84 protein-coding genes and 3 tRNA genes (2 of these 87 only partly in view) are annotated in these 115,343 nt (G+C 69.5%); 16 read left to right on the plus strand and 71 right to left on the minus strand.

Annotated features, from left to right (window positions below):
• The 19 genes from JR064_RS01445 to JR064_RS01535 form a co-directional block, all read right to left on the minus strand.
• Positions 1–2,689, minus strand: the 5' portion of a protein-coding gene (locus tag JR064_RS01445) for a TonB-dependent receptor plug domain-containing protein (protein ID WP_241092792.1). Its footprint begins 221 nt before the window's first position; the window shows 2,689 of its 2,910 coding nt (coding positions 1–2,689); it begins with the start codon at positions 2,687–2,689; its stop codon lies beyond the left edge, outside the window.
• Between the two features lie 443 nt (positions 2,690–3,132).
• Positions 3,133–5,496, minus strand: coding sequence for a S9 family peptidase (locus JR064_RS01450; RefSeq protein ID WP_241092793.1), 2,364 nt, complete (start codon positions 5,494–5,496; stop codon positions 3,133–3,135).
• 385 nt (positions 5,497–5,881) lie between these two features.
• Positions 5,882–7,462 (minus strand): family 43 glycosylhydrolase, encoded by a 1,581-nt coding sequence (locus tag JR064_RS01455; RefSeq protein ID WP_206228568.1) that lies wholly within the window; start codon positions 7,460–7,462, stop codon positions 5,882–5,884.
• Positions 7,459–11,796 carry an Ig-like domain-containing protein gene (locus JR064_RS01460; protein WP_206228569.1) on the minus strand — a complete coding sequence of 1,446 codons (4,338 nt, stop codon included), beginning with the start codon at positions 11,794–11,796 and terminating at the stop codon, positions 7,459–7,461. Before JR064_RS01460 ends, JR064_RS01455 begins: the two co-directional genes overlap by 4 nt.
• Entirely contained in the window at positions 11,793–14,627 is a 2,835-nt protein-coding gene (locus JR064_RS01465; protein ID WP_179563891.1) for a TonB-dependent receptor domain-containing protein, read from the minus strand. Before JR064_RS01465 ends, JR064_RS01460 begins: the two co-directional genes overlap by 4 nt.
• Positions 14,628–14,941: 314 nt before the next feature.
• The gene (locus JR064_RS01470; RefSeq protein WP_206228570.1) at positions 14,942–17,311 is read right to left on the minus strand and encodes a glucosidase family protein; all 2,370 of its coding nucleotides are present in this window, start codon (positions 17,309–17,311) and stop codon (positions 14,942–14,944) included.
• Positions 17,312–18,013: 702 nt separating this feature from the next.
• A complete protein-coding gene (locus tag JR064_RS01475) occupies positions 18,014–18,322 on the minus strand; it encodes a flagellar basal body rod C-terminal domain-containing protein (RefSeq protein ID WP_191824678.1) in 309 nt (102 codons plus the stop codon).
• 40 nt (positions 18,323–18,362) lie between these two features.
• Positions 18,363–19,916 carry a DUF5597 domain-containing protein gene (locus tag JR064_RS01480; protein ID WP_241092794.1) on the minus strand — a complete coding sequence of 518 codons (1,554 nt, stop codon included), beginning with the start codon at positions 19,914–19,916 and terminating at the stop codon, positions 18,363–18,365.
• A 134-nt stretch (positions 19,917–20,050) separates the two neighbouring features.
• The gene (locus tag JR064_RS01485) at positions 20,051–22,381 is read right to left on the minus strand and encodes a S9 family peptidase (RefSeq protein WP_206228572.1); all 2,331 of its coding nucleotides are present in this window, start codon (positions 22,379–22,381) and stop codon (positions 20,051–20,053) included.
• A gap of 114 nt (positions 22,382–22,495) precedes the next feature.
• Complete coding sequence (locus JR064_RS01490) at positions 22,496–24,067, minus strand: APC family permease (RefSeq protein WP_179563886.1); 1,572 nt, start codon at positions 24,065–24,067, stop codon at positions 22,496–22,498.
• Between the two features lie 190 nt (positions 24,068–24,257).
• The gene (locus JR064_RS01495) at positions 24,258–26,084 is read right to left on the minus strand and encodes a DUF885 domain-containing protein (protein WP_191824681.1); all 1,827 of its coding nucleotides are present in this window, start codon (positions 26,082–26,084) and stop codon (positions 24,258–24,260) included.
• Positions 26,081–27,910 (minus strand): DUF885 domain-containing protein, encoded by a 1,830-nt coding sequence (locus tag JR064_RS01500; RefSeq protein WP_206228573.1) that lies wholly within the window; start codon positions 27,908–27,910, stop codon positions 26,081–26,083. Before JR064_RS01500 ends, JR064_RS01495 begins: the two co-directional genes overlap by 4 nt.
• Positions 27,911–27,974: 64 nt before the next feature.
• Complete coding sequence (locus JR064_RS01505) at positions 27,975–29,183, minus strand: M24 family metallopeptidase (RefSeq protein WP_206228574.1); 1,209 nt, start codon at positions 29,181–29,183, stop codon at positions 27,975–27,977.
• On the minus strand, positions 29,180–30,772 hold the full coding sequence (locus tag JR064_RS01510) for an aldehyde dehydrogenase family protein (protein WP_206228575.1): 1,593 nt from the start codon (positions 30,770–30,772) through the stop codon (positions 29,180–29,182). The genes JR064_RS01505 and JR064_RS01510 overlap by 4 nt, the downstream gene beginning before the upstream one ends.
• A gap of 1 nt (position 30,773) precedes the next feature.
• Positions 30,774–31,679 (minus strand): dihydrodipicolinate synthase family protein, encoded by a 906-nt coding sequence (locus tag JR064_RS01515; protein ID WP_179563881.1) that lies wholly within the window; start codon positions 31,677–31,679, stop codon positions 30,774–30,776.
• A gap of 4 nt (positions 31,680–31,683) precedes the next feature.
• Complete coding sequence (locus JR064_RS01520) at positions 31,684–33,024, minus strand: NAD(P)/FAD-dependent oxidoreductase (RefSeq protein WP_206228576.1); 1,341 nt, start codon at positions 33,022–33,024, stop codon at positions 31,684–31,686.
• A complete protein-coding gene (locus tag JR064_RS01525) occupies positions 33,017–33,253 on the minus strand; it encodes a (2Fe-2S)-binding protein (RefSeq protein ID WP_179565526.1) in 237 nt (78 codons plus the stop codon). Before JR064_RS01525 ends, JR064_RS01520 begins: the two co-directional genes overlap by 8 nt.
• A gap of 8 nt (positions 33,254–33,261) precedes the next feature.
• On the minus strand, positions 33,262–34,362 hold the full coding sequence (locus tag JR064_RS01530) for an NAD(P)/FAD-dependent oxidoreductase (RefSeq protein WP_206228577.1): 1,101 nt from the start codon (positions 34,360–34,362) through the stop codon (positions 33,262–33,264).
• Positions 34,359–35,300, minus strand: a complete 942-nt coding sequence (locus JR064_RS01535) for a 4-hydroxyproline epimerase (RefSeq protein WP_179563878.1) — start codon at positions 35,298–35,300, stop codon at positions 34,359–34,361. Before JR064_RS01535 ends, JR064_RS01530 begins: the two co-directional genes overlap by 4 nt.
• Positions 35,301–35,477: 177 nt before the next feature.
• On the opposite strand from JR064_RS01535, the gene JR064_RS01540 reads away from it, so the two are divergent.
• The 4 genes from JR064_RS01540 to JR064_RS01555 all read left to right on the plus strand — a co-directional run bounded on the left by JR064_RS01540 (position 35,478) and on the right by JR064_RS01555 (position 39,258).
• On the plus strand, positions 35,478–36,185 hold the full coding sequence (locus JR064_RS01540; RefSeq protein WP_179563877.1) for an AraC family transcriptional regulator: 708 nt from the start codon (positions 35,478–35,480) through the stop codon (positions 36,183–36,185).
• 169 nt (positions 36,186–36,354) lie between these two features.
• On the plus strand, positions 36,355–37,719 hold the full coding sequence (gene ftsY, locus JR064_RS01545) for a signal recognition particle-docking protein FtsY (protein ID WP_206228578.1): 1,365 nt from the start codon (positions 36,355–36,357) through the stop codon (positions 37,717–37,719).
• Positions 37,720–37,881: 162 nt separating this feature from the next.
• On the plus strand, positions 37,882–38,949 hold the full coding sequence (mutY, locus tag JR064_RS01550; protein ID WP_206228579.1) for an A/G-specific adenine glycosylase: 1,068 nt from the start codon (positions 37,882–37,884) through the stop codon (positions 38,947–38,949).
• A 30-nt stretch (positions 38,950–38,979) separates the two neighbouring features.
• On the plus strand, positions 38,980–39,258 hold the full coding sequence (locus tag JR064_RS01555; protein WP_179563874.1) for an oxidative damage protection protein: 279 nt from the start codon (positions 38,980–38,982) through the stop codon (positions 39,256–39,258).
• A gap of 145 nt (positions 39,259–39,403) precedes the next feature.
• On the opposite strand, the gene JR064_RS01560 is transcribed toward JR064_RS01555, so the two are convergent.
• Complete coding sequence (locus tag JR064_RS01560) at positions 39,404–39,862, minus strand: DUF6491 family protein (RefSeq protein ID WP_179563873.1); 459 nt, start codon at positions 39,860–39,862, stop codon at positions 39,404–39,406.
• Positions 39,863–40,037: 175 nt separating this feature from the next.
• On the opposite strand from JR064_RS01560, the gene JR064_RS01565 reads away from it, so the two are divergent.
• Entirely contained in the window at positions 40,038–41,810 is a 1,773-nt protein-coding gene (locus tag JR064_RS01565) for a vWA domain-containing protein (RefSeq protein ID WP_206228580.1), read from the plus strand.
• A gap of 81 nt (positions 41,811–41,891) precedes the next feature.
• On the opposite strand, the gene JR064_RS01570 is transcribed toward JR064_RS01565, so the two are convergent.
• Both JR064_RS01570 and JR064_RS01575 read right to left on the minus strand, forming a co-directional pair.
• Positions 41,892–42,803 carry a M48 family metallopeptidase gene (locus JR064_RS01570; protein WP_191824691.1) on the minus strand — a complete coding sequence of 304 codons (912 nt, stop codon included), beginning with the start codon at positions 42,801–42,803 and terminating at the stop codon, positions 41,892–41,894.
• 82 nt (positions 42,804–42,885) lie between these two features.
• Positions 42,886–44,793: a formylglycine-generating enzyme family protein gene (locus JR064_RS01575; protein ID WP_206228581.1), complete on the minus strand. Its 1,908-nt coding sequence runs from the start codon at positions 44,791–44,793 to the stop codon at positions 42,886–42,888.
• Positions 44,794–44,896: 103 nt separating this feature from the next.
• On the opposite strand from JR064_RS01575, the gene rnd reads away from it, so the two are divergent.
• Complete coding sequence (gene rnd / locus JR064_RS01580) at positions 44,897–45,982, plus strand: ribonuclease D (RefSeq protein ID WP_179563869.1); 1,086 nt, start codon at positions 44,897–44,899, stop codon at positions 45,980–45,982.
• 292 nt (positions 45,983–46,274) lie between these two features.
• Here rnd and JR064_RS01585 read toward each other — a convergent pair whose 3' ends face one another.
• On the minus strand, positions 46,275–46,679 hold the full coding sequence (locus JR064_RS01585; protein WP_191824694.1) for an H-NS histone family protein: 405 nt from the start codon (positions 46,677–46,679) through the stop codon (positions 46,275–46,277).
• Between the two features lie 258 nt (positions 46,680–46,937).
• Between JR064_RS01585 and JR064_RS01590 the strand changes: the two genes are divergently transcribed.
• A tRNA-Ala gene (locus JR064_RS01590) sits at positions 46,938–47,013 on the plus strand.
• A gap of 114 nt (positions 47,014–47,127) precedes the next feature.
• Here JR064_RS01590 and JR064_RS01595 read toward each other — a convergent pair.
• From JR064_RS01595 to JR064_RS01605, 3 genes are all read right to left on the minus strand, one after another.
• Positions 47,128–47,295, minus strand: coding sequence for a hypothetical protein (locus tag JR064_RS01595; protein WP_191824700.1), 168 nt, complete (start codon positions 47,293–47,295; stop codon positions 47,128–47,130).
• Between the two features lie 234 nt (positions 47,296–47,529).
• On the minus strand, positions 47,530–48,048 hold the full coding sequence (locus tag JR064_RS01600; protein WP_179563866.1) for a chemotaxis protein CheW: 519 nt from the start codon (positions 48,046–48,048) through the stop codon (positions 47,530–47,532).
• A gap of 10 nt (positions 48,049–48,058) precedes the next feature.
• Positions 48,059–49,717: a methyl-accepting chemotaxis protein gene (locus JR064_RS01605; protein ID WP_206228582.1), complete on the minus strand. Its 1,659-nt coding sequence runs from the start codon at positions 49,715–49,717 to the stop codon at positions 48,059–48,061.
• A 14-nt stretch (positions 49,718–49,731) separates the two neighbouring features.
• Here JR064_RS01605 and JR064_RS01610 point away from each other — a divergent pair, with 14 nt between their 5' ends.
• On the plus strand, positions 49,732–50,082 hold the full coding sequence (locus JR064_RS01610) for a hypothetical protein (RefSeq protein ID WP_206228583.1): 351 nt from the start codon (positions 49,732–49,734) through the stop codon (positions 50,080–50,082).
• Between the two features lie 108 nt (positions 50,083–50,190).
• Here JR064_RS01610 and JR064_RS01615 read toward each other — a convergent pair whose 3' ends face one another.
• Entirely contained in the window at positions 50,191–54,558 is a 4,368-nt protein-coding gene (locus JR064_RS01615) for a DEAD/DEAH box helicase (protein WP_206228584.1), read from the minus strand.
• A 316-nt stretch (positions 54,559–54,874) separates the two neighbouring features.
• Here JR064_RS01615 and JR064_RS01620 point away from each other — a divergent pair, with 316 nt between their 5' ends.
• The 3 genes from JR064_RS01620 to JR064_RS01630 all read left to right on the plus strand — a co-directional run bounded on the left by JR064_RS01620 (position 54,875) and on the right by JR064_RS01630 (position 56,962).
• Positions 54,875–55,090 (plus strand): hypothetical protein, encoded by a 216-nt coding sequence (locus JR064_RS01620; protein ID WP_206228585.1) that lies wholly within the window; start codon positions 54,875–54,877, stop codon positions 55,088–55,090.
• Between the two features lie 52 nt (positions 55,091–55,142).
• A complete protein-coding gene (locus JR064_RS01625) occupies positions 55,143–55,457 on the plus strand; it encodes a DUF3175 domain-containing protein (RefSeq protein WP_179563862.1) in 315 nt (104 codons plus the stop codon).
• 119 nt (positions 55,458–55,576) lie between these two features.
• A complete protein-coding gene (locus JR064_RS01630; RefSeq protein ID WP_179563861.1) occupies positions 55,577–56,962 on the plus strand; it encodes a sensor domain-containing phosphodiesterase in 1,386 nt (461 codons plus the stop codon).
• 227 nt (positions 56,963–57,189) lie between these two features.
• Here the strand turns inward: JR064_RS01630 and pnp are convergent, their stop codons facing one another.
• The 25 genes from pnp to tpiA all read right to left on the minus strand — a co-directional run bounded on the left by pnp (position 57,190) and on the right by tpiA (position 83,460).
• Entirely contained in the window at positions 57,190–59,298 is a 2,109-nt protein-coding gene (pnp, locus tag JR064_RS01635) for a polyribonucleotide nucleotidyltransferase (RefSeq protein WP_179563860.1), read from the minus strand.
• Positions 59,299–59,462: 164 nt separating this feature from the next.
• A complete protein-coding gene (rpsO, locus tag JR064_RS01640; RefSeq protein WP_003467392.1) occupies positions 59,463–59,723 on the minus strand; it encodes a 30S ribosomal protein S15 in 261 nt (86 codons plus the stop codon).
• 216 nt (positions 59,724–59,939) lie between these two features.
• Positions 59,940–60,866 (minus strand): tRNA pseudouridine(55) synthase TruB, encoded by a 927-nt coding sequence (truB, locus tag JR064_RS01645; RefSeq protein WP_179563859.1) that lies wholly within the window; start codon positions 60,864–60,866, stop codon positions 59,940–59,942.
• Between the two features lie 272 nt (positions 60,867–61,138).
• The gene (gene rbfA / locus JR064_RS01650; RefSeq protein ID WP_179563858.1) at positions 61,139–61,546 is read right to left on the minus strand and encodes a 30S ribosome-binding factor RbfA; all 408 of its coding nucleotides are present in this window, start codon (positions 61,544–61,546) and stop codon (positions 61,139–61,141) included.
• 113 nt (positions 61,547–61,659) lie between these two features.
• Positions 61,660–64,368 (minus strand): translation initiation factor IF-2, encoded by a 2,709-nt coding sequence (gene infB / locus JR064_RS01655; RefSeq protein ID WP_206228586.1) that lies wholly within the window; start codon positions 64,366–64,368, stop codon positions 61,660–61,662.
• 92 nt (positions 64,369–64,460) lie between these two features.
• Complete coding sequence (nusA, locus tag JR064_RS01660; protein WP_179563856.1) at positions 64,461–65,972, minus strand: transcription termination factor NusA; 1,512 nt, start codon at positions 65,970–65,972, stop codon at positions 64,461–64,463.
• The gene (gene rimP / locus JR064_RS01665; RefSeq protein WP_179563855.1) at positions 65,969–66,616 is read right to left on the minus strand and encodes a ribosome maturation factor RimP; all 648 of its coding nucleotides are present in this window, start codon (positions 66,614–66,616) and stop codon (positions 65,969–65,971) included. The genes nusA and rimP overlap by 4 nt, the downstream gene beginning before the upstream one ends.
• 205 nt (positions 66,617–66,821) lie before the next feature.
• A tRNA-Met gene (locus tag JR064_RS01670) sits at positions 66,822–66,898 on the minus strand.
• 210 nt (positions 66,899–67,108) lie between these two features.
• Positions 67,109–68,584 (minus strand): NADH-quinone oxidoreductase subunit NuoN, encoded by a 1,476-nt coding sequence (gene nuoN / locus JR064_RS01675; protein ID WP_191824842.1) that lies wholly within the window; start codon positions 68,582–68,584, stop codon positions 67,109–67,111.
• A gap of 37 nt (positions 68,585–68,621) precedes the next feature.
• A complete protein-coding gene (locus JR064_RS01680; protein ID WP_179563854.1) occupies positions 68,622–70,124 on the minus strand; it encodes an NADH-quinone oxidoreductase subunit M in 1,503 nt (500 codons plus the stop codon).
• Positions 70,125–70,144: 20 nt separating this feature from the next.
• Entirely contained in the window at positions 70,145–72,301 is a 2,157-nt protein-coding gene (nuoL, locus tag JR064_RS01685; protein WP_206228587.1) for an NADH-quinone oxidoreductase subunit L, read from the minus strand.
• A 7-nt stretch (positions 72,302–72,308) separates the two neighbouring features.
• A complete protein-coding gene (gene nuoK / locus JR064_RS01690) occupies positions 72,309–72,614 on the minus strand; it encodes an NADH-quinone oxidoreductase subunit NuoK (RefSeq protein WP_179563852.1) in 306 nt (101 codons plus the stop codon).
• Positions 72,611–73,261: an NADH-quinone oxidoreductase subunit J gene (locus JR064_RS01695; RefSeq protein WP_179563851.1), complete on the minus strand. Its 651-nt coding sequence runs from the start codon at positions 73,259–73,261 to the stop codon at positions 72,611–72,613. Before JR064_RS01695 ends, nuoK begins: the two co-directional genes overlap by 4 nt.
• A gap of 9 nt (positions 73,262–73,270) precedes the next feature.
• Positions 73,271–73,759: an NADH-quinone oxidoreductase subunit NuoI gene (nuoI, locus tag JR064_RS01700; RefSeq protein ID WP_003467418.1), complete on the minus strand. Its 489-nt coding sequence runs from the start codon at positions 73,757–73,759 to the stop codon at positions 73,271–73,273.
• A gap of 3 nt (positions 73,760–73,762) precedes the next feature.
• Positions 73,763–74,854, minus strand: coding sequence for an NADH-quinone oxidoreductase subunit NuoH (gene nuoH / locus JR064_RS01705; RefSeq protein ID WP_179563850.1), 1,092 nt, complete (start codon positions 74,852–74,854; stop codon positions 73,763–73,765).
• A complete protein-coding gene (nuoG, locus tag JR064_RS01710; RefSeq protein ID WP_206228588.1) occupies positions 74,851–77,103 on the minus strand; it encodes an NADH-quinone oxidoreductase subunit NuoG in 2,253 nt (750 codons plus the stop codon). Before nuoG ends, nuoH begins: the two co-directional genes overlap by 4 nt.
• Complete coding sequence (gene nuoF, locus JR064_RS01715; RefSeq protein ID WP_145700758.1) at positions 77,100–78,443, minus strand: NADH-quinone oxidoreductase subunit NuoF; 1,344 nt, start codon at positions 78,441–78,443, stop codon at positions 77,100–77,102. The genes nuoG and nuoF overlap by 4 nt, the downstream gene beginning before the upstream one ends.
• 5 nt (positions 78,444–78,448) lie before the next feature.
• Entirely contained in the window at positions 78,449–78,976 is a 528-nt protein-coding gene (nuoE, locus tag JR064_RS01720) for an NADH-quinone oxidoreductase subunit NuoE (protein ID WP_179563848.1), read from the minus strand.
• Positions 78,973–80,280, minus strand: coding sequence for an NADH-quinone oxidoreductase subunit D (locus tag JR064_RS01725; RefSeq protein WP_145700762.1), 1,308 nt, complete (start codon positions 80,278–80,280; stop codon positions 78,973–78,975). The genes nuoE and JR064_RS01725 overlap by 4 nt, the downstream gene beginning before the upstream one ends.
• Positions 80,277–81,026: an NADH-quinone oxidoreductase subunit C gene (locus tag JR064_RS01730; protein ID WP_179563847.1), complete on the minus strand. Its 750-nt coding sequence runs from the start codon at positions 81,024–81,026 to the stop codon at positions 80,277–80,279. Before JR064_RS01730 ends, JR064_RS01725 begins: the two co-directional genes overlap by 4 nt.
• A gap of 34 nt (positions 81,027–81,060) precedes the next feature.
• On the minus strand, positions 81,061–81,615 hold the full coding sequence (locus tag JR064_RS01735) for a NuoB/complex I 20 kDa subunit family protein (protein WP_003467428.1): 555 nt from the start codon (positions 81,613–81,615) through the stop codon (positions 81,061–81,063).
• Complete coding sequence (locus tag JR064_RS01740; RefSeq protein WP_179563846.1) at positions 81,606–81,962, minus strand: NADH-quinone oxidoreductase subunit A; 357 nt, start codon at positions 81,960–81,962, stop codon at positions 81,606–81,608. The genes JR064_RS01735 and JR064_RS01740 overlap by 10 nt, the downstream gene beginning before the upstream one ends.
• Before the next feature lie 106 nt (positions 81,963–82,068).
• Positions 82,069–82,153: transfer RNA gene (locus JR064_RS01745), tRNA-Leu, on the minus strand.
• A gap of 48 nt (positions 82,154–82,201) precedes the next feature.
• Positions 82,202–82,639 (minus strand): preprotein translocase subunit SecG, encoded by a 438-nt coding sequence (secG, locus tag JR064_RS01750; protein ID WP_179563845.1) that lies wholly within the window; start codon positions 82,637–82,639, stop codon positions 82,202–82,204.
• 65 nt (positions 82,640–82,704) lie between these two features.
• Positions 82,705–83,460, minus strand: coding sequence for a triose-phosphate isomerase (gene tpiA, locus JR064_RS01755; protein WP_206228589.1), 756 nt, complete (start codon positions 83,458–83,460; stop codon positions 82,705–82,707).
• Positions 83,461–83,587: 127 nt separating this feature from the next.
• On the opposite strand from tpiA, the gene JR064_RS01760 reads away from it, so the two are divergent.
• Positions 83,588–84,385 (plus strand): SDR family NAD(P)-dependent oxidoreductase, encoded by a 798-nt coding sequence (locus JR064_RS01760; protein ID WP_191824713.1) that lies wholly within the window; start codon positions 83,588–83,590, stop codon positions 84,383–84,385.
• A gap of 120 nt (positions 84,386–84,505) precedes the next feature.
• Here JR064_RS01760 and JR064_RS01765 read toward each other — a convergent pair whose 3' ends face one another.
• The 6 genes from JR064_RS01765 to trpB all read right to left on the minus strand — a co-directional run bounded on the left by JR064_RS01765 (position 84,506) and on the right by trpB (position 90,523).
• Positions 84,506–85,444 (minus strand): isopenicillin N synthase family dioxygenase, encoded by a 939-nt coding sequence (locus JR064_RS01765; protein ID WP_179563842.1) that lies wholly within the window; start codon positions 85,442–85,444, stop codon positions 84,506–84,508.
• A gap of 114 nt (positions 85,445–85,558) precedes the next feature.
• Positions 85,559–86,908 (minus strand): phosphoglucosamine mutase, encoded by a 1,350-nt coding sequence (gene glmM / locus JR064_RS01770; RefSeq protein ID WP_206228590.1) that lies wholly within the window; start codon positions 86,906–86,908, stop codon positions 85,559–85,561.
• A 142-nt stretch (positions 86,909–87,050) separates the two neighbouring features.
• Positions 87,051–87,941, minus strand: a complete 891-nt coding sequence (accD, locus tag JR064_RS01775) for an acetyl-CoA carboxylase, carboxyltransferase subunit beta (protein ID WP_003467454.1) — start codon at positions 87,939–87,941, stop codon at positions 87,051–87,053.
• A 400-nt stretch (positions 87,942–88,341) separates the two neighbouring features.
• Positions 88,342–89,157: a tryptophan synthase subunit alpha gene (gene trpA, locus JR064_RS01780; RefSeq protein ID WP_206228591.1), complete on the minus strand. Its 816-nt coding sequence runs from the start codon at positions 89,155–89,157 to the stop codon at positions 88,342–88,344.
• Positions 89,154–89,309, minus strand: a complete 156-nt coding sequence (locus tag JR064_RS01785; RefSeq protein ID WP_206228738.1) for a hypothetical protein — start codon at positions 89,307–89,309, stop codon at positions 89,154–89,156. Before JR064_RS01785 ends, trpA begins: the two co-directional genes overlap by 4 nt.
• On the minus strand, positions 89,306–90,523 hold the full coding sequence (trpB, locus tag JR064_RS01790; protein WP_206228592.1) for a tryptophan synthase subunit beta: 1,218 nt from the start codon (positions 90,521–90,523) through the stop codon (positions 89,306–89,308). The genes JR064_RS01785 and trpB overlap by 4 nt, the downstream gene beginning before the upstream one ends.
• 95 nt (positions 90,524–90,618) lie before the next feature.
• On the opposite strand from trpB, the gene JR064_RS01795 reads away from it, so the two are divergent.
• Entirely contained in the window at positions 90,619–91,521 is a 903-nt protein-coding gene (locus tag JR064_RS01795; protein ID WP_206228593.1) for a LysR family transcriptional regulator, read from the plus strand.
• A gap of 180 nt (positions 91,522–91,701) precedes the next feature.
• Here the strand turns inward: JR064_RS01795 and JR064_RS01800 are convergent, their stop codons facing one another.
• The 12 genes from JR064_RS01800 to prmB form a co-directional block, all read right to left on the minus strand.
• Positions 91,702–92,799, minus strand: coding sequence for a toxic anion resistance protein (locus JR064_RS01800; protein ID WP_206228594.1), 1,098 nt, complete (start codon positions 92,797–92,799; stop codon positions 91,702–91,704).
• 47 nt (positions 92,800–92,846) lie between these two features.
• On the minus strand, positions 92,847–93,575 hold the full coding sequence (locus JR064_RS01805; RefSeq protein WP_338123851.1) for a hypothetical protein: 729 nt from the start codon (positions 93,573–93,575) through the stop codon (positions 92,847–92,849).
• A complete protein-coding gene (locus JR064_RS01810; RefSeq protein WP_206228595.1) occupies positions 93,572–98,917 on the minus strand; it encodes a DNA repair ATPase in 5,346 nt (1,781 codons plus the stop codon). Before JR064_RS01810 ends, JR064_RS01805 begins: the two co-directional genes overlap by 4 nt.
• Before the next feature lie 128 nt (positions 98,918–99,045).
• On the minus strand, positions 99,046–101,034 hold the full coding sequence (locus JR064_RS01815) for a flotillin family protein (RefSeq protein WP_206228596.1): 1,989 nt from the start codon (positions 101,032–101,034) through the stop codon (positions 99,046–99,048).
• Positions 101,031–101,726, minus strand: a complete 696-nt coding sequence (locus JR064_RS01820) for an OB-fold-containig protein (RefSeq protein WP_206228597.1) — start codon at positions 101,724–101,726, stop codon at positions 101,031–101,033. Before JR064_RS01820 ends, JR064_RS01815 begins: the two co-directional genes overlap by 4 nt.
• Positions 101,727–102,002: 276 nt before the next feature.
• Positions 102,003–102,665, minus strand: a complete 663-nt coding sequence (locus tag JR064_RS01825; protein ID WP_179563833.1) for a phosphoribosylanthranilate isomerase — start codon at positions 102,663–102,665, stop codon at positions 102,003–102,005.
• Entirely contained in the window at positions 102,662–103,435 is a 774-nt protein-coding gene (gene truA, locus JR064_RS01830) for a tRNA pseudouridine(38-40) synthase TruA (RefSeq protein ID WP_206228598.1), read from the minus strand. Before truA ends, JR064_RS01825 begins: the two co-directional genes overlap by 4 nt.
• A 71-nt stretch (positions 103,436–103,506) precedes the next feature.
• Positions 103,507–105,510: a motility hub landmark protein FimV gene (locus tag JR064_RS01835; RefSeq protein WP_206228599.1), complete on the minus strand. Its 2,004-nt coding sequence runs from the start codon at positions 105,508–105,510 to the stop codon at positions 103,507–103,509.
• A 424-nt stretch (positions 105,511–105,934) separates the two neighbouring features.
• Entirely contained in the window at positions 105,935–106,960 is a 1,026-nt protein-coding gene (locus JR064_RS01840) for an aspartate-semialdehyde dehydrogenase (protein ID WP_179563830.1), read from the minus strand.
• A 100-nt stretch (positions 106,961–107,060) separates the two neighbouring features.
• On the minus strand, positions 107,061–108,101 hold the full coding sequence (locus JR064_RS01845) for a 2-hydroxyacid dehydrogenase (RefSeq protein ID WP_206228600.1): 1,041 nt from the start codon (positions 108,099–108,101) through the stop codon (positions 107,061–107,063).
• A complete protein-coding gene (gene aroC, locus JR064_RS01850; RefSeq protein ID WP_206228601.1) occupies positions 108,094–109,197 on the minus strand; it encodes a chorismate synthase in 1,104 nt (367 codons plus the stop codon). The genes JR064_RS01845 and aroC overlap by 8 nt, the downstream gene beginning before the upstream one ends.
• Before the next feature lie 10 nt (positions 109,198–109,207).
• Positions 109,208–110,134, minus strand: a complete 927-nt coding sequence (gene prmB / locus JR064_RS01855) for a 50S ribosomal protein L3 N(5)-glutamine methyltransferase (RefSeq protein WP_206228602.1) — start codon at positions 110,132–110,134, stop codon at positions 109,208–109,210.
• Positions 110,135–110,213: 79 nt separating this feature from the next.
• Between prmB and JR064_RS01860 the strand changes: the two genes are divergently transcribed.
• Together JR064_RS01860 and asd are read left to right on the plus strand one after the other, a co-directional pair.
• Positions 110,214–110,861, plus strand: coding sequence for an SCO family protein (locus JR064_RS01860; RefSeq protein ID WP_206228603.1), 648 nt, complete (start codon positions 110,214–110,216; stop codon positions 110,859–110,861).
• Positions 110,858–111,706 carry an archaetidylserine decarboxylase gene (gene asd / locus JR064_RS01865; RefSeq protein ID WP_206228604.1) on the plus strand — a complete coding sequence of 283 codons (849 nt, stop codon included), beginning with the start codon at positions 110,858–110,860 and terminating at the stop codon, positions 111,704–111,706. Before JR064_RS01860 ends, asd begins: the two co-directional genes overlap by 4 nt.
• Positions 111,707–112,414: 708 nt before the next feature.
• Here the strand turns inward: asd and JR064_RS01875 are convergent.
• A complete protein-coding gene (locus JR064_RS01875) occupies positions 112,415–114,013 on the minus strand; it encodes a transglycosylase SLT domain-containing protein (protein ID WP_179563824.1) in 1,599 nt (532 codons plus the stop codon).
• A gap of 197 nt (positions 114,014–114,210) precedes the next feature.
• On the opposite strand from JR064_RS01875, the gene JR064_RS01880 reads away from it, so the two are divergent.
• Positions 114,211–115,343, plus strand: partial view of a helicase HerA-like domain-containing protein gene (locus JR064_RS01880; protein ID WP_191824729.1) — the 5' portion only. It continues 373 nt past the right edge of the window; only the first 1,133 of its 1,506 coding nucleotides appear in the window; its start codon is at positions 114,211–114,213; its stop codon lies off the right edge, out of view.

The following is a 115,343-nucleotide window of genomic DNA, read 5'->3' on the forward strand; positions in this document are numbered from 1 at the left end:
TCTGGTAGTCGGCATCGGTGATCTCGGTGCTGTTGCGCATCTTGGAGAAGTGGCGCAGCGACCAGGTCGCGCCGGCATGCGCATTGGACCAGGTGCCGCGCAGCACGCCCTTCCAGGACGGCGAGCCGAACACGCCGGCGAAGCGGGTGACGTCCTCGGGCTGGTCCGGATCCAGCGTGTAGTCCTGGCGGATCAGGTGCGTGTAGTTCAGGTCGAACGACAGCGCGCCGGCATTCTGGCCCCAACGCTCCGCCAGGTCGTAGCGGTATTGCGCGAAGAAGTCGACGCCGCGGGTCAGGTAGCGCGACAGGTTGAGCTTCTGGGTGACCACGTTGAGCAGGTTGCCGTCGGCGTCGCGGCTGACGAAGGAACAGAACTGGTTGTCCAGGGTCGGCGCGTCCACGCACTTGTTGATGATGGTCTGCGCCGGGAACGAATCGATCGCGCCGCGCAGGTCGATGTTGTAGTAGTCCACCGACAGCGAGAAATCCTTCAGGAAACGCGGACGCAGCACGATGCCGACGGTGCGGGTCTTGGCGGTCTCGTTGGCCAGGTCCAGGTTGCCCTTGGTGATGATGTCGCGATACAGCCAGTAGGTGCTCTTGTCCGACGGATTGAGCTGCGCGCAGTTGGCCGCGGTGTACTGGCTGCGGTCGGTGCGGTAGCGCTGGTTGTAGGTGTTGCACGGATCGGTGATCCACATGCCGCCGATGCTGCTGGCGGTGTACAGCTCGCCGATGTTGGGCGCGCGCACCGCCTTGCCGTAGGTGCCGCGCAGGGTGATGTCCTGGATCGGCGCCCAGTCGATGCCGAACTTGTTGGTGACCGTGCGGCCGGCGGTGTTGTAGTCGGACACGCGCACCGCCGCGTCCACGCCCAGGCGCTGCGCGAACAGCCTGTCGGCCAGCAGCGGCAGATGCAGTTCGCTGTAGAGTTCCTTGACGTCGTACTGCCCGACCAGCGGCAACTGGGTGGTGCCCAGGCTGGCGTCGTAGGCCGGATTGGCCGGATCGTACTGGGCGATCGCGCCGATGTCGTTGCGCTCCTTGCGGTACTCGCCGCCGAACGCGATCTGCGCTTCGCCGCCAGGCAGGTCGAACATGCCGCCGGAGGCATAGGCCGACAGCACCTGCTGGGTCATGGTGGTGGTGGCCCAGTCCGAGGTGTAGCGCAGGTAGCCGATCTCCTGCGCGGTCAGGCGCTTGAACGGGTTCAACGGCACGCAGCCGTTGCCCGGGTCGGTGAGCGTGCTGCGGCAGATCGCGCTGCCGTCGGCGGCGGTGGTGGAATCCACCGCCAGGTAGTAGCGCGTATAGGCCACCGTATCGATGTCGCGGTTGCGCTGCTCGGTGCGGCCGTAGGAGTAGTACGCGCTGTAGTTCCAGGCGCGGCCGCCCAGGCTGAAGTCGCCTTCCAGGCCGACTACGCCCTGCAGCAGCTGGCGCCGGTACTGGCTGCCGCCCTGCCCCAGTTCGTCGTCGAAATGCCGCGCGAAGTAGACCCCGTCGGTGATCGTGCCGCCGTTGGCCGCGCGCATCTCGTCGGTGATGAACGGGCTGTCGGCCGGCACCGCCTCGCTGCCGAACGCGCTCAGCGCGCGCCACGCCGATTGCGAGGTGGTACGCGAATAGCCGACGTTGGCGAAGAAGCGCAGGCTGTCGCTGAAATCGAAATTGAGCGTGGCGCGGCTGGCGAAGCGATCCGACGGCACCGCCAGGTACCACGAGTCGTAGCGGCCGCCGTACTCGCCGCCGTCGGTGAGCAGGCTGCCCAGTGCGGTGGACGGATCGGCCAGGCTCACCGGCACGCTGTTGACGTAGCCGCCCGGGCCGAGCACCGGCGCGCGCAGCTGGCCATCGGCGGTCATCGCATAGTGGCGGCCGCCGAGAATCAGCTGCGCGTCCTCGGCGTTGTTGATGTTGCGGTTGTTGTCGGAGATCCAGTAGCGCTGGTTGCGGTTGTTGCGCGTGTACATCGGGTAGCCGGTGGCGGTCCACGGACGGTCCTGGCCGGACACCGAATCGGGCTCGCGCTCGTAGAAACCATAGACGGTCACGTTGCCGCGGTTGTCGGCGAAATTGTGCCCGAACAGCGCATCGACGCTGTTGCTGCGCATGTCGCCGCGGCTGGAGATGCCATAGCGCGCGCTGGCGTCCAGGCCCTGGAAATCCTTCTTCAGGATGAAATTGGCCACGCCGGTGACCGCGTCGGCGCCATACAGCGCCGACGCGCCGCCGGTGATGACTTCCACCCGTTCGACCAGGCTGGAAGGAATATTGCTCACGTCCACCGCCGAGGTGCCCGGGATCGCCGGCACCTGGCGGCGGCCGTCGACCAGCACCAGGGTGCGTTGGGTCCCCATGCCGCGCAGGTCCAGTGCGTTGATGCCGGGATTGCCGGCCAGGTTGCTGGTCTGGCTGGTCTGGGTCAGGGCCAGGCTCGGCAGCTGATTGACCACATCGGCGATCTCGGTATAGCCGGCCGCGCGGATCTGCTCGGCGCCGATCACGGTCAGCGGCGTGGGGCCGTCCAGCGCGTCATTGCGACGGATGCGCGAACCGGTGACGACCACGCTGTCCAGGGTCTTGGCGTCGGCGGCGCTGTCGCTGCCGTCGGCCGCCGCGGTGGCGCTATCGCGCACGGTGGTCGCCTCCTGCGCCGCCGCCGGCAGCGCGGCGAGCAGCGCCATGCCGATCGCGGCGCACAGCAGCGTGCGCCCGTGTCCGCGTCGATCGCGACAGGCGGAGGCCGGAAATGGGGAAGGCAAACGAACGTCGCGCATGGACTGTCTCTCGGTTGAGCGGCCTGCACGCAAATCCAGGCCGCACGACGCCGTGCTCTCGCTGCGCATGGCAGCGAGAACCCGCATCGATCGATGGAGGCCGTGCATCCCCGCACGGCGCAGAATGCGGTGCGCGTGTCGCGCATCGGAAAAACCGTTGCGCGTCTTCGCGCCCCGGGAAGAACCCGTTGCGCGTCGCTACGCACCGCAACTGCAGAGTTTCACGTCGGCAGGGTCAGCGTCTTGTGGAAAAACGTCGCCTTTGACGTGGAAATTTGTCGATATGTTGCGATGTGTCGCAGCCACCGCCACATGCCGCGCGCCAGCTCACGCGGGCACGCGCGCAACCCTCAGTGCGCGACGGGCGCCGATGCCGCCGCCTGCCGGTTCCAGTCCGGCGTCGGCGCCTGCTGCAGCCAGCGCACGAAGAAGTCCGCCAGGCGGCGCCGGCCATAGTCGCCGCCGGCGCCGTGGTCGCCGCCCGGCACCACCAGCAGATCGAAATCCTTGCCGGCCTTGATCAGCCGATCGGCGACCTGGAAGGTGCTGGCCGGATCGACGTTCTGGTCCATGTCGCCGGTCACCAGCAGCAGATGCCCCTGCAGTCGCGCGGCGTTGTCGACATTGGACGAGGCCGAATACCAAGGCCCGACCGGCCAGCCCATCCATTGCTCGTTCCACCAGATCTTGTCCATGCGGTTGTCGTGGCAGCCGGAATTGGCCACCGCGGCGACGTAGAACTCCGGATGGAACAGCAACGCGCCGAGCGCGCTCTGGCCGCCGGCGGAGGTGCCATAGATGCCCACGCCCTGTTCGATCGCGTACCACGGATACTGCCCCGCCACGGCGCGGTGCCAGGCGATGCGATCGGGGAAACCTGCGTCCTTGAGGTTGCGCCAGGCCACGTCGTGGAACGCGCGCGCGCGGTTGTTGGTGCCCATGCCATCGACCTGCGCCACGGCGAAGCCGAGCCCGGTCAGCGCCGGCACGCGCGCGCTGAAGCCCTTGGGCACGAACGAGCCGTGCGGGCCGGCGTAGATGTTCTCGACCACGCGGTAACGCTGCTGCGGATCGAGCCCCTGCGGGCGATGGATCACGCCCCAGATCTCGGTCTTGCCGTCGCGGCCGGGCGTATGGAACGGCAGCGGCGGCACCCAGCCGGCGGCGCGCAGCCGGGTCAGGTCGGTGCGCTCGACCTGCTGTACCAGCGCGCCATCGTCGCTGCGGCGCAATTCCAGCACCGGGCCCAGGTCCACGCGCGAATACAGGTCGAGCAACCAGCGTCCGTCCGGCGACAGCACGACTTCATGGTCGGCCTGCACCGGCGTCAGCGCAGTCAGCCCGCTGCCGTCCAGACCGATGCGATAGGCGTGACGGTAGTAGGGATCCTCGCCGGGGGTCATGCCCGAAGCGGTGAAATAGATCTGCTGCGCGGTCTCGTCGACGCGCTCGACCTTGCGCACCACCCACTCGCCGCGCGTGACCTGGCGCGGGGCGCCGCCGCTGCGCGTGTCGTACAGGTACAGCTGCTCCCAGCCGTCGCGTTCGGAGGCCCACAGGGTGCGCGCGCCATCGGCGAAATCGTGCCGATAGCGTTTGCCGCCGCCTTCGTGGGTGCCGCTGAGATCGGAATACTCGATGAAGGTCGGCGAGGTTTCCTCGATCAGGGTGCGTGCCTGCGCGCTGCGTCCGTCCGCCTCGATGACCCGGTAGCGCTGGTGGCCGCGTTCGTTGTACTCAAAGGTGAAGCCGCTGCCGTCGCTGCGCCACTGCGGCCAGCTCAGCGCGAACGCATTCGGGAACAGCGTCGCCGGCACCGCCGTTGCCTGCCGCGAGGCCAGGTCGAACAGCACCGGCTGCAACACCGGCAGCGGATCGCCGGGCTTGGCGTAGATCTGCTGGTGCAGCTTGGGCTGCAACTGGTCCGGCGGCGCCGACTCGATGTAGTACACCGTGCGCAGCGGCGCCGGTTTGACCCGGTAGGCGACCAGCCGGGTCGAGTCCGGCGACCAGGCGATGCTGTCCACCGCGTAGTATTCGGCGGCGCTGCCATCGTGGCTGAGCGCGACCGGCGCACCGCCGACGGCTGGCGCGACCACCACGTTGCCGGCCTCGACCCAGGCGCGTCGCTTGCCGTCCGGCGACGCCTGCGCATACGCCGGCCCCTGCTTGAGCGGGATGTTCATGTCGTAGGAATCGGGCGGCAACGCGCCCATCTCGGTGCGCGTGCAACGGTACTGCGGCAGGTCGCACTGCCAGCGCACGCGATAGCTCTCGAACACCAGCCGATGCGCATCCAGCTTCACCTCGTACAGCTGCAACGCCGCCGCATCGACCGGCTTGTCGCTGGCCGCGGACATCGCCGCCGCCAGCCGCGCATGATCGAACGCGGGTTCGTTGCGGCCGTCGGCGACCGCGACCCGGCGGTACTCGATCGCCGGTGCGACACCGCTGCGCGCCAGCGAACGCCGATACAGGAAATGCCCGGCGTCCAACCACACCGGCTGCGACGGCTGGCGGTCGACCAGCGCCTCGTAGCGGCTGCTCAACGCCTGCGCGCGCTGGTAGTCGTCCGCACTCGGCGTTGCCGCCAGCGCGAGTGCCGGCAGCAGCGACAACGCGGCGATGGCGGCGCAGAACGGGCGAGGCGCGTGGCTGCGCGGATCGCGGCGCAGGCGCGCCAGGGAGAGGGGGGTCGAGCGAATGCGTTGCATGGGATACACGGTCTCTTGGCTACCGGCCTGCCTTGGATTCAGGCCAGACGATGCAGCGCCCTCGCCGCCTGCTGCAGCGAGAACCCGCATCGATCATCGGAGGCCGTGCATCCACGCACGGCACGGAACGCGGCGCGCATCGCCGCGCATCGCCAGCCACGATCCTTTCACGCCTTCGTGTGCAGCGTCTTGTGCAAAAGCAGCGCCTTTGACACGGAAATCTGCAGATGCATTGCAAACGGTGGCGGCGGCTGGCGCGTGGCGCGCCCCGTTCCCGCGCCGTCGTGCGCGGTGGTCGGCACACGGCAAGGCGCCGCTTCCGGCCTGGCGCCATCCGCAAACCGAGCCGGTCGCGGCGTTCCGATGCGGTGTTGCCCCGTGCCGGTCATGGCGTGTCGCAGCGCTGCGCATCCACAACGCCGGCCTGGGCCAGGCGCTGCGCGCGCATGGCCCACATTTCCCATTCCTGCACCGCCAGCGCGGCATAGCCGCCGTCGCCGCCGGAGGCGTCGAACACCGCGCGCACGCAGCGCGTGGTCACCGGCGCGAAACGCAGCGTCTGCACCCGGCCCGCGACCGGACTGTTTGCGGCCTGCGCCAACGGCAGCCACTGCCCGTCCTTGCGGTATTCCAGATGCCAGCGCGCCGGCGGCGCCACGCCCTCGTTCGCGCCGGGCGGATGGTCGGCCCAGAACACGATGCGGCTGCGCTGCAGCGTTACCGGTTGCGCCCAGCTGTACTGGATCCACTGCTGCGGCGGATTGTGCGCGGTCCAGCTGCCCCACATCTGCGGCGGCAACGGATTGCGCTTGACCACGCCGTCGTTGAGCGCGGCGATCCAGTACTGGTGCGGGATGTCCGGGCCGTTGGAAGCGCTGGCGGATGCGTAGCGGGCGACGTTGCGCTGCACCGGCTGTGGCGGCTGCGGCGCGCGCGTGGCCAGCACCGGGCGAATGCGTGCCGGCTGTTGCGTGTCGTCCCAGTCCAGCCGGTCGATCGCCACGCTGCGGCGGAAGTGGCCGCCGCCCTTCGCATCGGCGGTGTGATAGACCAGATACCACTGGCCCTTGAATCGCACGATGCCCGAATGCGAGGTGGTGGAGGACACCGGCGGCAGGATCACCCCGCGGTAGGTCCACGGCCCCAGCGGCGACGGCGCGCTGCCGTAGGCGATGCAGGCGTGATACAGCGTCGGGGTGCAATCCGAGTCCGGTCCGGCGCGGTTGCCGGCGTAGGCCATGTAGTAGGTGCCGTTGCGCTTGAACAGCCACGGCGCCTCGAAATAGCCGTCCAGCGTGGTCACCGCCACCGCCGCGCCCTTGGGCGTGACCATGTCGCGTTCCAGCTCGATGCCGAACAGCTTGCCGAAGGTGCCCCAGTACAGGTATACGCGGCCGTCGTCGTCGACCAGCACGGTCGGATCGATGTTCTGGATCGTGTTCCTGACCGGCAGCGACTGCGACAGGATCGGCCCTTGCGGGTGCGCGTCGCGCCACGGCCCCAGCGGGCTGTCGGCGACCGCCACGCCGATCGCGAACGGATCGGCGTTGGGCGAGCGCTTTTCCTCCACCGGCGCGTACAGGTAGTAGCGCCGGTCCGGCCCCTGCACGATCTGCGCGGCATAGGCGCGGCCCGCGGCGGCCCAGGCGAAGACCTGCTCCGGACGCAGCAACGAGGGATAGTGGGTCCAGTTGCCGCTGCCGACATTGTCGGTCGCCAGCATTTGCCAGCGCTGGATCACGAAGTCGTTGACGTCGGGCGGCGCCTCGTCGCGGCCGGCGATGATGTACAGCTTGCCGTCGGCGACCAGCGGCGCCGGATCGGCGGAATAGTCATGGCCGTCGGCCAGGATCGGATTGCCGGCGCTGTGCACGCTGCGCGCGCGCAACGGTGCCGCCTGCGCCGCGGCAACGGCAAGCGCCAGCAGCAGGCAGGCGCCGATACGCGCGGCACGGCGCAGGCTCATGGCACCACCGCCGCATCGACCACGATCTGCAGCCGCACCGGCAACTGCCCGCTGCCGCCGCGCCCCTGCGCGCTGCCGACGATGCTGGACGTGCCCGGCGCCGCATACGCGGCCGGCACCAACGGCGGCCACTGCACCGGCACCCGTTCGCGCGAGCCGTCGTTGTACTGCACGCCGACGAACGCCGGCAGCGCCGGCATCTGCCCGGCACGCACGTGCAGCGGCGGCGGCGCCTGCACCGTGTTGATCTGGCCCGGCGCGGTGGCGCGCACCCAGATGCTGGCGCTGACCGGCAGGCCGCCGTCGGCCAGGCCCTGCAGCTGCACGCGGCCTTCGCTGGCCAGCGCCGCCGCGTCGAGTTGCGGCCAGCGCACGCCCAACCAGTCCCAGCTGCCGTCGGCGAAGTAAGCGGCGATGCGCTGCGGCAGCGCCGGCGTCTCGCCCGGCGCCACCCGCACGTCGATCGGCTCGACCGTGTCGGCGCGCTCGGCGAAGACCTGCCATTCGTCGATACCGACCGCGGCATGGCCGTCGCCCTGTGCCGCGGTGTCCAGCACCGCGCGCAACGCGGTGGTGGTGACCGGTGCGAACGCCACGCGGCTCGCTTCGCCGCGCGCGGCGACCGGATAGCCGCCGCGCACCGCGATGTCGCGCCACTGCTCGCCCTCGCGGTATTGCAGCTTCCACGCGCGCGGCGGCGCCACGCCGCCGTCGGGCTGGTCGTCCCAGAAGTAGACTGCGGCGCCGTTCAAGCGCTGCGGTTGCCGCCATTGGTACTGCACCCACACCGAAGTCGGTTGCGCGCGGCCCCAGCTGCCCCAGCGGCGATCCGCGGACGGCGCTTGATCCGGCGCCGGCAGCAGCCCGTCGTTGAGCGCCTGCAACCGGTGGTGGCCGGCGGTGACCTGCGCGCTGGCCTCGGCGTCGCCCTGCACTTCCAGGCCCTGCCCGACCGGCGTCGGCGCGGCGACCACGGCCACGTCGGCATGGCCTTGCAACGCGCCATCGTCGGCCTGCAAGCGCAGCGTGTAGGCGCCGGGCGCGGTGAAGCGCACGCTGCTGCTGGCCGCCTGCGGCTCTTCGAAGATCGCCGCGCCGCCCGGCGGCGCCTGCAGCACGCGCCACTGCAGCGCCAAGCTGCCATTCGGCAGCGCGTCGTCGCCGACGCGGCCAACGACACGCAGCGCGCCGCCACCGACGCCGTCCTGCTGCCAGGCCTCGACCTGCGGCGCCCGGTTGGACTTGGCCGCCGGCACCCGCGCGCCGCTGGCATAGGCCTGGATTTCCTTGATCCCGGTGCGCAGCGTGCCCGCATGGGTCACCAGCACGCGCAGCCGCTGCACGCGCAGCGCGGGGAAGCGCACGCGGTTGCGATTGCCCTGCGCGATCGGCGCATCGCGCACCTGGCCTGGCACGGTCTTCCAGGCCTGCCCGTCGAAATACTGCAGCACGTACAGCCACGGCGGCGCGTAGCCGGCGCGGGTGCCGGAGGCGAAACCGTGCTGTTCGCCGGGCGGCGAGGAGCTGCGGTAGAAGTACAGGCGCACGTCGTCCAGCGTCTGCGGCCGGCCCAGGTCGAGTTCGATCCAGTCGCTGCGCGACGGCGACCCGGCCGTGCCCCAGAACGGTTCGTTGGCGGTGCTGCCGTCCACTGCCGCGGCGGCCGGGAAGCCGTCGGCGACATAGCTGGCGCTTACCGTCGCACCCTGCGCGAGGTTGCGCGCAGTCGCCGGCAGCGTGGTGTCCACGCCGGCGTCGGCCAGCACCGCGGTGATGCGCGCATCGGCGGCGAAGCGCACCTGCGCCGGTGTCTGCAAGGCGATGGACCTGGAACTGACCACACGCAGCTGCGCGGCGTCCGCATTGACCGCATCCGGCAGCGCCTGCACACGGCCGCTGGCCGGGTCGTAGAGCACATGCGCCAGGCGATCGACGGTGAACGCCAGCTTCCCGTCCAGATACAGGGAATAGCCCTTGGGCACCGCGCCGCCGTAGTGGCGACCGTCGCGGTCCCAGACGATGGACAGGTCGCGATTCCGGTAGCGCACCGCGTCGGCGGCGAAATGGTCCCAGCCGATGTCGATCGGATACAGCTCGATCCTGGCGTCGCTGCGCGGACGCAGGCCCATCGCGTCCTCGATCACGGTGAAGTTGGTCGCGCCGAGCTGGGTGTGGTGGATCCACGAGCGGTAGCCGATGCTGCCGCCGTCGGCGGAGCTGCCCTGCGCCCAGAACTCGTTCTGGTCCGGGTAGCGGTTGTCGCCGTCGATGTAGTGCGCCCAGGCGTTCCAGTACAGCAGCTTGCGGTAGCTGCCCGCGTCCAGGTACGGGCTGGGATAGTCGCGCAGCGCGCTGCCGAGCAGGCGGAAGGCGACGGTGGAGTTGATCACCGAGAAGTTGTTGCTGCCACTGGCGCCGCGTGCCTGCCGGTCGGCCTGGTTGGCGGTGTAGAACGGGAAGATCGGGTATTGCCGCGCGTCGGCGAACAGGCGCAGCGCGCGCACGTATTTCGGGTCGTAGTCGGCATCGCCCTGCCTGGGCATCAGGCCGACGCTGAACGGGTAGTAGTTGTTGGTCTCCTTCCAGTCCACCGGTAGCCGCGCGCCATCGGCCTGGCGCTGCTTGAGCAGGTCGCCGTGCAGGCCCATGCCGTCTGCAGTCGCGCTGTGGTCCTGCCACAGCACGGCGAGCACAGCGCTGCGGATCTTCGCCGCCAGCGCCTGCATGCGCAGCGCGGTGGCCGCATCGCCGGCGAGCTGCGCGGCCTGCGCCGCGGCCAGCGCGTTGGCGTAGACGTAGGCGCTCTCGCTGCGGTCCATGCGGATCTGGCCGTGCTGCCTGGCCCAGTCGAAGGACACCGCGTCGGCGTCGTTGCCGGTCATCGCCGCCCAGTCGTACTCGATCAGGCCATTGCCGTTGCGGTCGTAGGCGCGCAGCAGCGCGTCCACGTCGGCGCTGGCGTAGCGCGCCAGCTGCGCCGCCACCGCCGGCGGCCCGCCGTGCAGCTGGTAGGCGCGCCAGGCGGCGGCGCTGAGGTATTGGGCGTAGGAATTGGACCAGTTCTCCGGCGCGCCGGGATTGTCCACGTACTTGCCGCCGCCGGCGGTCTCGCCGGCGCCCAGCCACGAGCCGTAGGCGTAGCTAGGATCGCGCAGGTACTTCAGGTCGTCGATGAACATGCCGGTGGTCAGCACGATCGCATTGTCGTAGCCGAGCACGCCTTCGATCGCCACCGGGAACTGGTAGTCGTTGCCGGGCACCGCGGCATCGAGAAAATTGAAGCGCAGCAGCCACCAGCGATAGAACAACGTCTTGTCGATGTTGTCCTCGGGCGTGTCCAGGTACGGCAGGTTGTCGGCCCACCAGCGGTTGTAGGCGACGACGTGCTCGGTATAGGCCTGCTGCGGCGATTGCGCCGCGATGCGCCGATACTCCTGCAACGACGCCGGCAGTTCGCGCGTGACCAGCCCGAGCTGCACCTTCAGCGTGGCCGCTTCGCCGCTCGCCGGCAGCGCCACGCGGCGCGCGATGGAACCGCCCTCGACCGCGAAGCCGTCGCCGGACAGGCGCGGGAATACCGTGGTGATCGCATTGTGGGTGGCGAATGCGCCGGTGAGCTCGGCGCCGTCGGCATGCGTGGCCATCGGCGAGATCGCGCGCAGGGTCAGCGTGCGCGCCACGCCGTCGCTGCTGGACAGCGTGGCCTCGGCCACGGCCACGTTCTGCTCGCTGATGAACTTGACCAGTCGCAGCTGCACGCTGGCGCCCGCATCGGCATAGACGCTGCTGAAATAGCTCGGTGTCTGCCGCCGCTGCGCGCTGTCCTCGACCAGGTGCAGCCGCTTGCCGTCGATCTCCGCCTGCAGCCGGAACAGCGCATCGTGGCCGGTCTTGTGCGCATAGGCGACATCGCCGACGAAACCCGGCTGCTGCGGCTGGTGGGTGTACATGTACGCGGCGCGGCCGCGGCTGAACAGCCAGTTGTTGTCGTCGTCGAAGCCGCCGCCGGTGCCGCTGCGCGCGAGCATGCGGTCGATCCAGAAATCCCTGCCCGGCGCATTGCCGGCGCCGGCCGCCAGATCGGCGGCGAACACCCGCTGCAGCTGCCCGCCCGGCGCGAAGGCCACGCCGCTGTCCGGAATCGGCGTCGGCGTGCCCTTGAAGCGCGGATAGCCCAGCGCGGCGTTGCTGGCCTGCAACGCTTCGCCATCCGCCGCGGCGACGGCGCTGGCCGCCACCGCGCCGCACGCCGCGCCCAGCAGCACCGCGCGCAACGCGGCGGCGGCGCGCGGCCGCCGCCATGCCGCGGCCACACCGCCTGCCGGCAACCTCAAAACTCGGTCCTGAGCCGGGCCCAGAAGTAGCGTCCCAGCGTGTCGTAGGTGAACGCGTCGGTATTGGCCGCGCTCGCATAGCCGTAGTACTGCGGCGGCTTGCGGTTGCCGACGTTGTTGGCGCCGGCCGAGAGCGTGGTGTGCAGGCTCTCGAATTTCCGGCTCAGCGAGACGTCGTGGTAGGTCACCGTGCCGACCTTGAAGTAGACGCAGCTGCCGTCGGCGGCGGTGTTCACGCAGAAGTCCTCGTAGGCGCTGCCGACCGTGGTCGGGCCGAGCAGGCGCGTGTTCCAGCTGGCGTGCCACGGCCCGTTGTCCCAGCCCAGGTTGAAGCTGGCGCGCCAGCGCGGCATGTTGCCGTAGCTGGACATCTCGCCGACGTAGTTGTGGTCGTCGCCGCTGAATTTGTAGCTGGACAGGAACGTGGCATCCACGCCGGCCTGGAAGTTGCCCCAGGCGGTGTCGCGCAACGCGTACTTGATGCCGATGTCGTAGCCGCGGATATCGACCTTGCCGCTGTTGATCGCGAACGGCACGGTGACGCTGACCAGTTGCCCGCTGGCGTTGCGCTGGATCAACGGACAGTAGGCGCTCTGGCCGTCGTAGCAGTTCTGCAGCACCTGATCCAGGCCGACGCCGTTGATCATGTCGTCGAGGGTGACCCGCCAGCTGTCCAGGTTCAGCGACAGGCCGTCCGCCCAGCCCGGATCGTAGACCGCGCCGACGTTGTAGGAGCGGCCCTGCTCGGGCTTGATCGCGAAGCCGGCATTGGCCGAGCCGGTGGTCAGCACGGTGAACGAGGACGTGTTGACGAAGCTGCCGTTGGTCGGCACGTTGGCGCAGGCCGCGGCGTTGCCGCCGCCGGTGTAGCCGTTGCACGGATCGGTATAGTCGCCGGTGCTGTCCACCACCGAGTTGTACGGCGAGCCGTACAGGTCGCCCAGCGCCGGCGCGCGGAACACCTCCGAGCCGGTGGCGCGGATCAGCAGGTTGTCGATCGGCCGCCATTCCAGCGCGACCTTGCTGTTGGTGGTGTTGCCCCAGTAGTCGTACTTGGAATAGCGCGTGCCCAGGTTGAGGTTCAGCGCCTGCGCGCCGGGCACGTCCTTGAGCAGCGGGATCAGCACCTCGGCGTAGGCTTCCTTGATCGTCTCCTCGTGGCCCTGGTTCATGATGCAGCCGTCGTTGTAGTCGCAGTTGCCTTCGGCATCGGCGGCGGCGACCGGATTGCTGGTGCCCTGCGAGAACCCGTTCTTGCGGAACGACAGCCCGAACGCGGCCTGCACCATCCCCGCCGGCATCGCGAACAGGTCGCCGTTGACGCTGGCCTCGGCGAACTTCATCGTGCTCTCGTCGATCAGGTCGACCGCGCTCTGGGTGGCCTTGATCCCGGCGATGGTCGCCGGATCGTCCGGATTGAACACGTTGATCGGGGTACAGCCGGAGATCACGTTGCCCGGCGTGCCGCACTTGACCACGCCGTCGCTGTCCAGGAACGAGGCGCCGACCGCGTTGTTCAGCGCCGAGGTGATCGAGAAGCCGTTGCGCACGAGGGTGTCCTTGTAGCGCGCATAGCCGGCCGCCGCGTCCCACTGCCAGCTGGTGTCGGCGAACTTGCCGCGCAGCCCGGCCACGATGTTGGTCTGGTACATGGTCGAGGTGTAGACGCGGGTGTTGGCCGCCTCCGAGCGCAGCAGGTAGCGCGACAGCTGGCTGCCGAACGGGTTGTAGTAGTTCTGCGAGGCGTTGGGCAGCTCCAGGCCATAGGCGGTCAGCTGCGAGGTGGTCTCGCTGCGGGTCCAGAACATGTCCAGGTAGCCCTGCACGTTCGGGGTGAAGTCGAAGCTGGCGTGGGCGGAGAAGTTGGTGCGCTGCACCGGGGTGATCAGGTACTGGCCGTAATAGGAGTTATAGCCTTCGACCGCCTGGCTATAGGTGTGGAAGTCGCTGGCATCGACCGCACCTGGCGCCAGTCCGCTGTTCGGGGTCAGCACGCTGCCGTCGCTGAGGAAGGCGCGGGTGCCGTTGCCGCGGCGCTCCACCACCTGGCCGTTGAGATAGTTCACCGCAGTCTTGGCATAGCTGCGGTCCTCGTCGTACAGCGCGTTCATCGAGCTGCGGCTCAGGCCCAGGATCAGCCCGCCGCGCTCCCAGGTCTTGCCCCACTCCACGCCCACCGAACGGCGGTTGCCGTCGCCGTGCGTGCTCTGGCCGTAGTCGACGGTCGCCGCGGCGCCGTCGTACTTGTCCTTGAGGATGATGTTGACCACGCCGGCGATGGCGTCGGAGCCGTACACCGAGGACGCGCCGTCGGTCAGCACCTCGATGCGCTCCACCATCGCCGCCGGGATCGCGTTGATGTCCACGCCGGGCGCGGCGGACACGCTGCTGGCCGGCCCGGCCATGCGGTGGCCGTTGACCAGCACCAGGGTGCGCTCGGCGCCGAGGTTGCGCAGCGAGACCAGCGCGCGGCCGTGGCTGAAACCGGAATTGAGCGAGATGTTGGGCATGTTGCCGGCCATCGCCGGCAGCTGCTGCAGCAGCTGGCCGAGCGTGTCCTGGCCGCTGTCCTCGATCCGCTGCCGGTCGATGGTGATCACCGGGCTGGCGGTTTCCGCATCGACGCGGCGGATATGGCTGCCGGTCACCGTGACCTTTTCCAGCGTGGTGGCGGCCGCGTTGTCGGCCGTGGCGTCCTGCGCCAGTGCGGCCGGCGCGGTCGCGGCCAGCGCCAGTGCGGTGCAGATCGCCGCTGCCAGCGGGCCCGGCCGCTGCGCGCGGCGCCACGAAGACGGGAAAAGCGGCGCAGCGCGTTCAGACAAAGACGACATCGGGATTCTCCTGGGCGGCGACGCATGGCGATCGGCAGGGCCGGCATGCCCTTCCCCGGGCTGCCATCCCCATCGCCAGCGGTCGTTGGCGGGACGGAACAGGGCGTCGTGTGCAAGGCGCGGCGGCAGCGCGAGCTGCCGCCGTCGCCGCTGCGTGCGGCGCTGCATCGTGCAGGAATCTCCCCCGGAGACTTCATTGCACGGACACAATGTGCGCGTACCGTGATGGCGTCGTCTTGTCGTATTTATCGGTTAAACGTGCGGAATATCGCATTGCGCGACGCGCAACGGGACATTTCCGACTTTTTCGCCACTCAGCCGTAGGCGGCCGAAATCGTCATTTCCCGCGCCGCGCCGGCGGGCACCTGCACGCGCTCGTTGCGCGGCCCGGACAGCGCCACCGCGCGGCCGTCGATCAGCACCTCGCGCACCTGCGTGCCGGCCGGCACGCGCAGGGTCAGCCAGGTGCGTGTCGGTGCCTGCGCAGGCAACCTCAGCGTGCCGTCGATGCGCTTGCGCGCCGGATCGCCGCGCAGGCTCAACGACACCGCGCCCCAGCGGGTCGGTGCGGCCTGGATCGCGATCGGCTCGCCGCTGCCCAGCCACGCGCGCGGCAGCGCGCGCGCCAGGAACAGTTCCTCGCCGGCGCTGTCCTCGAACACCAGCATCCAGCGCAGCAGCAGCGGGATGGTCATCTGCGCCGGGATGCAGAACAGCGGCATGCCGCCGGTGATGCCGCTGACCTCGCCCGCGGTCCAGCTGCCGCGCGTGTGCACGTGGTAGCGGTGCGCGTACAGGAACAGCAGGTATTCCTCGATCCGGTCCAGGCGCAACAGCTGCTGCGCGTAGCCGTAGGAGATGAAGCCGAGCAGGTCGCGCCCTTCCGGGGTGGGCGGGGCGATGTTGCCGACCACGCCCAGGCTGGTGCCGCCGTGGCCGCGCACGCAATCGACGACCAGGTGCGCGAGCTCGTCGGGCAGCACGTCGGCCTGCAGCAGTTCGGCGTAGGCGCGGTGCGGCCAGCCCTGCTCGCTGGGGCTCTCCTGCTGCAGCGACTGGCGGAAGGTCAGCTTCACTCCCGGCAGCGGGCCGATGTAGGCCGGCTTGAGGTCGCGGCGGATATTGGCGCGCAGGGTCGTGTGCAGCTGCGCGGTCAGTTGTTGCGCGCGCCGCCGCCACTGCGCCGCGGCGGCCTGCGCGCCCGGCCCGGCGATCGTGGTCCACACCGCGGCGATGTCCTGCCAACCGCGGATCGCCAGCGCGCTGTTGGCGTAGTACGGCTTCCACCACAGGGTCGGGTCCGGGAACAGGCAGGCGTCGGATTCGTTCCAGCCATGGATCAGGCCGTGCCCGGGCGCCTTGGCCGGCAGCTTCAGGCTGGCGTCGTGCAGTTCCAGCAGGATCTGCACCGTCGCTTCGATCTTGCCGCGGTGCTTGCGCAGCAGCGCCGCATCGCCGGTGTAGCGCAGGTAGCGCGCCAGCAGCGACAGGGTCAGGCCGAACTGGCCGGTCTCCGCGCCGCGCATGTTGACCATGCCGTCGTCCTGCACGAAGTCGCTGAAGTAGCCGTCCAGCACCGCGCCGGCCTGGGCGAAGCGGCCCCATTCCAGATTCGCGTACAGCGAGCTGGTGAAGGTGTCCTGGAAGCCGTCGTATTCGTTGCCGTAGTAGTCGCGATCGACCGCGCCGTACTTCGGATAGGTGCCGCCGGGGCGCACCACCAGTTCGCGGGCGAAGGCGAAGCGCGCCATGTCGCTCCAGCTGGCATCGGGCAGTTGCGCCTGCACGGTGTCGGCGAGCAGGCCCTGCCAGTAGCCGGCGAAGGCGAGCAGGCCGCGGTAGAAGTCCTCGGCGCTGCGCGGACCGCGCCGCGGCGGATAGTCGGGATAGCTGTAGCCGTACACCACCTTGGTCACCTGGCCGTGCTCGACCAGCGCGCTGCGGTGCCAGGTCTGCACGATGAAGCGATCGGTGGCGAGCACGTCGGCGAACAGCAGCACATCGTAGTAGCGGCCCTCGCCGGCCGGCACCACCTTGCGCACCGCCGGCATCCAGCCGCCGATCAGGCCTTCGTGGCGGCGTGCGACCAGTTCGGCCTTGCCCAGTTCGGGAAAGGCGTGCAGCGCGCGATAGGCGCGGGTGCGGCCGTCCGGATACACGGGCATGGTGTCGGCGCATTCGCGGGTGCCGACGAAGGTGGTCCACGGCAGGCGCCCGTTGTAGTCCTTGGGATCCAGTTGCGAGGCCGGCGGCGGCGCCGCGTCGCGCACTTCGTCCATGCGCGGATCGCCGTCGCGCAGCAGGCGGTCGGCGAGCAGGTCGGCTTCGGCCAGCGCCACGTCGGCCAGCTTCATGCCGAAATACGGCGCCTGCGCGCTGGGGTAGACCGCTTCGGTGCGCTTGCCCAGCACCAGCGCGCCGCCGGGGCCGAGCAGGGTCAGGTCGCCATCGGCGCTGCGCAGGTCTTCGTACACCTGCCACTGCGCGCCGGCCTCGGTGAAGCGGCATTGCAGGGTGTGGCCGGCGAGCGCATCGGCGGCCAGCGGCTGCAGGCGTGGCAGGGCCGGTGCTGGCGCCGCGGCGGGCGCTGCATTCGCGGGCGCGGCGATGCCGCCGGCGAGCGCTTCGACACCGGCCACCGCGCCGACCGCCAGCCCCTGACGCAGGAAATCTCTCCGATCCATGTACCGTCCCCCGATGAGCAATAGCGCATCATCGTGCGCCGCAGGTGCGGCGACGTCTTGTGCGCTGTGTCGAGGATCGGTGCGGAAAATTGCATAGCGCTGGGTGGGGTGCAGGAGCTGCGCTGGGCTTTGTGCTTGCTCTGGTGGGTTGCACAGGAGCAGGGGCACGAGGCTGCGCACGTCCCCTCATCCGCCCCTGCGGGGCACCTTCTTCCGAAGGGAGAAGGAACAGCCGACTAGCCCCTCTCCCGCCGGGAGAGGGGTTGGGGTGAGGGCCCGGCGCGCAGCGTCTCGCGGAGTTGGGTGCACGAGGCTGCGCACGTACCCTCATCCGCCCCTGCGGGGCACCTTCTCCCGATGGGAGAAGGAACGGCCGCTAGCCCCTCTCCCACCGGGAGAGGGGTTGGGGTGAGGGTCCGGCGGGCAGCGTCTCGCGGAGTTGGGTGCGCGAGACTGCGCACGTACCCTCATCCGCCCCTGCGGGGCACCTTCCCCCGAAAAGGGGGCCATGGTCCCGGTGGGAGAAGGAACGGCCGCTAGCCCCTCTCCCACCGGGAGAGGGGTTGGGGTGAGGGTCCGGCGCGCAGCGTCTCGCGGAGTTGGGTACACGAGGCGACGCTCGTCCCCTCATCCGCCCCCGCGGGGCACCTTCCCCAAAGAAGGGAGCCATGGTCCCGCAGCGAGAAGGAGAGCGGTGCAACCTCAGGCCAGGATGTCGAGGAGGCTGCCGATGGTGTCGTCGGCCGCGCGCAGCACCCGCGCATTGGCCTGGAAATCGTTGCGTGCGGACAGCCCGCCGACCATGTCGTCGACCAGGTCGCTGCCCTCGCCGCCCGCCGCCCGGACCTGGACGCTCACGCCGCCGCCGGGTGCTTCCTGGTTGGCCGTCACCTGGCGCTGGAAACCTTCGGTGGCGGCGTTGGCGACATTGTTCGCGCGCGCCTGCAGGCCGGAGGCGGCGGCGCGCATGCCGGACAGGGCGATCGAGGACACCGAGGCGATGGAACTCATGCGCGTTTGCTCGTCGGGCGGCCGGGTTGCGGCCGCAAGGTCAGTAGGTTCCCACGGTCACCCGCAGCACGTAGGGATCGGCACGCCGGAAGTTGAGCCCGTAGTCGGTCTCGTCGCCGTTCAACAGGCGCACGAACCGCCACTGCCCATCGACGTAGCGGCCCTGCTCCACGCGCAGCAGTTGCCCGTACTTGCCATCGGCACGGTCGCGCACAAATTCAACGCGGGAATTGAAACCTGTGACCAGGAACACGTTCGGCTGCAGTTCCTGCACCAGCGCGCGGCCATCGTGCTGCGGCGTACCGGGCAGGATCGCCGGCGCCTCGCCCCAGCCCGGCGCGCCGAACGACACCTGCGCCTGCCACGGCCCGAAGCGCAGGCTCTGTTTCGGCACCCCGGCCTTCTCCACCGCCGCCTGCAAGGTGCCGGCGAACGCGCCGGCGGCCAGTTCGCGCTGCAATGGCGCGAGCAGGCCGAAGCCGGCCGCATGCGCGGCGATCGCGGCCTGGTTCTCAGGCGTGTCCTCGTTGCCGTCGATGCCGAACACCGAAAAGCCGATGCCGCCGCGGCCGAGCACGTGGAAGTGGTACGGCGCGGTCGCCGCCTCGAAGCCGGTCTCCGAGACCCAGGCCGGGTTGTCGGCGCGCGCGTACTGGCCGACCACCTTGGTGTATTCGTCGTAGTCGCTGGTGTAGATGTCGGTGCCGATGAAGTCGATCGCCGGCGTGGCCAGGCGCCACAGGTCGAACACGTTCCAGGTGGCGCCGCCGGCCGGATATTCCTCGCCCGGCTTGGTGCGGCCCTTGTAGCGCAGCCAGGTATTCACGTACAGCGGCAGCGGATACGCGGCCTTGCCGGCGGCGGCGACCTGCTGGATGTAGCTGGCGTTGCTCCAGGCGCTGAACATTTCCTCGGCGTCGCGGCCGAACACCTGGGTCCAGGTGCCGGCCGGCTTGCCCAGCCGCTGCAGCACTTCCGCCGGCACCGCGGCATCGAACGCGCGCTCGCCGGCGGCGCCGTGGTCGCGCACGGTGCCGATCGCGCCGGGTTCGTTCTGCACCTGCACCGCGATCACCGTGTAGCGGCCGGCGTCGATCTTGCGCAGGTGCTGCATAAGCGCGGCGAAGGCGCGCGCGTCGGCCTGCACATTGGCCGGCGCATGCGGCGACAGCACATCCACCGGCTCGCCCTTGGCGTCGCGCATGCGCGGATACGTGGCCGGATCGCGCTTGATCCATTCCGGCACGTAGTGCATCTGCCCGTTCTTCCAGGTGCCGAACCACAGCACGATCAGACGCAGCCCGCGCGCGCGGCTCTGCTCGACCAGCGCATCGACGTTGCGGTAGTCGTAGCGGCCCGGCTCAGGCTCGAACTGTTCCCAGTACACCGGCGCTTCGACCGTATTGGCATGCAGCGCCTGCACCGCGTCCAGCGCCTGCGGCAACACCTGCGGCCAGGCGCTGGAGTTGTGCAACTGCGCGGCCATGATGCTGTACGGCGCGCCGTCGACGAACAGCGCGTGGTGGCCGTCGCGGCTGACGTAGCGCGGCATGTCTTCGGCGTGGGCGAGCAGCGGCAGCAGCATGGCCAGCATGGCGTAGCGGACGACTGACGACGCTTTGTGTAGGAGCGGCGTCAGCCGCGACACCGGGGCCGAACGGATTCTGGCTTCGGAAATATCGGTCGCGGCGGAAGCCGCTCCTACAGGGAAGTGCGGATGGCGGTCGGTCATTGCGCGTCTCCCCTGGAAATGGCATTCCAGCGCGGCGTCTGCGCGCCCAGCAGATGGTGCACGAAGAAGTCGTACTGGCGCCGCTGCACGTAGTCGATCGGACCAGTGGAGCGGCCGACCGAATGTTCGCCGCCGGGCACGTTCAACAGGTCGAAATCCTTGCCGGCCTTGATCAGCGCATCCACCACCTGCGCGGTCGAGGCTGGATCGACGTTGCTGTCCTGCTCGCCAACGATCATCAGCAATTCGCCGCGCAGCTTGCCCGCGTTGTCCACGCCGGAGGCGGCGGCATAGCTGGCGTCCACCGGCCAGCCCATCCACTGCTCGTTCCAGCTGATCTTGTCCATGCGGTTGTCGTAGCAGCCGGCGAACGCCACGCCCACCTTGTAGAAGTCCGGATGCCGTTCCAGCGCGCCCAGCGTGCTCTGCCCGCCGGCCGAGGCGCCGTAGATACCGACCCGGCTGATGTCGTAGGACGGATCCTTGGCCGCCAGCGCCTTGTGCCAGGCGATGCGGTCGGGGAACCCGGAATCGCCGAGGTTCTTCCAGGCCACGTCGTGGAACGCCTTGGAACGGTTGGCGGTGCCCATGCCGTCGATCATCACCACGATGAAGCCCAGGTCGGCCTGCGCCTGCATGCCGATCTGCTTGTCGCCGCCGGAGTGGTAGCCGAACGGCCAGAAGGTCTTGGGCACGAAGCTGTCGTGCGGGCCGGCGTAGATGTTCTCGATCACCGGGTATGTCTTGCGCGGATCGTAGTCGCGCGGGCGCACCACCATGCCCCAGATGTCGGTGCGGCCGTCGCGGCCCTTGGCCACGAAGGTCTGCGGCGCGCGCCAGCCGGCGGCCTGCAGCTTGCCGATGTCGCCGCGCTCCACCACCTGCAGCAGCGTGCCATCTATGGCGTGCAGCTCCATCACCGGCGGCAGGTCCGGGCGCGAATAGGTGTCCACGTAGTGGCGGCCGTCGTCGGCGATGGCCACGTCGTGGTCGGCGTCGGCAGTGGTCAGCCGGGTCAGGTGGCGGCCGTCGAAATCGACCGCGAACAGCTGCCGGTAGTACGGGTCCTTGCCCGCATCCATGCCGCTGGCGGAGAACCAGATGCGGCGCTGCGCGTCGTCCACGCGCAGCACGTCGCGCACGATCCAGGCGCCCTTGGTGATCTGCGTCTTGACCTTGCCGGTTTCGCCATCGAACAGATAGAGATGACGCCAGCCGTCGCGTTCGGAGATCCACAGGATCTCCTTGCCGAGCCCGTCCACGTCGTGACGGTAGCTGCGATCGGCGTAGACGAAGGTCGTGGCGTCCTCGCCCACCGCCACGCGCGCGCGGCCGCTGGCCGCGTCCACCGCGATCGCGCGCATGCGCTGGAAACCGCGCTGCACGTAGTCGAACACGAAGCTGCGGCCGTCGGTGCGCCACTGGATCGGCGACAGTTGGTACGGATTGGCGAACAGCGCATCGTCGATGGCGAGGCGCCGCGCGCCGGCGCCTGCGGACACGCCGGCGAGATCGAACAGCACCGGCCGCTCGATATCCACCGCGTCGCCGGGCTTGGGATACAGCTGGGTGCGCACGCGCGGCTGGCCGCCGCCGGGCGGCGCCGCCTCCACTCGCGTCACCCGCCTCGCGAAACCAGGATGCACCTTGTACACCGCAAGCCGCTGCGAATCCGGCGACCAGGCCAGCGTTTCCGGATCGTAGAAATCGTCGGCGCGGCCGTCCTCGCTCAAGCGCAGCACGTGGCCGTCGGCGACGCTGCGCAGCACCACATCGTGGCCGTCGGCCAACGCGTCCCAGCGCCCGTCTGGCGAACGCCGCGGCGTGTTGTCCGCGGCCACCGCCGGATCGCGGACCACGCCGAAGCCGCGCGGCCGCGGCTGCGGACCGGTATCGGCGCGCGCGCAGACATAGTCGGCGAGCGTGCAGCGCCACGGCACGTAGTCGATCTGGAACACGATCGCGGCGTTGTCGCGGCCGGCATCGGCCGCATAACTGAAGCGCTCGAACGGCAACCGCAGCGCCGGGTACTCGGTCCCGGCCGCGACGCTGAGCCCGCGCGCCAGCCGCAGCGCATCGAACGCCGGCTGCTTGCGCTGGCCGGCCACGTCCTCGAGCACGAAGGCGAAGCCGCCGGGCACCGTCTTGCGGTAATAGAACGTGCCGTCGTCGCGCCATTGCGCCGGCCAGGTCACGTTTTCGGTCAGCGTCATCCACGCCTCGCGCAGGCCGAGCGAGCGCTGGTAGTCGGCGGCGCTGGGCGCGGCCTGGGCGTGGCCGGCGAAAGACACCGCAGCCAGCACGATCGATGCAGCGAATCTGTTCATTGCGTTCCGATATCCCCTGAATTCCATGCCCTTCTGTAGGAGCGGCTTCAGCCGCGACAGGATGCTGCAGAGCCCCTGTCGCGGCTGAAGCCGCTCCTACAAAAAGCGAGCAACCTATTCGCCGTCGTCCTCTTCCAGCGCCAGCTCGTCGCTGCGCAACCCGGTGCGCGCGCCCCAGTGGTAGCAGCCGAACGCGATCACCGCCACGCTCAGCGTGTCCCAGGGATGCGCGATCTGGCCGGTGCCGCCGAAGGTGCCCAGGTAGGACACCAGCAGCACCAGCACGAAGAACCCGATCAGCCACAACGCGCCGCGCACCTGCCGCCACAGCTGCGCGCGCCCGGCCGCGCTGGGCAGCCGATACAGCACGTACAGCGCGAACATCGCGACCTGCAGGCCGAGCAGCCACGACAGCGTGTTCCAGGTGGACCAGTAGACGATCAGCGCGGCGACGATGAACGACAGCGGCCCGAGCACGGCGAAGCCGCGCAACAGGAACGGCCGCGGCAGTTGCGGCGCGCTGCGGCGCAGCGCGGCCACGGTCACCGGCGCCACCGCATAGCTCAGCACCAGCGCCGCCGACACCACCTGGATCAGCGTCTCCCACGACGGGAACGGCAGGGTCCAGAACACCGACAGCGCCAGGCTCAGCCACAGCGCCGGACGCGGGATGCCGGACTTGGCGTCGACCCGGGTCAGCACCGACAGGAAGCCGCCGCTGCGCGCCCAGCCGTAGACCACGCGCGGCGTGGCGTTCATGTAGATGTTGCCGGTGCCGCTGGGCGAGATCATCGCATCGCAGATCACCAGCGCCGCCAGCCAGCCCATGCCCAGGGCCAGCGCGATGTCGTGGTACGGCAGCGCGAACGCCTTGTCGATGCCGCCCCAGCCCTGCGCCAGGTACGTCGACGGCACGCTGCCCAGGAACGCCAGCTGCAGCAGCACGTAGATCACCGTGGACAGCGCCACCGACAGGATCAGCGCGATCGGGATGTTGCGCTGCGGATCGCGCACCTCGCTGGCCACCGACACGATCGGGGTCAAGCCGAGGTAGGCGAAGATGATGCCGCCGGCCGAGATCGCCGCCTCCACGCCGGCCGCGCCGGATGGCGCGAAGCCCTGCACGTGCAGGTTCTGCGGATTGAAGTGGGCCATCAGCAGCACGATCACCAGCACCGGCACCAGGAACTTGAACACGCTGACGATGTTGTTGGCGGTGGCGAAGGTCTTGACGCTGAAGTAGTTGAGCAGGAAGAACGCCACCAGCAGCGCCAACTGCAGCAGCCAACCCGCCACGCTGGGATGGGTGCTGCCGGCCTGGTTCAACGACGGGAACCAGGCCGCGGCGTACTGGCGTGCGGCTTCGACCTCGATCGCGATCAGGCTGGAAAACGCGATCAGGGTGATGAAGCCCATCAGCCAGCCGAGCAGCGCGCCGTGCGAGTACTCCGGGTAGCGCACCACGCCGCCGGCGCGCGGCAGCGCCGCGCCCAGTTCGCAATACACCAGGCCCAGCAGCAGCACCGCCACGCCGCCGGCGATCCACGACACGATGCCGGCCGGGCCGGCGATGGCCGACACATGGCTGGCCGAGAACAGCCAACCGGAGCCGAAGATCGAACCGAGCCCGATGAAGGTCAGGTCGGTCAGGCTCAGACGCTTGTGGAACTTGCCTTGTGTGGTCATGGTGCCCCCGCTGGAAAGGTTGTAACCGATTCCTAACTACCTGCAGTTGTCCCTTCTCCCCTCGGGAGAAGGTGCCCCGAAGGGGCGGATGAGGGTACGGCCGAAGCCTCGCGCCGTTTCGACTGCATGAAGCTTCGCGCCGTCCCCTCACCCCAACCCCTCTCCCGGGGGGAGAGGGGCTTCAGCGTGCCTACTGCTTTGGCGCCTCCTGCGCCCACGGCGACTTGCCACCCTCGGCGATGAAACGGTCGATGCGCTGCTCCAGCACCGGCAGCGGCACCGAGCCGGTTTCCAGGATCGCGTCGTGGAAGGCGCGGATGTCGAACTTCTCGCCGAGCGCGGCTTCGGCCTTGCGCCGCAACTCGATGATCTTCAGTTCGCCCAGGTAGTACGACAGCGCCTGCCCCGGCCAGGCGATGTAGCGGTCGACCTCGGTGGTGACCTCGTGCTCGCTCAGCGCGGTGTTGTCGCGCAGGTAGGCCTGCGCCTGTTCGCGGGTCCAGCCCTTGTGGTGGATGCCGGTGTCGATCACCAGCCGGCAGGCGCGCCACATCTGGTAGGTCAGGTAGCCGAAGCGGTCGTACGGGGTGTCGTACATCCCCATCTCCTGCCCCAGGTATTCCGAATACAGCGCCCAGCCTTCGCCGTAGGCGGAGATGTAGCCGTAGCGGCGGAAGTCCGGCAAGCCCTGCTGTTCGGCCGCCAGCGGCATCTGCAGCGCGTGGCCAGGCGAGGATTCGTGCAGGGTCAGCGCGGTCAGGTTGTACAGCGGACGCGACGGCAGGTCGTAGGTGTTGACCAGGTAGATGCCCGGGCCGCCGCGGCCGCCGGTGTAGAACGGCGCCAGGTCCGGCGGCACCGGCTCGATCGCGAAGCGCTGCCGCGGCAGGCGGCCGATGTAGTCACCGACCTTGGCGTCCACGCGCTTGGAGATCCACGCCGCCTGCTTGAGCAGTTCCTCCGGCGTCTTCGGATAGAACTGCGGATCGGTGCGCAGGAATTTCAGGAACGCCGGGAAGGTCGGCTGCCCCTTCGGTGCGACGAAGCCGCTGGCGACGATGGTCTGGTCCATGTCCTTGCGCAGCTTGGCCACTTCGCGCAGCCCGATCTGGTGGATCTGCTCGGGCGACAGGTCCAGCGTGGTGAACTCGCGGATCTGCGCGCGGTAGTAGTCCTTGCCATCGGGCAACGCCTCGCCGGCGAGCGTGCTGCGCGCCTTCGGCTGGTACTCCTCGCGCATGAAGCGCAGCAGGTCGGTATAGGCCGGCACCACGCTGTGCGCGATGGCGTCCAGCGCCTGCTGCCGCAGCTGCGCCTGCACGTCGGCCGGGATGCTGGCCGGCATCTGCTTGAACGGGGTGTAGAACAGGTTGGCCTCGCCGCTGGCGTTGGCCACGTCGGCGATCGACTGGTCGCGGCCGGTCAGCGTCACCTTCGGCTGGCTGAAACCGCGCGCCAGGCCGGCGCGCATGTTGACGATCTGCTCGTCGAAGTAGCGCGGAATGTCGGCGAGGATCTTCAGGTAGCGCTGGTAGTCGTCGCGGGTGCGCAGCGTGGCGCGGGCGCTGAAGCCCAGATTGCTCCAGAACGCGGTATCGCTGTTGAACGGCATCTCCCAGGCACGGAAATGCTGCTGGTCCAGGAACACCGCGATCTGCTGGCGGTAGACCTGGTAGTTGACCCGGTCCTGCGCCGACAGCTGCGCCTGGTCGATCGCATCCAGCTCGCGCAGCACCTGCTGCCAGTACGCGGTGCGCAGGTTCTGCGTGGCCAGATCGACCTTGGGCAAGTGATCCGCTGCCGCTCCCTGGCTGTCTTCGTCGTCGGCGCCGGCGGACTGCTCCTGGCGCCATTTCCACTCGCGCAGGTACAGCGCCTTGAAACGCGTGCCGGCGTCGCTGCTCGCCGTGGCCGCGGCGGGTGGCGCGGGTTCTGCGGCAGCGGCGACGCCCTGCCCTGCGAGCGCACAGACGATCGCCAGCAACAGCGGTGCGCGAAGTCGGGAATTCAGGCTCATTGCGCTTTCTCCGAAGTGGCGGCCGCGCCGGCCTTGGCCTGCGCGATCCAGGCGTCGATGCGGGCGTCGAGCAGGTCCAGCGGCATCGCGCCGCCGCCGAGGATCTGGTCGTGGAAGGCGCGGATGTCGAAGCGTGCGCCGAGTTCGCGCTTGGCCTTCTCGCGCAGCGCCAGGATGTCCAGCTCGCCGAGCTTGTAGCCCAGCGCCTGGCCCGGCCACACGATGTAGCGGTCGGTCTCGGCCTGGATGCTGGGCTCGTCGTCGGACGGATGCGCGTGGAAGAAATCGATCATCTGCTGCCGGGTCCAGCGCTTGTAGTGCACGCCGGTGTCCAGCACCAGGCGGTTGGCGCGCAGCAGTTCGCCGGCCAGGCGGCCGTAGTCGCTGTACGGATCCTGGTAGAAGCCCACGTCCTTGCCCAGGCGCTCCGCATACAGCGCCCAGCCTTCGACGTAGGCGTTGTAGCTGGATTGCTGGCGGAACGGCGGCAGCGGCAGGCTCTGCGCGAGCGAGATCTGCAGGTGATGGCCGGGCACGCCTTCGTGATACGCGGTGGCCTCGATGTTGACCAGGGTGCGCTGCGCGTAGTCGCTGGTATTGACCATCACCAGCGCCGGCTTGCTGCCTTGCGCGTCGCTCTGCCAGTACTCGGCGCCCGGTGCGGTGCTGCGGAACTCGGCCATCGCACGCACTTCCAGCGGCGTCTTCGGCAAGGTGCCGAACAGCTTGGGCAGCTGCGGCTGCATCTGCGCGATGTCGTCGCGGTAGCGCTGCAGGATCTGTTCGCGCGAACTGGCGAAGAACCTGCGGTCGCGGGCCACCGCCTTGCGCAGCGCAGGCAGGTCGGCATAGCCGAGCTGCTTGGCGATGGCGCTCATCTCGCCTTCGATGCGCGCCACTTCGGCCAGGCCGATCTGGTGGATCTGCTCGGGCGACTTGTCGGTGGTGGTCTGGGTGTGGATCGCATAGCGGTAGCGGCGCTCGCCATCGGGCAGCGACCACAGTCCTTCCTGCGCGCGGCCCTGCGGCGCGTATTCGTCGGCGACGAAATCGGCCAGCTTGGCGTAGGCCGGACGCACCTGCTGGTCGATTGCCACGAGCATCGCCTCGCGCAGGCGCGCGCGCTCGGCCGCCGGCACCGCGTCGGGGAAGCTCTTCAGCGGCAACGCGAACGGGCTGTCGGCGCCGGCCGGCGCGGCGATCGCGCGCACCTGCGCCGGGATCCGTTCGAGCAGGTATTTCGGCTGCACCAGCCCGTCCTTGGCGCCGGCGCGCGACAGCGCCACGACCTGGTCGAGCAAGGCCGGGATCGCCTGCAGGCGCTTGATGTAGTCCTCGTAGTCCTTGACGCTGGCGAACGGGAACGCCTGCGCGTAACCCGGCAGCGCCAGCTGGATGCCGCCGACCGGCTCCAGCGGCATCTCGTCGTTCTTCAGCGCGATCGCTTCCAGCCGGTCGCGCAACTGGCGCAGCATCATCTGCAGGCTCAGCTGGTCCTGCGCCGACAGCGCCTTGCCGTCGATCGCCTCGAAACGCTTCAGGAAATCCGCGGTGGCCTGTCGTTCGGCCTGCAACGCCGCCGGCGAGTAATCGCTCCAGCGGTCGTTGTAGCGGGTGTCGCCGATGATGCTGGCGAACTCCGGATGGTGCTCGAGCTGGTACTGCCACTGCGCGTCGAGCAAGGCGGCGAAGGCCTGGCCCGGCTGTTGCGCCGGTGTACCCGCCGCGGCCGCCGGCTGCGGCGAGGTGGGCGGCGTGGCCGGCTGGCAGGCGGCCAGCAACGCCGCGGCCAGCGCGCAGGGAAGCAACAGGCGGGCGAATCTCATCGACGGACTCCGGTAAGCGAATGGAACCTCTGCGGCGGCACCGTGCCGGCGGCCGCCGCCTGCATCAGGCGAACGGCCGATCGATCGCCGGCGACGGCGGCGTGAACCACTGCGCGCCGTGTTCGGTGACGTAGAAATGGTCCTCCAGGCGCACGCCGAACTCGCCCGGCACCACGATCATCGGCTCGTTGCTGCAGCACATGCCGGGCGCCAGCGGCAACGCATTGCCGCGCACCAGGTACGGCGCCTCGTGGATGCTCATGCCGCAGCCATGGCCGGTGCGGTGCGGCAATCCCGGCAGGCGATAGTCCGGGCCCAGGCCGGCCGCCTGCAGCACCTCGCGCGCCGCCTGGTCCACCGCCGCGCAGCTCACGCCCGGACGCACCGCGGCGAACGCGGCCGCCTGCGCATCGTGCTCCAGCTGCCAGATGCGCCGCTGCTTCTCGCTCGGTTCGCCGAAGATGTAGGTGCGGGTGATGTCGGAGTGGTAGCCATGCACGGTGCAGCCGGTGTCGATCAGCACCAGCTCGCCCGGACGCAGCGCCTGCACGCCGGGAATGCCGTGCGGGTAGGCGGTGGCATGGCCGAACTGCACGATGCAAAAGGTGGAGCCGTTGTCGGCGCCGAGCGCACGGTGCGCCTGGTCGATGAAGCGCACCAGTTCGGCGGTGGTGATGCCTTCGTGGATCAGGCCGGCGGCCAGCCGCTGCACCTGCAGGGTCATGTCGCAGGCCTGCTGCATCAGCGCCAGTTCCGCCGCCGACTTGCGCATGCGGCAACCATCGACGATCGGCGTCGCGTCGCGGATCGCGATCCGGTCCAGCACCGCGCTCAACCCGCTGTGCACGGCGAAGGCGATGCCCGGATCCAGCGCCAGCGCCTGCGCGCCGAGTTCGCTCAGCGCCTCGGCGACCAGCGCATGCGGATCCTCGTGCTCTTCCCACAGCCGCTTGCGCACCGGGATGCGCAGCACCGCGTCCAGCGAGCCTTCCTCGAACGCCGGGCAGATCAGCAGCGGATCGCCTTCGGCGGTCAGCAGCATCGCCACCAGCCGCTCGCTGGCGCCCCACGGCACGCCGGTGAAATAGCGCAGCGAGGCGCCGGCGCCGATCAGCAGCGCATCGGCGCCCTGCGCGCGCAGCAGTTCGCGCGCCCGCGCCAGCCGCTGTTGATATTCCTGCGGCTGGATCGGCGGCGCCTGCGCCGGCCATGGCGCCAGCTGCGCATGCGCCATGGCCAGGCTCAGCCCGCCGATCTGCGCGGTGGCGCTCATGCCGCGCGCTCCACGTCGGCGACGCTCCACTGGCCGTCGATCAGCCGCTGCACGCCGCCGGGATTGCGGTCGCGCAGCAGTTCCGGCAACAGCGCATCGGGCAGGCCGTCGTAGCTGTGCAGCGCGGCGAAGCGGCGGATCGCGGCCGGCATGCCGACCGCGGTGAAGCCCGGATGGCCGGTGCTCGGGTACGGACCGCCGTGATTCATCGCCGCACTGACCGCCACGCCGGTCGGCATCTTGTTGCAGATCAGGCGTCCCACCCGCGGCCGCAGCGCGGCGGCAATCGCGGCGAACAGCACGTCGTCGCTGCCGTCGGCCGCACGGTAGAGCGTCCCGGTGAGGTTGCCCTCCAGGCTGTGCGCCAGCGCGGTCATCTGCGCCAGGCCGTCGACACGCACCACCAGGCTGACCGGACCGAACGCCTCGGTCTGCAGCGCCTCGGGCTGTTGCAGGAAAGCCTGCGCCGAAACCGCCAGCAAGGTCGGCGCATGCCGATAGCCCGGCTCCGGCGCGGCTTCGCCGCCGGCCAGCACCGCGGCGCCGGCATTGCGCAGCGTGGCCACGCCGCGCTGCAAGTGCTCGAGCACGCCGCGCGAGAACAGCAGGCTCGGCGCGGCACCGGCGAAGTGCGCGCTGGCCGCGGCGACGAACGCATCGCCGTCCTCGCCCTCGGGCACCACCACGATGCCGGGATTGGTGCAGAACTGGCCGCTGCCCATCGTGCACGAGGCGAAGAATTCCTGTGCCAGCGCGGTACCGCGCTCGGCCAGCACGCCCGGCAGCAGGAACACCGGATTGACGCTGGACAGCTCGACGTAGGCCGGCACCCCGGCACGGTCGGCCGCGGCCTTCAGCGCCAGTCCGCCGGCACGGCTGCCGGTGAAACCGATCGCGCCCAATCGCGGATCGCCGGCCAGTTCCAGGCCCAGCGTGTTGTCGAAGTGGTACAGCAACTGCACCGCCGCGGCCGGCAGGCCGTTGTCCAGCAGGGCCTGGTGCGCGAGCTGCGCCAGGCGCTGGCTGGTGGCCGGATGCGACGGATGCGCCTTGGCGATGACCGGATTGCGTGCGGCGATGGCCGAGGCGAAATCGCTGCCGGCCACCGCGTTGAACGCGAACGGAAAATTGTTCGGGCCGAACACCAGCACCGGCTTGTGCAGCGGCCCCAGCTGCGCGCGCAGGCCGGCGGCGGTATCGATCACCGGCTGCGTCCAGCTATGGCGGCGCACCGCCTGCGCGGCCTGGCGCAGCTGCCCGCTGGCGCGCGGCAACTCCACCTTGGCCAGGCGCGGTTCGACCGGCAAGCCGGTCTCGGCATGCGCCAGCGCGACCAACTGCTCCAAGTCGGCATCGATCGCCGCGGCGTAGCTGTCGAGGAACCCGGCGATGCGTTCGGGCGCCGCCGCGGCCAGCGCGTCGGCGACCAGCACCGCCGCGCTCAGCGCCGCTTCCAGATCGGCGGCGCCGCTGACCGGGAACTCCGGTCCGAACGCGTTCCCGTCGCGCGGGTCCTCGGCGCGGAAGCTGCCGCGCGCTTCCAGCGACGGCTGCCAATGGCCGGCAAGCAACAGCGGCTGCATGCTCATCTCAGAGCCCGGGGTGGGTGGCGATGGCGTGGTCGATCACCTTCAGCGCCGCTTCGCGCTCGGCGCCGTCGACGACCAGGCGCGGCGCGCGCACGCGCTCGCTGCCCAGGCCGACCTTCTCCTGCACCAGCTTGATCAGCTGCACGAACTTGGGCACGGTGTCCAGGCGCAGCAGCGGCAGGAACCAGTCGTACAGCGCCTTGGCCGCCGGGTAGCCGCCGTCGCGGGCCAGCTCGAACAGCTTCACCGACTCCTTCGGATACGCGTTGACCAGGCCGGCGATCCAGCCCTTGGCGCCCATGCTGAGGCCTTCGACGATCGCATCGTCCATGCCCACCAGCAGCACCAGGCGGTCGTTGAGCAACTCGCCCAGCGCGGCGAAGCGGCGCACGTCGCCGGAGGATTCCTTGACCGCTTGCAGGTTCGGGAATTCGGCGGCCAGCTCGGCGATCTGCGCCGGGCTGAAATCGGTCTTGTAGGCGACCGGGTTGTTGTACAGGATCACCGGCAGGTCGGTGGCGGCGATGACCGCACGCGCATGCGCGCCCATCTCGCGCCAGTCGGTGGAGTACACGTACGGCGGCAGCACCATGAGCCCGCCGCAGCCGACCTGCTTGGCCGCCTGCGCCAGGCGCACGGCCTCGTCGGTGGACAGCGCGGCGATGCCCGGCACCACCGGGATGCGGCCGTCCAGCGCCTGCACCAGGGTCTTCAGGATCGCGACCTTGTCGTCGAAGCTGAGCGTGGCGGCCTCGCCGAGCGAGCCCAGCGGCACGATCGCGGTGCAGCCGGCGTCGACCATGACCTGCGCATGCTTGGCCAGGAACGCGTGGTCGATGCTGCCGTCGGCGTTGAACGGAGTGGTGATGGCCGGCAGCACGCCGTACCAGAAAGAAGCCTTGCTCATGGGATTACACCTTGTCGAGGGTTGTGAGTGGAGGTTCGGGAAGAAGCGGATCGGGAAGCGATTGGGCGAGCGCGTCCAGGCGCACCGGGAACAGCGGCGGCCGGCGGCCGTCGTCGGAAAAATCGTCGTGCCGCGGCGCCAGCCCCAACTCGGTCAGCGCACTGCCGCAGATGCGGCCCTGGCAGGCGCCCATGCCGCAGCGCGAGACCAGCTTGGCGTCGCGCAGGTCGGCATGGCCGCGCAGCGCCGACAGCGGCACGTCCTCGCAGCGGCACACCAGCGTGTCCGCCGCGGCCAGCGTGTGGATGCGCGGGTCCAGCGCGAACTGGCGCTGCAGCAACGCGGCGAACGCGCGCGCGCGCCGCCGCTGCGGCTGCAATGCCTGCGCCGCGGCCGCCTGCCCCGCTGCCAGGTGCCCGGCGATGGCGCCTTCGACGCGCGCGCAATCGCGCCCGCCGATGCCCAGCGCCTCGCCGGCGGCGTACACGCCTGCGACGCTGGTACGCAACTGCGCGTCCACCGCCACGCACGGATGCGCGCCGCTGCGCGCCAGGCGGCAGCCGAGCAGTTGCGCCAGTTCCACGTTCGGCACCAGTCCGTAGCCGACCGCCAGCTGGTCGCACTCGAGGCGGCGGCGGCCGCGCGGGCCGTCGATCTCCACCGACCGCAGCTGGCTGTCGCCGTGCGCCGCCAGCACCACGCTGCCGCTGTGATAGCGCACGCCGGCCAGCTGCGCGCGCAGGCTCAGCGCCTGCAGCGCCTTGTCCGGCCAGCGCCACGGCAGCTGCGCGGCGAAACCGGCCAGCGCGCGCAGCGGCGCCTGTTCGACGATGCCCAGCACCTGCGCGCCGTGGCGGCGCAGCGTCGCCGCGCTGGCCAGCAGCAGCGGACCGCTGCCGGCAACCAGCACGCGCTTGCCGGACAGCGGCCAGCCCTGCTTGGCCAGCGCCTGCGCGCCGCCGGCGCCGGTGACGCCAGGCAAGGTCCAGCCGGGGAACGGCAGCAGCAATTCGCGCGCGCCGGTGGCCAGCACCAGCGCGTCGTAGCCGATCCAGCGCGCGCCCTGCGGGCCATCGGCCAGCAGCTGCCGGTCCTGCGCCATCAGCAACTGCGTCTGCGACAGAAATTCGATCTTGCTCGCCGCCAGCTGCGCCAGCACCCGCGCGGCCAGCTTCGGCGGCGCATGGGCCACGTCGTGCCGCCAGATCTGGCCGCCGGCGCGCGCCTGCAGATCGACCAGCGCCACGCGCCGGCCATGCCCGGCGGCGGCCAGCGCCGCCGCCAGTCCGGCCGGACCGGCACCGGCCACGACCACGTCGTACTGCAGCGCGCGCGGCTCAGCCATCGGTCCACACCTGCATGCCGTCGCGGACCGGAGTGATGCAGGCGCGCAACTGGCCGAGGCCGTCGATGCGCACCCGGCATTCGCTGCACACGCCCATGCCGCACAGCGGCGCGCGCGGCTGGCCGTTGCGCGAGCGGCGGAAATGCACCGCGACCTGCGCCACCGCCGCGGCCACGCTGCTGCCGTCCAGTACCTCGACGGCCTGACCGTTGATCTGCAGGCGCAGCATCGGCGCGCTCACGACAGCGCCCGCGCCGGCGCGAACGGCGCCGGGTCCAGCACGGGAGTGCGCTGCAAAATCAGATCCAGCAACAGCCGCGCGCTGCCCAGCGCGGTGGTCACGCCCAGCCCTTCGTGGCCGGCCGCGACCCACACGTCGGCACGCTCGGGCACCGCACCCAGGTAGGGACGGCCGTCGGGCGTGGCCGGACGCAGCCCGGTCCACACCCGGATCGCCTGCAGCTGGCGCAACGCCGGCAGGAACGCGAACGCGCGCTCGAGCATGCGTTGCAGCATCGGCATCGACACGCTGCGGTCGCTGGCATCGAATTCGCGCGAGGAACCGATCAGGATCTGCCCGGTCGGCCGCGGCTGCACGTTGAATGCCACGCTGCTGCCGTCGCTGCCGTGCGCGCTGTCGGCATAGCCCAGCTCCAGCAATTGGTGGCCGACGAAGCCCGGATAGCGGTCGGTGATGACCAGCTGGCCCTTGCGCGCGCGCATCGGCAGCTCCGGCAGCAACTCCGGCAACGCGCAGCCGGTGGCGACCAGCACCGGGCCGCTGAGGGTACTGCCGTCGTCCAGGCGCAGTCCGCCGGTAGCCAGCGCCAGCGCGCGGCGCCCGGCGAACAGCTGCGCACCGGCGGCGAGCGCACGCTCGACCAGATGCCGCGCCATCCGCGGCGGATACACCACCGCTTCGGCGGCCACGCGCATGCCGCCGGCCAGCCCCGGCGCCAGCGCCGGCTCCAGCCGGTACAGCGTCTCGGCATCGATCGCCTCGGCATGCACGCCGGCCGCGGCCAGGCGCTGGATCTTGGCCGGGATCGCCTCCAGCTCGCGCGCCTGCCGCGCCACCCACAGCGTGCCGCAGCGGCTGAACTCGGCCGCCGGCAACTGCGCGAATTCTTCCCACAGGCGCAGCGAATAGGACGACAGCGCCAGTTCCGCCGGATCGTCGTCCATCGCCACCAGATGACCCATCGCCGCGGCGGTGGAACCGCCGCCGATCGTGCCCGACTCGACGATCGCCACCCGCAGCCCGGCGGCGGCGGCCGCATTGGCGCAGGCCGCGCCGACGATGCCGGCGCCGACGACGATCAGGTCGAAACCGCTCATCCGGCGCCGATGCCCCAGGCGAACGGATCCTGCGCATCGATCAGCAGCTGCGCGCGGGCAGTGATGTGCGCCTGCCCGGTGATCCGCGGCAGCACGCCGCGGGTGCCGGGCACGTAGCTGCCTTCGAACAGGCTGCCGAGGATGCCCTCCTGGCGCCACACCTGGCCGGCGGCCAGCTTGCCGTCGGCGGCCAGGCACGCCAGCTTGGCGCTGGTGCCGGTGCCGCACGGCGAACGGTCGTAGGCCAGGCCCGGGCACAGCACGAAGTTGCGCGCGTCGGCGCCGGTGTCCGGCGCCGGGCCGTTGATCTCGATATGGTCGATCTCGCCGTCGTCGGCGCCGCGGATGCCGGCCGCCTCCAGCGCCAGCCGCAGCGCCTCGGTGTACGCGGTCAGCGCGCGCTGGTTGCGCAGCTCCAGCGCGCACGGCGTCTGCTCGGTGATGAAGAACCAGTTGCCGCCCCAGGCCACGTCGCCGCGCACGCGGCCGTAGCCGGGCACCTGCACCTCGATGCCGGCGGCGTGGCGGTAGCTTTCCACGTTGTCCACCGAAACCCGGCCGTCGCCGTGCAGCTCCACTCCCACCGTGCCCACCGGGGTTTCGATGCGGTGCGTGCCCGGCGCCAGCCGGCCCAGCTCGGCCAGCGTGCGCACCAGGCCGATGGTGCCGTGGCCGCACATGCCCAGGTAGCCGACGTTGTTGAAGAAGATCACCGCGGCGCAGGCGTCGGCCGCGATCGGCGGCAGCAGCAGCGCGCCGACCATGGTGTCCGAGCCGCGCGGTTCGCAGGCGATGGCGCTGCGCCAGCGATCGAAGCGATCGCGGAACAGATCGCGCCGTTGCGCCAGCGGGCCGGTGCCCAGGTCCGGGAAGCCGGCGACGACGACACGGGTCGGTTCGCCGCCGGTATGCGAGTCGATCACATCGAGTGTATGCATAGGTCCATGCTCACATTCCGGGCCGCCGGCGGCTAGCAGCGTTTGCTTGTCATAAATGCGGAAATTCGCACAACCCCGGCGTCCCCGCAGGCCCGGTTTAGGCTAGGATCGGTCCTCAGGGGTGGGCATGCCGCGGCTTGCCTGCCGCCGCAGCCTACAACCGCCCGGTGAGTGCAGATGGATACTTTGATTTCCGCATTGGAGATGCAGACGCTGTTCGATGCGCTGCCGGACGTGGTGTTCTTCGTCAAGGACCGCGACGGCCGCTACACCCACGTCAACCTGACCCTGGTGCGGCGCCTGGGCAAGAAGTACCGGGCCGACCTGATCGGCAAATCGGCGCTGGAAGTGTTCCCGCTGCCGCTGGGCGGCAGCTACCTGATGCAGGACCGGCGCGTGCTGTGCGGCGAAATGATCGAGAACCAGCTGGAAGTGCACCTGTTCCCGAACCGCACCCCGGGCTGGTGCCTGACCTTCAAGCGCCCGCTGTGCGAGCAGAACGAAGTGATCGGCGTGGTCGGCATCTCCCGCGACCTGGGCCAGCCCGACAGCCGCCATTCGGCCTACGAACGCATCAGCCGCGCGATGGAGCACATGCAGACCCACTACGGCGACAACCTGCGCGTGCAGACCCTGGCCGACCTGGCAGAACTGTCGGTGGCGCAGCTGGAACGGCATTTCCGCCGCGTGTTCCAGCTGACCCCGCAACAGCTGCTGACCAAGATGCGCATCGAAGCGGCGATGCGCCTGCTGCACGGCGAGGACAGCATCGCCAGCATCGGCCAGGCCTGCGGCTTCGCCGACCAGAGCGCGTTCGCGCGCCAGTTCAAGGCCACCGTCGGCATGACCCCGCGCGACTACCGCTCGATGAAGGGCAAGCTCTGAGAGGCCGGGATTGGGGATTCGGGATTGGGGATTCGTGAGGGCGCTGCATCTGCAGGAGGCAAAAATGCCGCTGTTGCGAATCCCGCATCCCCAATCCCCAATCCCGGCCCCACAGGGGCCTAACAGGCGCTAGTGGTAGCATTCCCGGTTTCCGGTACACGCGTTATCCATGGTCAGCCTATTCCGTCGCAACAAGCCCCAGGACCACGCTGGCGATAGCCGCAGCACCCAGCGCTACAGCATCGAGGAACTGGCCGCCGCCTTCCCCAAGCCGGCCGGCGCAGCGCCTGCCGCCGAGCCCGCCGCCGTTGCAGCGCCTGTCGCTGAACAGGCACCGCCGCACGCGGCGCCAGCCGCAGCGCCAGTGGCGCGCGACAGCGGCCGTCCGAGCGCCGACGCCGCACCGCTGCCGCCTGCCCCGATCGCCGTGCCGCCCCCCGGCGCAACGCCGCTGCCGCCACAGGCGCCGACCGCGCCAGCGGAAGCGCGCGTTCCCGCCCCGGCCGTTCCCGCCGCGGCGACGCCCAGCGCGCCCATGCCCACGCCGGCGCCGGCGAGCGCGCTCGCCGCAGGCGACGACCTGCAGCGCAGCGACGCCGCGCCGGCCGCACCTGCCGGCAAGCCGGGCTGGCGCGAACGCCTGCGCAACAGCGCCATCGCACGCAGCTTCGGCGGCCTGTTCTCGCGCAATCCCAAGCTCGACGACGACCTGCTCGACGAGATCGAGACCGCGCTGATCACCGCCGACGTCGGCGTGCCGGCCACCACCGCGCTGATCGAGAACCTGCGCAAGCGCATGAAGGCGCGCGAATTCGTCGATGCGCAGGCGCTGCTGCGCGCGCTGCGCGCCGACCTGATCGCGATCCTGCTGCCGGTCGCCAAACCGCTGCAGATCGACCGCACTGCCAAGCCGTTCGTGGTGCTCACCGTCGGCGTCAACGGCGTCGGCAAGACCACCACCATCGGCAAGCTGGCCAAGCGTTTCAAGGACGACGGGCACAGCCTGATGCTGGCCGCCGGCGACACCTTCCGCGCCGCCGCGGTGGCGCAGCTGCAGGCCTGGGGCGATCGCAACGGCGTCACCGTGATCGCGCAGGGCCAGAACGCCGACGCCGCCTCGGTCGCGTTCGACGCGCTGCAGGCCGGCAAGGCGCGCGGTACCGAGGTGTTGATCGCCGATACCGCCGGGCGCCTGCACACCCAGACCGGGCTGATGAACGAGCTGGGCAAGATCCGCCGCGTGCTCGGCAAGCTCGACCCGGCCGCGCCGCACGAAGTGCTGATGGTCATCGACGGCACCACCGGCCAGAACGCGCTGTCGCAGCTGCGCCAGTTCCACGCCGCGGTCGGCGTCACCGGGCTGGTGGTGACCAAGCTCGACGGCACCGCCAAGGGCGGCGTGGTGTTCGCGCTGGCGCGCGAGTTCGGCATCCCGATCCGCTTCGCCGGCATCGGCGAGCGCCCGGAAGACCTGCGCGTGTTCGACGCCGAAGCCTTCGTCGACGCCCTGCTGCCGGAAGCGCTGGGCGCCTGACCCAAAGCCCCTCTCCCGTCGGGAGAGGGGTTGGGGTGAGGGTACGGCGAAGTCCGCTGCGCAGGCACTTGCGCTGTCCGAACCGCACTGGGCTTCGCCCGTACCCTCATCCGCCCCTTCGGGGCACCTTCTCCCGAGGGGAGAAGGAAAGACAAAGCCAGCATGCGCCAGCCCCCAGACACCTTCGCCCCCCGCCTGCTCGCCTGGTTCGACCGCAGCGGCCGCCACGACCTGCCCTGGCAGCATCCGCGCAGCCCGTATCGCGTATGGCTGTCGGAAATCATGCTGCAGCAGACCCAGGTCGCGGTGGTGATCCCGTATTTCCTGCGCTTCCTGCAGCACTTCCCGACCCTGCCGGACCTGGCCGCAGCCGGCACCGACGCGGTGATGGCGCAGTGGGCCGGGCTGGGCTACTACGCCCGCGCGCGCAACCTGCATGCCGCCGCCAAGCGCTGCGTGGAGCTGCACGATGGCGAACTGCCGCGCGATTTCGATGCGCTGCACGCGCTGCCCGGGATCGGCCGCAGCACCGCCGGCGCGATCCTGAGCCAGGCCTGGAACGACCGCTTCCCGATCCTGGACGGCAACGTCAAGCGCGTGCTGACCCGCTACCACGGCATCGCCGGCTATCCGGGCCTGCCGGCGGTGGAGAAACCGCTGTGGGCGATCGCGCAGGCGCACGTGGCCGCGGTCGCCGACGGGCGCATGGCCGACTACACCCAGGCGCAGATGGATTTCGGCGCCACCCTGTGCACCCGCGCCAACCCGGCCTGCGTGCTGTGCCCGCTGCAGGACGACTGCGTGGCGCGCCGCGACGGCCTGGTCGAGGCATTGCCCACACCGAAACCGGGCAAGACCCTGCCCGAACGCGAAGCGCTGGCGCTGCTGCTGGAGAACGCCGCCGGCGAGCTGCTGCTGCAGCGGCGCCCGCCGAGCGGCATCTGGGCCTCGCTGTGGACGCTGCCGCAGGCCGAGAGCGAGAGCGAGTTGCGCGCCTGGTTCGAACGCGAGATCCGCGGACGCGGCCGCGGCTTCGACGATGCCGAGCCGATGCCGCCGATCGTGCACACCTTCAGCCACTACCGCCTGCACCTGCAGCCGCTGCGCCTGCGCAAGGTCGCCTTGCGCGACGCGGTACGCGACAATGACGACCTGCGCTGGGTCGCGCGTGCCGACCTGTCCGCACTCGGCCTGCCCGCCCCGATCCGCAAACTGCTCGACGGCCTCTGATCGTCGCCCACCGCGCCACCAGGAACCGCCATGTCCCGCACCGTCTTCTGCCAGTACCAGCAACGCGACGCCGAAGGGCTCGACTACGTGCCGTATCCCGGCGAGATCGGCCAGCGCGTGTTCGCGCAGATCGGCAAGGCCGGCTGGCAGGCATGGCTGGCACACCAGACCATGCTGATCAACGAGAACCGGCTGTCGCCGCGCGATCCCAAGCACCGCGCATTCCTGGAGGCGGAACTGGAGAAATTCCTGTTCCAGGGCGGCGCGCCCAAGCCCGAAGGCTACGTGGAACCCGAACAGGAATCCTGAGCCCAGGCAAGCCACGCCCCCTGTAGGAGCGGCTTCAGCCGCGACAGAACCCATCCGCAAAGTCCGCCGCAGCCGCCGCCGCAGCCACTCCTACACGCTGCGCCCGCCCGCTTCCACACCGACCGCAACCCGCCTGACGCCGACGCTACTGCGCCGGCGCCGGCTGCTGCGCCCGCTCCTGCACCTTGGCCTCGCGCAACTCCTTTTCCGAGGTACGCAGCGCTTTCACGTCGAGCGGGCGAATGCTCTGGATGCGGCACGGCAGGCGGATCGCGCCCGGGCTGCCGCCGATCACCAGCACGTCGTCGAAACGCGCCGACACCCGGTCGCTGAAGTGGGTAATGGCGATCGTCGGCGCAAAGTCCAGATCGGGGCAGCGGCCGCTCAGCTCCAGCAGATAGGCCTGGTTGGGCCGCGTCCACACCGCCAGCGCGCTGTCGCCGAGCGCGGTCCAGCCGCTGATCCGGTTGTAGTACTGGAAGTCGCGCACCGGCGCGGCGGCATGGGCGCGGTACAGCGCCAGGCGCTCGTCGTCGCTGATCCGGTTGGTGGCGCAGCCGGCCAGCGCGGCCAGTCCGAGCAGTGACAGCAAGAGGCGTTTCATGGCGAATGCTCCGGTGGCGATGCGCGAATGATGCACCCGCGCCATGCCGTGCCGCGTGCGTGCGCGCAGCGCGTTCAGCCACAAGGCAGCTGGCGGACCGAAGCCGCGGCGGGGGCCCAACCCCGTTGCCGGCGATCGCGCGTTTGCAGCCTCGGACCCACACCGAGCGCCCACCATGCAACTACGCCCGCACCGCACCGTCCTGCCGTCCCTGATCCTCGCCGCGCTGCTGGCAGGCTGCAGCACCACCAGCGACGATCGCGTCGCCGCACGCGCGCCGGCGGCGATCGATGCCGCCGCCGTGCCCGAGGCCTACATCCCGAGCGAACGCCTGGCCGAGCCCGCGCCGCCGCGGATGCTGGCCCCGCCATCCCCACCCGCGCCGCCGGCGCAGGCCGCAGCGTCGGTCGCGCCGTCGGTGGCCGGCAATACCGGCATCGACGTCTACATGCCTATGCCGCCGCTGGACCGCGAACGCTACGAACATCCAACCGACAACCCAGTGCACAGCGCGCGCGAACAGCCGCTGTCCACCTTTTCGATCGACGTGGACACCGGCAGCTACGCCAACGTGCGGCGCATGCTGCGCGATGGCCAGCGCCCGCCCGCCGATGCGGTGCGCGCCGAGGAATTCATCAACTACTTCGACTACGCGCACCCGGCCCCGCGCGACCGCGACACGCCGTTCCGGGTATCCACCGAACTGGCGCCCGCGCCGTGGAATCCGCAGCGGCAACTGCTGATGATCGGCATCAAGGGCTACGACGTCCCGCGCCAGGCATTGCCGCCGGCGAACCTGGTGTTCCTGATCGACACCTCCGGCTCGATGGAAAGCGCGGACAAGCTGCCCTTGCTCAAGCAGGCCTTCGCCATGCTGGTGCCGCAACTGCGCGCGCAGGACCGCGTCTCGATCGTGGTCTACGCCGGCGCGGCCGGACTGGTGCTGCCGCCGACGCCCGGCGACCGCCATGCCGAGATCCTCGCCGCGCTGCAACGGCTGCAGGCCGGTGGCAGCACCAACGGCGGCGACGGCATCCGCCTGGCCTATGCGACCGCGCGCAAGAGTTTCGTCGCCGGCGGCAGCAACCGGGTGATCCTGGCCACCGACGGCGACTTCAACGTCGGCACGGTCGACCGCGGCGCGCTGGAGACCCTGGTCGCCGACCAGCGCCGCAGCGGCGTGGCACTGAGCACGCTCGGCTTCGGCCGCGGCACCTACAACGACGCGATGGCCGAACGCCTGGCCGACGTCGGCGACGGCAACCACGCCTACATCGATTCGGCGCGCGAGGCGCACAAGGTGCTGGTGCAGCAGATGCAGGCCACGCTGCTGACCATCGCCCGCGACGTCAAGATCCAGGTCGAGTTCAATCCGGCGCAGGTCGCAGAATACCGCCTGATCGGCTACGAGAACCGGTTGCTGGCGCGCGAGGATTTCGCCAACGACAAGGTCGATGCCGGCGAGATCGGCGCCGGCCACAGCGTCACCGCGCTGTACGAGATCACCCCGGTGGGCAGCGCGCCGCAGCGCCTGCCGGCCTTGCGCTATGCCGCACCGGCGCCGGCGGCGCAGACGCCGCTGCACGCCGGCGAACTGGCGCAGTTGCGGCTGCGCTACAAGCTGCCGGGGCAGGAGCGCAGCCGCCTGTTGCAGAGCACGATCGCGACCGCCGCGGCGACGGCGCAGCCAAGCGCGGATCTGCGTTTCGCCGCCGCGGTCGCCGCCTGCGCCGACCTGCTGCGCGGCGGCGCCCACATCGATGGCTGGGACTGGGCGCAGGTGGCCAACGCGGCGCGCGCAGCGACCGGCGAGGACCGCAGCGGCGACCGGCGCGAGTTCTTCGAACTGCTGGCGGTCGGTCAGCGCCTGGCCGCGCCACAAGTGGCGAATGCGGTGGATGCGGCAGACGCGGCCGCAGCGGCGGCAGCGCAGGTGTCCACGCGCTGAGCGCAGGCGCGCGCAGGCTGCGCACGCCCCGACATGCGCAGCCGCAGGCGCCGGCTCAGTCGCCCGCGCCTGCCGCTACGTTCAACGCTGCGCCGTCTTCGCCGATTCGCAGAAGCGCTGCCGGTACTCCATCGCCTTGGGCATCAGCGCCTGCAGGTTCTGGATCCGCGTGCCCGGATTCGGGTGCGTGGACGAGAACTCGGGCGGCGCCTGGCCGCCGCTGCTGGCGCTCATCCGTTCCCACAGCGGCACCGCCTCCTGCGGATCGAAGCAGGCCGCGGCGGCCAGCATCAGCCCGACCTCGTCGGCCTGGGTCTCGTGGCTGCGCGCGTACGGCAGCAGGTAGCCGTAGCCCATCGCCGCCATCGCCATCTGTTGCTGTTGCGGGTCCATGCCGCTGGCCGCGCCGGCCATCTGCCCGATCTGGGTCAGCTTCTGCTGCGCCATGCGTTGCGCACCGTGGCGCAGCAGCGCATGCGCGATCTCGTGGCCCATCACCACCGCCATCGCATCGGCATTTTTGGCCACCGGCAACAGCCCGGTGTAGACCGCCATCTTGCCGCCGGGCAGGCAGAACGCATTGGCCTGCTCGGACTCGATCACGTTGACGTCCCAGTCGAAGCCGCGCGCATAGTGCTTGGCCTGCATGCCGTGCTCGGCGGCCAGCGCGTCCTCGACCACGTCGACCTTGGCGATCAGCCGCTGCGCGATCGCGCGCACCTGCTGCGCCACCTGCGATTGCGGATCGACCGGATGTTCCTGCGCCAGGATCTCCTGGTAGGCCTGCAGGCCCAGCGCCTTCTCGTCCTCGACCCCAAGCGCATTGTCGATCAGCACCTTCTCGCCGGTGTACGGATCCTCGCTGCGATTGGAGAACCAATAGAAGCCCGCGTACACGGCGAAACCCAGCAGCACCAGCCAGCGCACCCCGCCCAGCGGCCCGCGACGGCCTCCGCCCTGTTCCCCGCCCTGGCGGCCGAAGACGTTGCTCATGTCCAATCCCCTTGCTGGCTGGTGGGCGGCGACGGCGCCTGCCTATGCCGCGCACTGTAACGACGTGCGGTGCGCGGCCGCGTCAAATTCCGCGCACCAGGCGAAAACCGACCCTGGCGCTGGTGGTGTCGGAGTCCTGCATCAACCGCCAGGCGGCACGGGTCTGCTCCGGCGCGTTGGCCCAGTTGCCGCCGCGCACCACCCGCGAGCGGCAACCGGGGTTGTACCAGGCGGCGCCGTCGGCCGGCGCGCGGCGGTAGCTGGAATGCCAGCAATCGGCGACCCACTCGCTGAGGTTGCCGCCCATGTCGTGCAGGCCCCAGGCATTGGCCTTGAAGCTGGCGACCGGCGCCGGCCCCCAGAAGCCGTCGGCATAGCCGACGAAGGCGTTGTTCCAGTGCCGGCCGCTGGGCGAGACGTCGCCGCCGCCGGTGAAGTTGCCGGCGCCGCGCGGCGGCGTGCCGGCGTTGCCCCACGGATAGCGGCCGCGGCCGCCGGCGCGCAGCGCGTATTCGAACTCGGCTTCGCTGGGCAGCCGGTAGTGGCGCCCGGTCTGCTGCGACAGCCACGCCGCGTAGGCCTCGGCATCGCGCACGCTGACGTGCATCACCGGGCTGTTCGGCGCGGCGCGCGCGCCGTTGTAGCCGGACTGCCAGTCGGTGCCGCTGCGGCGCACGAAGTTGCCGCTGCGCTCGTCGTAGACGATCGAATGCCCGCGCCGGGTCGCCCGCGGCCGCGCGCCGCTGACCTCGACGAAGCGGCGGAACTCGGCCACGGTGACCTCGGTGATCGACATCGCGAAACCGCGGTCGAAGCGCACGTAGTGCAGCGGCTGCTCGGCCGGCATCGCGCCCGGCTCGGTCGCGCTGGCGCCCATGCGGAAGCCGCCGTGCGGCACCACGATCATCTGCGGCCCGCGCTCGCCGTTGCTCATGCCGTCGGTGAACACCTGGCCGGGGCGGAAGCTGCCGTAGTGGGTGGCCAGGTCGATGCGCTCGCGCAGCATCGCCGCCACCGGATCGCCCGGATCGGCGATGCGCAGCACCTCGCCCAGTTTCTCGCGCGCCGCCTTCAGTCCGGCCGGCGTGGCCAGGTCGCGCAGGCCGGCGTCGCGCAGCGCGGCGATGCGCGCGGTGCGCACGCCTTCCACCCGCGCACGCGCGTCGCGCACGGTGGCGGCGGCGTCGCGGATCCGCGCCGCGCGCGCCAGCCAGCTGCCGGCGGCGGCGAAATCGGACACCGTCGCGGCCGCCTCGGCGCGCCGGATCAGCGCGCTCTCCACCGCCGCCACGCCTTGCCGCGCACGCGCATCGTCCGCGTCCAACTGCAGCGCTTCGCGGAAGTTGGCGAGCGCGCCGTTGCCGTCCTCGCCGAGCCGGCCGGCGCGCAGATCGTCTTCGCCGGCGCGGTTATAGGCCAGCACCCGCTGCGCGGTCTCCACCCGCTGCTGCAGGCGCCGCACCGCCGGATCGTCGGCATCCAGCGACAGCGCCACCATCGCGATGCGATCGGCGCGCTCGAGCGCCTGCTCCTGCTGCTCCGATACGCGCAGCAGGTCGCCGCCGAGTTGCAGCAGCCGGCGCCGCGCCTTGCGCAGGCCGTCGCGCGCGACCGGGTCCTGCGGCGCCAGCGCGCGGATCGCCAGGTACAGCGGGATCGCCGACTGCGCGTCCTCGAACAGGCGATCCTCGGCCAGCGCGCGCGCGGCGTCGCGGCGCGCCTGCGCCAGTTGCGCGCGCTCGAGCGTCGGCAGCGGCGGCTGCCAGCGCGCCACCGTCTCGGCGGCATCCTCGCCGCCGATGGTGACGCTGGGCGCCTGCACCGGCTTGCCGGCCGCCGCTGCCGCCGCCTGCGCCGGCCTGGCGGGCGCCGGCTTGGTGGGCTGCGCCGGTGGCGCGGGCGCCGGCCCGCTGCAGCCGCACGCCAGCGCGACCAGCAGGGTCCAGGCGATCACAGGGCCGCTCGTACGCACGCTTCCTCCCAACGACATTGGCCTCCCGATGGCATCCGCGCCACCCCGTCCGTGCGGCCGGCGGGCCGACGTTAGGCTATTCTCGCCTGCCTGAGCAAACCCTGCATTCGACGGAAACCACGTGCCCTATTGGATCAAGCAACCCGCCGAGCTGGCCGAACGGCTGGCGCAGCGCCCGGCCAGGATCGGCCTGGATACCGAATTCGTTCGCGAACGCACCTACTGGCCGCAACTGGCGCTGGTGCAGATGGCGGTGGCCGACGAGATCCTGCTGATCGACCCGCTGATTCCCGGCATGCCGCAGGCGCTGGCGCCATGGCTGTCGGACCCGTCCATCCTCAAGGTCATGCACAGCGCCAGCGAAGACCTGGTCGCGTTCAAGTGCGCCTGCGGCGCGCTGCCGCGGCCCCTGTTCGACACCCAGATCGGCGCCGGCCTGGCCGGCATCGGCGCCGGCATGGGCTACCAGAAGCTGGTGCTGGAGATCACCGGCGTGCACCTGGCCAAGGGCGAAACCCGCTCGGACTGGCTGCGCCGCCCGCTGTCGCCGGCACAGCTGGACTACGCCGCCGACGACGTGCGCCACCTGTTCGCGATCCACGACGCCTTGCAGCAGCGGCTGCAGACGCTGGACCGCAGCGCCTGGCTGCACGAGGACGGCGAGCGCCTGCTCGGCACCGTGGAGCACGACGAAGGCGAGCGCTGGCCGCACCTGGGCATGCGCTCGGCGCAGTTCATGGACCGGCCCTCGCAGCAGCGCCTGCTGCGCCTGCTGCGCTGGCGCGACGTGCAGGCGCGGCACAGCGACAAGCCGCGCAGCTGGATCCTGGACAACGAACTGGCCGCCACCCTGGCGCGCTTCCCGCCGGCCGACCGCCAGGAGCTGCAGGCGCTGCTGGACAAGCACCCCAAGGCGCCGCGCAAGCTCGGCGACGCGCTGTGGCAGGCGCTGACCACGCCGCTGCCCGACGAGGCGGACGCGCCGCTGGCGCTGGCCTCCAGCGACGACAACAAGGCGGCCTTGAAGCGGCTGCAGGACGCGGTATCCGCCCGCAGCGCCGAACTCGGCCTGCCCGACGGCCTGCTCGCCTCGCGCAAGCACCTGGAAGCCCTGCTGGAAAGCGGCCAATGGCCGCAGCCGCTGGCCGGCTGGCGCCGGCGCGAACTGGAAGCGACGCTGCAGCCGCTGCTCGGCAACGCGGGCTGAGGGATTCGAGGGTATTTGGTATTTGTAGGAGCGGCTTCAGCCGCGACGGGCGTTACCGATAACGTCTGTCGCGGCTGAAGCCGCTCCTACAGGGATCTGTCGCCCGCGAACAGCGGCGCAAGGGTCACAGCGACGACCATGCCGCCGCCCGGCCCTCGGTCAATCCAGGCGCATTCCCTTCATCGAACGCTTCTCCGCCACGGTGTATCCGCGGCAAAACGCGGGCGACGCCAAGGCCGCATAAAACCAGCGTGCATAAAAAAGGCCAGGAAGCCTGGCCTTTTTCGACCGATCAGTATTTGACCAGCGGGAACTTCAGATCCGGATGGCGCGCCTTCCATTCGTTGTAGGCGGCGGTCCCTTCCCATGCGGCGAACGCCTTCGGCGTGCGGCCGCGGCCGGACCAGGTCTCGCCGGTGTGCGGCAGCTGGTACTTCGGCTTGACCTCGCTGCGGCCGCCGGCGGACTTGGCGCTGGCCACCTTCGGCGCGGCGCTGGTCACGTAGGCCGCGATCTCGTTGCGCTGCTTGGCGCTGAAGAACTCGGCGAACTGCTCGAGCAGCGACAGGATGTTGGCGTGCGCGGCGCTGGTCTCGCCTTCGCGCGCCTGCTTCTCCTGCTCTTCCAGCTTGCGAATCTCTTCGTGCAGTTTGGCCTTGGCTTCTGCGATCTGCTGCAAGTTGCGAACTTCCGTCATTTTTCAAAGACCCGTGGATAAAAGATTTGGAACGGACGGAATATTTCATCCGGAACGACGAAATCGTCTGGCGAGGATTTCGGCTCACGATTATATCGGCTCTGCCCGGCGGCTGCCCGGATACGGCGCCTCATTTCCGCGTTCGGCGGCAGCCCCAACCGCGGCCGACCGGCAGCGATGCGAAGGCGCCGCGCCGGCGCCTCGCATCGCCCCTCTTGGCACGCATGCCCCGGGCCAGTTAGACTATGCGTCTGATGTGGGGCGGTAGCTCAGCTGGGAGAGCGTCGCGTTCGCAATGCGAAGGTCGAGGGTTCGATCCCCTTCCGCTCCACCACTTGTTCAGACGAAAAGCCTCGGAGTCGCCTCCGGGGCTTTTTTGTGTCTGCGCGCTGGCGGCACGCCGTGGCCGCCTCGCGGGCCGCGCCGATGGCGGTGCGCGAAACGCGGCTCAGCCGGTCTTCTGGCCGTCGCCGGACTTGGGTCCGCGCTCGTGCGCTTCGCGCAACTTCTGGTCCTCCAGTCCGGGGCGCTGCTTGGCCACCTCGTCCTGCGCGCGGTCCTGCCGACCGTCCTGGATGCCCTGCTGCGCGTCGGGCTGCTTGTCGTTGTCTGCCATGGTCCGGATCTCGCGATGGCGGGCGGATGCCCTGTCGCGCAGACACTAGCGAGGCGGCCGTGATGCGCATATCACGGCAGCCGCCTGTCGATTCGGACGATGCCGCTTCTGGCCTGCGCAGCACCAGCTGCGGTGCCCGCGGCCGCAGCGCCTGCGTTGCGCAGGCACCGGGTACACGCCGCCACGCCGCGTCGCCCAGCCACCGCGCCGGTGCAGTGGCGCAGTTGCGCCGCCTCAGGCGGCGGCCGGCAACGCCACGTCGGCGATATCGTCCACGCGCAGCAGGCGCGCGCGATCCAGCAGGATCACCAGCCGGTCTTCCAGCTTGCCCATGCCCTGCAGCAACTCGTCGCGGATGCCGCTGCCGAACGACGGCGCCGCCTCGATCTGCTGCGCCGGGATGTCCAGCACCGCGCTGACCGCATCGACCAGCAGGCCGAATGCCTGGATCGTGCCGCCTTCCTCGGCGGTGACGATCACGATGCAGCTGCGCCGGGTGACGCGGCTGGGCGCGCGCCCCAACCGCAGCTGCAGGTCCACCACCGGCACCACCGCGCCGCGCAGGTTGATCACGCCGCGCACGCAGGCTGGCATGGTCGGTACCGGGGTCGGCGCACGGTATTCGATGATCTCGTGGATGCCGTCGATGTTCAGCCCGAACAGTTCCTGTTCCAGCTGGAAGGTCAGGAACTGCGACGGCGCCTCCTGCGTCTGCAGCGGCACGGCCGCGGCGTTGTCCAGATGCGTACCCATGGTCTGCTCCTCAGAAGCTGGCGAACTGGGATTCGTCCGGGCTCGCCATCGCGTAGGCCGGCTGCGGCGCGCGCGGGCGCACACGCTTGGGTTCGACGCGGCCGCTGATCGCCTTGGCGCTGGGCTTGTCGGCGACGCGCGGCGGACGCGGCGCCTCGGCGTGACCCAGGCGGAAGAACGCCATCGACTGCTGCAGGTACTCGGCCTGCGAACTCATTTCCTCGGCGGTCGCGGCCAGTTCCTCGGACGCGGTGGCGTTCTGCTGCGTGGTCTGGCTCAGCTGCACCACCGCCGAGTTGATCTGCGCCACGCCGGAGGACTGCTCCTGCGACGCCGCGGCGATCTCCTGCACCAGGTCCGAGGTCTTCTTGATGCTGGGCACGATGGTCTCCAGCAGGCGCCCGGCCTTCTCCGCCAGCTCCACGCTGGAACCGGCGACCTCGCCGATCTCCTGCGCGGCCACCTGGCTGCGTTCGGCCAGCTTGCGCACTTCCGCGGCGACGACGGCGAAGCCCTTGCCATGCTCGCCGGCACGCGCCGCTTCGATCGCCGCGTTCAGCGCCAGCAGGTTGGTCTGGTAGGCGATGTCGTCGATGATGCCGATCTTCTGCGCGATCTGCTTCATCGCCGCCACCGTGGCGACCACCGCTTCGCCGCCTTCCACCGTTTCCTTGGCGGCCTGCGCGGCCATGCCGTCGGTGATGCGCGCGTTCTCGGTGTTCTGCCCGATCGAGGCGGTCATCTGCTCCAGCGAGGCGCTGGTTTCCTCCACGCCCGCGGCCTGCTCGGTCGACGCCTGGCTCAGCGACTGCGCGGTCGCGCTGACTTCCTCCGACGCGCCGGCCAGGGTCTGCGCGCTGGCGTTGACCTCGCCGACCACCTGCTGCAGTTTCTCGACCATGCGCCGCATCGCCAGCAACAGCTGCCCGGCCTCGTCCTTGGAGCTGCTCTCGATCAGGATGCTCAGATCGCCATCGGCCAGCGCATTAGCGACATCTACCGCCTTGCCGATCGGCTTGGTGACGCTGCGGCTGATGAAGAAGCCCAGACCGATGCCAAGCAATACGCCGCCGGCGATGATCGCGGTCAGCGTCCTGGCGCTGCTGACGTGGATGGCGTTGGTGGCAGCGCTGGCCTCGGCCGCACGGGTTTCCTTGATGGCGGCCAGTTCGCTCATCAGCGTGTCGAGTTCGTCGGAGGCGCTGCGCACCGTGGCTGACAGCGCGATAAGTTCCGGATTGGGCTGCTGCAGCGGTTGCTGCGCCGCTTTTTCGATGAACTGGGCGCGATGCGTCAGGTACTGCTTCCATACCTCGTCGAAGCGCGCCAGCTTGGCCTTGGACTCGGGACTCTCGAACGAGGTACGCGCCTTGGCCACGTAGTCGATCACGTTCGCGGTGTATTTATCGATGCTGGCAAGATGCTTGGCGCGCTCTTCCTGGGTGGTGGCCAGTTGCAGGTTGGAACGCGCGCGGCCGGCATAGATCAGGTTGACGTTGGCTTCCTTGATGTTGGACAGGCCGAGCAGTTCGCGCTCGTACAGCACGGTGGCGTAGTCGTTGATGCGCCCGGAATTGCGGATGCCGATCGCGCCGATGCACGCGCCGATGGCCGCCACGATCAAGAACGCGCAGGTGAGCCTGACGCCGATTTTCATATTGCCCAACATGATGTCTTCCCCGATTGTTTGATAACGACCGCGCCACGGCGACGCGTCCGGATGTCCTTCCCGTTGCACCACGTGGATCGGGAACGATCGCAACGGCACATGCGGCATGCTTTATCGGCGCGGCGCTGCGTCGCCCGTTGCTTGAAGGCTATCGGCAGACCGGAAAGTCGCCTTTAATCGGCCGCACAACTGCGGAATTCAGCACACACGCGCACATTTGCGCTGCTTCGATGAATACGCGCCGAGCCTTTCCGCGCAGTGTTCATGCGCCGCAGCAGGAGGCCTGGGCCAGGCTCGACACGCATGCCGCACTTGTTCTGTGCGCCGTTTTTCGCCCGCGCACAGATGACGAACAACTGGGATGAGCACCTAAGTTATTTGTAGACAAGACGTGAAAACCGCACGACCGCGGCGCCGCCGCGTTGTTATGTGAATGAGTTAGTGTTACGCGATACCGCGCGTATTCCGCGCATTCAACGCAGGCTGGCGAGCATTTCGGCGATGGCATCGCGTGTGCCGGACGTCGCCGTCTCTGTCAGCCGCTGCCGCGCCACGGCGCTGTCGGCCGCGCTCAGGTCCTGCAACGTTTCGAAACGCTCCGCTACCCACGTCGCCACCGGCACGCCATCGCGATACAGCACCCGCGCGCCGGGCACGCGCGGCACCCGGTTGCCCGGCAGCACGCTGCCGAGCAGGTTGGCCGGATCGGCCGCGGCCACGCACAGCCAGGCGCCATCGTGCGGCTGCCGCCGCACCTGGCGCAGCAGGCCGATCGCCTCGGGCAGCGCGAACTGCTCGCCGGACAGCCCGCTGATGAAACGCCCGCCGCGGATCTCGCCGCGCGCCTCCAGGCGCTGATAGACGCGCAGCAGCTCGCGCCACGGCGGCAGCCACGCCGCCTCGCGTTCGAGCAGGCGCCAGCAGATCACGCCGTAACGGCGCAGCAGAGTCCGCGCCAGGTGCTCGAGCGCCTCGCCCCGCGCCGCGGCGTCGTCGGCATCCGCAGCAACGCGCAGCAGCGCCCAGCGTCCCGCATCCTGGATGCCGTACAGCGGCACCCGGCGCCGGCGCCGGGCCAGCGCCGACGGTCGCTTCGATGCCGGCACCAGCAACGCGCGCAGGCCGGCGTAACTGTCGCAGTGGATGCGGCCTGCGCCGACCAACTCGGCCAGCGCCTCTTCCAGTTCGGTGGACAGCAGCCGCGTCGCATCGGCGATCTCGTCGAAGAACGAGGCGCCGTGCGTCCCGAGGTAATCGGCGACCTTCTGCGCGCGCGAACCGAGCGTGCCCGGCTCGGCCGCCGCCGGCGCCAGGCGCGACCACTGCGCGGCGCTGCGCCGCGGCAGCAGCAGGATCGGCGTGCTGCGCAGCGAACCCGTGCCGCCCGCACCGACCGCGCCAGCCGCTGCCGGGCGCAGGCGCGTCCACAGCGTGCGTCCGGCGCTGCACAGTTCGTCCAGCCAGGCCGGGGCATAGTCGCGCACCCGCGCCGGCAGCAGGTCGCCCTCCCACAGCGCCGCCGGCGCCTCGAAGCCCTCCAGTTGCGCCAGCACGCTGGCCAGCGCCTCCGCGCCGGCGACGCGGCCTTCGCCATCCAGGTGCTGCCAGCGGAACAGGAAGCGCGCGTAGTCGCGCGGCGCCACCGGTTCGATCTCGCGGCGCAGCCGGCCCAGCGTGTAGCGGTGGATGCGCGCCAGCAGATGGCGCTCGCACCACTCGTCGTCGCCGGCCTCGGGAGTGAAGCGGCCGGGCAGGATGTAGCCGTCCTGCTGCAATGCCAGCAGCGCCGCCTGCACCTCGCGCAGCGGCATCTGCAGCGGCGCCGCCAGCGCCGCCGCGGTCACCGGACCCAGGGCCGCCAGGCGCGAGCGCAGCAGTTCGCGCAGCGCGTGGTCGCGTTGCCAGTCGTCGATCGCGTAGCCCTCCGGCACGGCGATGCGCGGCTGCGCGGCGGCCTGCGGATACAGCGGCGCGATCAGCGCCAGCGACTCGGCCGCGACCCACAACGCGACGCCGTCGCCGCTGTTGCCCTGCAGGCGGGTGGCACGCGCGTCGGCGGCCAGCTCGGCCAGCCAGTTCGGCCAGGCCGCGTGTGCGGCGGCCTCGCTGTCGGTCAGCACGCCGAGCGCGACCAGCGCCTCGTGCATCTCGTCGTGGCTGCGCGGCTGCGGCCAGGCTTCCTCGCGCACCGCGGCGATCGCGTCCGGATCGAGCCGGCCGAGGTCGTCGGCGCTGTCCGGATCCTGGTAGCGGCGGCTGTGCACGGCCTGGGTGCGGCGCTCTTCCAGCGGCGCATCGTCGAGGAACGCGTACGGCCGCGCGTCCATCGCCTCGGCCGCCAGCGGCGACGGCGCCGCCAGATCGCGCGCCAGCACCCGCACGCTGCCGTCCTCGATGCCGCGCAGCAGCTGCAGCCAGCCGTCGCTGTCCATCGCCTCGTGCAGGCAGTCGTGCAGGGTCTGCGCGACCAGCGGGTGTTCGGGGATCTCGCGCTCGCCGACCAGGTTCTCCGCGCAGGCGACCTGGTCCGGGAACACCGTGGCGAGCAGATCCTCGGACTTCATCCGCTGCAGCTGCGGGGCGACCTTGCGCCCGCCGGTGAAGCGCGGCAAGGCCAGCGCGTTGGTAGCGTTCCAGCGCCAGCGTACCCCGAACAGCGGCGCGTCCAGCAAGGCCTGCACCAGCACCTCCAGCGCCGACGACGCATGCAGGTAACGTGCGACCTCTTCCAGCACGAAACTGTGCCGGGTCGACAGCGACAGCACGATCGCGTCCTCGGTGGCCGCCGCCTGCAGTTCGAAATTGAAGGTGCGGCAGAAGCGCTTGCGCAGGGCCAGGCCCCAGGCACGATTGATGCGGCTGCCATGCACGCTGTGAATCACCAACTGGGTGCCGCCGCTGTCGTCGAAGAAGCGCTCCAGCACGATGCAGCGCTGCGTGGGCAGCGCGCCCAGCGCGGTGCGGGCGCGGCCCAGATAGTCCACCAGTTGCTGCGCGGCGGCGGCGTCCAGCGCCAGCTCCTGGTGCAGCCAGGCCAACGCCTGCGCCGCACCGCCCTGCTCCAGGCACCGCTCCAGCTGCGCGCGCAGCCGCGACACCCCGGCCGACAGTTCGTCGCTGCGCCCCGGCGCCTCGCCGAGCCAGAACGGGATGTTCGGCGGCGCGCCGCGCGCGTCTTCCACCCGCACCCGCCCCGGCTCCACGCGCAGGATGCGATAGCTGGCGTTGCCGAGCTGGAACACGTCGCCGCTGAGGCTCTCCACCGCGAAGTCTTCGTTGACCGTGCCGATGGTCTCGGCCTGCGGCTCCAGCAACACGCTGTAGTCGCCGGTCTCGGGAATGGTGCCGCCGGAGGTCAGCGCCGCCATGCGCGCGCCGCGGCGCTCGCGCACGCGGCGATGCACCGCGTCGCGATGCAGGTAGCCGGCGCGCGGGCCGAGCCGCGTGCTGAAGCCTTCGCTCAGCATCCGCAGCACCGTGTCGAAGCGCTCGCGCGGCAGCGTCGCGTACGGCCAGGCGCCGCGCACCAGCGCGTACAGCGCGTCCTCGTCCCATTCCTGGCAGGCCACCTCGGCCACCAGTTGCTGCGCCAGCACGTCCAGCGGCGCGTCGAGGATGCGCAGCGCATCCAGTTCGCCGCGGCGCACGCAGTCGAGCAGCGCCGCGCATTCGACCAGATCGTCGCGCGACTGCGGGAACAGCCGCGCCTTCGGCGTGCCGCCGACGGCATGCCCGGAACGCCCGGCGCGCTGCAGGAAACTGGCGATCGAGCGCGGCGAGCCGAGCTGGCACACCAGGTCCACGTCGCCGATGTCCAGGCCCAGTTCCAGCGAAGCGGTGGCGACCAGCACCTGCAACTGACCGGCCTTGAGCCGCTGCTCGGCGAGCAGCCGCGCCTCGCGCGCCAGGCTGCCGTGGTGCGCCGCCACCACCTCGTTGCCGAGCAGCTCGCCCAGGTGCCGCGCGGTGCGTTCGGCCATGCGCCGGGTGTTGACGAACACCAGCGTGGTGCGATGCGCGCGCACCAGCTCGGCCAGGCGCGCGTACACCTGCTGCCACTGGTCGTTGGACATGGTCACGCTGAGCGGCGTCGGCGGCAGCTCCAGCGCCAGGTCGCGGGCGCGCGCGTAGCCGATGTCGACGATCGCGCAATCCGGTTGTCCTGCGTGCACCGCAGCGCTGCCGACCAGAAAACGCGCGACCGCATCGATCGGCTTCTGCGTCGCCGACAGGCCGATGCGCAGCGGCGGCGTCGCGCACAACTGCTGCAGCCGCTGCAGCGACAGCGCCAGGTGGCTGCCGCGCTTGTTCGCGGCCAGCGCGTGGATCTCGTCGACGATCACCGTGCGCACGTGGCGCAGCGCGTCGCGCCCGGACACCGAACCGAGCAGCACGTACAGCGACTCGGGCGTGGTCACCAGCACGTGCGGCGGGCGCCGCCGCGCCTGCGCGCGCTCGCGCTGCGGGGTGTCGCCGGTGCGCACCGCGGTGCGGATCTCCACATCGGGCAGGCCCAGCGCGGCCAGCTCGGCGCGGATGCCGGCCAGCGGCGCCTCGAGATTGAGCTGGATATCGTTTGAAAGCGCTTTCAGCGGCGACACGTACAGCACCTGGGTGCGATCGGCGAGTCCGCCATCGCGCAGGCCTTCACGCAGCAGCGCATCGAGCGCGGCGAGGAACGCGGTCAGGGTCTTGCCGGAGCCGGTGGGCGCCGCCACCAAGGTATGCCGACCGTCCTGGATCGCCGGCCATGCGGCCAGCTGCGCCGGCGTCGGCGCGGCAAAACAGCGCTCGAACCAGCGGGCGACGGCAGGATGGAAGCGTGCTTGCACGAGCGACATGCGGTCTCCTGCGGCGCGCGATTGCGATCGGATGCACTGCGCGCGAAAGGTGGAATGTCTCGATTGTCCTCGGTGCGACAACCGCGTCAATGACGCATGCGCAAGATGGTGACGTTACCAGCCCCGATCAAGCGAGCATGCGCGGCACAGCTGTTTTCAAGGGATTTTTCGGTTAATCGTTCAGTGAAAAGCGCACTGTCTACCACGAGCACCGAGATGCGCGGTTATGTTGTCGATGACGTCACGCCTGCGCCTCTAGCGTCAACGCAACGGACGTGAAATTCGCTTCGGGGAGCCTTGCATGCAGCATGGCAGCATGATCGAACAACCGCGTCGATGCCGGCGCAGCCACGCAGGCGCGGCGCATGCCTGCGCGCGCGATGGCATTGCGCAACGCAGGTGGTCCGCGATGGCCGCCACGCGCGACAGCATCGCAACGCGCGTGTGCGGTATCGGCGTGCATCGCGGCAGCGTCCGCACCGACGACGATGGTTTCTTCGCTCCACCCATTCGCTCGCCATCGGCGGCATGACGATTCCGCGTCGACTTCCACTCTTCACTTCCCTAGCCAAGGAGCATCACCAATGGCACACAGCAGCTCGAATGTTTCCACCGCCCACTGGGTGCAGCGCGTCAACGAGAGCAGCGATGCGCTGGACCTCACGCCCAGCGTGTTCGAACGCGACGACCCGGTGTCCATCGCCCGTTCGCTCAAGCACTCCGCCGACCAGAGCGCGCGGCGCCGCACCGGTCCCTACCGCTCGGCGATGTCGATGCTGACCTTCTACATCAACCGCGCCGGCAAGCAGCTGCCGGCCCAGCGCCGCGAGGTGCTGGAACAGGCCAAGGACGAACTGCGCAGCCTGTACGGCAAGCCGCGCAAGGGCGCCACCGGCTGAGCGCCGCGACGCGGCATGCGGCGGCGCGGCGTGATGCGCACGGCAGTTCCGTGCTTCGCTAGCGCAACCCCGGCGCGTTCCGATTGCCCTGCGCCGAACCATAGGCGCATGATCGCGACATGACCAGGGAACCCGACATTTCGGACTGGGTCCAGCGCCCCGCCGATACCGCTGCCGAGCGCGGCCCCGTTGCCTCGGCGATGAGCGAGGATGCGCTGCTGCTGTCGCGGATCATCCTCGCCCAGGGCGAGATCGCCGCCGCCGGCAGCGACCCGCTGCAAGTGGTCGATGTGGTGACCCGCCGCGCGCAGGAGCTGACCCGCTCCACCGGCGCGGTGGTGGAAATGTGCGACGGCAACGACATGCTGTACTGGTCGGCCAGCGGCATCGCCGAACGACACCTGGGCCTGCGCCTGCCCAGCGACGGCAGCCTGTCCGGCCTGTGCATGCGCAGCGGCCAGGTGCTGCAGTGCGACGATTCGGAAGAAGACCCGCGGGTCAATCTGGTCGCCTGCCGCAAGGTCGGCCTGCGCTCGATGCTGGTGGTGCCGCTGCGCTACGGCGACCGCGGCATCGGCGTACTGAAGGTGATGTCGCCGTACCGCTGCAGCTATACCCCGCAGGACGTGCGCACGCTGGAAATGCTGGCGACCCTGGTCGGCGCGACGCTGGCGCTGGCGATGGACCGCGCCGCGCTACAGACCGATATCGCACGCCGCCAGAACGCGGAGAAGCACGCGTTCCGCGAGAAGGCGGCGATCGCCACGCGCATCCGCGAGGTGGTCGCCAACGAGCGCCTGCAGATCGTGACCCAGCCGGTGCTGGCGCTGTCCACGCAGCGCATCGTCGGCGTTGAGGCCTTGTCGCGGTTCCCGTCCAATCCCGGCCTGGCGCCATTGCGCTGGTTCGACGACGCGAGCAGGGTCGGGCTGGCGCTGGAACTGGAGCTGGCCGCGGCGCGCAAGGCGCTGCAGTTGCTGCCGCAGCTGCCGGCGCCGCTGTACCTGGCGATCAACGTCTCCGCGCAGACCCTGCTGCACCCGCAGCTGGAGGCGCTGCTGCACGGCCACGACCTGTCGCGGGTGGTGCTGGAGATCACCGAGCAATTGCAGGCGCCGGACTATCCGCGCCTGTCCGAGCATATCGGCGCGCTGCAGCGGCAGGGCCTGCGCATCGCGCTGGACGACGCCGGCACCGGCTTCGCCAGCCTGCGCCACCTGCTGCACCTGTCGCCGGACATCATCAAGCTGGACCTGACCCTGACCCGCGGCATCGACGCCGAACCGCGGCGCCAGCGGCTGGCGCTGGCGATCCTGTCCTTCGCCGCCGAGACCGACGCGAGCGTGATCGTCGAAGGCATCGAGACCGAGAGCGAGCTGGCCACGCTGCAGGCGCTGGGCGCGCGCTACGGGCAAGGCTACCAACTGGCGCACCCGGGGCCGCTGTCGGCGCACCTGGCGCGCTATCCGGTGATCGGCGACGAGGCGGACTCAGCGCCTGGTTAGAACGTTGGATTGCTCCTGTAGGAGCGGCTTCAGCCGCGACTTGGCATTACCGGGAAAGCTCCGGTCGCGGCTGAAGCCGCTCCTACAAGGGGATCGCGGGGAGATCGTGGGGATCGCGGCCTGCCGCATTCCGGCCGCTCACCGAACACATCGCGCGCAAACGCCGCGCATGAAAAAAGCGGGCCGAAGCCCGCTTTTTCCTTGCTGCAGCGTTGGACGCCGACGGCTTACTCGGCCGTCACGCCCTCGCCTTCTTCCACGGCCTTCATCGACAGGCGGATACGGCCCTGCTTGTCGACTTCCAGCACCTTGACCTTGACCAGATCGCCTTCCTTCAACACGTCGCTGACCTTCTCGACGCGGTCGCTGGAGATCTGCGACACGTGCACCAGGCCGTCCTTGCCCGGCAGGATGGTGACGAACGCACCGAAGTCCATGATCTTGGCGACCTTGCCTTCGTAGATGCGGCCCGGCTCCACGTCCGAGGTGATCTGCTCGATGCGCGCCTTGGCGGCCTGCGCAGCGATCGCGTTGACCGAGGCGATGACGATGGTGCCGTCGTCCTGGATGTCGATCTGGGTGCCGGTTTCCTTGGTGATCGCCTGGATGGTCGAGCCGCCCTTGCCGATCACTTCGCGGATCTTGTCCGGGTGGATCTTGATCGTCAGCAGGCGCGGCGCGTAGTCGCTCAGTTCCGAACGCGGGCTGGTCAGCGCGCTGGCCATCTCGCCGAGGATGTGCAGGCGGCCGGCCTTGGCCTGCGCCAGGGCCTGCTTCATGATCTCTTCGGTGATGCCTTCGATCTTGATGTCCATCTGCAGCGCGGACACGCCTTCGGCGGTACCGGCGACCTTGAAGTCCATGTCGCCCAGGTGATCTTCGTCACCCAGGATGTCCGACAGCACCACGAAGTCGTCGCCTTCCTTGACCAGGCCCATCGCGATGCCCGCGACCGGCGCCTTCACCGGCACGCCGGCGTCCATCAGCGCCAGCGAGCTGCCGCACACCGAGGCCATCGACGAGGAACCGTTGGACTCGGTGATTTCCGACACCACGCGGATCGTGTACGGGAACTCTTCCATGCTCGGCATCACTGCCAGCACGCCGCGCTTGGCGAGGCGGCCGTGACCGATCTCGCGACGCTTCGGCGCGCCGAAGCGACCGCACTCGCCCACCGAGTAGGGGGGGAAGTTGTAATGGAACAGGAAGTTTTCCTTGTACTCGCCGCTGACCGCGTCGATCACCTGGCCGTCGCGGGCGGTGCCCAGCGTGGTGATGACGATCGCCTGGGTCTCGCCGCGGGTGAACAGCGCCGAGCCATGGGTGCGCGGCAGCACGCCGGCCTTGACGCTGATCGGACGCACCGTGTCCAGCGCACGGCCATCGATGCGCACCTTGGTGCTCAGCACCGAGCCGCGCATGGTCTGGTATTCCAGCTCGCCGAATTCCTTGGACAGGTCGGCAGCGACCCAGCCTTCGACGGTGGCGCGCGGCGCCAGCTGCGCCAGCACGTCCTTCTTGATCGCCGAGATCGCGTCGCGACGCTGCAGCTTGTCGCGCACCTGGAACGCCGACGCCAGCTGATCGCCGACCGCTTCCTTCAGCGCCGCGATCATGCCTTCGTTCTTCGCCGGAGCGACCCAGTCGGACGGCTTGGTGCCGGCTTCGACGGTCAGCTCGTTGATGATGTTGATGACCTTCTGCATCTCGCGATGGCCGAAGGTGACCGCGCCCAGCATCACTTCTTCCGACAGCAGCGCCGCTTCGGACTCGACCATCAGCACCGCGTTGGCGGTACCGGCCACGACCAGCTCCAGCTGCGAATCCTTCAGCTCGGTGATGGTCGGGTTGAGGATGTATTCGCCGTTCTTGTAACCGACCTTGGCGGCGCCGATCGGGCCGTTGAACGGGGTGCCGGCCAGCGACAGCGCGGCCGAGGCGCCGATCAGCGCGGCGATGTCGCCGTCGATGTCCGGGTTCATCGACATCACCGTGGCGATGATCTGCACTTCGTTCTTGTAGTCTTCCGGGAACAGCGGACGGATCGGACGGTCGATCAGACGCGAAATCAGCGTCTCCTTCTCGGTCGCACGACCCTCGCGCTTGAAGAAGCCGCCGGGGATGCGGCCGCCGGCGTAGAACTTCTCCTGATAGTCGACCGTCAGCGGGAAGAAGTCCTGACCTTCGCGCGCGCTCTTGGCGGCGACGGCGGTGACCAGCAGTACGGTGTCGTCCATCTTGACGATGACGGCGCCGCCGGCCTGGCGGGCGATCTCGCCGGTTTCGAGGGTGACGGTGTGCTTGCCGTACTGGAAGGTTTTGGTGATTTTTGCCACGGGGTTTCCTTGGATGATGCTGTCTTCGAATGGACCGCTGACGGCCCATGCCGCTGGCGGGTGGCCGGGAGGATCCGGCCGGCGGCGCGGAGCATTCCCCGGGCCACGGTACTACCCAAAACAAAACCGCGGCGCATCACTGCGCCGCGGTAGGGTTCGTTGACTCAGCGACGCAGGCCGAGCTTCTCGATCAGCGCCTTGTAGCGCTCGCCATCCTTCTTCTTCAGATAGTCGAGCAGGCTGCGGCGGCGGTTGACCATCTGCAGCAGGCCGCGGCGGCTGTGGTGGTCCTTCTTGTGGGTCTTGAAGTGGCCGGTCAGCAGCTCGATGCGCGCGGTCAGCAGGGCGACCTGCACTTCCGGGGAGCCGGTGTCGGCGGCGCCGCGCTTGTTTTCTTCGATGACTTTCTGGGTGTCGATGGACATGGTGTGTTTTCTCAGAGATGCGGGGCCGGCAGAAACGTGCTGATGAGACGCACCGCCTGGCTCGCCGATTGCGAAGGATTGCGCCGGAGCGCAGGGTTGCCGTAAAGGCCGCCGAATTGTACCGGCCCCAGCCCGGACGAACAAGGTGTTAACGCCGCGTCACGGCCAGGCCGGCCGCATCGCGGCCCGCGCAAGGCCCCTCCGCAGGCTCGCGGATCAGAGGTTGAACATGCGCTGCGGCGCCAGCAGCCCGCCGGCATCGACCTGGCCCAGCCCCAGCGGCAGGCCGTCCTCGCCGAACACCGCGACCGCGCCCGGCGCCCAGGCCGCATCGCGCAGGCGCTGGCCCATGCGGAAACGCTGCGCCGCAGCATGGTCCAGGCGCAACGGCGGGAAGTCGACCAGGCCGGCGGCCAGCGGCAGCAACAGCGCCTCCAGCGCCTGCGGCTCCTGCGCGGCCAGCTGCTGCAGCTGTTCCAGGGTCACCATCTGCGGCTGCCGGAACGGCTCCACCCACAAGCGCCGCAGCCCGGCGATATGCGCGCCGCAGCCCAGCGCCTCGCCCAGGTCGCGGGCCAGGCTGCGGATATAGGTGCCGGAACCGCAGGCCACATGCAGGCGCAGGCGCTCGCTCTCGTGGGCGAGCACGTCGATGGCGTGGACCTCGACCTCGCGCTCCGGCGCCTCGATCGCCTCGCCGCGGCGCGCCTTCGCGTACAGCGGCTCGCCGCCCTGCTTCAGCGCCGAATAGATCGGCGCGCGCTGGCGGATGCGTCCGCGCAGCGGCGCCAGCGCCGCCTGCAGGGTCGCCGCATCGATCGCCGGCACCGGCCGGGTGCGCAGCACCGCGCCGTCGGCATCGTCGCTGTCGGTGCTCACGCCGAGCACGATCTCCGCTTCGTAGGCCTTGGCCGACCCCAGCAGCAGCCCGGCCAGCTTGGTCGCCTCGCCGAAGCACAGCGGCAGCAGGCCGGTGGCCAGCGGATCCAGGCTGCCGGTATGGCCGCCCTTCTCGGCACGGAACAGCCGCCGCGCCGCCTGCAGCGCCGCGTTGGAACTCATGCCGGCCGGCTTGTCGAGCAGCACGATGCCGTCGAGGCGGCGGAAGGAGATGCGGGGCAGTCGGGGGCCGAAGACGGGCATGGGGCTGGAAGCTGGGGGATTCGGGATTCGGGATTCGGGATTCGGGATTCGGGATTCGGAATCGGGAATCGGGAATCGGGAATCGGGAATCGGGAATCGGGAATCGAACGGTAAGGCCTGCGATCGTCGCAGGCCACAAGGAAAAGCAGGCCGATGCAGAAGGATCTGCCGGCCGCGCAGACAAGGCTGCGGAGCACGGGCCGAGGCAAACATGGGTGGCCTGCAGTGCGCCCGACGCGCGGTGCCGATGCAATCGCACCGGCGGCAACGACTCAGGCTTTCGGCGGGACCGCGTCGCCGTCGCTGTCGCCCTCGGCGTCTTCCGACTGCTGCAATTCGGGCATGTCGCGCAGCAGGTTGTCGATGCGCTCGCCGCGATCGACCGAATCGTCGTAGTGGAAATGCAGTTCGGGCACATGGCGCAGCTTCATCGCCCGCGCCAGCTCGCTACGCAGTTGCGGCGCCAGCTCTTTCAGGCCCTTGACCGCCTCTACGGAGCGCTCGGGCAGCAACGCGGTGACGAACACCTTGGCATGGGCCAGGTCGCGGGTGACCTCGACGTCGGAAACGCTGACCGACGGCAGGCCGTGATCGCGCACGGCCGAATGCACGATCGTACCCAGGTCGCGGCGGATCTGCGCAGACACGCGATCGGTACGGTGAAAGGATTTTGTTGCCATGGTCCGGAATCTCTCTGTTCGGAGCGCGGGACCGGGAATGGGCGGGAACGAGCGACGCGCACCAGGCCGCCGCTTTTCCAAATCCCGATTCCCGAATCCCGACTCCCGGCTTCTTACAGCGTGCGCTGCACTTCGATGCGCTCGAAGCACTCGATCTGGTCGCCCGGCTTGACGTCGTTGTAGGCCTTCACGCCGATACCGCACTCGGTGCCGTTGCGCACCTCGTCGACGTTCTCCTTGAAGCGACGCAGCGATTCCAGCTCGCCCTCGAACACCACGGTGTTGTCGCGCAGCACGCGGATCGGCTTGTTGCGCTTGACCACGCCCTCCACGACCATGCAGCCGGCGACCGCGCCGAACTTGGAGCTGCGGAACACGTCGCGCACCTGGGCGGTACCGATGATCTCTTCGCGGATTTCCACGCCGAGCAGACCGGAGGCCACCTGCTTCACCTGGTCGATCACGTCATAGATGATCGAGAAGTAGCGCAGGTCCACGCCGTTGGTTTCGATGATGCGCCGCGCCGAAGCGTCCGCACGCACGTTGAAGCCGATCACCGTGGCCTTGGAGGCCAGCGCCGAGTTCGCATCGGACTCGGTAATGCCGCCGACGCCGGAGTGGATCACGTTGATCCGGATCTGCTCGTTGGACAGGGCCACCAGCGACTGCTTCAGCGCTTCCACCGAACCCTGCACGTCGGCCTTGATCACCAGGTTCAGCGACAGCTGGCCTTCGCCCTTGCCGAGCTGCGACATGATGTCTTCCATGCGGCTGCCCGCCGAGGACACCAGGCGCGACTCGCGGCGCTTGGCCTCGCGCTGCTGCGCCACGTCCTTGGCCAGGCGCTCGTCGTCGACCACGACGAAGTCGTCGCCGGCATCCGGCACGCCGGACAGGCCGAGCACCTGCACCGGGATCGACGGACCCGCCTCGGCCGGCTGGCCGCCGGTCTCGTCGAACAGCGCACGCACGCGGCCGTACTGCACGCCGCACACCAGGTAGTCGCCGCGCTTCAGGCTGCCCTGCTGCACCAGCACCGTCGCCACCGGGCCACGGCCCTTGTCCAGCGAGGATTCGATCACCACGCCGCTGGCGCGGCCATCGAACACCGCCTTCAGCTCCAGCACTTCGGCCTGCAGCGAGATCGCGTCGAGCAGCGTGTCGATGCCCGCGCCGGTCTTGGCCGAGACTTCGACGAACTGGGTGTCGCCACCGAATTCTTCGGCGACCACGTCCTGCGAGAGCAGTTCGTTCTTGACCCGCAGCGGATCGGCGCCGGACTTGTCGATCTTGTTGACCGCCACGATCAGCGGCACGCCGGCCGCCTTGGCGTGCTTGACCGCCTCGATCGTCTGCGGCATCACGCCGTCGTCGGCCGCCACCACCAGCACCACGATGTCGGTCAGCTTGGCGCCGCGCGCGCGCATCGAGGTGAAGGCCGCATGGCCCGGGGTATCCAGGAAGCTGATGACGCCGCGATCGGTTTCGACGTGATACGCGCCGATGTGCTGGGTGATGCCACCGGCTTCGCCCGAGGCGACCTTGGTGCGGCGGATGTAGTCCAGCAGCGAGGTCTTGCCGTGATCGACGTGACCCATGATGGTGACCACCGGCGGACGCGAGCGCTTCTCGCCCTGCTCGTCCTCGGTGTGCGCCAGCAGCGCGTCCTCGGCGTCGGCACTGCCCGCGCGCACCGGCTTGTGGCCGAGCTCTTCGGTGATCAGCGCCGCGGTGTCGTGGTCGATGGACTGGGTGATGGTGGCCATCACGCCCATCTTGAACAGCGCCTTGACCACGTCGCCGCCCTTCAGCGCGAGCTTCTGCGCCAGGTCGGCCACGGTGATGGTCTCGCCGATCGCCACTTCGCGCACCACCGGTGCAGTCGGACGCTCGAAGCCATGCGCGCCGCCGCCGCTGCGCGAGGGCTCGGGCTGGCGACGGCCGCCGCTGTTGCCGCCGCGCGGCTTGCCGCGCACGTTGGAACGGCGCGCGCGATCGGCCGCGGACAGGTGCAGCTGGCCGGCGAAGCGGCTGGTGCTGTCGTCGTCCTCGACGCCGGCGACCATCACGTGCGAGCCGCGGGTCTTGTGCTTGTTGCCGGCGTTGCGGTCGTCGCTGCGCGGCGCGGCCGGCTTCGGCGGATGATGCGGCGCGCTGGCCGGACGCGGCGCACGCGGCGCGGCGGCGGCACCGGTGCCGGCACCGGTATTCGGGGTCGCAGCGGACGCAGGCGTAGCCGCGGCAGCCGGCGGCGCCGACTCGGCTTCCAACGCGGCCTGCGCGGCCTTGCGCTCGGCTTCGACGCGGTCGCGCGCATCCTGCTCGGCCTGGCGCTTGCGCTCGATTTCCTCGGCGCGCGCACGGTCCTGCTCGGCGAGCTTCTGCTGTTCGGCCAGGTTGCGCTGCTTGGAGGCTTCCAGCTTGCGCAGGATCTCGGCGCGCTCGTCATCCACCCGTCCGCCCGACGACATGCCCGCGCGCTCGGCAGCGAGGTCTTCGGCGGTCTTGACGTAGGTACGCTTCTGCCGGACCTCGACGTTGACCGTGGTCTTGCTGCGACCGGCGCTGACCGTCACTTCCTGCAGCTTGCGCCGGTTCAGGGTGATCTTCTTCGGCGCGGCCTGGGCTTCTTCCTCGACCGGCTTGTCGGTCTTGCCGTGGGTACGGCGCAGGAAGCCGAGCAGCTTCATCTTTTCGGTACTGGTCACGACCTGGTCGGGACCGCTGAACTTCATTCCGGCCTCGGCCAGTTGAACCAGCAGTTTATCGACCGGCGTATTCACCAGTTCGGCCAGCTTGCGGATGGTGGTTTGCTGCGACATTCGGATCCTATGATCTGGTTGGCGCCCCCTCGCGTGCGAAGGTAGCGCGGATTCTAAGCCCTGATCGGTTCAGGGCGGCATTCATCGCTGACTCATTCGCCGCGTTCCAATCGGGCGATCTCCTCGGCACGGGCTGCCAGGATGAGCGCAGCGGCGCGCTCCTGGTCCACATCCTCGATGCCGAATTCGAGGATTTCGTCCGCAGCCAGATCCGACAGGTCCTCGCTGGTCCGCACGCCATGGCTGGCCAGCGCGTAGGCGGTGGCCTCGTCCATGCCTTCCAGCGACAGCAAATCCGCCGCCGGCACGCCGCTGTCGTCGCTTTCCTCGGCGGCCAGCGCCTCGTTGAGCAACGCATCGCGCGCGCGGGCCCGCAGCTCCTCGACGATGTCCTCGTCGAAGCCTTCCACCGCCAGCAGCTCGCCGACCGGCACGTAGGCGATTTCCTCGACCGAGTTAAAGCCCTCGGCGACCAGGATCGCGGCGATTTCCTCGTCCACTTCCAGCTTTTCCATGAACAGCTGGCGGGCCACGGTCTGCTCGGCCTCGGACTTGGCCGCGACCTGCTCGGCGGTCATCACGTTGAGCTGCCACCCGGTCAGGCGGCTGGCCAGACGCACGTTCTGGCCGCCCTTGCCGATCGCCTGGGCCAGCCGGTCTTCGGCCACCGCCAGGTCCATCGAGTGCTTTTCCTCATCGACGATGATCGACTGCACCTCGGCCGGCGCCATCGCGTTGATGACGAAATTGGCCGGGTTGTCGTTCCACAACACGATGTCCACGCGCTCGCCGTTGAGCTCGTTGGACACCGCCTGCACGCGCGAACCGCGCATGCCGATGCAGGCGCCGATCGGGTCGGTGCGGGTGTCGTGCGCCAGCACCGCGATCTTGGCGCGGTCGCCCGGATCGCGCGCGCAGGCCTTGATCTCGACCAGGCCCTGGCCCACTTCCGGCACTTCCAGCTTGAACAGCTCGATCATGAATTCCGGCGCGGCGCGGCTGATGAACAGCTGCGGGCCGCGCGGCTCCGAGCGCACTTCGGCCAGGTAGCCGCGGACGCGGTCGCCGGCGCGCAGCACGTCGCGCGGGATGCCCTTGTCCTTGGGAATGAAGGCCTCGGCGTTGCCGCCCAGATCGACATAGATGTTGCCGCGCTCGGCGCGCTTGACCACGCCGGTGACCAGCTCGCCGATGCGGTCCTTCCACGCGTCCACGACCTGCTGGCGCTCGGCCTCGCGCACGCGCTGCACGATCACCTGCTTGGCGGCCTGCGCGGCGATGCGCCCGAAATCCGGGTTCTCGATCTGCTCTTCGATGTAGTCGCCGACGTCCACGCCTTCGGCTTCGTCGACCGCGTCCATCAGGCGGATCTGCCGGTCCGGCGATTCCATCACCACGTCGTCGGCCACCACTTCCCAGCGGCGGTAGGTTTCGTAATTGCCGTCCTTGTGATCGATGGTGACGCGCGTCAGCACGTCCTGATCGGGGTAGCGCTTCTTCGCCGCCGAGGCCAAGGCGGCCTCGATCGCGTCGAAGATCACTTCGCGCGGCACGCCTTTTTCGTTGGCCACCGCGTCGACTACCAGCAACAGTTCCTTGCTCATTCTTTCGCTCCGCGCGCAGCCTTGTCGGCTGCCGGTTCGTTGGATGGTTTCTTATTGGGTTTTGCGGTCTTGCCGGCCGGCTTGGGGCGCTTGGCCGGCGGCTTTGGGGTGCTACCCGGCTGCTTGGGCGTCTTGCCCGGCTTGGTCGGGGCCAGGCCCAGCGCCGCCCAGTCGGGCAGGATCCGCGCCTTGTCGATATTGTCGAAGTCCACCGCCAGTTCGGCGCCGTCGACCTCGAACACGATGCGGCCGGCGTCCGCGTCCACCTGGGCGATGCGCCCCTGCAGGCGCCGACGGCCCTGCTGCGGCAGCTTCAACACCACCTTGGCCGACTCGCCCTGGTGGCGCGCGAACTGCGCGGCGGTGAACAGCGGACGGTCCACGCCGGGCGAGGACACTTCCAGCGTGTAGTTGCCGCTGATCGGATCTTCCACGTCCAGCTGCGCCGACACTTCGCGGCTGACCCGCTCGCAATCGTCGATGTTGACGATGCGCTCGGGCTGTTCGGCCAGCGGCACGTCGATATACAGGCGCAGCGTGGCGCCGCCCGGGGCCGGCAGGTATTCCGCCCCCAGCAGTTCCAGACCCAACGCGTCCACGGTCGGGCCCAGCAGATTCGCGATTTCGTTTGCCTTGTCGCTCACAGCCTGCCTTGCATTTGAATGAATGAAATCGGTCCTGGCGGTTTTCCCGGACCCCGGAAACGACAAAGGGCCCGTTGGGCCCCTTGTCCGGTACGACTCCGGTAAAGCTGGATTCCGGTTGCAAAGACGGGAACATGCGTCTTCGCGAAGCCCAAATTTCCCTACCGCAGGCAACCGGTGAACTGGTTGCCGCTGTAGACAAATATGGTAGCGGGGGCAGGATTTGAACCTGCGACCTTCGGGTTATGAGCCCGACGAGCTGCCAGACTGCTCCACCCCGCAGCAGAAGCGGAATTATGAAGAACCAGCGCGATTATTGCAAGCCCTGATTTTCATCCGACCCGGTGGCGATGCCGCCGGTCTTCGAGCGACATGATAACCGCACGCGACCGATAACGGAATACCGATAGCATCGCTCGATGCACAAACGACAACGCCGCCAAGAAGGCGGCGTTGTCGCAAACAGCTTGAAAACAGCGCTTTGGCGCGCGATCAGGCCAGATGCGCGAACGCGCGCTGGCACCACGCCATCAGCGGGCTCCAGGCCAGGCCCAGCGCCAGCAAGCCGATCGCATTGACGCCGAGCACCACGCCGAGCACGCGGTCGTCGTTGGCCGGCAACGGCTCGCCGACCGGCTCGTCGAAATACATCACCTTGATCACGCGCAGGTAGTAGAACGCGCCGATCACCGCGCACAGCACCGACAGGATGGCCAGGCCGGTCCACCACAGGTTGTCGGTCGGCACCGCGACCACCGCGCCGAGCACCGCCAGCTTGGCCCAGAAGCCCAGGAACGGCGGCACGCCGGCCAGCGAGGCCATGATGCACAGCACCAGCAGCGCCATCCACGGGTTGCGCGCGTTCAGGCCCTTGAAGTCGTCGATGTGCTCGGCCTCGAAGCCCTTGCGCGACATCGCGATGATCGCGCCGAACGAGGCGGTGGACATCACCGCGTAGCAGATCGCATAGAACAGCGCCGCCGCATAGCCGCGCTCGCCGCCGCCGGCCACGCCGAGCAGCAGGAAGCCGATGTGCGAGACGGTCGAATACGCCAGCATGCGCTTGAGGTTGCTCTGCGCCAGCGCCATCAGGTTGCCGACCAGCAGCGACAGCGCCGCCAGGCCGCCGATCACCCAGTGCCACTGCTCGGCCAGCGGGCCGACGCCCACTTCCAGCAGCCGGTAGGCCATGCCGAACGCGGCCAGCTTCGAGGCCGAGCTGATGAACAGCGCGATCGGTGCCGGCGCGCCCTGGTACACGTCGGGCAGCCACATGTGGAACGGCGCGGCGCCGAGCTTGAACGCCACGCCGGCGATCATGAAGATGGTGCCGGTCAGCAGCAGCGTGCGCTCGTGGGTGGAACCGATCGCCTCGTGGATGCCGGTCAGGCTCAGCGTGCCGGTGGCGCCGTAGATCAGCGACATGCCGTACAGCAGCAGGCCCGAGGCCAGCGAGCCGAGCACGATGTACTTCATCGCCGCTTCGGTGGCCATGCCGTTGTCGCGGTTCGACGCGACCAGCGCGTACGAGCACAGCGCCAGCAGTTCCAGGCCCAGGTAGACCATCAGCAGGCTGCCGGCCGAGACCAGGATCATCATGCCGACCGTGGCGAACAGCACCAGCACCGGGATCTCGCCCTGGTACAGCTTGCGCTCGCGCAGGTAGCTCCAGCCGTAGATCAGGGTCAGCGCGCTGAGGCCGACGATCACCGTCTTCATCACGTCGGCGGCGGCGTCGCGCACGAACATGCCGTTGAACACCTCGCCCTGCCCGCCCACGCCGGCGAGCAGCATCGCGAACACCGCGACCAGGATCGCCACCGAGACGATATGGGTCCAGGCCTTGTTGCGCTCGCTGACGAACAGATCGAGCATCAGCAGGGCGAAGGCGCCGCCGGTCAGCACCAGCTCGGGGAGCAGGGGCGGCAGGTCGACGGCGGTCAGGGGCAGTAGCGCAGGGGTGGTCATCATCAAATCTCTGGAATCATTTCGCTCGACGGCCCGATTACAGCTTGCTGGTGGCGATCTGCGCCGCCAGCTTTGCGATCGAGGGTTCCATCAGGTCGGTCAGCGGCTTCGGATACAGGCCCAGGACCAGCACGCCCACCGCAAACACGCCCAGCACCAGCGCCTCGCGGCCGTTGATGTCCTTCAGCTCGGCCACGTGCGCGTTGGCCACTTCGCCGAAGAACACGCGCCGGTACAGCCACAGGGTATAGGCGGCGGTGATCACCAGGGTCGTGCCCGCACCGACGGCCAGCAGCGGATGGGTCTGGAAGCTGGCCATGAGCACCATGAACTCGCCGACGAACCCGCTGGTTCCCGGCAGGCCGGCATTGGCCATGAAGAACAGCATCGAGAACGCGGCGAACCACGGCATCACGTTGGCCACGCCGCCGTAGTCGGCGATGCGGCGGGTATGCATGCGGTCGTAGAGCACGCCGACGCAGGAGAACATCGCGCCGGACACGAAGCCGTGCGAGATCATCTGCACCATCGCGCCCTGCAGGCCCAGGCGCGCCGCATCGGTGCTGCCGAAGCCGACCAGGGCGAAGGCGATGAAGGTGCCGAGGGTGACGAAGCCCATGTGCGCGATCGACGAATACGCGATCAGCTTCTTCATGTCGTCCTGCACCAGCGCGACCAGGCCGACGTAGATCACCGCGATCAGCGACAGTGCGATCACCAGCCAGGCCCACTCGTTGCTGGCGTCGGGCAGGATCGGCAGATTGAAGCGCAGGAAGCCGTAGCCGCCGATCTTCAGCGCGATCGCCGCCAGGATCACCGAACCGGCGGTCGGCGCCTCGACGTGCGCGTCCGGCAGCCAGGTGTGCACCGGGAACATCGGCACCTTGACCGCGAACGCGATCAGGAACGCGAAGAACAACCAGGTCTGTTCCTTGGAGGTCAGCGACAGCTGGTACAGGTCGGCGAGCTGGAAGCTGCCGCCCTTCAGGTACAGGTAGATCAACCCGACCAGCATCAGCACCGAGCCGAGGAAGGTGTACAGGAAGAACTTGACCGCGGCGTAGATGCGGCGCGGGCCGCCCCAGATGCCGATGATCAGGAACATCGGGATCAGCATCGCCTCGAAGAACACATAGAACAGCATCGCGTCGGTAGCGGCGAAGATGCCGACGGTGACGCCTTCCAGGATCAGGAACGCGGCCACGTACTGGTTGACCCGCTTCTCGATCGAGGTCCAGGCGCCGATCAGCGCCAGCACCGTGACCAGCGTGGTCAGCACGATCAGCGCGATCGCGATGCCATCGACGCCGAGGTTGTAGCCGATGTCGTAGGCCGGGATCCACGCATGGGTTTCGACGAACTGCAGCGCGTCGCTGGCGTAGTCGAAACCGGTGAGCAGCGGCAGGCTGAGGGCGAAGGTCAGCAACGCGACCAGCAGCGACGCCCAGCGCGCCGCCTTGGCGTCGCGCAACGCGAGGATCAGCGCGCCGCCGAGGATCGGCAGCCAGATCAGGAGAGTCAGTAGGGGCCAGTTCGACACGTGTTCTTATTCCGTACAGGTCAACGCCAGAAATGCATCAGCACGCCCAACAGGGCAATGAGACCGATGATCATCGCGAAGGCGTAGTGATAGAGGAAACCGGATTGCGTGCGACGCAGCAGGTTGGCCGCCAGGTCGATCACGCGCGCGGTGCCGTTGACCATGACGCCGTCCACGACATGCGTATCCACCGCACGCGACACCTTGCCGAGGCGCAGGCCGCCACCGGCGAAGCCGTCGATCCAGAGCTTGTCCAAACCGTACTTGTTCTCGAGGATCCACACCGGCAGCGAGAACGTCTTGCGCGCCTTCGCCGCCAGCTCGGGCTTCCACAGGTACAGGATCCAGGCCAGGGCGAAGCCGGCCAGGGTCAGGAAGAACGGCGGCTGGGTCAGGCCGTGCAACGCGAACGCGACCGGGCCGTGGAACTCCTCGGCCAGCGCGCCGACGCTGTCGCGCGCCGGGTTGTAGAAGTCGATGATGCCGCTGAAGAAACCGACCGCCTGGCCCTTGATCGCCACCGCGGCATGGTGCCCCGCCCAATCGGTGCCGAACAGCATTGGGCCGATGGTGAAGAAGCCGATCGCGATCGACGGGATCGCCAGCAGCACCAGCGGCACCGTCACCACCCACGGCGACTCGTGCGGCTCGTGCGCGCCATGGTGGCCGTGGTCGTCGTGGGCGTGCTCGTCGTGCGCATGCGTGTCGTGCGCGTCGGCATGCGCGCTGTCGTGGTGCGCGTGCGCGTCGTGCGCATGCGCATCGCGGAAGCGTTCCTTGCCGTGGAAGGTCAGGAACAGCAGGCGGAAGCTGTAGAAGCTGGTGATCAGCACGCCGCCGAGTACCGCCCAGTAGCCGTAGGTCGCGATCCAGTTGTGCGACTCGTGCGCATGGTGCTGCGCCGCCTCGATGATCGTGTCCTTGGAATAGAAGCCGGCGAAGAACGGGGTACCGACCAGGGCCAGGGTGCCGATCACGCTGGTCCAGTAGGTGACCGGCATGTACTTGCGCAGGCCGCCCATCTTGCGCATGTCCTGCTCGTGGTGCATGCCGACGATCACCGAGCCGGCGGCCAGGAACAGCAGCGCCTTGAAGAAGGCGTGGGTCATCAGGTGGAACACCGCCGCCGAGTACGCCGACACGCCCAGCGCCACGGTCATGTAGCCCAGCTGCGACAGCGTCGAGTAGGCGACCACGCGCTTGATGTCGTTCTGCACGATGCCGATCAGGCCGGTGAAGAACGCAGTCGTGGCGCCGATGAACAGCACGAAGTTCAGCGCGGTTTCCGACAGTTCGAACAGCGGCGACATGCGCGCCACCATGAAGATGCCGGCGGTGACCATGGTCGCGGCGTGGATCAGCGCCGAGATCGGGGTCGGGCCTTCCATCGAGTCGGGCAGCCACACGTGCAACGGCACCTGCGCCGACTTGCCCATCGCGCCGATGAACAGGCAGATGCAGATGATCGTCGCCACGTTCCACGGGTGGCCCTGGAACAGCTGCACCTGGGCCAGGCCGCCGGCCGCCTCGCTGCCGAGCACCGCCGTGGCGTTGGCGAACACGCTGGCGTAGTCGAGCGTGCCGAACCACAGCAGCACGCCGGCGATGCCGAGGATGAAGCCGAAGTCGCCGACGCGGTTGACCAGGAACGCCTTCATGTTGGCGAACACCGCGCTCGGCCGCTTGAACCAGAATCCGATCAGCAGGTACGACACCAGGCCCACCGCTTCCCAGCCGAAGAACAGCTGCAGGAAGTTGTTGCTCATCACCAGGCTCAGCATCGAGAAGGTGAACAGCGAGATGTAGCTGAAGAAGCGCTGGTAGCCGGGATCCTCGGCCATGTAGCCGATGGTGTAGATGTGCACCAGCAGCGATACGAAGGTCACCACCACCATCATCATCGCGGTCAGCCGATCGACCATGAAGCCGACGTGGGCCGAGTAGTGGCCGACCTCGAAGAAGGTGTACAGGTTCTGGTTGAACGGCGACGCGCCCTGCCCGACCAGCTGGTACAGGGTCCAGCACGACAGCGCACAGCTGATCGCCACGCCGAGGATGGTGACGGACTGGGCGCCCTTGCGGCCGACCTGGCGACCGAACAGGCCGGCGACGATGCTGCCGACCAGCGGCGCAAGCACCACCGCGATCAGCAGACTCTTGGAGAGAGTGATTTCCATCTACGGGTCAGCCCTTCAGCGAATCGACTTCGGCCACGTTGATCGTGTGGCGGGTACGGAACAGCGTCACCAGGATGGCGAGGCCGATGGCGGCCTCGGCCGCGGCCACGGTCAGGATGAAGAACACGAACAGCTGGCCGGCGGCGTCGCCGAGTTCACGCGAGAACGCGACGAAGTTGATGTTGACCGACAGCAGCATCAGCTCGATCGACATCAGCAGCACGATGACGTTCTTGCGGTTGAGGAAGATGCCGGCCAGGCTGATGCAGAACAGCACCGCGCCGAGCGCCAGCATGTGGCCTAGGGTGATCATGGCTGGCCCTCCTGCGGCGCCGGAGCCGGGGTGTGCAGCGTGGGCGTTTCGGCATCCATCTTGACGATGCGCAAGCGGTCGCCGGCCTTGACCCGCGCCTGCTCACCCGGGTTCTGGGTCTTGATGCCGGTGCGCTTGCGCAGGGTCAGCATCACTGCCGCCACCACCGCCACGGTCAGGATGATCGCGGCGAATTCGAACGGCAGCAGGAACTGGGTGAACAGGGTCTTGGCCAGCCAGGTGATGTTGGAGGTGTCGGCGGCCTGCGCAGCGGCGTTGTCGGCCGGGAACGGGGTGGCGGTGCGCGCCTTGACCCCGATCAGGGTGACCATCTGCACCAGCATCGCCACCGCCACCACCAGCCCGACCGGCAGGTAGCGCACCCAGCCCTGGCGCAGCCGCGCGGTATCGATGTCGAGCATCATCACCACGAACAGGAACAGCACCATCACCGCGCCGACATAGACCAGCACCAGGGTCACGCCGAGGAACTCGGCGCCCACCAGCAGCCACACGCAGGCGATGGAGAAGAAGGTCAGGATCAGGCACAGCACCGCGTACACGGAGTTGCGCACGCTGATCACCGCGCCGGCGGAGACCGCGGCGATGGTGGCGAAGATCCAGAAAGCGATATTTACCCAATCCATTTCGGGACCTCAGCGGAAGGCGGCGTCGGCGGCGCGGCGCTCGGCGATCTCGGCTTCGAGCCGGTCTCCGATCGCCAGCAGCTGCGGCTTGGTGACGATGTTCTCGCCGCGGTTCTCGAAGTGGTACTCGAGCACGTGGGTTTCCACGATCGAGTCCACCGGACAGCTTTCCTCGCAGAAACCGCAGTAGATGCACTTGAACAGGTCGATGTCGTAGCGCGTGGTGCGGCGGGTGCCGTCCTCGCGCTTGGCCGAATCGATGGTGATCGCCAACGCCGGGCACACCGCCTCGCACAGCTTGCAGGCGATGCAGCGTTCCTCGCCGTTGGGATAGCGGCGCAGCGCGTGCAGGCCGCGGAAGCGCACCGACTGCGGGAACTTCTCCATCGGGTACAGCACGGTGTACTTGGGACGGAACGTGTACTTCAGGGTCAGCCACAGGCCGCCGAGCAGCTCGAGCAGCAGCAGGCTCTTGAAGTAATGGGTGACTTTATTCATCGCTTACACGCCCTTGTGGATCACGCCGTAGAACACCATCAATGCCGTCACCGCGATCCACACGATCGTCAGCGGAATGAACACCTTCCAGCCCAGGCGCATGATCTGGTCGTAGCGGTAGCGCGGGAAGCTGGCGCGGAACCAGATGTAGGCGCTGGCGAAGAACAACACCTTCATCAGCAGCCACGGCCAGCCGCCGGTCCAGATCCAGTTGACCCACGGCGAGATGTCCGCCGTGACCCAGCCCTGGATCGGGCTCAGCCAGCCGCCCAGGAAGAAGATCGAGACCAGGAAGCTGACCAGGATCATGTTGGCGTATTCGGCCAGGAAGAACAGCGCGAACGCGCCACCCGAATATTCGACCATGTGCCCGGCGACGATTTCCGACTCGCCCTCGACCACGTCGAACGGCGCGCGGTTGGTCTCGGCCACGCCGGACACCCAGTACACGATGAACAGCGGGAACAGCGGCACCAGGAACCAGTCGAAGAAGCCGGAGTTGCCGGCCTGCGCCGCCACGATCGTGCTCAGGTTGAGGCTGCCGGCGGCGATCATCACCCCGACCAGGGCGAAGCCCATCGCGATCTCGTAGCTGACCACCTGCGCGGCCGAGCGCATCGCGCCCAGGAACGCATACTTGGAGTTGGACGCCCAGCCGGCCAGGATGATGCCGTACACGCCCAGCGAGGTCATCGCCAGCAGGTACAGCAGGCCGGCGTTGGCGTTGGACAGCACCAGCTTGGCGTCGAACGGCACCACCGCCCAGGCCGCGAACGCCGGCGCCAGGGTGATCAGCGGCGCGATCACGAACATCGCCTTGTGCGAGCTGCTGGGCTGGATGATTTCCTTGAACAGCAGCTTGAACACGTCGGCGAAGGCCTGGAAGATGCCCATGCCCACGTACATCGGTCCGTGGCGCACGTGCATCCAGCCGATCAGCTTGCGCTCCCAGACCACGTAGAACGCCACCGAGATGATCACCGGCATGGCGATCAGCAGGATCTTCAGCACGATCCACAGGACCACGCCGATCGCGCCCAGGCCGACGAACCACTGGTGCAGCGGATCGACCACGTTCAACAGCATCTCGTTCATGCAGCCACCACCGTTACCCGGCCGGCACCGATCGGCGCCGTCGCACCATGGCCGGATTCGATCCAGGCCACCCCTGCCGCGACACGCGGATCCAGCACCACCGGCAGCGTCGCGTTGCCGACGGCGTTGCCGACCTTGACCACCTGCCCGGCGGCCACGCCCAGTTGCGCGGCATGCTCGGGATGCAGGCGGATCGCCGGCGCGTCGTTGAGCGGATGCGCCTGCAGCGCGGGCGCACGGCGCACCACCGCATCGGTGCGGTAGATCGCCGGCGTCGCCGCCACTTCGATGCCCTCGCCCGCCGCCGCGCCCTGCGCCGAACCGCGCAGGCTCACGCTGCGCGGCTGCACGCCGGCACGCAGGCCGGCCAGGTCGGTGAAGTCGAAGCCGGCCAGCTGCAGTTCGCCGCCGAGTGCACGCAGCACCCGCCAGCCTTCGCGCGCCTGGTCCGGCAGCTTGCCGGCGGCACGCGCCAGCTGCTCGACGCCGTCCAGGTTGGTCAGCGTCGCATCGATTTCCGGCAGCGCGCCGATCGGCAGGATCACATCGGCGACATCGCGGGTGGAGGCGCAGGCGAACTGGCTGAACGCCACCACCTTGGCCGCACCCAGCGCGGCGCGCGCGGCGCCGGCATCGGCGAAGTCCAGGCCCGGCTCGATGCCGTAGAGCACATAGGCGCTGCGCGGCTCGGCGAACATGCCGGCCACGTCGCGCGCGCTCGGCAGCACGCCCAGCTTGGTCAGGCCCACCGCATTGGCGCCCTGCGGCACGCGGCACAGCGCCGCGCCGGTGGCAGCGGCGAAGTCGCGCGCGGCGGTGCGCAGCGCGGCGGCCTGCGGATGGTTCTCGACCAGCGCGCCGACGATCAGCACCGCACGCCCGTCTGCGCCCTGCACCGCCTCGCGCAGCGCCGCATCGGCGAGCGCGGCGGCGAAACCGGACGGGGCCACGATCTGCTTGCCGGCCTGGTCGAAGGCGAAATCGAAATCGACCGGGTTGATCGAGTACACACGCGCCTGGCGCTGCATCCGCGCCTTGCGGATGCGCGCGTGCAGCAGCGGCAGCTCGTGCCGCAGGTTGCTGCCCAGCACCACGATCACGTCGGCCTGCTCGATCTGCGCCAGCGGCACCGCGAACGGCTCGGCCACGGCGGCATCGGAGAAATCGCGGTTGCCGATGCGGTGGTCCAGGTTGCCGCTGCCCAGGCCATCGGCCAGGCGCGCCAGCAAGGCGCCTTCCTCGTTGGAGGTGGCCGGGTGCGCGAGCACGCCCAGCGCATCGCCGCGGTTGCTGTTCAGGATGTCGGCGGCGGCGGCCAGGCCATCGGCCCAGGACACTTCCTGCCACTGGCCGTCGATCTTGCGCAGCGGCCGGGTGGCGCGGTCGGCCGCGTACAGGCCCTGGTGCGAATAGCGGTCGCGGTCGGACAGCCAGCACTCGTTGACCGCCTCGTTGTCGCGCGGCACGGTGCGCAGCACTTCGCCGCGGCGCACGTGCAGGAACAGGTTGGAACCCATCGCGTCGTGGTAGCCGAGCGATTCGCGCGCGGTCAGTTCCCAGGGACGCGCGCGGAACTGGAACACCTTGTTGGTCAGCGCGCCGACCGGGCACACGTCGATGACGTTACCCGACAGCTCGGTGGTCAGCGGCTTGCCGTCGTAGGTGCCGATCTGCAGGTTCTCGCCGCGGTACATGCCGCCCAGCTCGTAGGTGCCGGCGATGTCCGCGGTGAAGCGCACGCAGCGCGTGCACTGGATGCAGCGGGTCATCTCGGTGGCGACCAGCGGACCGATGTCCTCGTCGGCCACCACGCGCTTGCGCTCGTTGAAGCGGCTGACCGAGCGGCCGTAGCCCAGCGACACGTCCTGCAGCTCGCACTCGCCGCCCTGATCGCAGATCGGGCAATCCAGCGGGTGGTTGATCAGCAGGAATTCCATCACGCTGCGCTGGTACTTGAGCGCCTTCTCGCTGCGCGTGGCGACCTTCATGCCGTCCATCACCGGCGTCGCGCAGGCCGGCGACGGCTTCGGCGACTTCTCCACATCGACCAGGCACATGCGGCAGTTGGCCGCGATCGGCAGCTTCTCGTGGTAGCAGAAGCGCGGGATCGGAATGCCGGCCTTGTCGGCCGCCTGGATGATCATCGAGCCCTTGGGCACGACCAGGGACTGGCCGTCGATCTCGACGGTCACATGTCCCTCCGGCACCACGGCCGGGGTCACGCCAGGATTGTTGGGTTGCGCGCTCATGCGGCGGCTGCCTCCACCTTCTTGCCGTCAACCATCGAATGACCGTTGACGATGTAGTACTCGAATTCGTCCCAGAACTGGCGCAGGAAGCCCTGGATGGGCCATGCCGCCGCTTCACCGAACGCGCAGATGGTGTGGCCTTCGATCTGGCCGGCCACCGTCCTCAACTGGTGCAGGTCTTCCATCGTGGCCTTGCCGGCGACGATGCGCTCGAGCACGCGGTGCATCCAGCCGGTGCCCTCGCGGCACGGGGTGCACTGGCCGCAGGATTCCTTGTGGAAGAACTGCGAGATGCGGCAGGCGAACTTGACGCAGCACACGCTGTCATCGAGCACCACGATGGCGCCCGAGCCCAGGCCGGTGCCCAGCGCGCGCAGGGTGTCGTAGTCCATCTGCAGGCCCTTGAGCTGCTCGGCCTTCAGCACCGGCATCGACACGCCGCCCGGCACCGCGCCCTTCAGCGTGCGGCCCGGCTTGAGGCCGCCGGCCATCTCCAGCAGTTCGTCGAAGGTGGTGCCCAGCGGTACCTCGAAGTTACCGCCCTTCTGCACGCAACCGGAGACCGAGAAGATCTTCGGCCCGCCGTTCTTGGTCTTGCTCAGGCCCAGGAACCATTCCGGGCCGTTGCGGATGATCGCCGGCACCGACGCGTAGGTCTCGGTGTTGTTGATCGTCGACGGCTTGCCGTACAGGCCGAAGTTGGCCGGGAACGGCGGCTTGTAGCGCGGCTGGCCCTTCTTGCCTTCCAGCGACTCCATCAGCGCGGTCTCTTCGCCGCAGATGTAGGCGCCGGCGCCGAGCGCGCCGTAGATGTCGATGTCCACGCCGCTGCCGAGCACGTTCTTGCCCAGCCAGCCGTTGGAATAGGCGTCCGCCAGGGCCTGCTCGAAGTGCTCGAACGGCTCGTGGTGGAACTCGCCGCGCAGGTAGTTGTAGCCGACCGTGCTGCCGGTGGCGTAGCAGGCGATGGCCATGCCCTCCACCACCGAATGCGGGTTGTAGCGCAGGATGTCGCGGTCCTTGCAGGTGCCCGGCTCGGACTCGTCCGAGTTGCACAGGATGTATTTCTGCGGCGCGCCCTTGGGCATGAACGACCACTTCAGGCCGGTCGGGAAGCCGGCGCCGCCGCGGCCGCGCAGGTTCGACTGCTTGACCATCTCGATCACCTGCTCCGGCGCGATCTTCTCTTCGAGGATCTTGCGCAGGGCGGCGTAGCCACCGGTCTTCAGGTAGCTCTCGTACGACCACGGGGTGTCGTAGTGCAGTGTGGTGTACACCACCTGGTGCGGCAGCGGCGCAGGGCCGACCGGACCGGTGGGAGCGTGGGGATGCTGTGCCATTGCCGTTACTCCAACCCGTCCAGCAGCGCGTCGACCTTGTCCTTGGTCAAGTGCTCGTGATAGTGGCCGTTGATCACCATCATCGGCGCGCCGGCGCAGCCGGCAAGGCATTCTTCTTCGCGCTTGAGGTAGACGCGGCCATCGGCGGTGGACTGGCCCAGCTTGCAGCCGAGCTTCTTCTCCGCATGCGCGACCAGGTCCTCGGCGCCGTTGAGCCAGCAGCTGATGTTGGTGCAGAAGGCGACGTTGTTGCGGCCGACCTTCTCGGTCTCGAACATCGAGTAGAAGCTGGCGACCTCGTAGGCCCACACCGGCGGCAGCTCCAGGTACTTGGCCACGCCGACGATCAGCTCGTCGGTCAGCCAGCCCTGGTTCTGCTCCTGCGCGGCGTGCAGGCCCTGCAGCACCGCCGAACGCTTGCGGTCCGGCGGGAACTTGGCCAGCCAGTGATCGATGTGCGCGCGCGTCTTGTCGCTCAGCACCAGCATCGGATCGACGTCGCGCGCCGCTTCGAAATTACCTGTCGCCTTCATCGGTCGACCTCACCAAACACCAGATCATAGGTACCAATCATCGCCACCACGTCGGCCAGCATGTGCCCGCGCACGATCGCGTCCATCGAGGACAGATGGGCGAAGCCCGGCGCACGCAGGTGCACGCGGAACGGCTTGTTGGCGCCGTCGGACGCCAGGTAGCAGCCGAACTCGCCCTTCGGCGCCTCGACCGCGCAATAGGTCTCGCCGGCCGGCACGCAATAGCCTTCGCTGAACAGCTTGAAGTGATGGATCAAGGCTTCCATGTCGTCCTTCATTTCCGCCCGCTTGGGCGGGGCGACCTTGAAGTTCTCGACCATCACCGGGCCCGGATTGGCCTTCAGCCACTTCACGCACTGCTGGATGATGCGGTTGGATTCGCGCATCTCGGCCACGCGCACCAGGTAGCGGTCGTAGCAGTCGCCGTTGGTGCCGACCGGGATGTCGAAATCCACCGCGTCGTACTTGGCGTAGGGCTGCTTCTTGCGCAGGTCCCACTCGATGCCCGAGCCGCGCAGCATCACCCCGGTCATGCTCCAGCCGTAGGCCTGCTCCGGCGTGACCACGCCGATGCCGACGGTGCGCTGCTTCCAGATGCGGTTGTCGGTGAGCAGGGTCTCGTATTCGTCGACCCGGCCCGGGAAGGTGTTGGTGAAGTCTTCCAGGAAGTCGAGCAGCGAGCCTTCGCGCGCGGCGTTGAGCCGCTTCAGCGCATTGCCCTTGTGCCAGCGCGATTCCTTGTACTTGGGCATGCGGTCCGGCAGGTCGCGATACACGCCGCCGGGCCGGTAGTAGGTCGCGTGCATGCGCGCGCCCGACACCGCCTCATAGCAGTCCATCAGCTCTTCGCGCTCGCGGAACGCGTACAGCATCACCGCCATCGCGCCCAGGTCCAGGCCGTTGGAGCCGACCCACATCAGGTGGTTCAGGATGCGGGTGATCTCGTCGAACATGGTGCGGATGTACTGCGCGCGCTCCGGCGCCTCGATCCCCATCAGGGTCTCGATCGCGCGCACATAGGCGTGTTCGTTGCACATCATCGACACGTAGTCGAGGCGGTCCATGTAGCCGATCGACTGGTTGAACGGCTTGGATTCGGCCAGCTTCTCGGTGCCACGGTGCAGCAGGCCGATATGCGGATCGGCGCGGACCACGGTCTCGCCGTCCATTTCCAGGATCAGGCGCAGCACACCATGCGCGGCCGGATGCTGCGGGCCGAAGTTCATGGTGTAGTTGCGGATCTCCTGCCTGGCTTCGGCGGGATTGCTGGCGAAGGCGTCGTGCGCCTGGTGGTACTCGCTCACTTGGCGGGCTCCTTGAATGCTTCGCCCGCGGCGGTCTGGTAGCGCGCATCGTCGCGGATCACGCGCGGCACGCCGACGCGCGGCTCGACCGAGGTCACCGGCTCGTAGACCACGCGCTGTTTCTCTTCGTCGTAGCGCACTTCGACGTTGCCGATCAGCGGGAAATCCTTGCGGAACGGATGGCCGACGAAACCGTAGTCGGTGAGGATGCGGCGCAGGTCCGGGTGGCCGGCGAAGACCACGCCGAACAGGTCGAACGCCTCGCGCTCGAACCAGTTCGCGCCCGGCCAGATGTCGGTGACCGAGGCCACCACCGGCAGGTCTTCGTTCGGCGCATAGCAGCGCACGCGCAGGCGCTGGTTGTGTCGATAGGAGATCAGCTGCGCGAGCACCGCATAACGCTGCTGCGGCACCGGCAGCGGCTGGATGTCGCCGGCGGTCTCGCCGCTGGGGAACTCGCCCCAGGCGAAACGGCCCATGCCCTTGCCTTCGACGCCGCGGCTGAAGCCCTGCGACGACACGTCGGCGGTATCCCACTCGTCGCTGCCGTAGCCCAGGTAGTCCACGCCGCACAGGTCGGACAACTGTTCGAAACCGAACTCGTCGCGCAGCGCCAGGCAGGTGGCGTGCCAGGCGTCGGCCGGCACTTCCAGGGTGACTTCGCCACGCGGGAGGACCACGAACACCTGGCTGCCGGGGAAACGGGCGCCGAGTCGGTCGCTAAAGGAAGATGCTTGCTCTGCCATGGGGGCTTGGCGTGCTCTTAAGAAGTAAGAGGAATCAGCGCGCGATGGTCTGGGTTCGCCAGATCTTCTTCTGCAGCTGCAAGATGCCGTAGACCAGCGCTTCGGCGGTCGGCGGGCAGCCCGGGACGTAGATGTCCACCGGCACGATGCGGTCGCAACCGCGCACCACCGAATACGAATAGTGGTAGTAGCCGCCGCCGTTGGCGCAGCTGCCCATCGAGATCACCCACTTCGGGTCCGGCATCTGGTCGTAGACCTTGCGCAGCGCCGGAGCCATCTTGTTGACCAGGGTGCCGGCGACGATCATCACGTCGGACTGGCGCGGCGACGGGCGGAACACCACGCCGTAGCGGTCCAGGTCCAGGCGCGCGGCGCCGGCGTGCATCATCTCCACCGCGCAGCAGGCCAGGCCGAAGGTCATCGGCCACATCGAGCCGGTGCGCGCCCAGTTCAGCAGCGCATCGACGCTGGTGGTCACGTAGCCCTTCTCGAGCAACGGGTTCTCGCCTTCGGGACGCAGGATGTCGTCCACCCGCCCTTCCGGGATCGGGTTGGTCATCAGGCGATCCAGGGTCTGAATCACTCCCATTCCAGCGCTCCCTTCTTCCACACGTAGATAAAACCGAGGAACAGCATGCCGACGAACAGGCCCATGGTGACCAGGGAGCGAGCGCCCAGGTCCATGAACACCTGCGTCCACGGCACGATGAAGATGATTTCCAGATCGAAGACGATGAACTGGATCGCGATCAGGTAGTAGCGCACGTCGAACTTCATGCGCGCGTCCTCGAAGGCCTCGAAGCCGCACTCGTAGGGCGAGAGCTTCTTCGCGTCGGGACGCCGGGGACCGAGGAACCGCCCCACCAGCATCAGCGCGACGCCGATTCCGGTGGCCACGATCAGAAACAGTAGGGTGGGCAAATATTCGGCCAGCACTCGCAATTCTCTCTTGCCTGTGCCCGCGCGCGTGCCGCGCAGGCATGGGATAGACGATCTTCCGGCAAGAACATGACGTTCCTGCCCAGAAACCGTAGCCAAACAATGGTGCCCAAGAGGGGACTCGAACCCCTACGACCTAAGTCGCTACCACCTCAAGGTAGTGCGTCTACCAATTCCGCCACCTGGGCTTGCGTATCGCGCGCAGCATCCCGCCGCGCAACATATTGTAACCGTCTTCAGTCTTTCTGCGATGGGGCAGGCGACTTTTGTTGTGCATTTTCCGGCGCCTGCTGCGCGGGCACCGCAGCGGCAGGTGCGGCGGCGGCCGGCGCGGTCGAGGCCGGGGCCTGCGGGATCTGCAGCTCGCCGGCCGGTGCCGCCGGCGACGGGGTCGCGGCCTGCGACATCACGCCGAGGTTGGCCTCCGCGGCCGGGCGCGCGCTGTGGCCGGCATACCAGGCCATGAACAGGCTGATGCCGAAGAACACCACCGCCAGCCACTTGGTCGACTTGGACAGGAAGTTGGACGCGCCGCGCGATCCGAACACGGTGCCGGACGCACCCGCGCCGAAGCCCGACCCCGCCGCCGCGCCGGAACCGCGCTGCATCAGGATGAGCGCGATCATCGCGATCGCCACCAGCACGTAGACCACATTGAGGATGACCATCAGCATTTCGAAATCCGTCCGGACAGTTGCGACTTGAGTAGCGAGCGGCCGCCAGCACGGCGACCGTTCGGTTAACGGGCGGCCGCCGCTCGCGCGATGGCCAGGAAATCCTGGGCGACCAGCGAAGCGCCGCCGACCAGCCCGCCATCGACGTCCGGCTGCGCGAACAGCTCGGCGGCGTTGTCGGGCTTGACGCTGCCCCCATACAGGAGCGGCAGCGAATCAGCGATTCTAGCATCGTGGGCGGCGACTTCGCCACGGATGAAGGCGTGTACCGCCTGCGCCTGGGCCGGGCTGGCGGTGCGCCCGGTGCCGATCGCCCACACCGGCTCGTAGGCGACCACGGCCTGGGCGAAGCCCTGCGCGCCGACCAGCGCCAGCACCGGCGCCAGCTGCGCGGCGATGACCGATTCAGTCTGGCCGGCCTCGCGCTGCTCCAGGGTCTCGCCCACGCACAGGATCGGGATCAGCCCGGCATGCAGCGCCGCGGCGAACTTGCGCGCGACCAGCTCGCTGTTCTCGTGATGGTACTGGCGCCGCTCCGAATGTCCGACCAGGCCGTACTCGGCCCCGACATCGACCAGCATCGCCGCCGACACCTCGCCGGTGTAGGCGCCCTTCTCGTTGCTGCTCACGTCCTGCGCGCCGAAGCGCAACGCATGGTCCTCGAAATCCTCGATCAGGTCGCCCAGGTAAGGCAGCGGCGGCAGGATCACCACCTCCACGCCGTCGGCGGGCAGGCCTGTGGCCACCTCATGCACCAGCGCGGTGGCGAAATGGCGGTTGCCGTGCAGCTTCCAGTTTCCGGCTACGATCTTGCGTCGCATCGGCGCGTTCTCCCGCGAAAAAGTGCCGAAAGGATAGCCGATGCGCGGTGAGGCCCGGCACCGCCGCCGCGCTTCGCCGCGTCCGCTGCCGCCCTGCCCCATCCTCTGCCGCCTCTGCGAGACCGCCATGCCCCAGCCTTCCGGCCATGCCCTGATCACCGGCGCCTCCAGCGGCATCGGCCGCGAGATCGCCCGCGAATACGCGCGCCGCGGCGTGCCGTTGATCCTCAGCGCGCGGCGCGAGGCGCTGCTGCAGGCGCTGGCCGAAGAATTGCGCGCGCAGGTGCCGGTGCAGATCGTGGTCGCCGACCTGGCCGACCCGGCGGCACCGGCCGCGCTGGTGGCCGAACTGGAACGGCGCGGCCTGACGGTGCGGATCCTGGTCAACAACGCCGGCTACGGCGTGCCGGGACGCTTTCCCGACAGCGACTGGGCCACCCACGCCGCGTTCCTGCAGGTGATGGTCGGCGCGGTCTGCGAGCTGACCTGGCGCCTGCTGCCAGCGCTGCGCGCCAGCGGCCACGGCCGCATCCTCAACGTCGCCTCGTTCGCCGCGCTGGTGCCCGGTGCCGACGGGCAGACCCTGTATGCGGCGGCGAAGAGCTTCATGCTGCGCTTCAGCGAATCGCTGGCGCTGGAAAATGCCGACCGCGGCGTCAACGTCTGCGCGCTGTGCCCGGGTTTCACCTGGTCCGAATTCCACGACGTGACCGGCACCCGCGAACAGATGGACAAGCTGCCGCGCTGGGCCTGGCTGCAGACCGCCGCGGTCGCGCGCGCCGGCATCGACGGCGCCGAGCGCGGCCACGTGCGGGTGGTGCCGGGCGCGTTCTACCGCGCGCTGCTGGGCCTGGTCGCATTGCTGCCGAACGCGCTGCTGCTGAAAGCGATGCGGCGCGGCTCGCAGCGGATCAGGCCGTTGTGAGGCCGGGATTGGGGATTCGGGATTGGGGATTCGCAAAGCCGGGGCGTGCACCGCGGACGCAAACGCCAGCGCGGGAATCCGCTCTTGCGAACCCCCAATCCCGAATCCCCAATCCCGGCTTCAAATCAGCTTGATCTCGCGCAACCGCTCCTCCAGATACCCCTGCGCGGTGATCGGCTCGGGATAGCGACTGGGGTTGTCGGCGCTGATGCACGACGGCAGCACGTCGATGACGAAATCCGGGTTCGGGTGCAGGAAGAACGGCACCGAGTAGCGCGGCTGCCGCGCCTGTTCGCCCGGCGGGTTGACCACGCGGTGGGTGGTCGAGGGATACACGTGGTTGGTCAGGCGCTGCAGCATGTCGCCAATGTTGACCACGATGGTGTCGGCGTCGGAGGTGAACGGCACCCACTCGCCCTGCTTGGACTTCACTTCCAGGCCGGCGGCGCTGGCGCCGACCAGCAGGGTGATCAGGTTGATGTCCTCGTGCGCGCCGGCACGCACGTTGGGGATGTCGTCGGCGGTGATCGGCGGGTAGTGGATCGGGCGCAGGATCGCGTTGCCCGAATCGGTCTTGTCGGCGAAGTAGTGCTCGGGCAGGCCGATATGCAGCGCCAGCGCCGCGAGCACGCGCGCGCCGAGCTGGTCCAGCGCCTGGTACAGGCCGTAGCCGTGCTCGCGGAAGCCCGGCACTTCGCTCGGCCACAGGTTCGGCAGCATGACGTCGCGATACTTGGAATCCTCGCCGATCTCGCGGCCGATATGCCAGAACTCCTTCAGGTCGAAGTGCTTGGAGTCCTTGGCGGTCTCCACGCCGAACGCGGTATAGCCGCGCGCGCCACCGCTGCCGGGCACGTGGTACTTGCGCTTGACCTCCTCCGGCAAGGCGAAGAATGCCTTGAACACGCCATAGGCCGCATCGATCTGCGCCTGCGCGATGCCATGGTTGCGGATGCCGGCGAAGCCCCACTCGCGGTAGGCCGCGCCCAGTTCGGCGACGAAGGCGTCGCGGTCGGTGTCGAAGCGGGTGATGTCCAGGGTCGGGATGCGCGCAGTCATGGCGGGAACCGTAGTCGTGAAAGGGAAAGACGCCGCGATCAGATCAGCAGGCGGTACAGCAGGTAGAAGGTGGCCGCCTTGGCAACGACCACCGCGACGCCGATGGCGATCGACTCACGCCGCGTCACGGACCGCCTCGGCGAGTTTTTCCAGGGTGTCGCGCATCAGCGCGGCATCGTCGGCCTCGACCGTGACCCGCACCACCGGCTCGGTGCCGGACGGACGCAGGAACGCGCGCCCGCGGCCCTGCACCGCCGCCTGCGCCGCGGCCAGCGCGGCCTGCACGCTGGCCGCCTCGGCCGGGCGCGCGCCTTGCTGCAGGCGCACGTTGACGGTCTGCTGCGGCACCTTGCGCAGGCCCTGCAGCGCCTGGCGCAGGCTCTGCCGCGAGCGCTTGAGCACCTCCAGCACCTGCAGCGCGCTGACGATGGCGTCGCCGGTGGTGGCGCGGTCCAGGCACAGCATGTGTCCGGAGGTCTCGCCGCCGAGCACGCCGCCGTGCTCGACCAGCGCCTGGTGCACGTAGCGGTCGCCGACCTTGACCCGCAGGAACGGCAACTGCAGCGCGGCCAGGGCCTGTTCCAGCCCGTAATTGGTCATCAGCGTGCCGACCACCGGCCCGCGCAGGCGGCCGCTGGCCTGCCAGCCGCAGGCCAGCACGTACAGCAGGTCGTCGCCGTCGACCGGGTTGCCCTGGTCGTCGGCCATCAGCACCCGGTCGCCGTCGCCGTCGAAGGCGATGCCCAACTGCGCGCCATGCTGGCGCACGTTGCTGGCGAGGTTGTCGATGTGCATCGAGCCGACCCCGGCGTTGATGTTGAGCCCGTCCGGCGCGGCGCCGATCGCGATCACCTCGGCGCCCAACTCGCGGAACAGCAGCGGCGCGATGTGGTAGGTCGCGCCGTGCGCGCAGTCCAGCACCACCTTCAGCCCGCGCAGGTCGAAACCGCGCGGCACGCTGGCCTTGCAGAACTCGATATAGCGGCCGATCGCGTCGCGCGCGCGCATCGCCTTGCCCAGGCGCTCGGATTCCACCGTGGCGAACGGCGCGTCGAGCGCCGCTTCGATCGCGCTCTCGGTGGCGTCGTCGAGCTTCTCGCCCTCGGCGGAAAAGAACTTGATGCCGTTGTCGTAGTGCGGATTGTGCGAAGCGCTGATCACGATGCCGGCGTCGGCGCCGAGCGTGCGGGTCAGGAACGCCACCGCCGGCGTGGGCATCGGCCCGAGCAACTGCACGTCGGCCCCGGCGGCGACCAGCCCGGCCTCCAGCGCCGATTCGAACATGTAGCCGGAAATGCGCGTGTCCTTGCCGATCACCACCGTCGGCCGCGCAGTGCCGGCGCTGCCGGCGCCGAGCACGCGGCCCAGCGCATTGCCCAGGCGCATCACGAAATCGGCGGAAATGGCGCCCTGTCCGACCCGGCCGCGGATGCCGTCGGTGCCGAAGTACTTGCGAGTGCTCATGCGGCTGGGAATGGGGAATAGGGAATCGGGAATGGGGCAAAGCCCGGGAATTGCGCCGGCCCGACGAAGCGCGCGCTCGATGCGCAATCCATCCGCCGCGCGGCACCACGATTCCCGATTCCCGATTCCCGATTCCCGGCCTTCATGCCACCACCTCGGTCTTCGCCGGGGCCGGCTGGCGCATCATCATCGCCAGCAGTTCGGACAGGCGGTCGCGCAGTTCGCGGCGGTCGCAGATCTGGTCGATGGCGCCGTGCTCGAGCAGGAACTCCGAGCGCTGGAAGCCTTCCGGCAGGGTCTCGCGCACGGTCTGCTCGATCACCCGCGGGCCGGCGAAGCCGATCAGCGCGTGCGGCTCGGCGATGTTGATGTCGCCGAGCATGGCGAAGCTGGCCGAGACGCCGCCGGTGGTCGGATGGGTCAGCACCGACACGTACGGCAGGCCGGCTTCGCGCAGGCGGCCGAGCGCGGCCGAGGTCTTGGCCATCTGCATCAGCGACAACAGGCCTTCCTGCATGCGCGCGCCGCCGCTGGCGGAGAAGCACACGAACGGCGCGCCGATCTGCAGCGCGGTCTCCGCGGCCAGCGCGAAACGCTCGCCGACCACCGAGCCCATCGAGCCGCCCATGAAGGCGAAATCGAACGAGGCGGCGACCAGCGGCTGCGCCTTGAGCAGGCCCTGCATCGCGATCAGCGCGTCGTACTCGCCGGTGCTCTTCTGCGAGATCTTGATGCGTTCGCTGTACTTCTTCTGGTCCTTGAACTTCAGCGCGTCGGTCGGCCCAAGGCGCGCGCCGATCTCGGTCGGCGTGGTGTCCGGATCGAACAGCGAGGCCAGGCGCGCGCGCGCGCGGATCGCCATGTGGTGGCCGCATTTCGGGCACACCTCCAGGTTCTCCTCCAGCTCCGGCCGGTACAGCACGGCGCTGCAGTTGGGGCACTTCTCCCACAGGCCTTCGGGAACGCTGCGCTTCTTGCTGGGCGTGCTATCGGTGCGGATGCCGGAGGGCATCAATTTGCTGAGCCAACTCATGCGGAATGACGATCCAGTCGCGCGGCCCACCAGGCCGCCAAGGGGCGACAGTCTAGCGCGCCGCCAGATATCGCGCCGCAACGAGGTCATGCGGGCCGCCGCGCCGCGCCGGTTGATGCGCCGCAACATCCCTGCCCCGTTGCCGGCGCGCAATCGGGTCGCATGGCAAGCGGGGGCTTGCCTCCCCCCTCCCGGCGGGGCGGGCGGGCACGGCCTGCGCGCCAACAGCGCGTGCCGTGAAGCGCCCGCGCTGTTGGCGCGAACCGGGCGCAACGCCGAAGATACGGGCGAAGCCGCGCAGGCTGCCCCTCGCCTCCAGAAAATCCGCAGCCGAGCCGCTACCGCAGACGCCTGCCGACCTTGCCGCCGGACGGCACCGACCGCCGACGGATACGAGCCCTCACTCCTCGTCCAGCGCCTGCCGCAGCGGCGCCAGGAACGCCAGCGCGCGTTCGCGCACCGCCTCCAAGGTGGCCGCCTCGGCCAGCGCCGCGACCAGCGCGCTGCCGACCACCACGCCGTCGGCGTCCACCGCCATGGCCCTGGCGCTGGCCGCATCCTTGATCCCGAACCCGGCCACCACCGGCACCGGCGAACGCGCGCGCAGCTGACGCAGGCGGTCGCCGGCGGCGCGGGTGTCGAGGTGGTCGGCACCGGTGACGCCGGCGAAGCTGACGTAGTACAGGTAGCCGCGCGCCGCATCGCACAACAGGCCGATACGCGCGTCGCTGGTGGTCGGCGAGGCCAGCACGATCAGGTCCAGGCCGGCGGCGGCGAAGATCGCCAGGGTCTCGGCCGACTCTTCCGGCGGCAGATCGACCAGCAGCACGCCGTCCACGCCGGCCGCCACCGCCTCCTCGGCGAAACGCGCGGTGCCGTGGATCTCGACCGGGTTGAGGTAGCCCATCAGCACCACCGGCGTGGTCGCGTCGTCGCGGCGGAACGCGCTGACCGTTTCCAGCACATAGGCCAGGCCGGCGCCGCGCGCCAAGGCGCGTTCGGAACTGCGCTGGATGGTGGGGCCGTCGGCCATCGGGTCGGAGAACGGCACGCCCAGTTCGATCACGTCGGCGCCGGCCTCGACCAGCGCGTGCATCGCCGGCAGCGTCGCCTCCAGCGACGGATCGCCGGCGGTGACGAACGGGATCAGTGCCTTGCGCCCGGCCTGGCGCAGCGCATCGAAGCGCGTGGCGATGCGGTTCGCGGCGCGGCTCATGCGCAGCCCTCGACCAGTTGCACGGCGTCCCAGCTTCCCCAGCACATCGATGTCACGTTGCCTTCTCCGGTGTCGTAGCGGACCGCGAGCCCGTGTTGCGGGTCGCGCCAAGTCAGATAACGATCCTTGCCGTCGTCGCCAGGTTCGTTCACAGCACCATGCCTTCGCGCGCGGCGATGGTATGCACGTCCTTGTCGCCGCGGCCGGACAGGTTGCACAGCACCAGCGCGTCCTTGGGCAGCTCGCGCGCCAGCTTGATCGTCTGCGCCACCGCGTGGCTGGATTCCAGCGCGGCGAGGATGCCCTCGGTATGCGCCAGCAGGTGGAACGCGGCCAGCGCCTCGTCGTCGGTGATGCCCTGGTAGACCGCGCGGCCGCTGTCGGACAGGAACGCGTGCTCGGGGCCAACGCCCGGGTAGTCCAGGCCGGCGGAGACCGAATGGGTCTCGATGATCTGGCCGTCGTCGTCGCAGATCACGTAGGTGCGGTTGCCGTGCAGCACGCCGGGGCGGCCGGCGGCGATCGAGGCGGCGTGGCGGCCGGTGGCGATGCCGTCGCCGGCGGCTTCGGCGCCGTAGATCTTCACCCCCGGGTCGTTGAGGAAGGCGTGGAACAGGCCGATGGCGTTGCTGCCGCCGCCGACGCAGGCGCTGATCGCGTCCGGCAGGCGGCCGTAGTCCTCGAGCATCTGCGCGCGCGCCTCGCGGCCGACGATGGCGTTGAAGTCGCGCACCATGCGCGGGTACGGATCCGGGCCGGCGACGGTGCCGATGATGTAGAAGGTGTCCTGCACGTTGGTCACCCAGTCGCGCATCGCCTCGTTCAGCGCGTCCTTGAGCGTGGCCGAGCCGGAGGTCACCGGTACCACCCGGGCGCCCAGCAGCTGCATCCGGTAGACGTTGATCTTCTGCCGCTCGATGTCGGTGGTGCCCATGTACACCACGCACTCCAGGCCCAGCCGCGCGGCCACCGTGGCGCTGGCCACGCCGTGCTGGCCGGCGCCGGTCTCGGCGATGATGCGGGTCTTGCCCATGCGGCTGGCCAGCAGCGCCTGGCCGATGGTGTTGTTGATCTTGTGCGCGCCGGTGTGGTTCAGGTCCTCGCGCTTGAGCAGGATCTGCGCGCCGCCGACTTCGCGGCTGAGCCGCTCGGCGTGGTAGATCGGGCTGGGCCGGCCGACGTAGTGCTTCAGGTCCTTGTCGTACTCGGCGATGAAGGCCGGGTCCTGGCGCGCCTGGTCGTAGGCCGCGGCCAGCTCCTGCAGCGGCCCGATCAGGGTCTCGGCGACGAAGCGGCCGCCGTAGCGGCCGAAGTGACCGTTGGCGTCGGGGTAGGCGTGGAAGTCGCTGATGGGAACGGAGGACATGGCGATCACGGCAAGTAGGACAGGCCTGCACTTTAGCGCACGCGTCGCCCGGCAAAAACCGATAAAGTCTGAGCATACCCGTCAGGAAATCTCACATGTCCAATCTGCGCCGCCTGCCTTCGCTGAACGCCCTGCGCGCGTTCGAGGCCGCCGCGCGGCTGCGCAGCGTCGGCGGCGCGGCGGCCGAACTGCACGTCACCCACGGCGCGGTCAGCCGCCAGATCCGGCTGCTGGAGGAGGAACTGGGGCTGGCGCTGCTGCAGCGCGAGGGCCGCGGCATCCGCCCGACCGCGGCCGGCGAGCGGCTGCGCGACGCGGCCGGCGGCGCCTTCGCCCAGTTGCAGGACGCGGTGGCGGAACTGCGCCGGCCGGCACGGCCCAGCGCCCTGGTGCTCGGCTGCCCGGGCAGCATCCTGGCGCGCTGGATGATTCCGCGACTGCAGGCGCTGCAGCGCGACCTGCCCGCGCTGACCCTGCATCTGTCCGCGCACGAAGGCGAGTTCGGCGCCGACCTGGACGGGCTGGACGCGGCGCTGCTGCTCGGCCAGGCGCCATGGCCGGAGAGCTGGCAGGTGTACGTGCTGGCGCCGGAGCGGATCGGCCCGGTGCTCAGCCCGGCGCTGCCGCAGGCGCAGACGCTGGCGGCCGGCCCGCCCTCGGCGCTGCTGCAGCAACCGCTGCTGCACACCGCCTCGCGCCCGCAGGCGTGGCCGTCCTGGGCGCAGGCGCATGGCGTGGACCCTGCGGCGCTGCGCTACGGCACCGGTTTCGAACACCTGTACTACCTGCTCGAAGCGGCGCTGGCCGGCATCGGCGTGGCGATCGCGCCGCAGCCGCTGGTCGCCGACGACCTGGCCAACGGACGCCTGCTGGCGCCGTGGGGCTTCGCCGAGACCGGCGGCGAGTGGGCGCTGTGCACGCGCCGGGAAACGCAGGACCCGCGGGTGCAGGCATTGGCGCGCTGGCTGGCTGGCGAGTTGCGGCTGTGCGGCGGCTAAGCGCTTTCTTTCGCCTGGTTGCCGGCGGCCCGCGTTGCGGAGACGCTACCGGAAACGCGAAGCCGCGACGGCCTAGCGAGCGACGCGTTTTCGGATGTCTGTCGCGGCTGAAGCCGCTCCTACAGGGGCTCGCCGGCTGGCGAAAGACATCGGCCGCTGTGCGCGGCCGACGCTAGCGCCTCAGCCGGCCGGGGTCGGCGCCGCCAGGCGCTGCTGCAGCTCGTCGCGCAACCGCGCCAGTTCGACCTCGGCCGCACGCCGTTGCTGCATGCCGTCGCGGTGGATCTCGCGCACCTCTTCCACCGTGGCGATCAGTTGCTCGTGCACGTGGCGCAGCGTGTCCATGTCGATCACCGCGCGCTGGTTGGCGCGCGCGGTGTCCACCGAGGTCTGCCGCATCAGTTCTGCGTTGCGCCGCATGATGTCGTTGGTGGCGTCGTCGATGGCGTTGGACAGGGCCGCGGCGTTCTGCTGCTCGCTCAGCGACAGCTGGATCGCGAACTGGCGCTTCCACGACGGGATGGTGATGTCGCGCACCGTGTTGAACTTCTCGATCAACTGCAATGCGTTGGCCTGGATCAGGCGGATCATCGGCAGCGCCTGGTCGGCCGCATGCTGCATCACCTGCAGGTCGCCGACGCGCTTGTCGAGCAGGCGGATGGCGGTGTCGATCTCGGCGCGCTGGCCGCGCGCCTGCGGATCGTCCTGCCCCGCCAGCGCCAGATGCTGCTGCTGCAATTCGGCCAGCCGCAGCTTGCCGGCAGCCACGTGCAGGCCCAGCTCGCGGCGTTCGGCCTGCACCATCTGGTGCATGCGGTCGAACTCGCCCACGCGCTGGCTCAGATTCGCCTGCTGCGCGCCGACATCGCGCAGCAACTGCTCGATCTGGCGGTTGGTGTCGCTGAACTTCTGCACCAGCTCGCCCTTGGAGGCGCGCAGCCGGTCGATCAGGCCGCCGATCAGCGGCACCCGCGAGCGTTCGCCGAGCTGGTCCAGCTTCAGCGCGCGGGCGATCCGCACCACCTCGCCGAGCTTGTCGCCGGTGGCTTCGAGATCGCGGTTGCGCACCTGGTCCAGCAACTGGCTGGAAAACGCGGCGGTATGCGCGGCGACCTCGCTGCCGAACAGGTGCAGGCTGCCCGGGGCCAGGTCGCGCAGCCCCTGCGCCAGGGCGACGATCTGCTCGCGGTCGTCGGCCACCAGGCCCAGGGCCTTGAGCTCGGCCGCGTCGGGCGTGGCCGGCGCAGCCTGCGGCAGCAGCGGATTTTCCTGGGTCATCGTGCTTCTCTCCTTCGATAGCGGGACGCGGCGGCTCGGGCGCAGGCTCAGCGCAGTCTAGCCCGCATCGCCTGGACTTCGGCCAGGATGCGCTGCTGCGCCTGCGCGGCGCGGGTGGCGTGGGCCGCGCCATGCGCCGCCTGCACCGCCGACTCGGCCTGGCGCCATGCCGGCAGCAGCACCTCGCGGATATGCCGATAGCGCTGCAGCAGCTCGTTGCCCTGCTGTTGCAGCAGGCGCCACTGCGCGGCCTCCAGTTGCCAGGCGGCGGCGACGCGCTGCAGGTGATCGAGACGCCGGCTCCAGGCTTCGGTCAGCTGCGCAGCACTGGCCGCCGCCGCACCTGCGGCGGCCGCGGCGATCCAGCGTTCGAGCGCGGCGACGCCGGCATCCGCAGCGGCCGCCATCGCGCCATGGTCATCGAGACGCTGCTGCAGTCCGAGCGCCTGCTGGTCGGCGCGCAGCAGCACCACGCCCATCTGCGAACTCAGGGTCTCGGCCTCGGCCTGCGCTTCCAGGTCGCGTCCGAGCAGGCGCCCGAGCACGCCGCTGGCGCGGCGGATGCGGTGCGGATCGCGCGCCTGCAGCGCCTGCTGGATGTGCTCCAGCTCGCGGACCAGCGCAGCGCCGCTATCGGGGGTCGTGTCACGCTGCGCCAGCGCCTGGCCGACGGCCTCCAGCAACGGCGCCGCGTAGCCTGCCGCAGCCTGTGCGTCGCCCATCTCCAGCGGCGAGGCAGGCGGCTGCGGCAGCGCCGGGACGATGTCCGCGCTCACGCCGGGCCGGGCTCCGGATCGTCGCCGCGCGCGGCCCCGGCTTCGCCGTAGAAATGCCGCGCCAGCGCTTCGTCGAGTTGGCGTTCGGCCAGCGTGCGCGGACGGCGCTCGCGCGGCGCGACCGCGGACGGCGTCGCCGGCTCGCGCAGATAGGCGCGGACCGCCTCGGCCAGGCCCGCCAGCGCCTGCCCGGCCTGGGCGTGGCCCTCGTGCGAGCGCGCCAACGCGTCCAGCAAGGGCTGCAGTTCCGGTGTGGCTGGAGCAACAGGCGGCGGCGCCGAACTGGGTTCGGAAACGGCTGGTGCCGCCGGCGCACGCTCACGCTCGGCCAGCACCTGCTGCAGCAGCGCCAGCATCTGCTCCCAGCGCTGCTGCGCCGATGCCGGTTCGGCGCGCAGCACCTGCAGGCCGCTGGCGATATCGGCCAGCTGCGCCACCATGCGTCCGCCGACGTCGGCCTCGTCCGCGCCCATCGCCTTGTTGCGCAGGAAATCGCGCTTGATCTGCTCCCAGCGCGCCAGCTCCTCGGCCCCCATCGTGCCGCGCAGTTCGGCCAGCTTGAGCAGGTTTTCCTCGGCGCCGCTGGTCAGCAATTGCGCCTCGCCCAGGTAGTGGTCGGAGATCAGCTGCTGCAGCTCGGCCTCGTTCATCACCGGCGAGATCTTCTCCGCCAGCTTGTTCATGTTGCGGTAGCTGCCCTGCAGCCGGAACGGCGGCTCGCTGCGGTAGCGATCGTCCTGCGCGGCGCTGGCGATGTACTGCTGGTTGACCCGGTAGACCACGTCGCGCACGCGCAGCATGCGCTGCAGGGTGGCGACGATCTCGTTGATCTCCGCGCCGCTGTAGGCGTGGCTCAGGGCATTGGTGGACATCTCCTTGCCGCGCGCGCGCTCGACCAGCAGGTACAGATCGGCCAGCTCGCGGGTGGCCAGCGGCGCCAGCACCGGATTGGAGGTCAGGCTGTTCTCGATGTAGCTGAGCACGAACGCGTCCTCCATGCCGCCGAGCACGTCGCCCAGGTTGTAGACGTCGGCGCGGTTGGCGAGCATGTCCGGAATCTTGAACACCTCGCCGGACTCGGTGTACGGATTGCCGGCCATCACCACGCAGAACTTCTTGCCGCGCATGTCGTAGGTGCGGGTGCGCCCCTTCCACACGCCCTCGATGCGGCGGGTGCCGTCGCACAGCGAAATGAACTTCTGCAGGAATTCCGGATTGGTGTGCTGGATGTCGTCGACATACAGCATGGTGTTGTTGCCCATCTCCAGCGCCAGGTTGAGCTTGAGCAGTTCCTGCCGCGCGGTGGCGTCCGGCGCCTGCGCCGGATCCAGCGAGCGCACCGCATGCCCCAGCGCCGGACCGTTGATCTTCATGAAGACCAGGCCGAGGCGGCTGGCCACGTATTCCATCAGCGTGGTCTTGCCGTAGCCCGGCGGCGAGATCATCAGCAACAGGCCCATCAGGTCGCTGCGCTTGTTCTCGCCGACGGTGCCCATCTGCTTGGCCAGGTTGTCGCCGATCACGCCAAGATAGACCTCGTTGATCAGCTTGTTGCGCACGAACGAGGACAGCGGCCGCGCCTTGAACTCGGACAGGCGCAGCTGCTCGCGTTCGCGCACGATGACCTGTTGGCGCAAGGACTGGTAGTGGCGGAAGCCCGGCACGAACGTCTGTTCGTGGCGGTGCAGGCGCGCCAGGAAATCGTCGATGGCGATGGTCAGGCGGCCGCCCTCGATGCGCGGATGTTCGCCGAGCAGGCCATCCACCGTGGTCATCAGCAGCACCTCGCTGTGCTGGCTGCGCAGCCGCGACGCCAGCAGCACGATCGCCACCGCTTCCGGCACGTAGCCGGAATAGGCGACGAAGCGCGGATCCTGGCATAGGCCCTGCAGCCAGTGGCTGGCCAGGGCCCAGCCGGCGGCGAGCTGGCCGCGCACGCGCTCCAGCGAGCGCTCGAACTCCTCGCGCAGGCCGGCCTCGCCCAGCCGCGCATGCAAGGCGTCGAGCAGTTCGCGCGCATGGCGGCTGAGCGGGAAGGTCGGCTCGCCCAGCGCCAGCTCGGCGGCCAGGTAGGCAGCCGCGGCGGCGGCGTGGCCGGCGTCGAACGGCAGCAGGCTGTCGTCGAGGAACCGCTGCAACGCCTGCTGCATCTCGGCCTGCAGCGCCTGGCGGCCCTCGTCTGCGCCGAACAGGCGGAAGATCGCATCGGCGCCGGCCTGGCGCGCGACCCACGCCGCGACCGCGTCGTCGCGCTGGCGCTCGGCCCAGAACGCCATCGCCAGCGCGCGCGCGGCCGGCGCATGCACCAGCGTGCCGGCCGCCTGATGCAGCGGCAGCAGCGCCTGCAGAATGCGCGTGGCGTCGTGGTCGTGGATGCCGCGCTCGTAGCCTTCGCGATAGCGCGGCGCGGCGAAATCGCGCACGCTGCGGGCCAGCGCGTCGGGCGTGGCCGCCTGTTGCAGCAGGCCAGGCAGGTCGAGTCCGTCGCGGCCGGCCAGCGCGGATTCCAGCAGGCTGCCGGCCAGGTATTCGCCGCGGTACAGGTCCGGCGATTCCGAATCCAGCGTCACCTGCCAGTAGGCGCGCGTCGCGTCGAGCGCGGCGTCGTGCAGCGGCTCCAGATAGTCGGTGCCGGTGAGGTGCAGGGCCAGTCCGTCCTCGCGCGGCAACAGGGTCAGATCCAGCGCCTGGGTGTTGACGCTGAAGCGGTGCCGCGGGCCGAGCCGGACCACGTTGCCGCCGGACTCGAACAGCTCGCTGCGGTCGCGCAAGGCGCGTACCGCCTGGTCGCGCACGCCCTTCAGGCGCGCCTCGACATCGTCGGCCTTGACGCTGTCGCGGTAGCCGCGCAGGCGTTCGGCCAGTTCGCGCAGCTTGAGGATCAGCGGATCGCCGGCGAAGAAGGCGTTGAGTTCGTCCGCCGTGGCGAAGCGTTCGGTGCGCCTGGGCAGCCCGTCGAGGATGCGCGTGGCGGCATCGAGCAGCGAGCGCGCCTTGCGCTGGCGCTCGTCGAGCAGGGCCTGCTTGTGGGTGTCGAAGGCCTCGATCAGCTCCTCGCGCTTGCTGAGGATGTCGCCGAGGAACTGCTCGTGCTCGCCGAACTGGCTCTCCAGTTCCTCCAGCTGCAGCAGCAGCCGCGACAGCTGCTCGTCGGCGCGCTCGGGATCGGTGGACAGGGACAGCGCGCTGGTGATGGCCTGGCCGAACAGCGCGAACTGCGCCGCGAACTGGGCCACGGTCTCGGCCGAGCCCAGGGTCTTGCGCCGCTGCTGGGCGCGCGCACGCGCCTGGTTGAGCCGCGCATAGACTTCGGACAAGGTTTCGACCACGCGGGTACGTTCGGTGGCGTCGTCGACCTTGAGCCCGGCCATCAGCTCGGAGAGCAGATCCAGGTCGTTCGACAGCGCCTGCATCGCCTGCAACTGCTCGGACAGCGCGCGCGCGGTGACCGCCGCTTGCGCCGCCGCGTCCAGTTCGGCCAGGCGCGCGTTCAACGGCGCCAGCGCGGTCTCGCTGCCGAGGAAGCGGCCGGTGGCCGCACCGACCGTCTCGTGCGCCTGCTGCAGCGCCGCGCCCATCGCATCGATCGCCGCGGTATCGATGTAACGGTATTCGCGGATCGTCAACAGATGCCCGCGCTGGGCGGCGATGGCATTGAGCGGCTCGACGAATTCCTGGATGCCGGTCCAGTTCTCCGGCTGCAACCGCGCCAGCAGCGCCTTGTGCGCGGCGACGGCGTCGGCCATCGCCTGCTCGGACTGCTGGCGGATCGACAGCACCTTCTCGTATTCGTCCAGCACCGCTTCGCCTGTGGCGCTGATGCCGCGCAGCACGCCGCCGAGACCGCCGCAATGCGCGTCGTCCAGCCAGTGGTGGGCGTCGAACAGGCGCCGCGCGTCCTCGACCAGCAATTCGTAACGCTGCACCGAGACCTCGTCGTGCTCGATCGCGCGCGCCAGCCCGAACAGGTTGGAGATGCCGCGCACCAGTTCGGCGTTGCCGATGCGGCCGAGGAAGCTGTTCCCCGGCGCGCGCCTGGCGGCGAATTCGTCGCTGCTGAACGGGGTCTGCCAGACCTGCATCGGATGGATCCGGGTCGGTTCGGTGCCTTCGGCATGGAACAGCACCATGCGCCCGTCCTGCAGCAGCGCATAGCCGTGGCCGAACACCGGGTTCTGCAGCGCGCGGCGAATGGTGTTGTAGACGAACAGCGCCGACTTGCCGCATTCGCGCTCGTAGAAGATGTACAGCACGTCCTCGCCGTTGGGCGAGCGGATCGCGCGCTTGAACTGCATGCCGTCCATCGCCGCGTCGAACGCCTTGTGGTCGCCGTTCTGCAGGTAATAGCCGCCGGGGAAGATGATGCCGTGGTCCTCGGGCAGCTGCACGCAGGCCTGCACGATGGCGTCGTTGCGCACGATGCGGCCGCTGAGCGTGTTGTAGATCAGCCCGCGCCATTGCGTCTCGCGGTACGGCAGCACCTTGAGCAGGACCAGCGTGCCGACCCGCGCGAAATCGAACTGCGCATCGTCCAGCGACTGGGTCTTGTCCTCGACCGGCTCGCTGTAGATGCCCTGCCCGGTCTCGGTGTTGTTCTCGACCTTGATGGTCAGGTCGCCGCCGATGGTTTCCACGAACAGGGTGTCGAGGATGTTCAGGTGCGAGTGGCGGCCGTTCACCGCCATCTCGCGGGTGGCGCGGGTCCATTCGAAATCGAACGGCGGCGGCAGCGCGATGTCGCGCTCGCCGCGCGCGTCGATGTAGCTCAGCTCGCCGGCGCTGTCGATCGCCCAACGGAACACGCGCACGTCGGCGCTGCGCTCGCCGATCTGGAACGACGCCAGCAGCTTGCCGCCGATGACGATCAGCTGCAGCAGCCGCGCGTGCTTGTAGTAGGCGTACAGCTCGCCGAAATCGTGCACGAAGCCGGGCTGGCCGAGGAAACTGCCGGCCAGGTCGATCGGGCTGACGTCGTAGCCGTCGGCGCCCTCGACCAGCCGGTACAGGCCGAACACGTCCTCGATCCGGGTCTGGTTCTTGAGCCCGAGGAACACGTTGTAGCCGAACAGCAGCATGTCCTGGCCGACCTGCACGATGTCGCGGCCGACGCAATTGTTCTCGGTGCGGATGCGGAAGCGCCCGACCACCTCGAGCCGGCTGTCGCCGAATTCCTGCAGCCGCTGCGCGTTGAGCGCCTCGACCGCTTCGTGCAGGCGCGCGCCCTGCTCGACCAGGCGCCGGCGCAGCACGTCGTAGGCGCCGCCCTGGGCGACGGCCTGGTCGACCTGGGACGGATTGGCGCCCTCGGGCTGCGGATCGGTCGGGGATTGGGTTGCTGCCATCGTCAACGGCTCCTGCCGGCTTGCATACGGCCGGCGCGCGTCGCCGCGCGCCGGCTTCTCAACGGGGTCCGGCGGCACGCGGCCGCCGGCGGGCCGATCCGCGCGCGCGGATCAGCCCAGCTCCAGGATCACGGCTGCGCAACGGGCAGCGCGCCAGCCGCATCGGCGGCCACCGGCTTGTGGCGCTCCACGCCCAGGTAGCGCTGCATCAGGTCCTGCACGATCGGGCTCTTGTCGGCCAGGCCTTCGATCGACTTGCCGAGTGAGACCGCCTTGATCAGGTTCTCGAACATGCCGCCGTCGCCGCCGACCAGGTCGATATCGGCATTGCGCAACGCACTGGCGATGACCTCGGCGTTTTCCTTGGACACTTCCTTGCCGGCTTCGATCGAGGCCAGCGCCTGCTTGAGGCTGTTGTCGAGCATCATGCGGAACTCTTCGTGGCCGCGCGCGGTGTCGCTGAGCGCACCGATCGCCTCGAACTTGCGGGTCAGGCCGTCGGCTTCGGCGAACAGGCGCTTCTCCACCACCGCCGCCTCGGCCATGCCGATCGACTCGGCCGCGCTGGCCTTGGCCTTGCCCATCTGCTCCTCGCCCTGCGCCTTGGCCTGCAGCGTCTCGGCCAGCACGCGCGCATCGTTGCTGCCCTGCTTGAGGCTGGCGTCGGCCTTGGCCTCGATCACCCGCGCCTCGGCGATGCCCACCTTCTCGATCGCCAGCGCCGAGGCTTCCTTGACCTGCGCGTCGGCCAGGCCGGGCGCGGCCTTTTCGGCACGCATGCCGTCGGCGAGCAGTTTCTTGGCTTCGGCCTGCTTGCCTGCGGCCTCGTGCTCGGCCTGGGCCAGGGTGGTGAGTTCGACCGCGCGGTGCTTGGCCGCGGTCTCGCGCGCCTGCGCTTCCTTGACCTGGCGCACCAGCTGTTCCTGCGCCTTGGCCTCGGCTTCCAGGATCGTCACCTGCTTGTGCCGGTCGGCCTCGGCGACTTCGCGCACTTCCTTGATCCGCTCCTCTTCCTGGGCCACGGTCTTGTCGATGGCGATGCGCTCGCGGGTGATGTTGGCCACGTCCATCTTGCCGTTCTCGACCACCTTGTCGCGCTCCACGCCCTGCAGCTGCACCTCGCGATCGGTGGTGACCTGCTCCAGCTGGCGCGCGCGCGCCACCCGCTCGACCTCGATGGCGACCGCGCGCTGGCGGTTCTGCTCGGCGACCTCGACCTCGCGCAGGCGGTTCTGCTCGCGGATGTCGATCAGCTGCTGCGCCTCGATGCGCGCGTTCTCCGACAGCTGGCGCTGTTCTTCCTGCACCTTCAGCGTCTCGGCCTGCTCGCGCGCGCGGATCGTGTCGACCTCGCGCTTCTGCCGCGCCTCGGCCTCGGCCTGCTGCCGCTCCAGCGCCAGCAGCGCCTCGCGCGCTTCCACGTTCTTCTTGGTGATCGCCAGCTTCTCGTTCTGCTCCAGCTCGTTGGTCACCACGTTCTGGGTGGCGGTCAGCTCGGTGATCTTGCGGATGCCCTCGGCGTCGAGGATGTTGTGCGGATCCAGCAGCGACTTGGGGGTCTGCTCCAGATAGTCGATCGCCACGTCCTCGAGCACGTAGCCGTTGAGGTCGTTGCCGATCACCGCGATGATCTCGTCGCGGAATTCCTGGCGCTTCTCGAACAGTTCGGTGAAGTGGAACTTCTTGCCGACCGTCTTCAGCGCCTCGGAGAACTTGGCGTTGAACAGTTCGTCGACCGCATGCTTGTCCGAAGCGCGGTCGGCGCCGATCGCCTTGGCCACGCGCAGCACGTCGGCCTGGGTCTCGTTGACCCGCAGATAGAACGCGACGGCGATGTCGGCGCGCATGTTGTCGCGGCAGATCAGGCCTTCCTTGCCGCGGCGATCGACCTGCAGGGTGATCAGGCTGATCCGCATCAGCTCGGCGCGGTACAGCACCGGCACGATCAGCGCGCCGGTGAAATGCACCTTCGGCGTCGAACTCATGTCGTTGACGATCAACGCCACGCCCTGGTCCACCTTGCGGTAGAACGCCTTGAACAGGCCGGCCAGTCCCAGCAGCAGCACCAGCAGGATGCCGACGCCGATCAGAAACGGCGCCATCGTCGCAAAACTCATCGGTGGATCTCCTTATCGCCCGCAATCAGGCTATGGGGTAACGGCGAACCCGGCTGATCCTGCTCGCGGGCCACCAGGTAATGGTTGTGCGCATGCACGTAGTCGACCAGCACGACACGCTCGCCGCGCAGGTAGTGGCTGCCGGCCGGCGCGCGCACCTGCAGCACCAGTCCGGCGCCGCCGTCGTCGACATTGGCGTAGCCGCTGCCGGCATCGGCGCGCGGCGAGGCGATCACCCCGACCTTGCCGAGCAGCGACTGCTGCGCGACCGGACGCAGCTTCAGCAGCAGCCGGCGCAGCGGCCGCAGCATCCACGAGGTCAGCGGCACCGCCGGCACCAGCGCCAACAGCGCGACCACGCTGCCCAGGCCCCAGCGCACCCCGTCCGGCAACGCCTGCAGCAGGAACAGATGCGCGAAATAGGTGCCGGTCCAGGCCCAGAACGCCAGCAGGGCCACGACCAGCATCAGCGGCGCGCCGCCCAGGCCGAGCCGCGCGAAGATGCCGGAAATGCCATGCAGGCCGTGCTCGGCGCCGTGCGCGCCGTCCACATGCAGATGCAGATGCCCGTCGGCGAGGTGGTGATCGGCAATGCCGGTCGCGGCCAGCAGCCAGTAGATCGCCGAGAATCCCAGCAAAATGCTGTACGGCAGCGTGGGAAACCCCAGTGCGACGCTCAAGAACTCGGCCATTCCCTCTATCCATCCCTGTGCGGGCAGCGCACACCGCCATCGGGCGCGTACGCTGTCGCTTCATCCTCATCGGCCGGCAACGCGCATCACGCGCGGCGCGGCATTGCCGACCGACCCCTGGCCCGGATCATACGATAAAGGCGTGACTGCACCCAGCGCGGCGCAAGCGCCATGGCGGTGGCGCGTCTGGATCTGGCGGCGCGCGGAGCGGTCGATTGCGCAGCCATACTGCTGCGTACGCGGCCTTGGCGACCTGGCGTGGCGGCGCAGTCCGCTCTAGCAGTTGGTGTTCAACTCGTGGCAATCGGCGCGGCGCACTTCCTCGACGAACTTGCGCATCTTGTGCCCGTCCTTGATGCCCGGCTGGCTCTCGATGCCGCTGGACACGTCCACGCCCCACGGCAAGGTGGCGATGATCGCGTCGAACACGTTGTCGGAGGTGATGCCGCCGGCGAGCAGGAACGGCCGGTGCAGGCCGGTGGGCAGGCGCGTCCAGTCGAAGGTCTTGCCGGAACCGCCGCTCTCGCCCGGGGCGTGGCTGTCGAACAGGAAGCCCGCCGCGTTCGGGTACTGCAACTGCAGGGTGCGCGCGTTGATGTCGCTGCCGCCCATCGGTACCGCTTTCAGGTACGGCAGGTTGAAACCGCGGCAGAAGCCGTCGTCCTCGTCGCCATGGAACTGCAGCAGGGTCGGCCGCACCGTGCGCAGCACTTCGCGCACCTCGTCCTTGGGGTTGTCGCGGAACAGCGCGACCACGTCGACCATCGGCGAGGCGGCCTGGCGCATCGCGCGGGCTTCGGCCGGCGCCACCCGCCGCGGGCTGCCGTGGGCGAACACGAATCCCACCGAATCCACCCCAAGTTCGCCCGCCAGGCGGATGTCGCCGGCACGGGTCATGCCGCAGAACTTGATGCGGGTGCGATACAGGGTTCGATTCATAGGGTGACCTCGGCCGGTAGCTTCCAGATATCGGGGTAGAGAGGACCGACGAAGACCAGTCCCTGCGGCGGCGCCGTCGGGCCGGCGACGCTGCGGTCGCGCCCGGCAAGCAGTTCGCCGATCCAGGAAACCGGCTTCTCGCCCGTTCCTACCATGATTAAGGAGCCTACGATATTGCGCACCATGTGATGAAGGAATGCATTGGCCTGGACCTGGACCTCGACGACCTCGCCGATCCGGGTCACCGCGATCGCCTGCAGCTCGCGCCGCGCATGCAGCGCCTGGCACTGGATGCTGCGGAACGCGCTGAAATCCTGCTCGCCCAGCAACGCCTGCGCGGCGGCATGCATCGCCTCGGCCTGCAGCGGCCGCCGCTCCCAGCTCAACGTCTGCCGGTACAGCGCCGGGCGTACCTGGCGGTTGAGCAGGCGGTAGCGGTAGCGCCGCGCGCGCGCCGAGAAGCGCGCGTGGAAATCGTCCGCGGCCGGCACGCACCAGCGCACGCACACCGACGCCGGCAAGCGCGCGGTGGCGCCGAGCATCCAGCCGCGCGGCGCGCGCGGCGCATCGCAATCGAAATGCACGACCTGGCATTCGCCGTGCACGCCGGCGTCGGTGCGCCCGGCGCAGACCACGCTCACCGGCGTATCGGCCACTGACGACAGCGCCGCCTGCAGCGTCGCCTGCACGCTCGGCCCGCCGGATTCGCCCAGCTGTTGCCAGCCCTGGAACTCGCTGCCGTCGTATTCCACGCCCAGCGCATAACGCATCGCGCCCTACTCCGTCACAACGCGCACTGCGGGCTGCAGCGGCCACGGCGCTGCGCTGCGGCACGCGCGCATCAGCTCAAGCGGGCCAGCAGCTGCTGGGCTTCGGCACGCGCCGCCGGATCGCCGCCGGCCGCCACTTCGCTCAGCAGGGTCCGCGCGGTTTCGTTGTCGCCCAGGTCCATGTAGGCCACGGCCAGTTCCAGGCGCTCGCGGCCGATCGGCGGATACGCGGGCGCCGGTTCGACGCTCGGCTCGGCGGCGGCAGGCAGATCGCCCTGGTGCCAGGTCGGCTCCTGGCGTTCCGCAAGCACCGGCGCGACCGGCGTCGGCGCCAGCACCGGCGGCTGCCGCCATGGTTCGTCGGCATCGAGCGGCGCCTGCGGCGCCGGCGCGATCTCGGCGTCGGGCCGTAGCGCGAACTGCGGATGCTCCGCGGCAGGCGCAACGTCGGCGTCGGCGTGATGCTGCGCCTGCGCGGCCAGCTCGCGCTCGAATGCGTGGTCCTGGTAGGCCCGGTCTTCGTCGGCCGCGTCCTCGGCCACTTCGCGCTCGTGTTCGTCCAGCGGCGGCAGGTCCGGTGCGTCCACCTCGCGATGCGCCACCACCGGCACCGCCGCGGCCAGTTCCGCCGCGTCGTAGCCGTGCCGCGGCAGCGGCGGCAACGGCGACGGCTTGCGCCGGCGCGACAACAGCAGCGCGCCGATGCCCAGCACCAGCAGCGCCAATCCGCCCCACAGCCACAGCGGCCAGCCGCCGGAGGCCGCGGCCGGCGCCGGTTGCGCCTGTGCCTGGGTCTGCCCGGATTGCGCCAGGCGCTTCTGCGCCGCGGCCAGGTCGCTGTCCTTCAGCGCGATCAGTTGCTGCTGCTGGGCCTTGAGCTTTTCCAGCTGTTCGACCCGCGAGCGCAGCTCCTGGACCTCGGCATCGCGTGCCGCGAGATCTTCGCGCGCCTGCTGCAATTGTTGAGTCGCCACCATGTCTCCCTCGTCGCCGGCACCGGTGCCGGACTTGGTTCCTGCGTTGTCGCGCTGCGCCGGCACCGCCGGCGCGATTTCCAGGCGTGCGCCCGACGTCGCCGCGGTCGCGGCGGCGGGCTTGGCGGCGGCCGGCGCAACCGCAGCGGCCTGCTGCGCCTGTGCCGGTTGCGGCACCGGCGCGCGCGCCTGGCGCCATTGCGCGGCCTGTTCGCGGACGATGGCGGTGGCCGCAGCGGCATCGATGCTGGCCAGCTCTTCCTGGCGCGGCGTGCGCAACACCACGCCCTGCTTGAGCAGGTTGACGTTGCCGCGGATGAACGCATCCGGGTTGGCGCGCAGCAGCGCGACCATGGTCTGGTCCAGCGAATGGCCGCTGCCGCGCGCCAGCTGCCCGGCGATCTGCGACAGGGTCTGCCCGCGCTGCACCGGCGCCAGCGCATCGCCGCGCGCCGCGGTGGGCGCCGGGGCGCTGCGCACCGGCGCGGCGGGTGCGGCCGACACCGCGGGCGGCGGTGTGGGGGCGACCGGCGCCGGAGCCGTTGCCGGCGCCGGCAACGGCTCGCTGCGGACGATGCGGTCGGACGGCGCGGCGGCGGCCGGGGCATCGATCGCCGGCGCGTCGATCGCCGCGGCGGTGTTGGGCGCGTCGAGCAAGGCCGAATATTCGCGGATCAACCGGCCCTGGCCCCAATCGACTTCGATCAGGAAGCTCAGCGACGGCACCTCCACCGGCATCTGGCTGCTGACGCGGATCACCGCGCGGCCCTGGTTGGTCTGCGCGAAGCGGAACTGCAGGTTGCCGACCAGGCCGTCCGGGCGCTCCAGCCCGACCCGGGCGAAGGTGGCCGGCGAGGCCAGCGCGACGCGTGCGTTTTCCAGTTCGCCCGGTTCGTTGGAGATCACCGGGATCTCGGCCAGGAACGGCTGCCCGGGTTTGGACAGGACGCGGATGTCGCCCAGCCCCAGCGCCAGCGCGGCCTGGCTGCAGGCCAGCAACAGCAGCGCGCACGCCGCACGCCAGCCGCGGCTCGGAGCGAGCGCAATGGAAATGCCGTCGCCGCCATGGCGGCGGCGGAAGAAGCGTGGTTGTAGGCGCATCACGCCCCTGCCCTTGGTGTCATGGCGTGCAATATAGCCGTTGCCCTTCGCATTGTGGCGTTCGTCTACGCGGCCGTGCGACGGAGCCTGCACAGGTTCGCGCGGCCTTACCCCCTTCTCCCATCGGGAGAAGGTGCCCCGAAGGGGCGGATGAGGGTACGGGCGAAGCCTCGTGGGATCGAACAGCGCGAGGGCTTCGCCCCGTACCCTCACCCCCGGCCCCTCTCCCGAGGGGAGAGGGGCGTCTTGGCTTCGCTTGTTGTGTTGCACGCTCGGGCAGCCCTTCCTTCTCCCATCGGGAGAAGGTGCCCCGAAGGGGCGGATGAGGGTACGGGCGAAGCCTCATGGGATCGAAACAGTGCGAGGGCTTCGCGCCGCACCCTCATCCCCGTCCCCTCTCCCGAGGGGAGAGGGGAGATATCGCTCAGCCTTCCTGCGCCACCAGCTCGGCCAGCTGCACCGCATTGAGCGCGGCGCCCTTGCGGATGTTGTCGGAGACGATCCACAGGTTCAGGCCGCGCGGATGCGAGATGTCCTCGCGGATGCGGCCGACGTAGACCGCGTCGTTGCCCGAGGCGTGGGTGACCGGGGTCGGATAGCCGCCGGCCTTGCGCTCGTCGACGACTTCCACGCCCGGCGACGCGGCCAGCAGCGCGCGCGCCTGCTCGGCGCTGACCTTGCGCGTGGTCTCGATCGCGACCGCTTCGGAGTGGCCGTAGAACACCGGCACGCGCACCGCGGTCGGGTTCACCTGGATGTTGTCGTCGCCGAGGATCTTGCGCGTCTCCCAGACCAGCTTCATCTCTTCCTTGGTGAAGCCGTTCTCGAGGAAGTCGTCGATGTGCGGGATCAGGTTGAAGGCGATCTGCACCTGGAACTTCTTCGGCTCGATGTCCTGGAACGCCAGCAACTGCGCGGTCTGCTTGCCCAGTTCCTCCATGCCCGAACGGCCGCCGCCGGACACCGACTGGTAGGTGGCCACGTTGATGCGCTCGATGTTGTATTCGCGGTGCAGCGGCGCCAGCGCCACCAGCATCTGCATGGTCGAGCAGTTGGGGTTGGCGATGATGCCGCGCGGGCGCTGCTTCAGCGCCTCCGGGTTCACTTCCGACACCACCAGCGGCACGTCGTCGTCGTAGCGGAACGACGAGGAGTTGTCGATCACCACCGCGCCGGCGGCGGCGAACTTCGGCGCGTATTCCTTGGAGATGCCGCCACCGGCGGAGAACAGCGCGATGTCCACGCCGGTCGGATCGAAGGTGGCCAGGTCGAGCACGGTGACCTTCTGGCCCTTGAACTCGATCTGGCCGCCGGCGGAGCGCTCGGAGGCCAGCGGGTACAGCGTGGCGATGGGGAAGTCGCGCTCGGCGAGGATGGCCAGCATGGTTTCGCCGACAGCGCCGGTGGCGCCGACGACGGCGACGTTGAAACGACGGGATTCGTTGCTCATGGGAGATTGTTCGATCGGGTAGGAGAAAGGGGGAACAGCCGCACTGCCAGCTGGATTCGGGGAACCTCCCGAGCGCGCCGCTCAGGTCGCCGGAGGTTCCCTATCGTTTTTTGCTCGCGATGCTGCCGTCGCCATTGCCGGCGCCAGCGGCGATCGCATCCAGGTTCAACGCATTCGGCGGACGCCCGGCGTCGGCACCGAAGCCCAGCGCGGCCAGCAGGTTGTCCACCGCCAGCGCCACCATCGCGCGGCGGGTCGCGGCGCTGGCGCTGCCGATATGCGGGGTCAGCACCACGTTACGCAGCGCCAGCAGCTCCGGGCGCACCGCCGGCTCGCCCTCGTACACGTCCAGCCCGGCCGCGGCCAGGCGCCCGTGCGCGAGCGCATCGGCCAGCGCCAGTTCGTCGACCAGGCCGCCGCGGGCGATGTTCACCAGCGTGGCGCCCGGCTTCATCCGCGCCAGCGCGGCGGCATCCAGGATGTGGTGCGACTGCGTCGAATACGGCAGCACCAACAGCAGGTGATCGGCGCGCGCCAGCAGTGCGTCGAAGCCGACGTACTCGGCGGCGTGCGCACGCTCCACCTCGGCCGGCAGGCGGCTGCGGTTGTGGTACAGCACGCGCATCGAGAAGCCCGCGGCGCGGCGCGCGATGGCCTGGCCGATGCGGCCCATGCCGAGGATGCCCAGGGTGCTGCCGTGCACGTCGGCGCCGAGCATGGTCTGGAACGACCATTGCTGCCACTGCCCCTCGCGCAGCCAGCGCTCGGATTCGGTGATGCGCCGCGCGGCGGCCATCAGCAGCGCGAAACCGAGGTCGGCGGTGGTTTCGGTGAGCACGTCCGGCGTGTTGCTGGCGACGATGCCGGCCGCGCTGAGCGCGTCCAGATCGAGATTGTTGTAGCCGACGCCGACGTTGGCGATGGCGCGCAGCCGCGGCGCGGCAGCGATCTCGGCCGCGCCGATACGCTCGTTGAGGGTCACCAGCGCGCCGTCCAGCGGCGCCAGCGCCGCGGCCAGGTCTTGCTGCGAGTACTTGGTCACGTCCGCGGTGGTGGTCAGCGCGCAATGTTCGCCGAGCCGTGCGACGACATCGTCGAACAGCGGTTGGCTGACCCACACCCGTGGCCGCGACTCAGCCATCGCCACCGCCGGGGATGCGCGGGGCGACGCTGCCGACGTCGCCGCACTGCGCGCGGTGGCGCAGCGCCTGGTCCATCAGCACCAGCGCCATCATCGCCTCGGCGATCGGGGTGGCGCGGATGCCGACGCAGGGGTCGTGGCGGCCGGTGGTGATGACGTCCACCGCCTGCCCGTCCACGTCCACCGTGGCGCCGGGCAGGCGCAGGCTGGAGGTGGGCTTGAACGCCAGCGAGGCGACGATCGGCTGGCCGGTGGCGATGCCGCCGAGCACGCCGCCGGCATGGTTGGACTGGAAGCCATCCGGCGCGATCAGGTCGCGGTGCTCGGTGCCCTTCTGCGCCACCACGGCGAAGCCGTCGCCGATCTCCACGCCCTTGACCGCATTGATGCTCATCAGCGCCGCGGCCAGTTCGCCGTCCAGCTTGCCGTAGATCGGCTCGCCCCAGCCCGGCGGCACGCCGTCGGCGACCACGGTGACCTTGGCGCCGATCGAATCGCCGGACTTGCGCAGCGCGTCCATGTAACTTTCCAGCTCCGGCACCTGCGCCGCATGCGGCCAGAAGAACGCGTTGTCCTCCACCGCATCCCAGGCGAAGCCCTGCGGCACGACCGGCCCGAGCTGCGACAGGTAGCCGCGCACGCGCACGCCGTAACGCTGCGCCAGCCACTTCTTGGCGACGACGCCGGCGGCCACGCGCATCGTGGTCTCGCGCGCCGAGGAGCGGCCGCCGCCGCGCGGATCGCGGATGCCGTACTTCTGCCAGTAGCTGTAGTCGGCATGGCCCGGACGGAACTGGCGGGCGATGTCGGTGTAGTCCTTGCTGCGCTGGTCGGTGTTGCGGATCAGCAGGCCGATCGGGGTGCCGGTGGTGCGGCCCTCGTAGACCCCGGACAGGATCTCCACTTCGTCGGCCTCGCGCCGCGCCGAGGTGTGGCGGCTCTTGCCGGTGGCGCGGCGCTGCAGGTCGTGGGCGAATTCGGCCGCGTCCAGCTCCAGTCCCGGCGGGCAGCCGTCGATCACGCAGCCGATCGCCGGCCCGTGCGATTCGCCGAAGGTGGTGACGGTCAGCAGGGTGCCGAAGCTGTTCGCGCTCATGGCCGCCGGCTCACCGGCTCGCGGCCAGGTCGGCGATGCGCGCGTGGTGCGCGACCAGTTCGCTGGTTTCCACCGCGAAGATGCCCATCTGCCCGACCTTGAACTCGACCCAGGCAAACTCGACTTCCGGCAGCAGCTGCACCAGCGCGCGCTCGGATTCGCCGACTTCGCAGATCAGCAGGCCGTCCTCGCTCAGGTGCGCCGGCGCGTCGCGCAGGATCTTCAGCGCCAGGTCCAGGCCGTCGTCGCCGGCGCGCAGGCCCAGTTCCGGCTCGTGCGCGTATTCGGGCGGCAGCGCGTCGGTCTCGGCATGGGTGACGTAGGGCGGATTGGTGACGATCAGTTCGTAGCGGCGCCCGCCCAGCCCGGCGAACAGGTCGGACTTGACCAGCTCGACGTTGTCGGCCAGCAGCCGCGCCTTGTTCTCCGCGGCCAGGGCCAGCGCGTCGTCGCTGATGTCGACCGCGTCCACCTGCCAGTTCGGGTTGTAGTGGCCCATCGCGATGGCGATGCAGCCCGAGCCGGTGCACAGGTCGAGCGCGCGGTTGACCTCGCGCCCGGCCAGCCACGGCTCGAAGCCGGCCTCGATCAGCTCGGCGATCGGCGAGCGCGGCACCAGCGCGCGCGCGTCGCTCTTGAAGCTGAGCCCGGCGAACCAGGCCTCGCCGGTCAGGTAGGCGGCGGGGATGCGCTCGGCGATGCGGCGCTCAAACAGCGCCAGCACCTGCGCCTTTTCCGGCGTGGTGACGCGCGCGCCGCCGTAGGCCGGGCCCAGATCGTGCGGCAGGTGCAGCGCGTGCAGCACCAGTTGCGTGGCTTCGTCCAGGGCGTTGTCGTAGCTGTGGCCGAAGCTCAGTTCGGCGGCATTGAAACGGCTGGTGCCGTAGCGGATCAGGTCGATGATCGTGTGGAGTTCGGCGGCCGCGTCGGCAGTCATGGCAACAGGCAAGGCAATTCGGCCCCCGATTATAGAGGCCCGGCCGCTATCATGAGCGTTCGTTGCAAGGGAAATCAGTATGTTCAACCGCAACTTCGGCATCGTCCTGGTGGTCGCCCTGGCCGCCGGCCTGGGCCTGCTGCTGGCCCAGAAGTACTTCGGCGGCAGCGCTTCGGCGTGGCCCGAGACCCGCAGCGTGCGCCTGTACCCGCAGCCGCGCGCCCTGCCCGACTTCCACCTGCGCCAGTCCGACGGCACCCCGCTGATCCCGGGCGAGCTGAAAGGCCACTGGACGCTGGTGTTCCTGGGCTTCACCGCCTGCCCGGACGTGTGCCCGACCACTCTGGCCGACCTGGCCCGCGCGCAGAAGCAGTGGGAATCGATCCCTGACACGCTGCGCCCGCGGGTGCTGTTCGTCTCGGTCGATCCGGAGCGCGACACCCCGGCGCGGCTGGGCGCCTACGCGCACGGCTTCCACAAGGACACCCTGGCCGCCACCGCCGACGTGCCGGAGCTGGAACGCTTCGCCACCGCGCTGGGCTTCGTGTTCCAGAAGGTGCCCGGCAAGCATTTCCAGGAAAACCCCAACGACTACAGCATGGACCACTCCGCCGCGATCGCCGTGCTCGACCCTCAGGGCCGCCAGGCCGGGCTGATCCGCCCGCCGTTCGAGCCGGCGGCGATCGCCGCCGACCTGCAGGCGCTGACCAAGGCGACCGCGCCATGAGCCTGCTGACCACGCTGACCTACGTGCTGCCGCACCGGCTGCTGTCCTCGCTGGCGCGGCGCCTGGCGTATTCGTCGCGGCCGGGCCTGAAGCAATGGCTGATCGACACCGTGGTGCGCCGCTTCGGGGTGAACCTGGCCGAGGCCGCCGAACCCGATCCGCGCGCCTACCCGACCTTCAATGCGTTCTTCACCCGCGCGCTGAAGCCCGGCGCGCGCGTCGCCGATCCCGACCCGCAGGCGCTGCTGATGCCGGCCGACGGCCGCATCAGCCAGCTCGGCCCGATCCAGGACGGGCGCATCTTCCAGGCCAAGGGCCAGGCGTTCACCGCCGCCGAACTGCTCGGCGACGCCACCGCCGCGGCGCCGTTCGCCAACGGCCTGTACGCCACCGTGTACCTGTCGCCGCGCGACTACCACCGCGTGCACATGCCCTGGACCGGCACCCTGCGCGAGACCGTGCACGTGCCCGGACGCCTGTTCAGCGTCGGCCCGGACGCGGTGCGCAACGTGCCGCGGCTGTTCGCGCGCAACGAGCGGCTGGTCTGCCATTTCGACACCGAGTTCGGCCCGATGGCCTCGGTGATGGTCGGCGCGCTGCTGGTCAGCGGCGTGGAAACGGTGTGGAGCGGCGTGGAAATCCCGCGCTACGGCGACCGCATCACCCGCAAGGACTGGCGCGGCAAGGGCATCGTGCTGGAGCGGTTCGCGGAGATGGCACGCTTCAACTACGGCTCCACCGTCATCGTGCTGTTGCCGCCCGGCATGGCACAACTCGATCCGACGCTGGCGGCGGAAACGCCGGTACGGCTCGGCCAGGCCCTGGCACGGCGGTTGGATCGCTGACGCGCGGCGGCGCGCCAACCTGCCGGGCGCACCGCATCCACTGCGGCGCGGCGCGCTACAACTACGGCTCCACCGTCATAGTGCTGCTGCCGCCCGGCGTGGCGCAGCTTGATCCGACGCTGGCGGCGGAAACGCCGGTGCGGCTCGGCCAGGCCCTGGCAGGGCGGCTGGATCGCTGACGCGCGGCGGCGCGCCAACCTGCCGGGCGCACCGCATCCACTGCGGTGCGGCGCGCTACAACTACGGCTCAACGGTGATCGTGCCTGCGGCCAGCCATGGCGACGCTCGATCCGGCGCTGGCAGCGGAAGCGCCGGTCCGGCTCGGTTGAACGCTGGGCAGACAGGCACTGCCTGCAACGCCGCGCGGGTATCGGGGCGGCAACAGCGCGCCCTGGCGGCCTTGCATTCCCGGTGCTGCCGTACCCTCGCCCCTACCCCTCTCCCGACGGGAGAGGGACATCATGGCTTAGCGTTTGATGTGAGCCGCGGCTGGACCATCACCGCGCGTTGCGCCCCCCCTTCTCCCATCGGGAGAAGGTGCCCGAAGGGCGGATGAGGGTACGGCGCGGCAACCAGGCGGGCGACGCTCCCGCTAGCAAGGGTAGAAAGCCCCTCCCAAGCAATTGCTTGCGGACGCCCCCCTCATCCGGCGCTGCGCGCCACCTTCCCCCGAAAAAGGGGCCTTGGTCCCGGCGGGAAAACGAAGGCCTACTTGTCGCAGCCGGTCATCTTCAGCGATTGCCCCGGCTTCAATGCATAGCCCGGCGCGCGCAGGCCATTGGCCTTGGCCAGCTGCTTGAGATCGCAGCTGTAGCGGTCGGCGATGCGGCCCAGCGTGTCGCCCTTGGCCACGCGGTAGCTGCGCACCTGCTTGGGCTTGGGCTTGACCGGCGCCGGGCGCCCGGTGGCGACGGTGGTGGGCACGCCGGCCACCGGCGTCACGTCGCCCACCGCCACGTTGCCGGTGGGATCGGCGACCACGGGCGTGTTGCTGCGGATCGCGGCGTTGACGTCGGCGGTGATCAGCGCGCGCGCCAGATCGGCGCGCGGACCGCTGACGCAGTAGCGGTTGTACAGGCCGACGATCTTGGTGGTGGCGTTGATGGTGACCCCGGCCGGGATCCAGCCATCGGGTTCGTAGCGCGGATTGAGGTTGCGCAGCGCGCGCATGTAGCCGTCGCGGGTGCCGTCGCTGCCCAGGCAGATGGTCAGCTCGTAGATCGTGGTGGACTTGGCCAGGCGCAGCGTCGCCGGCTGCGCGTTGATCTTCGGGAACGCCACGCCGTACTGCTGCGGGTGCAGGAAGATCCACGCCGCGGCGATCACCATCGGCACGTAGTCCTTGGTCTCGGCCGGGAACTGGTTGTACACCGAGGCGTCCCAGAAGCTGCGCCCCTGCATCTGGTTGTACACGCGCGCGGCGCGGCCCTCGCCGCCGTTGTAGCCGGCCAGCGACAGTTCGATGCTGCGGTTGAGCTCGGCCATGCGCTCGTTGATGTACACCGCGCTGGCCTCGGCGGCGCTGCGCGCGTCGTAGCGGGTGTCGAAGCCGGTGCCGTCCGGGCCCAGCCCGAAGCGGCGCCCGGTGGCCGGCATGAACTGCATCAGCCCGGCGGCGCCGACCCGCGAATTGGCGTGCACGCGGCCGTTGGATTCCTTGGCGATGATGCCGAACAGCAGCGCCTCCGGCAGCCCGCGCTTTTCCCATTCCGGCCACATGATCGCGCGCAGGTTCTGGTAGTTCTCGTAGCTGTTCATCAGCGACGGGCGCATGTCGGTGAGCCAGCGGCGGATGCCGGCCTGCACCGCCGGGTTGTATTCGACCATCGCGTCGAAGGCATGGCGCTGGTCGTTGAGCAGGCTCGCCGCGCGCGCCGCTTCCGGCACGTTGGCGGCCAGCGGACTGATGTGGTCGGGATCGGCCTGCAGCGGCACGGCGTCGTCGTCGCTCGCATCGGCATCGGTCGCCGCGCCCTGCGCGTCGGCCTTGGCCTTGAGCAGGCGCTTGTACGCGCCCAGGTAGGTGCCGACCTGGCAGCCGCGCTGCTTGATGCAGGCATCGACCACGTCCTCGATGTCCTCCAGCGCCGCGTCGCTTTCCTGGGTGCCCTTGGGGTCACTGTTGCCGACCAGCACCATCGCGTCGTTGTAGCGCTTCTCGGCCGCCGCCAGGCGCTGGTCGAGGACGGCGATGGCGGCCTTGTCGCGCGCGGAGACGCGTTCGGCGTGGGCAGAAGGCGCGGCGCAAGCCAGCGCCAAGGCAGCCACGGCGGGCCATCCATGGGTGATACGGAACGAAAGGGGCATGATGGGACGCGACGACGGAAAGGCCGCAGGGTAGCCGCCGCTGTCACATCGCGGCAAGGTCGGGCATGCGCCGGCACCGCGCCGGCGGGGCATTCGTTCATCGCCCAGGCCAGGCGAACCGCGGCCCCTGCGCCCTCGCGGCGAGCGGGCGCCGGCGCGAACGCCTAGAATCCGCCCACCTCACCGCGGAGCTGTTCATGGACCCGATCCTGCTGGGCAAAGGCCTGACCGACGACATCGCGGTGCTGCTGCAGCCGCGCCTGGGCAATCGCCACGGCCTGGTCGCCGGGGCCACCGGCACCGGCAAGACCGTGACCCTGATGACCCTGGCCGAGGGCTTCTCGCGGATCGGCGTGCCGGTGTTCATGGCCGACGTGAAGGGCGACGTGGCCGGGCTGGCGGTGGCCGGCGACGGCAGCGAGAAAGTGCTGCAGCGCGCCAGGGACATCGGTGTGGCCGACTACGCCCCGGCCGCCAACCCGGTGGTGTTCTGGGACCTGTACGGCCAGCTCGGGCACCCGGTGCGCACCACCGTCAGCGAGATGGGGCCGACCCTGCTGGCGCGGATCCTGGAACTCAACGACACCCAGGCCGGCGTGCTCGACATCGTGTTCAAGCTGGCCGACGACCGCGGCCTGCTGCTGCTCGACCTGGACGACCTGCGCGCGCTGCTGGCGCTGGTGGTGGAACAGCGCAAGGACATCTCCACCGAATACGGCCTGGTCAGCGCGCCGTCGGTGGCGGCGATCCAGCGCGCGCTGCTGCGCCTGGCGCAGGACGGCGGCGAAGGCTTCTTCGGCGAGCCGGCGCTGGACCTGGCCGAGCTGATGCGGGTCGGCAGCGACGGCCGCGGCGTGATCGGCATCCTCGCCGCCGCGCAACTGGTGCTCAAGCCGCGCCTGTACTCGACCTTCCTGCTGTGGCTGCTGTCGGAACTGTTCGAGCGGCTGCCGGAGGTGGGCGACCTGGACAAGCCCAAGCTGGTGTTCGTGTTCGACGAGGCGCACCTGCTGTTCGACGACGCGCCGCCGGCGCTGGTGCAGCGCATCGAGCAGGTGGTACGGCTGATCCGCTCCAAGGGCGTGGGCGTGTACTTCTGCTCGCAGTTCCCCGACGACGTGCCGGACAACATTCTCGGCCAGCTCGGCAACCGCGTGCAGCACGCGCTGCGCGCCTACACCCCGCGCGACCAGAAGGCGGTGCGCACCGCCGCCGAGACCTTCGTCGCCAACCCCAAGCTGGACGTGGCCAAGGCCATTTCCCAGCTCGGCACCGGCGAAGCCCTGGTCTCCACGCTGCAGGACAAGGGCGTGCCGTCGCCGGTGCAGCA

Origin of the sequence: Xanthomonas bonasiae, from assembly GCF_017163705.1 — a bacterium.
Lineage (GTDB): Bacteria > Pseudomonadota > Gammaproteobacteria > Xanthomonadales > Xanthomonadaceae > Xanthomonas_A > Xanthomonas_A bonasiae.

What these genes read in the sequence shown, in the direction of transcription:
- JR064_RS01535 (WP_179563878.1), bottom strand. Translation starts at nt 35,300, where the DNA reads ATGCATACACTCGATGTGATCGACTCGCATACCGGCGGCGAACCGACC.
- truA (WP_206228598.1), bottom strand. Translation starts at nt 103,435, where the DNA reads ATGCGTTATGCGCTGGGCGTGGAATACGACGGCAGCGAGTTCCAGGGC.
- rpsO (WP_003467392.1), bottom strand. Translation starts at nt 59,723, where the DNA reads ATGTCCATCGACACCCAGAAAGTCATCGAAGAAAACAAGCGCGGCGCC.
- JR064_RS01815 (WP_206228596.1), bottom strand. Translation starts at nt 101,034, where the DNA reads ATGAGTTTTGCGACGATGGCGCCGTTTCTGATCGGCGTCGGCATCCTG.
- prmB (WP_206228602.1), bottom strand. Translation starts at nt 110,134, where the DNA reads ATGACTGCCGACGCGGCCGCCGAACTCCACACGATCATCGACCTGATC.
- JR064_RS01520 (WP_206228576.1), bottom strand. Translation starts at nt 33,024, where the DNA reads ATGGCTGAGCCGCGCGCGCTGCAGTACGACGTGGTCGTGGCCGGTGCC.
- JR064_RS01555 (WP_179563874.1), top strand. Translation starts at nt 38,980, where the DNA reads ATGTCCCGCACCGTCTTCTGCCAGTACCAGCAACGCGACGCCGAAGGG.
- JR064_RS01585 (WP_191824694.1), bottom strand. Translation starts at nt 46,679, where the DNA reads ATGACGGAAGTTCGCAACTTGCAGCAGATCGCAGAAGCCAAGGCCAAA.
- JR064_RS01795 (WP_206228593.1), top strand. Translation starts at nt 90,619, where the DNA reads ATGTCCAATCTGCGCCGCCTGCCTTCGCTGAACGCCCTGCGCGCGTTC.
- JR064_RS01490 (WP_179563886.1), bottom strand. Translation starts at nt 24,067, where the DNA reads ATGACCACACAAGGCAAGTTCCACAAGCGTCTGAGCCTGACCGACCTG.
- JR064_RS01530 (WP_206228577.1), bottom strand. Translation starts at nt 34,362, where the DNA reads ATGAGCGGTTTCGACCTGATCGTCGTCGGCGCCGGCATCGTCGGCGCG.
- nuoE (WP_179563848.1), bottom strand. Translation starts at nt 78,976, where the DNA reads ATGAAGGCGACAGGTAATTTCGAAGCGGCGCGCGACGTCGATCCGATG.
- JR064_RS01615 (WP_206228584.1), bottom strand. Translation starts at nt 54,558, where the DNA reads ATGTCGCTCGTGCAAGCACGCTTCCATCCTGCCGTCGCCCGCTGGTTC.
- nuoL (WP_206228587.1), bottom strand. Translation starts at nt 72,301, where the DNA reads ATGGAAATCACTCTCTCCAAGAGTCTGCTGATCGCGGTGGTGCTTGCG.
- truB (WP_179563859.1), bottom strand. Translation starts at nt 60,866, where the DNA reads ATGCCCGTCTTCGGCCCCCGACTGCCCCGCATCTCCTTCCGCCGCCTC.
- JR064_RS01605 (WP_206228582.1), bottom strand. Translation starts at nt 49,717, where the DNA reads ATGTTGGGCAATATGAAAATCGGCGTCAGGCTCACCTGCGCGTTCTTG.
- JR064_RS01810 (WP_206228595.1), bottom strand. Translation starts at nt 98,917, where the DNA reads ATGGCAGCAACCCAATCCCCGACCGATCCGCAGCCCGAGGGCGCCAAT.
- JR064_RS01565 (WP_206228580.1), top strand. Translation starts at nt 40,038, where the DNA reads ATGCAACTACGCCCGCACCGCACCGTCCTGCCGTCCCTGATCCTCGCC.
- ftsY (WP_206228578.1), top strand. Translation starts at nt 36,355, where the DNA reads ATGGTCAGCCTATTCCGTCGCAACAAGCCCCAGGACCACGCTGGCGAT.
- JR064_RS01800 (WP_206228594.1), bottom strand. Translation starts at nt 92,799, where the DNA reads ATGACCCAGGAAAATCCGCTGCTGCCGCAGGCTGCGCCGGCCACGCCC.
- JR064_RS01560 (WP_179563873.1), bottom strand. Translation starts at nt 39,862, where the DNA reads ATGAAACGCCTCTTGCTGTCACTGCTCGGACTGGCCGCGCTGGCCGGC.
- glmM (WP_206228590.1), bottom strand. Translation starts at nt 86,908, where the DNA reads ATGAGCACTCGCAAGTACTTCGGCACCGACGGCATCCGCGGCCGGGTC.
- secG (WP_179563845.1), bottom strand. Translation starts at nt 82,639, where the DNA reads ATGCTGATGGTCATCCTCAATGTGGTCTACGTGCTGGTGGCGATCGCG.
- JR064_RS01875 (WP_179563824.1), bottom strand. Translation starts at nt 114,013, where the DNA reads ATGCCCCTTTCGTTCCGTATCACCCATGGATGGCCCGCCGTGGCTGCC.
- JR064_RS01630 (WP_179563861.1), top strand. Translation starts at nt 55,577, where the DNA reads ATGACCAGGGAACCCGACATTTCGGACTGGGTCCAGCGCCCCGCCGAT.
- mutY (WP_206228579.1), top strand. Translation starts at nt 37,882, where the DNA reads ATGCGCCAGCCCCCAGACACCTTCGCCCCCCGCCTGCTCGCCTGGTTC.
- nuoH (WP_179563850.1), bottom strand. Translation starts at nt 74,854, where the DNA reads ATGAACGAGATGCTGTTGAACGTGGTCGATCCGCTGCACCAGTGGTTC.
- infB (WP_206228586.1), bottom strand. Translation starts at nt 64,368, where the DNA reads ATGTCGCAGCAAACCACCATCCGCAAGCTGGCCGAACTGGTGAATACG.
- trpA (WP_206228591.1), bottom strand. Translation starts at nt 89,157, where the DNA reads ATGAGCCGCGCCGCGAACCGCATCGCCACGCGCTTCGATGCGCTGCGC.
- aroC (WP_206228601.1), bottom strand. Translation starts at nt 109,197, where the DNA reads ATGAGCGCGAACAGCTTCGGCACCCTGCTGACCGTCACCACCTTCGGC.
- JR064_RS01515 (WP_179563881.1), bottom strand. Translation starts at nt 31,679, where the DNA reads ATGAGCAAGGCTTCTTTCTGGTACGGCGTGCTGCCGGCCATCACCACT.
- asd (WP_206228604.1), top strand. Translation starts at nt 110,858, where the DNA reads ATGAGCCTGCTGACCACGCTGACCTACGTGCTGCCGCACCGGCTGCTG.
- JR064_RS01500 (WP_206228573.1), bottom strand. Translation starts at nt 27,910, where the DNA reads ATGAGATTCGCCCGCCTGTTGCTTCCCTGCGCGCTGGCCGCGGCGTTG.
- JR064_RS01470 (WP_206228570.1), bottom strand. Translation starts at nt 17,311, where the DNA reads ATGGATCGGAGAGATTTCCTGCGTCAGGGGCTGGCGGTCGGCGCGGTG.
- JR064_RS01595 (WP_191824700.1), bottom strand. Translation starts at nt 47,295, where the DNA reads ATGGCAGACAACGACAAGCAGCCCGACGCGCAGCAGGGCATCCAGGAC.
- JR064_RS01695 (WP_179563851.1), bottom strand. Translation starts at nt 73,261, where the DNA reads ATGGATTGGGTAAATATCGCTTTCTGGATCTTCGCCACCATCGCCGCG.
- JR064_RS01845 (WP_206228600.1), bottom strand. Translation starts at nt 108,101, where the DNA reads ATGGCTGAGTCGCGGCCACGGGTGTGGGTCAGCCAACCGCTGTTCGAC.
- accD (WP_003467454.1), bottom strand. Translation starts at nt 87,941, where the DNA reads ATGAGTTGGCTCAGCAAATTGATGCCCTCCGGCATCCGCACCGATAGC.
- JR064_RS01465 (WP_179563891.1), bottom strand. Translation starts at nt 14,627, where the DNA reads ATGTCGTCTTTGTCTGAACGCGCTGCGCCGCTTTTCCCGTCTTCGTGG.
- nuoG (WP_206228588.1), bottom strand. Translation starts at nt 77,103, where the DNA reads ATGAGCGCGCAACCCAACAATCCTGGCGTGACCCCGGCCGTGGTGCCG.
- JR064_RS01840 (WP_179563830.1), bottom strand. Translation starts at nt 106,960, where the DNA reads ATGAGCAACGAATCCCGTCGTTTCAACGTCGCCGTCGTCGGCGCCACC.
- JR064_RS01825 (WP_179563833.1), bottom strand. Translation starts at nt 102,665, where the DNA reads ATGAATCGAACCCTGTATCGCACCCGCATCAAGTTCTGCGGCATGACC.
- JR064_RS01570 (WP_191824691.1), bottom strand. Translation starts at nt 42,803, where the DNA reads ATGAGCAACGTCTTCGGCCGCCAGGGCGGGGAACAGGGCGGAGGCCGT.
- JR064_RS01510 (WP_206228575.1), bottom strand. Translation starts at nt 30,772, where the DNA reads ATGAGCATGCAGCCGCTGTTGCTTGCCGGCCATTGGCAGCCGTCGCTG.
- rbfA (WP_179563858.1), bottom strand. Translation starts at nt 61,546, where the DNA reads ATGGCAACAAAATCCTTTCACCGTACCGATCGCGTGTCTGCGCAGATC.
- JR064_RS01760 (WP_191824713.1), top strand. Translation starts at nt 83,588, where the DNA reads ATGCCCCAGCCTTCCGGCCATGCCCTGATCACCGGCGCCTCCAGCGGC.
- JR064_RS01455 (WP_206228568.1), bottom strand. Translation starts at nt 7,462, where the DNA reads ATGAGCCTGCGCCGTGCCGCGCGTATCGGCGCCTGCCTGCTGCTGGCG.
- JR064_RS01540 (WP_179563877.1), top strand. Translation starts at nt 35,478, where the DNA reads ATGGATACTTTGATTTCCGCATTGGAGATGCAGACGCTGTTCGATGCG.
- nuoN (WP_191824842.1), bottom strand. Translation starts at nt 68,584, where the DNA reads ATGACCACCCCTGCGCTACTGCCCCTGACCGCCGTCGACCTGCCGCCC.
- nusA (WP_179563856.1), bottom strand. Translation starts at nt 65,972, where the DNA reads ATGAGCAAGGAACTGTTGCTGGTAGTCGACGCGGTGGCCAACGAAAAA.
- JR064_RS01525 (WP_179565526.1), bottom strand. Translation starts at nt 33,253, where the DNA reads ATGCTGCGCCTGCAGATCAACGGTCAGGCCGTCGAGGTACTGGACGGC.
- JR064_RS01575 (WP_206228581.1), bottom strand. Translation starts at nt 44,793, where the DNA reads ATGTCGTTGGGAGGAAGCGTGCGTACGAGCGGCCCTGTGATCGCCTGG.
- JR064_RS01475 (WP_191824678.1), bottom strand. Translation starts at nt 18,322, where the DNA reads ATGAGTTCCATCGCCTCGGTGTCCTCGATCGCCCTGTCCGGCATGCGC.
- JR064_RS01625 (WP_179563862.1), top strand. Translation starts at nt 55,143, where the DNA reads ATGGCACACAGCAGCTCGAATGTTTCCACCGCCCACTGGGTGCAGCGC.
- JR064_RS01600 (WP_179563866.1), bottom strand. Translation starts at nt 48,048, where the DNA reads ATGGGTACGCATCTGGACAACGCCGCGGCCGTGCCGCTGCAGACGCAG.
- JR064_RS01860 (WP_206228603.1), top strand. Translation starts at nt 110,214, where the DNA reads ATGTTCAACCGCAACTTCGGCATCGTCCTGGTGGTCGCCCTGGCCGCC.
- JR064_RS01730 (WP_179563847.1), bottom strand. Translation starts at nt 81,026, where the DNA reads ATGGCAGAGCAAGCATCTTCCTTTAGCGACCGACTCGGCGCCCGTTTC.
- JR064_RS01505 (WP_206228574.1), bottom strand. Translation starts at nt 29,183, where the DNA reads ATGAGCGCCACCGCGCAGATCGGCGGGCTGAGCCTGGCCATGGCGCAT.
- JR064_RS01620 (WP_206228585.1), top strand. Translation starts at nt 54,875, where the DNA reads ATGATCGAACAACCGCGTCGATGCCGGCGCAGCCACGCAGGCGCGGCG.
- JR064_RS01450 (WP_241092793.1), bottom strand. Translation starts at nt 5,496, where the DNA reads ATGCAACGCATTCGCTCGACCCCCCTCTCCCTGGCGCGCCTGCGCCGC.
- trpB (WP_206228592.1), bottom strand. Translation starts at nt 90,523, where the DNA reads ATGTCCTCCGTTCCCATCAGCGACTTCCACGCCTACCCCGACGCCAAC.
- JR064_RS01480 (WP_241092794.1), bottom strand. Translation starts at nt 19,916, where the DNA reads ATGCTGGCCATGCTGCTGCCGCTGCTCGCCCACGCCGAAGACATGCCG.
- JR064_RS01495 (WP_191824681.1), bottom strand. Translation starts at nt 26,084, where the DNA reads ATGAGCCTGAATTCCCGACTTCGCGCACCGCTGTTGCTGGCGATCGTC.
- nuoF (WP_145700758.1), bottom strand. Translation starts at nt 78,443, where the DNA reads ATGGCACAGCATCCCCACGCTCCCACCGGTCCGGTCGGCCCTGCGCCG.
- JR064_RS01765 (WP_179563842.1), bottom strand. Translation starts at nt 85,444, where the DNA reads ATGACTGCGCGCATCCCGACCCTGGACATCACCCGCTTCGACACCGAC.
- nuoK (WP_179563852.1), bottom strand. Translation starts at nt 72,614, where the DNA reads ATGATCACCCTAGGCCACATGCTGGCGCTCGGCGCGGTGCTGTTCTGC.
- JR064_RS01485 (WP_206228572.1), bottom strand. Translation starts at nt 22,381, where the DNA reads ATGAACAGATTCGCTGCATCGATCGTGCTGGCTGCGGTGTCTTTCGCC.
- JR064_RS01820 (WP_206228597.1), bottom strand. Translation starts at nt 101,726, where the DNA reads ATGGCCGAGTTCTTGAGCGTCGCACTGGGGTTTCCCACGCTGCCGTAC.
- JR064_RS01835 (WP_206228599.1), bottom strand. Translation starts at nt 105,510, where the DNA reads ATGCGCCTACAACCACGCTTCTTCCGCCGCCGCCATGGCGGCGACGGC.
- tpiA (WP_206228589.1), bottom strand. Translation starts at nt 83,460, where the DNA reads ATGCGACGCAAGATCGTAGCCGGAAACTGGAAGCTGCACGGCAACCGC.
- nuoI (WP_003467418.1), bottom strand. Translation starts at nt 73,759, where the DNA reads ATGAATAAAGTCACCCATTACTTCAAGAGCCTGCTGCTGCTCGAGCTG.
- JR064_RS01735 (WP_003467428.1), bottom strand. Translation starts at nt 81,615, where the DNA reads ATGGGAGTGATTCAGACCCTGGATCGCCTGATGACCAACCCGATCCCG.